General features: G+C 61.8%; 97 protein-coding genes, 3 tRNA genes, 1 other RNA gene and 3 pseudogenes (1 of these 104 running past the window's edge). 50 read left to right on the plus strand and 54 right to left on the minus strand.

The features are described from left to right. The first annotated feature begins 417 nt into the window (after positions 1 to 417). The 8 genes from CVS27_RS08955 (at position 418) to CVS27_RS08990 (ending at position 6,569) form a co-directional block, all read left to right on the plus strand. The gene (locus CVS27_RS08955; protein ID WP_103465407.1) at positions 418 to 837 is read left to right on the plus strand and encodes a DUF3052 domain-containing protein; all 420 of its coding nucleotides are present in this window, start codon (positions 418 to 420) and stop codon (positions 835 to 837) included. A gap of 32 nt (positions 838 to 869) precedes the next feature. Beyond that, positions 870 to 1,313, plus strand: a complete 444-nt coding sequence (locus CVS27_RS08960) for a peroxiredoxin (RefSeq protein WP_370739491.1) — start codon at positions 870 to 872, stop codon at positions 1,311 to 1,313. Between the two features lie 2 nt (positions 1,314 to 1,315). After that, the gene (locus CVS27_RS08965) at positions 1,316 to 2,284 is read left to right on the plus strand and encodes a Sir2 family NAD-dependent protein deacetylase (RefSeq protein WP_103465408.1); all 969 of its coding nucleotides are present in this window, start codon (positions 1,316 to 1,318) and stop codon (positions 2,282 to 2,284) included. A 54-nt stretch (positions 2,285 to 2,338) separates the two neighbouring features. Continuing rightward, positions 2,339 to 2,411: transfer RNA gene (locus CVS27_RS08970), tRNA-Val, on the plus strand. Positions 2,412 to 2,520: 109 nt separating this feature from the next. Next, positions 2,521 to 3,429 (plus strand): exonuclease domain-containing protein, encoded by a 909-nt coding sequence (locus CVS27_RS08975; RefSeq protein WP_103465409.1) that lies wholly within the window; start codon positions 2,521 to 2,523, stop codon positions 3,427 to 3,429. 85 nt (positions 3,430 to 3,514) lie between these two features. Next, a complete protein-coding gene (locus CVS27_RS08980; protein WP_243399808.1) occupies positions 3,515 to 3,808 on the plus strand; it encodes a hypothetical protein in 294 nt (97 codons plus the stop codon). A 489-nt stretch (positions 3,809 to 4,297) separates the two neighbouring features. Beyond that, positions 4,298 to 5,080 carry an IclR family transcriptional regulator gene (locus CVS27_RS08985; RefSeq protein ID WP_103465613.1) on the plus strand — a complete coding sequence of 261 codons (783 nt, stop codon included), beginning with the start codon at positions 4,298 to 4,300 and terminating at the stop codon, positions 5,078 to 5,080. 130 nt (positions 5,081 to 5,210) lie between these two features. Next, positions 5,211 to 6,569 carry an MFS transporter gene (locus tag CVS27_RS08990; protein ID WP_103465410.1) on the plus strand — a complete coding sequence of 453 codons (1,359 nt, stop codon included), beginning with the start codon at positions 5,211 to 5,213 and terminating at the stop codon, positions 6,567 to 6,569. Positions 6,570 to 6,748: 179 nt separating this feature from the next. Here the strand turns inward: CVS27_RS08990 and CVS27_RS08995 are convergent, their stop codons facing one another. Beyond that, positions 6,749 to 7,813 (minus strand): D-2-hydroxyacid dehydrogenase, encoded by a 1,065-nt coding sequence (locus tag CVS27_RS08995; protein ID WP_103465411.1) that lies wholly within the window; start codon positions 7,811 to 7,813, stop codon positions 6,749 to 6,751. 84 nt (positions 7,814 to 7,897) lie between these two features. On the opposite strand from CVS27_RS08995, the gene CVS27_RS09000 reads away from it, so the two are divergent. The 4 genes from CVS27_RS09000 to gnd all read left to right on the plus strand — a co-directional run bounded on the left by CVS27_RS09000 (position 7,898) and on the right by gnd (position 12,343). Then, entirely contained in the window at positions 7,898 to 8,818 is a 921-nt protein-coding gene (locus CVS27_RS09000) for an NAD(P)-dependent oxidoreductase (RefSeq protein ID WP_103465614.1), read from the plus strand. A gap of 95 nt (positions 8,819 to 8,913) precedes the next feature. Continuing rightward, positions 8,914 to 9,684: an SDR family oxidoreductase gene (locus CVS27_RS09005; RefSeq protein WP_103465412.1), complete on the plus strand. Its 771-nt coding sequence runs from the start codon at positions 8,914 to 8,916 to the stop codon at positions 9,682 to 9,684. A gap of 13 nt (positions 9,685 to 9,697) precedes the next feature. Continuing rightward, positions 9,698 to 10,753 (plus strand): L-idonate 5-dehydrogenase, encoded by a 1,056-nt coding sequence (locus CVS27_RS09010; RefSeq protein ID WP_103465413.1) that lies wholly within the window; start codon positions 9,698 to 9,700, stop codon positions 10,751 to 10,753. Positions 10,754 to 10,891: 138 nt separating this feature from the next. Then, the gene (gene gnd / locus CVS27_RS09015) at positions 10,892 to 12,343 is read left to right on the plus strand and encodes an NADP-dependent phosphogluconate dehydrogenase (RefSeq protein ID WP_103465414.1); all 1,452 of its coding nucleotides are present in this window, start codon (positions 10,892 to 10,894) and stop codon (positions 12,341 to 12,343) included. 155 nt (positions 12,344 to 12,498) lie between these two features. On the opposite strand, the gene epsC is transcribed toward gnd, so the two are convergent. From epsC to msrA, 3 genes are all read right to left on the minus strand, one after another. Then, the gene (gene epsC, locus CVS27_RS09020) at positions 12,499 to 13,086 is read right to left on the minus strand and encodes a serine O-acetyltransferase EpsC (protein ID WP_103465415.1); all 588 of its coding nucleotides are present in this window, start codon (positions 13,084 to 13,086) and stop codon (positions 12,499 to 12,501) included. Between the two features lie 145 nt (positions 13,087 to 13,231). Beyond that, positions 13,232 to 14,167 (minus strand): cysteine synthase A, encoded by a 936-nt coding sequence (gene cysK / locus CVS27_RS09025; RefSeq protein ID WP_103465416.1) that lies wholly within the window; start codon positions 14,165 to 14,167, stop codon positions 13,232 to 13,234. Positions 14,168 to 14,267: 100 nt separating this feature from the next. Beyond that, positions 14,268 to 14,792: a peptide-methionine (S)-S-oxide reductase MsrA gene (msrA, locus tag CVS27_RS09030; protein WP_103465417.1), complete on the minus strand. Its 525-nt coding sequence runs from the start codon at positions 14,790 to 14,792 to the stop codon at positions 14,268 to 14,270. A 74-nt stretch (positions 14,793 to 14,866) separates the two neighbouring features. On the opposite strand from msrA, the gene CVS27_RS09035 reads away from it, so the two are divergent. The 7 genes from CVS27_RS09035 to CVS27_RS09055 all read left to right on the plus strand — a co-directional run bounded on the left by CVS27_RS09035 (position 14,867) and on the right by CVS27_RS09055 (position 21,689). After that, positions 14,867 to 15,883, plus strand: a complete 1,017-nt coding sequence (locus CVS27_RS09035) for a Nif3-like dinuclear metal center hexameric protein (RefSeq protein ID WP_243399806.1) — start codon at positions 14,867 to 14,869, stop codon at positions 15,881 to 15,883. Between the two features lie 48 nt (positions 15,884 to 15,931). Further along, positions 15,932 to 16,669: a zinc ribbon domain-containing protein gene (locus CVS27_RS09040; protein WP_103465419.1), complete on the plus strand. Its 738-nt coding sequence runs from the start codon at positions 15,932 to 15,934 to the stop codon at positions 16,667 to 16,669. A 397-nt stretch (positions 16,670 to 17,066) separates the two neighbouring features. Beyond that, on the plus strand, positions 17,067 to 17,228 hold the full coding sequence (locus CVS27_RS20770) for a hypothetical protein (RefSeq protein WP_165788284.1): 162 nt from the start codon (positions 17,067 to 17,069) through the stop codon (positions 17,226 to 17,228). Positions 17,229 to 17,387: 159 nt separating this feature from the next. Beyond that, positions 17,388 to 17,630 (plus strand): hypothetical protein, encoded by a 243-nt coding sequence (locus CVS27_RS20515; protein ID WP_133162905.1) that lies wholly within the window; start codon positions 17,388 to 17,390, stop codon positions 17,628 to 17,630. A gap of 1,476 nt (positions 17,631 to 19,106) precedes the next feature. Beyond that, entirely contained in the window at positions 19,107 to 19,637 is a 531-nt protein-coding gene (locus CVS27_RS21620; protein WP_370739492.1) for a sensor histidine kinase, read from the plus strand. Next, entirely contained in the window at positions 19,628 to 20,278 is a 651-nt protein-coding gene (locus CVS27_RS09050; RefSeq protein WP_103465421.1) for a response regulator transcription factor, read from the plus strand. The genes CVS27_RS21620 and CVS27_RS09050 overlap by 10 nt, the downstream gene beginning before the upstream one ends. A 163-nt stretch (positions 20,279 to 20,441) precedes the next feature. After that, positions 20,442 to 21,689, plus strand: a complete 1,248-nt coding sequence (locus CVS27_RS09055; RefSeq protein WP_103465422.1) for a serine hydrolase domain-containing protein — start codon at positions 20,442 to 20,444, stop codon at positions 21,687 to 21,689. Positions 21,690 to 21,737: 48 nt separating this feature from the next. On the opposite strand, the gene CVS27_RS09060 is transcribed toward CVS27_RS09055, so the two are convergent. Next, positions 21,738 to 22,502 carry a YaaA family protein gene (locus CVS27_RS09060; protein WP_103465423.1) on the minus strand — a complete coding sequence of 255 codons (765 nt, stop codon included), beginning with the start codon at positions 22,500 to 22,502 and terminating at the stop codon, positions 21,738 to 21,740. A gap of 240 nt (positions 22,503 to 22,742) precedes the next feature. Here CVS27_RS09060 and CVS27_RS09065 point away from each other — a divergent pair, with 240 nt between their 5' ends. The 3 genes from CVS27_RS09065 (at position 22,743) to CVS27_RS09075 (ending at position 26,009) form a co-directional block, all read left to right on the plus strand. Beyond that, positions 22,743 to 24,233: a glyceraldehyde-3-phosphate dehydrogenase gene (locus CVS27_RS09065; protein WP_370739493.1), complete on the plus strand. Its 1,491-nt coding sequence runs from the start codon at positions 22,743 to 22,745 to the stop codon at positions 24,231 to 24,233. A 182-nt stretch (positions 24,234 to 24,415) separates the two neighbouring features. Continuing rightward, positions 24,416 to 24,795: RNase P RNA component class A (gene rnpB, locus CVS27_RS09070), an RNA gene on the plus strand. A gap of 410 nt (positions 24,796 to 25,205) precedes the next feature. After that, complete coding sequence (locus tag CVS27_RS09075) at positions 25,206 to 26,009, plus strand: HNH endonuclease family protein (protein ID WP_103465424.1); 804 nt, start codon at positions 25,206 to 25,208, stop codon at positions 26,007 to 26,009. Positions 26,010 to 26,021: 12 nt separating this feature from the next. Here the strand turns inward: CVS27_RS09075 and CVS27_RS09080 are convergent, their stop codons facing one another. The 7 genes from CVS27_RS09080 to CVS27_RS09110 form a co-directional block, all read right to left on the minus strand. Further along, entirely contained in the window at positions 26,022 to 27,629 is a 1,608-nt protein-coding gene (locus CVS27_RS09080; RefSeq protein WP_103465425.1) for a peptide chain release factor 3, read from the minus strand. Between the two features lie 176 nt (positions 27,630 to 27,805). Then, a complete protein-coding gene (locus CVS27_RS09085) occupies positions 27,806 to 28,666 on the minus strand; it encodes an acyltransferase domain-containing protein (protein WP_243400110.1) in 861 nt (286 codons plus the stop codon). A 180-nt stretch (positions 28,667 to 28,846) separates the two neighbouring features. Further along, complete coding sequence (locus CVS27_RS09090; RefSeq protein WP_103465426.1) at positions 28,847 to 30,292, minus strand: sugar porter family MFS transporter; 1,446 nt, start codon at positions 30,290 to 30,292, stop codon at positions 28,847 to 28,849. 188 nt (positions 30,293 to 30,480) lie between these two features. Then, the gene (gene def, locus CVS27_RS09095; protein WP_103465617.1) at positions 30,481 to 31,053 is read right to left on the minus strand and encodes a peptide deformylase; all 573 of its coding nucleotides are present in this window, start codon (positions 31,051 to 31,053) and stop codon (positions 30,481 to 30,483) included. 119 nt (positions 31,054 to 31,172) lie between these two features. Further along, positions 31,173 to 31,245 (minus strand) — tRNA-His (locus CVS27_RS09100). Between the two features lie 171 nt (positions 31,246 to 31,416). Next, a complete protein-coding gene (gene orn / locus CVS27_RS09105; protein ID WP_103465427.1) occupies positions 31,417 to 32,019 on the minus strand; it encodes an oligoribonuclease in 603 nt (200 codons plus the stop codon). Between the two features lie 61 nt (positions 32,020 to 32,080). Then, a complete protein-coding gene (locus CVS27_RS09110) occupies positions 32,081 to 33,640 on the minus strand; it encodes a glycosyltransferase family 87 protein (RefSeq protein WP_103465428.1) in 1,560 nt (519 codons plus the stop codon). A gap of 96 nt (positions 33,641 to 33,736) precedes the next feature. Here CVS27_RS09110 and mptB point away from each other — a divergent pair, with 96 nt between their 5' ends. Continuing rightward, complete coding sequence (gene mptB / locus CVS27_RS09115) at positions 33,737 to 35,326, plus strand: polyprenol phosphomannose-dependent alpha 1,6 mannosyltransferase MptB (protein ID WP_133162906.1); 1,590 nt, start codon at positions 33,737 to 33,739, stop codon at positions 35,324 to 35,326. A gap of 3 nt (positions 35,327 to 35,329) precedes the next feature. Here the strand turns inward: mptB and CVS27_RS09120 are convergent, their stop codons facing one another. Beyond that, entirely contained in the window at positions 35,330 to 36,031 is a 702-nt protein-coding gene (locus tag CVS27_RS09120; protein ID WP_103465430.1) for a DNA alkylation repair protein, read from the minus strand. Between the two features lie 69 nt (positions 36,032 to 36,100). On the opposite strand from CVS27_RS09120, the gene map reads away from it, so the two are divergent. The 3 genes from map (at position 36,101) to CVS27_RS09135 (ending at position 38,400) form a co-directional block, all read left to right on the plus strand. Continuing rightward, positions 36,101 to 36,868, plus strand: a complete 768-nt coding sequence (map, locus tag CVS27_RS09125) for a type I methionyl aminopeptidase (protein WP_103465431.1) — start codon at positions 36,101 to 36,103, stop codon at positions 36,866 to 36,868. Positions 36,869 to 36,922: 54 nt separating this feature from the next. Continuing rightward, a complete protein-coding gene (locus CVS27_RS09130; RefSeq protein ID WP_103465432.1) occupies positions 36,923 to 37,735 on the plus strand; it encodes a putative protein N(5)-glutamine methyltransferase in 813 nt (270 codons plus the stop codon). Between the two features lie 164 nt (positions 37,736 to 37,899). Beyond that, on the plus strand, positions 37,900 to 38,400 hold the full coding sequence (locus CVS27_RS09135) for a universal stress protein (RefSeq protein WP_103465433.1): 501 nt from the start codon (positions 37,900 to 37,902) through the stop codon (positions 38,398 to 38,400). Between the two features lie 140 nt (positions 38,401 to 38,540). Here the strand turns inward: CVS27_RS09135 and CVS27_RS09140 are convergent, their stop codons facing one another. After that, entirely contained in the window at positions 38,541 to 39,005 is a 465-nt protein-coding gene (locus CVS27_RS09140) for an SRPBCC family protein (protein ID WP_103465434.1), read from the minus strand. Between the two features lie 70 nt (positions 39,006 to 39,075). After that, positions 39,076 to 39,252 (minus strand): hypothetical protein, encoded by a 177-nt coding sequence (locus CVS27_RS20775; protein WP_165788121.1) that lies wholly within the window; start codon positions 39,250 to 39,252, stop codon positions 39,076 to 39,078. Between the two features lie 164 nt (positions 39,253 to 39,416). Here CVS27_RS20775 and CVS27_RS09145 point away from each other — a divergent pair, with 164 nt between their 5' ends. The 3 genes from CVS27_RS09145 (at position 39,417) to CVS27_RS09155 (ending at position 42,364) form a co-directional block, all read left to right on the plus strand. Continuing rightward, positions 39,417 to 40,841 (plus strand): DUF4232 domain-containing protein, encoded by a 1,425-nt coding sequence (locus CVS27_RS09145; RefSeq protein ID WP_165788120.1) that lies wholly within the window; start codon positions 39,417 to 39,419, stop codon positions 40,839 to 40,841. A gap of 77 nt (positions 40,842 to 40,918) precedes the next feature. Next, entirely contained in the window at positions 40,919 to 41,842 is a 924-nt protein-coding gene (locus CVS27_RS09150) for an oxygenase MpaB family protein (RefSeq protein WP_207767489.1), read from the plus strand. Between the two features lie 60 nt (positions 41,843 to 41,902). Next, positions 41,903 to 42,364, plus strand: coding sequence for a DUF3817 domain-containing protein (locus CVS27_RS09155; protein ID WP_103465436.1), 462 nt, complete (start codon positions 41,903 to 41,905; stop codon positions 42,362 to 42,364). 251 nt (positions 42,365 to 42,615) lie between these two features. On the opposite strand, the gene CVS27_RS09165 is transcribed toward CVS27_RS09155, so the two are convergent. Together CVS27_RS09165 and CVS27_RS09170 are read right to left on the minus strand one after the other, a co-directional pair. Further along, positions 42,616 to 42,864, minus strand: coding sequence for a hypothetical protein (locus CVS27_RS09165; protein WP_103465438.1), 249 nt, complete (start codon positions 42,862 to 42,864; stop codon positions 42,616 to 42,618). After that, positions 42,864 to 43,247, minus strand: coding sequence for a winged helix-turn-helix transcriptional regulator (locus tag CVS27_RS09170; protein ID WP_103465439.1), 384 nt, complete (start codon positions 43,245 to 43,247; stop codon positions 42,864 to 42,866). The genes CVS27_RS09165 and CVS27_RS09170 overlap by 1 nt, the downstream gene beginning before the upstream one ends. A gap of 129 nt (positions 43,248 to 43,376) precedes the next feature. Here CVS27_RS09170 and CVS27_RS09175 point away from each other — a divergent pair, with 129 nt between their 5' ends. Next, positions 43,377 to 44,018 (plus strand): NAD(P)-dependent oxidoreductase, encoded by a 642-nt coding sequence (locus CVS27_RS09175; protein ID WP_103465440.1) that lies wholly within the window; start codon positions 43,377 to 43,379, stop codon positions 44,016 to 44,018. Between the two features lie 305 nt (positions 44,019 to 44,323). Here CVS27_RS09175 and CVS27_RS09180 read toward each other — a convergent pair whose 3' ends face one another. From CVS27_RS09180 to CVS27_RS09190, 3 genes are read right to left on the minus strand one after another with little or no spacing between them, the layout of a single operon-like run. Beyond that, entirely contained in the window at positions 44,324 to 45,727 is a 1,404-nt protein-coding gene (locus tag CVS27_RS09180; RefSeq protein ID WP_103465441.1) for a mycothione reductase, read from the minus strand. A 4-nt stretch (positions 45,728 to 45,731) separates the two neighbouring features. Next, on the minus strand, positions 45,732 to 46,952 hold the full coding sequence (locus CVS27_RS09185) for a YihY/virulence factor BrkB family protein (RefSeq protein ID WP_103465442.1): 1,221 nt from the start codon (positions 46,950 to 46,952) through the stop codon (positions 45,732 to 45,734). A 31-nt stretch (positions 46,953 to 46,983) separates the two neighbouring features. Then, positions 46,984 to 47,562 carry a TetR/AcrR family transcriptional regulator gene (locus tag CVS27_RS09190; RefSeq protein WP_103465443.1) on the minus strand — a complete coding sequence of 193 codons (579 nt, stop codon included), beginning with the start codon at positions 47,560 to 47,562 and terminating at the stop codon, positions 46,984 to 46,986. Between the two features lie 129 nt (positions 47,563 to 47,691). Between CVS27_RS09190 and CVS27_RS09195 the strand changes: the two genes are divergently transcribed. Continuing rightward, on the plus strand, positions 47,692 to 48,741 hold the full coding sequence (locus CVS27_RS09195; protein ID WP_243400111.1) for an NADP-dependent oxidoreductase: 1,050 nt from the start codon (positions 47,692 to 47,694) through the stop codon (positions 48,739 to 48,741). On the opposite strand, the gene xdhC is transcribed toward CVS27_RS09195, so the two are convergent. The 3 genes from xdhC to CVS27_RS09210 are packed head-to-tail and all read right to left on the minus strand — an operon-like array spanning position 48,738 to position 53,454. After that, entirely contained in the window at positions 48,738 to 49,577 is an 840-nt protein-coding gene (gene xdhC, locus CVS27_RS09200; RefSeq protein ID WP_103465445.1) for a xanthine dehydrogenase accessory protein XdhC, read from the minus strand. The two genes, CVS27_RS09195 and xdhC, sit on opposite strands and share 4 nt — an antisense overlap. An 8-nt stretch (positions 49,578 to 49,585) precedes the next feature. Continuing rightward, entirely contained in the window at positions 49,586 to 51,982 is a 2,397-nt protein-coding gene (xdhB, locus tag CVS27_RS09205) for a xanthine dehydrogenase molybdopterin binding subunit (protein WP_103465446.1), read from the minus strand. Beyond that, positions 51,979 to 53,454: a xanthine dehydrogenase small subunit gene (locus tag CVS27_RS09210; RefSeq protein ID WP_103465447.1), complete on the minus strand. Its 1,476-nt coding sequence runs from the start codon at positions 53,452 to 53,454 to the stop codon at positions 51,979 to 51,981. Before CVS27_RS09210 ends, xdhB begins: the two co-directional genes overlap by 4 nt. A gap of 296 nt (positions 53,455 to 53,750) precedes the next feature. On the opposite strand from CVS27_RS09210, the gene CVS27_RS09215 reads away from it, so the two are divergent. Next, positions 53,751 to 54,236 carry a nucleoside deaminase gene (locus tag CVS27_RS09215; RefSeq protein ID WP_103465448.1) on the plus strand — a complete coding sequence of 162 codons (486 nt, stop codon included), beginning with the start codon at positions 53,751 to 53,753 and terminating at the stop codon, positions 54,234 to 54,236. Between the two features lie 74 nt (positions 54,237 to 54,310). Here CVS27_RS09215 and CVS27_RS09220 read toward each other — a convergent pair whose 3' ends face one another. Further along, positions 54,311 to 54,535 carry a hypothetical protein gene (locus CVS27_RS09220; protein ID WP_103465449.1) on the minus strand — a complete coding sequence of 75 codons (225 nt, stop codon included), beginning with the start codon at positions 54,533 to 54,535 and terminating at the stop codon, positions 54,311 to 54,313. A gap of 26 nt (positions 54,536 to 54,561) precedes the next feature. Between CVS27_RS09220 and CVS27_RS09225 the strand changes: the two genes are divergently transcribed. Further along, positions 54,562 to 55,119, plus strand: coding sequence for a CGNR zinc finger domain-containing protein (locus CVS27_RS09225; RefSeq protein WP_103465450.1), 558 nt, complete (start codon positions 54,562 to 54,564; stop codon positions 55,117 to 55,119). A gap of 41 nt (positions 55,120 to 55,160) precedes the next feature. Here CVS27_RS09225 and CVS27_RS09230 read toward each other — a convergent pair whose 3' ends face one another. From CVS27_RS09230 to CVS27_RS09250, 5 genes are all read right to left on the minus strand, one after another. Then, positions 55,161 to 55,679 carry a hypothetical protein gene (locus CVS27_RS09230; RefSeq protein WP_103465451.1) on the minus strand — a complete coding sequence of 173 codons (519 nt, stop codon included), beginning with the start codon at positions 55,677 to 55,679 and terminating at the stop codon, positions 55,161 to 55,163. A gap of 115 nt (positions 55,680 to 55,794) precedes the next feature. Further along, complete coding sequence (locus CVS27_RS09235) at positions 55,795 to 56,631, minus strand: ABC transporter permease (protein ID WP_103465452.1); 837 nt, start codon at positions 56,629 to 56,631, stop codon at positions 55,795 to 55,797. Continuing rightward, on the minus strand, positions 56,628 to 57,572 hold the full coding sequence (locus CVS27_RS09240; protein ID WP_103465453.1) for an ATP-binding cassette domain-containing protein: 945 nt from the start codon (positions 57,570 to 57,572) through the stop codon (positions 56,628 to 56,630). Before CVS27_RS09240 ends, CVS27_RS09235 begins: the two co-directional genes overlap by 4 nt. Before the next feature lie 47 nt (positions 57,573 to 57,619). Continuing rightward, positions 57,620 to 58,471 (minus strand): DUF4097 family beta strand repeat-containing protein, encoded by an 852-nt coding sequence (locus CVS27_RS09245; protein ID WP_103465454.1) that lies wholly within the window; start codon positions 58,469 to 58,471, stop codon positions 57,620 to 57,622. A gap of 87 nt (positions 58,472 to 58,558) precedes the next feature. Next, positions 58,559 to 59,056 (minus strand): histidine kinase, encoded by a 498-nt coding sequence (locus CVS27_RS09250; protein ID WP_103465455.1) that lies wholly within the window; start codon positions 59,054 to 59,056, stop codon positions 58,559 to 58,561. Positions 59,057 to 59,234: 178 nt separating this feature from the next. On the opposite strand from CVS27_RS09250, the gene CVS27_RS09255 reads away from it, so the two are divergent. Continuing rightward, complete coding sequence (locus CVS27_RS09255) at positions 59,235 to 61,013, plus strand: ABC transporter ATP-binding protein (protein ID WP_103465619.1); 1,779 nt, start codon at positions 59,235 to 59,237, stop codon at positions 61,011 to 61,013. Between the two features lie 244 nt (positions 61,014 to 61,257). After that, entirely contained in the window at positions 61,258 to 61,920 is a 663-nt protein-coding gene (locus CVS27_RS09260) for a DUF998 domain-containing protein (protein ID WP_103465456.1), read from the plus strand. A 69-nt stretch (positions 61,921 to 61,989) separates the two neighbouring features. Here the strand turns inward: CVS27_RS09260 and CVS27_RS20520 are convergent, their stop codons facing one another. Then, positions 61,990 to 62,571, minus strand: coding sequence for a hypothetical protein (locus CVS27_RS20520; RefSeq protein WP_133162907.1), 582 nt, complete (start codon positions 62,569 to 62,571; stop codon positions 61,990 to 61,992). A gap of 1,059 nt (positions 62,572 to 63,630) precedes the next feature. On the opposite strand from CVS27_RS20520, the gene CVS27_RS09270 reads away from it, so the two are divergent. Then, complete coding sequence (locus tag CVS27_RS09270) at positions 63,631 to 65,376, plus strand: BCCT family transporter (RefSeq protein WP_103465458.1); 1,746 nt, start codon at positions 63,631 to 63,633, stop codon at positions 65,374 to 65,376. Positions 65,377 to 65,428: 52 nt separating this feature from the next. Here the strand turns inward: CVS27_RS09270 and CVS27_RS09275 are convergent, their stop codons facing one another. The 4 genes from CVS27_RS09275 to CVS27_RS09290 all read right to left on the minus strand — a co-directional run bounded on the left by CVS27_RS09275 (position 65,429) and on the right by CVS27_RS09290 (position 69,930). Next, positions 65,429 to 67,660, minus strand: a complete 2,232-nt coding sequence (locus CVS27_RS09275) for a glycoside hydrolase family 3 C-terminal domain-containing protein (protein WP_103465459.1) — start codon at positions 67,658 to 67,660, stop codon at positions 65,429 to 65,431. Beyond that, positions 67,657 to 67,836 (minus strand): hypothetical protein, encoded by a 180-nt coding sequence (locus CVS27_RS09280; RefSeq protein WP_103465460.1) that lies wholly within the window; start codon positions 67,834 to 67,836, stop codon positions 67,657 to 67,659. The genes CVS27_RS09275 and CVS27_RS09280 overlap by 4 nt, the downstream gene beginning before the upstream one ends. After that, positions 67,837 to 69,108 (minus strand): MFS transporter, encoded by a 1,272-nt coding sequence (locus tag CVS27_RS09285; protein WP_103465461.1) that lies wholly within the window; start codon positions 69,106 to 69,108, stop codon positions 67,837 to 67,839. It abuts the gene before it with no gap. A 240-nt stretch (positions 69,109 to 69,348) separates the two neighbouring features. Next, a complete protein-coding gene (locus CVS27_RS09290; RefSeq protein WP_103465462.1) occupies positions 69,349 to 69,930 on the minus strand; it encodes a TetR/AcrR family transcriptional regulator in 582 nt (193 codons plus the stop codon). Positions 69,931 to 70,153: 223 nt separating this feature from the next. Between CVS27_RS09290 and CVS27_RS09295 the strand changes: the two genes are divergently transcribed. Beyond that, complete coding sequence (locus CVS27_RS09295) at positions 70,154 to 71,623, plus strand: carboxylesterase/lipase family protein (protein WP_103465463.1); 1,470 nt, start codon at positions 70,154 to 70,156, stop codon at positions 71,621 to 71,623. Here the strand turns inward: CVS27_RS09295 and CVS27_RS09300 are convergent. Beyond that, positions 71,596 to 72,792, minus strand: coding sequence for a cation:proton antiporter (locus CVS27_RS09300; protein WP_103465464.1), 1,197 nt, complete (start codon positions 72,790 to 72,792; stop codon positions 71,596 to 71,598). The two genes, CVS27_RS09295 and CVS27_RS09300, sit on opposite strands and share 28 nt — an antisense overlap. 389 nt (positions 72,793 to 73,181) lie before the next feature. Between CVS27_RS09300 and CVS27_RS09305 the strand changes: the two genes are divergently transcribed. The 3 genes from CVS27_RS09305 (at position 73,182) to CVS27_RS09315 (ending at position 76,478) form a co-directional block, all read left to right on the plus strand. Beyond that, positions 73,182 to 73,898, plus strand: a complete 717-nt coding sequence (locus tag CVS27_RS09305; RefSeq protein ID WP_103465465.1) for an NADPH-dependent F420 reductase — start codon at positions 73,182 to 73,184, stop codon at positions 73,896 to 73,898. Positions 73,899 to 74,838: 940 nt separating this feature from the next. Beyond that, on the plus strand, positions 74,839 to 75,489 hold the full coding sequence (locus CVS27_RS09310; RefSeq protein WP_103465466.1) for an alpha/beta hydrolase: 651 nt from the start codon (positions 74,839 to 74,841) through the stop codon (positions 75,487 to 75,489). Beyond that, complete coding sequence (locus tag CVS27_RS09315; protein WP_103465467.1) at positions 75,486 to 76,478, plus strand: LLM class flavin-dependent oxidoreductase; 993 nt, start codon at positions 75,486 to 75,488, stop codon at positions 76,476 to 76,478. The genes CVS27_RS09310 and CVS27_RS09315 overlap by 4 nt, the downstream gene beginning before the upstream one ends. Positions 76,479 to 76,800: 322 nt before the next feature. On the opposite strand, the pseudogene CVS27_RS09320 reads toward CVS27_RS09315, so the two are convergent. Both CVS27_RS09320 and CVS27_RS09325 read right to left on the minus strand, forming a co-directional pair. Next, positions 76,801 to 77,019, minus strand: a pseudogene (locus CVS27_RS09320) (IS1380 family transposase); the annotation flags it as partial. 46 nt (positions 77,020 to 77,065) lie between these two features. Continuing rightward, on the minus strand, positions 77,066 to 78,742 hold the full coding sequence (locus CVS27_RS09325) for a serine hydrolase (protein ID WP_103465469.1): 1,677 nt from the start codon (positions 78,740 to 78,742) through the stop codon (positions 77,066 to 77,068). 207 nt (positions 78,743 to 78,949) lie between these two features. Between CVS27_RS09325 and CVS27_RS09330 the strand changes: the two genes are divergently transcribed. Beyond that, positions 78,950 to 79,897: a hypothetical protein gene (locus CVS27_RS09330; protein ID WP_103465470.1), complete on the plus strand. Its 948-nt coding sequence runs from the start codon at positions 78,950 to 78,952 to the stop codon at positions 79,895 to 79,897. Positions 79,898 to 80,025: 128 nt separating this feature from the next. Here CVS27_RS09330 and CVS27_RS09335 read toward each other — a convergent pair whose 3' ends face one another. Together CVS27_RS09335 and CVS27_RS09340 are read right to left on the minus strand one after the other, a co-directional pair. Continuing rightward, positions 80,026 to 81,378: a flavin monoamine oxidase family protein gene (locus tag CVS27_RS09335; RefSeq protein WP_103465620.1), complete on the minus strand. Its 1,353-nt coding sequence runs from the start codon at positions 81,376 to 81,378 to the stop codon at positions 80,026 to 80,028. Positions 81,379 to 81,470: 92 nt separating this feature from the next. Beyond that, the gene (locus tag CVS27_RS09340; protein ID WP_306418487.1) at positions 81,471 to 82,160 is read right to left on the minus strand and encodes an isochorismatase family protein; all 690 of its coding nucleotides are present in this window, start codon (positions 82,158 to 82,160) and stop codon (positions 81,471 to 81,473) included. A gap of 63 nt (positions 82,161 to 82,223) precedes the next feature. Here CVS27_RS09340 and CVS27_RS09345 point away from each other — a divergent pair, with 63 nt between their 5' ends. Beyond that, positions 82,224 to 83,171 (plus strand): GlxA family transcriptional regulator, encoded by a 948-nt coding sequence (locus CVS27_RS09345; RefSeq protein WP_103465471.1) that lies wholly within the window; start codon positions 82,224 to 82,226, stop codon positions 83,169 to 83,171. Between the two features lie 45 nt (positions 83,172 to 83,216). On the opposite strand, the gene CVS27_RS09350 is transcribed toward CVS27_RS09345, so the two are convergent. Next, positions 83,217 to 83,807: a CGNR zinc finger domain-containing protein gene (locus CVS27_RS09350; RefSeq protein WP_103465472.1), complete on the minus strand. Its 591-nt coding sequence runs from the start codon at positions 83,805 to 83,807 to the stop codon at positions 83,217 to 83,219. 96 nt (positions 83,808 to 83,903) lie between these two features. Between CVS27_RS09350 and CVS27_RS09355 the strand changes: the two genes are divergently transcribed. Beyond that, positions 83,904 to 84,971: an LLM class flavin-dependent oxidoreductase gene (locus CVS27_RS09355; protein ID WP_103465473.1), complete on the plus strand. Its 1,068-nt coding sequence runs from the start codon at positions 83,904 to 83,906 to the stop codon at positions 84,969 to 84,971. An 807-nt stretch (positions 84,972 to 85,778) separates the two neighbouring features. Here the strand turns inward: CVS27_RS09355 and CVS27_RS09360 are convergent. Further along, positions 85,779 to 86,743: pseudogene (locus CVS27_RS09360) on the minus strand (acyl-CoA thioesterase). Between the two features lie 184 nt (positions 86,744 to 86,927). Here CVS27_RS09360 and CVS27_RS09365 point away from each other — a divergent pair. The 4 genes from CVS27_RS09365 (at position 86,928) to CVS27_RS09380 (ending at position 91,896) form a co-directional block, all read left to right on the plus strand. Next, positions 86,928 to 88,514 carry an alkaline phosphatase D family protein gene (locus tag CVS27_RS09365; RefSeq protein WP_103465474.1) on the plus strand — a complete coding sequence of 529 codons (1,587 nt, stop codon included), beginning with the start codon at positions 86,928 to 86,930 and terminating at the stop codon, positions 88,512 to 88,514. Positions 88,515 to 89,115: 601 nt separating this feature from the next. Then, a complete protein-coding gene (locus CVS27_RS09370) occupies positions 89,116 to 90,279 on the plus strand; it encodes a serine hydrolase domain-containing protein (RefSeq protein WP_103465475.1) in 1,164 nt (387 codons plus the stop codon). A gap of 950 nt (positions 90,280 to 91,229) precedes the next feature. After that, positions 91,230 to 91,691 (plus strand): RidA family protein, encoded by a 462-nt coding sequence (locus CVS27_RS21625; protein WP_165788285.1) that lies wholly within the window; start codon positions 91,230 to 91,232, stop codon positions 91,689 to 91,691. Continuing rightward, positions 91,660 to 91,896 carry a hypothetical protein gene (locus CVS27_RS09380; RefSeq protein WP_103465477.1) on the plus strand — a complete coding sequence of 79 codons (237 nt, stop codon included), beginning with the start codon at positions 91,660 to 91,662 and terminating at the stop codon, positions 91,894 to 91,896. Before CVS27_RS21625 ends, CVS27_RS09380 begins: the two co-directional genes overlap by 32 nt. A gap of 488 nt (positions 91,897 to 92,384) precedes the next feature. Here CVS27_RS09380 and CVS27_RS09385 read toward each other — a convergent pair whose 3' ends face one another. The 12 genes from CVS27_RS09385 to CVS27_RS09445 all read right to left on the minus strand — a co-directional run bounded on the left by CVS27_RS09385 (position 92,385) and on the right by CVS27_RS09445 (position 113,054). Then, entirely contained in the window at positions 92,385 to 93,908 is a 1,524-nt protein-coding gene (locus CVS27_RS09385) for a CYTH and CHAD domain-containing protein (RefSeq protein ID WP_103465478.1), read from the minus strand. Between the two features lie 5 nt (positions 93,909 to 93,913). Beyond that, on the minus strand, positions 93,914 to 94,186 hold the full coding sequence (locus CVS27_RS09390; protein ID WP_103465479.1) for a hypothetical protein: 273 nt from the start codon (positions 94,184 to 94,186) through the stop codon (positions 93,914 to 93,916). Between the two features lie 437 nt (positions 94,187 to 94,623). Beyond that, complete coding sequence (locus CVS27_RS09395) at positions 94,624 to 95,286, minus strand: hypothetical protein (protein ID WP_133162908.1); 663 nt, start codon at positions 95,284 to 95,286, stop codon at positions 94,624 to 94,626. Positions 95,287 to 95,948: 662 nt separating this feature from the next. After that, the gene (locus tag CVS27_RS09400; protein ID WP_103465481.1) at positions 95,949 to 96,509 is read right to left on the minus strand and encodes a nucleoside/nucleotide kinase family protein; all 561 of its coding nucleotides are present in this window, start codon (positions 96,507 to 96,509) and stop codon (positions 95,949 to 95,951) included. 1,304 nt (positions 96,510 to 97,813) lie between these two features. Further along, positions 97,814 to 98,059, minus strand: a complete 246-nt coding sequence (locus CVS27_RS09410) for a hypothetical protein (RefSeq protein WP_103465483.1) — start codon at positions 98,057 to 98,059, stop codon at positions 97,814 to 97,816. Positions 98,060 to 98,305: 246 nt separating this feature from the next. Then, on the minus strand, positions 98,306 to 99,082 hold the full coding sequence (locus tag CVS27_RS09415) for a 4'-phosphopantetheinyl transferase family protein (RefSeq protein ID WP_103465484.1): 777 nt from the start codon (positions 99,080 to 99,082) through the stop codon (positions 98,306 to 98,308). Next, positions 99,079 to 99,879: an ABC transporter permease gene (locus tag CVS27_RS09420; RefSeq protein WP_103465485.1), complete on the minus strand. Its 801-nt coding sequence runs from the start codon at positions 99,877 to 99,879 to the stop codon at positions 99,079 to 99,081. Before CVS27_RS09420 ends, CVS27_RS09415 begins: the two co-directional genes overlap by 4 nt. Continuing rightward, on the minus strand, positions 99,876 to 100,880 hold the full coding sequence (locus tag CVS27_RS09425) for an ATP-binding cassette domain-containing protein (protein WP_103465486.1): 1,005 nt from the start codon (positions 100,878 to 100,880) through the stop codon (positions 99,876 to 99,878). The genes CVS27_RS09420 and CVS27_RS09425 overlap by 4 nt, the downstream gene beginning before the upstream one ends. Beyond that, positions 100,877 to 101,179: an MbtH family protein gene (locus CVS27_RS09430; protein WP_306418488.1), complete on the minus strand. Its 303-nt coding sequence runs from the start codon at positions 101,177 to 101,179 to the stop codon at positions 100,877 to 100,879. Before CVS27_RS09430 ends, CVS27_RS09425 begins: the two co-directional genes overlap by 4 nt. A gap of 6 nt (positions 101,180 to 101,185) precedes the next feature. Then, entirely contained in the window at positions 101,186 to 111,607 is a 10,422-nt protein-coding gene (locus CVS27_RS09435; protein WP_103465488.1) for a non-ribosomal peptide synthetase, read from the minus strand. A gap of 61 nt (positions 111,608 to 111,668) precedes the next feature. Further along, entirely contained in the window at positions 111,669 to 111,929 is a 261-nt protein-coding gene (locus CVS27_RS09440; protein ID WP_103465489.1) for a hypothetical protein, read from the minus strand. Positions 111,930 to 112,727: 798 nt separating this feature from the next. Then, the gene (locus CVS27_RS09445; RefSeq protein ID WP_103465490.1) at positions 112,728 to 113,054 is read right to left on the minus strand and encodes a hypothetical protein; all 327 of its coding nucleotides are present in this window, start codon (positions 113,052 to 113,054) and stop codon (positions 112,728 to 112,730) included. A 427-nt stretch (positions 113,055 to 113,481) separates the two neighbouring features. Between CVS27_RS09445 and CVS27_RS21030 the strand changes: the two genes are divergently transcribed. After that, complete coding sequence (locus CVS27_RS21030; RefSeq protein ID WP_207767490.1) at positions 113,482 to 114,246, plus strand: helix-turn-helix domain-containing protein; 765 nt, start codon at positions 113,482 to 113,484, stop codon at positions 114,244 to 114,246. A 21-nt stretch (positions 114,247 to 114,267) separates the two neighbouring features. Continuing rightward, a pseudogene (locus CVS27_RS21740) lies at positions 114,268 to 114,633 on the plus strand (integrase core domain-containing protein); the annotation flags it as partial. A 404-nt stretch (positions 114,634 to 115,037) separates the two neighbouring features. Here the strand turns inward: CVS27_RS21740 and CVS27_RS09455 are convergent. After that, positions 115,038 to 115,110 (minus strand) — tRNA-Arg (locus tag CVS27_RS09455). 184 nt (positions 115,111 to 115,294) lie between these two features. Here CVS27_RS09455 and CVS27_RS09460 point away from each other — a divergent pair. After that, positions 115,295 to 115,343: the start of a single-stranded DNA-binding protein gene (locus tag CVS27_RS09460; protein ID WP_103465491.1), read on the plus strand. It continues 581 nt past the right edge of the window; only the first 49 of its 630 coding nucleotides appear in the window; the start codon lies at positions 115,295 to 115,297; its stop codon lies off the right edge, out of view.

The raw sequence follows: 115,343 nt of genomic DNA on the forward strand, positions 1-115,343 counted from the left end.
TCAGCGTATCCAAGGACTCCAACCATTCGGCAGTCTCTTCCGGATCGCGATCAGGCAGCTGGTTTGTCAACCCGCTAAGGATGTGGGAATTTTCGTCTCCTGCAGCCACGTCCAACCTCTCTTAAAAGCAGTGTGTGGGGCCCATGGCTGTGGCCGTGGGCGTGTACAAACACTCTAGACCGCTGGTGCGTCTTGTGCGTAGCTGCGCCCACTGCATGACCCGCCGCAAGGGGCTGGGTACCGTTCACTATAGGCCCCTTAAACGGGTGTTGGTAATGGAGATCACAATTTAATGGGCGGCATACCGGCATGTTTGTTGCATAGAGCCGCTAAGTAGAGGCAAGATGGGCGCAGCCCCTAGACTGGGGGTACTGACCAACAAACCAACGCGCAAGCGTTGAACGCAGGAGGAATCACGTGAGCGAGGCCGACGCCGGCACTGTAGCCAAGGTGGCAGGCATTTTGGGGTTCAAGGATGGGGATCTCATCCAAGAACTCGGATATGACGACGACGTTGATTTTGGCCTTCGTGACAACATTGAGGACCTCATCGGTTCGGAAATGTTTGACGAAGAGGACCACGACGTAGTTGACGCCATCATTTTTTGGTGGCGCAAGGATGACGGGGACTTGGTAGATGCCCTGGTGGATTCATTGACATCCCTGGACGAGGGCGGGATCGTGTGGATTCTGACGCCCAAGTCAGGCCGTGACGGCTATGTGCCGCCGGCAGAGATCCTTGAAGCGGCACCCACGGCAGGTCTCCATGTGACCACCACCGAGGGCGTTTCCGCGGATTGGGCTGCGACGCGACTGGTTCCACGCAAGCGCCAATAGTGCACGACGGCGGCACGCATCCAGGGTTGCAAGTGGGCGACACGGCCCCAGACTTTTCCTTGCCAAATCAATTTGGTGAGCCAATTTCGCTCGCTGGTTTGCGTGGTGCCCCCGTGGCAATTGTGTTTTATCCCTTTGCCTTCTCGGGTATTTGCACCGGCGAGCTGTCCGAGCTGCGGGACAACCTGGCCGACTTCGCCGCGGCTGGCGTGCGGCTTCTGGCCATATCCGTGGACACCAAATACACCTTGCGCGCCTATGCCAAGGCTGAAGGCTACAACTTTGACCTGCTGGCCGACTTTTGGCCTCATGGTGAGGTTGCCAGTGACTACGGAGTCTTTGACCCCGTTCGTGGCATGTCCGGGCGCAGTACTTTCCTTATTGGGGCGGGTGGGCTGATTGCCGATGCGTTCAGCACACCCACTGGCCAGGCCCGCTCTCTTGAGCGCTATTGGCAGGCCTTGGGAAGGCTGTAGCCATGGACCCCGTGCGCCCCGGCATTGGCCTCACGGCCCTGGTGACCCCCGGCTCGCCGCCGTCGGGCGCTCCTGAGAATGCGCAGCCCCTGGCACCCGCCCTCACAGCGCAACTGGAGCAGGTGGTGCAGCTGTGGCGCGGCAAAAAATTTGTGCTGCTCACAGGCGCCGGCCTCAGTACGGATTCAGGGATCCCGGATTACCGTGGGCCAACGTCGGTGCCCCGGAACCCGCTGACCTACCAAGAATTTGTGGGCGATGCCCAGCTGCGCCAACGCTACTGGGCCCGCAACCACATGGGTTGGCAATTCATGCGTCAAGCCGTCCCCAACGGCGGCCACTTCGCAGCAACTGTGCTTGAAGGCTATGGGTTGCTGAGCGGAATCATCACCCAAAACGTTGACAGGCTCCACGAGGACGCTGGCGCCGTCAATGTGGTGGACCTCCACGGCCGCTTTGACCGTGTTGCGTGCCTGCAATGCGGCACAACCTTCAGCCGGATTTTTGTGGCTACCCTGCTCAGTGATGCCAATCCGGAGTTCCTGGATGCTGTTGCCCGGGCCGGGGGAGTTTCCATGGGCCCGGACGCAGATTCCGATCTGGACCATGAAGTCCTGATCGCTTCCTTCAACGTTCCGGCCTGCCCTGTGTGTAACGGCATGCTCAAGCCCGACTTTGTCTTCTTTGGCGAGAACGTCCCCAAGGATCGTGTGGAGCGCTCCTTTGCCATGGTGGAGGAGGCTGCGGGGATAGTGGTGGCGGGTTCGTCGCTGACTGTCATGAGTGGGCTTCGTTTTGTGAAGAAGGCGGCCAAGGACGGCAAGCACGTCATCATCATCAACAGGGGCGCCACCCGCGGTGATGAGCTGGCAAATGTGAAGATTGAAGCGGGCGTCAGTGAGGCTATGACTCATGTCACATACGCTTTAAGGCCTCGATTGGCGCAACCACCAAAACATCGTGTACAGTAGTTTCTCGTTGGTCAGGCCAACAAGCGTAAAGCTAAAGTGGCCTGAGTGATGAATGGGTCTTTAGCTCAGCTGGTAGAGCGCCACGTTTACACCGTGGATGTCATCGGTTCGATCCCGGTAGGACCCACAGTAAAAGAACCCCGCGGATTCAAGGCATACAGTCTTGAAACCGCGGGGTTCTTTGCATTCCGGCCACCTGGAGGGTGGCTGATGGTTCACATCTTGAGGGGGATTGGATGCGCGGCATTTCCTTTACCGCAATCGACTTTGAAACAGCCAACAACTACCGCGCCTCGGCGTGCGCCGTTGGGCTGACTAAAGTCCGGGCCGGAAAAGTGACCGAGCAGGCCTCCTGGCTCATGAAGCCGTTGCCAGGCTATGAGGAGTTCCATTCGGTCAACGTGGGCATTCACGGCATTACCGCAGCGCAGGTGCGCAACATGCCCGACTGGCGCGGAATTTACGGCCCCATGATGGATTTCATTGGCGGCGACGCCCTGGTTGGCCACAACGTCAGCTTTGAAAAGTCCGTCATTTCCAAGGCCAACGAAGCTTGTGGGCTGCCCGCCCCCGACTTGGACTTTCATTGCACCCTGACGTTGGCGAAAAAACACCTGGAGCTAGCGCACTACACACTCTCCGACGTGGTGGGCGCCTTGGAGCTGCCAGCATTCAACCACCACGACGCCGGCGACGACGCACGCGCCAGCGCCCTGATTGCCCTTGAGCTGGCCAGGCGCAACGGCGCTACAACGATGGGGGAGCTATGGCCAGCTCCTGGCGCCAGGGCGGCCGCCAAGCAGCCCAGCTATCTCTCGGCCGGCTACACTCGCAGGCTGGCTGATCTGCCTGCCGCCAATGCCATGGCCAATCCCCATGGCCCGCTTTTTGGCCAGACAATTGTTTTCAGTGGTGACTTGAGTGCCATGCCGCGGGACCAAGCCCAGGACGTCGCAGCCGCCAAGGGCGCCACGATAGCCAACAGCACCACCAAGAAGGTCACCATGGTGGTGTGTGCTGGCCTTGGCAGTGGCGGACGCTTGCCCAGCGCCAAGGTCAAGCGCGCCCATGAACTGGCAGCGGCGGGGCAAGACATCCAGGTGGTCAGCGAACAGCAATTCCTGCGGCTCTTGGCCTTTAGATAAAAGACGACCACGGTGTAAACGTGGCACTCACCGTTGGGTGGCCGGGCCGTCCTGATTGTCAGAGCCTGCCCGTAGCGTGCGGGGTATGAAGTCTCCCCTGGAACATGTTGAGGTGCGCACCTCCTCGGCCGGCGTGCCGGTTGTTGTGCGGCGCAATGGCCATGAATGGGTGATTGGTGCCGAACCCGTGCGCTGGTTCGAGCGGACCCAGTGGTGGAAGTATTCTCTCCGGATGCCCAAAGGCCAAGGTCGCGTGGATGTCCAAGTGTGGCAGGTGCAGGCTCGCTTGGGGCGCAATCCCCGCAGTGACCTGGTCACCATGGAGTTGGAGCGCGAATCCGGTGACGGCGCATGGTGGGTGCGGCAAGGGGTTACTTAACGTAAAAGGTTCCCCGCCACAGCTATTGGGGGACGCTGTGGTGGGGAACCAGTAATAAAAATATAGCCCTTCAATCCACAGGATGCAAACTGACACGCCAAATTTCCAGATGGAGTTCAAAGGAGTTCAAAGGGTAGGGCAGGAGGTGGGGCGACGCCTGACGGCGACTCATTTTTTCAACGGAGTGCGGCCCGGAGCGTGCTCTGAAGACGGGCCTTAAAGTGGAGGACCCTCCACTGTGGCTATTGGGGGACGCCACAGTGGAAGGTCTGAAAAAAATATACATCCCTCGCCGGAAAAATACAAGACCGGACGTTCTACGTCTGCATATGGACAGTAGGATGGAGGTTGTCCACTGCAGTGAACCATTAGCTGTGGTGCCGTGACAGGCCCGCGGAATGCATGGGCCACCTCCTTCAGCGTCGAGGAAGCAATATGAGTGAAGTTCGCCCCGAGCCCCAGTACGTGGTCCCCCGGGATGGCGCCGCCATGGCAAAGAGTCACGATGCGCGGAGCAATGCTACGCCGGCTCCAGCTGTTACTCGGGCGGCCGCCGTGCTTGATGCCCTGGCGGAGTCAATGACTGGGCGCCTGACTCTTAGCGACTTGGCGCGTGAGCTGGGCATTCCAAAATCCTCCACCTCAAACCTGCTGCAGGCACTTGAGGATGCAGAGCTGATCACCCGGCTGGGCTCCGACTATGCGCTCGGTGTAAAGCTGGTGGAACTTGGCGCGGCCTACCTGAGCCGCCGGGATGAGGTGCGGGAGTTCTACCGTTTCTGTGAGCAGGCGCCCTTGCTCAAGGGCGAGACTGTGCGCATAGCCATGCTTGACGGGGACAACGTCATCTACCTAGCGCGCTATGAGGGGCACCCTGCTGTGCGGCTGACCTCCAATATCGGCGACAAGATGCCCGTGACGCTGTGTGCAGTAGGCAAGGCCTTGGTGGCCAAGTTGCACGACCATGACCTGGCGGAACTTTTTCCAGATGACGCTGCGCTACCCGTCATGACCCCCATGTCACTGAGAACGGGGCGGCAACTCAAGGCGGAGATTGCTCAGATTCGCGCACAGGGCTATGCCTTTGAGGATGAGGAGTCCACTCTGGGCGTGGTGAGTCTGGGTGTGGCTGTTCCGACGCACGGTTCCCACGGCCCCAGCCTTGCCGTTTCGGTCACTGCACTGAAGGCCACATTCTCGGAGGGGCAGCGCGAGGCAATGGTACGCGAGTTGCAGGATCTGACGAAGATGCTGGGTAATCCCATGGGTTAGTGACGTAGGAAACATTTTTCCTTGGCGAACCGTTCACTGTGATGTACGCTGTTCAGCATAGTGATCGACCTAACGGTCGTTGTCGCCTGCCTGGACCAATGGTGGTTCGGGAAGTTTCAAGGGAGAACCAGTGACTACACAGCCATTACGCCCCACGCGCACATCCGCTCCGCAAGCAGGTGACACTGTGGATCCGGACCAGCTTCGCCGGGCCACACTAGCCAGCTCCGTCGGGTCCGCGCTTGAGTACTATGACTTCTACATTTACGGCCTGGCCACCGCGCTCATTTTTGGCCCGCTGTTCTTTGCCCCACTGGGCGCAACGGGTGCCCTCATTGCCGCCTTCGCCACCTACGGAGTTGGATTCGCGGCACGCCCCTTTGGCGGATTGATCTTTGGTTACATTGGTGACCGATTCGGTCGCAAACAAGTCCTGCTGCTGACCATCGGCCTCATGGGAACGGCGTCGTTTGCCATTGGCCTGTTGCCCACGTACGAGCAGGCTGGCATGTTGGGTGCCATTCTTTTGGTCGTCATGCGCATCATTCAGGGGTTGGGAGCCGGCGCGGAGCAGGCAGGCGCCACCACACTCATTTCCGAGGTGGCGCCGCGCACGCGCCGCGGATTCTTCGCGGCCCTGCCGTTTGTTGGCATCCAGATCGGCACGTTGCTAGGAGCTGGCACGTTCGCGCTATTGGGCCTGGCAAATCCCGAGGTTCTGACGGGATGGCTGTGGCGGGTGCCGTTCCTGGCCAGCATCTTGCTGATTGCTGTCGCCATCTACATTCGCCTCAAGCTCAAGGAGACCCCGGTCTTCCAGGAGTTGGAAAAGCACAAGAACGTCAACAAGAACCCGTTGGGTGTCCTGTGGCGCACTTCCAAGAAGAATGTGCTGATTGGCATCGGCCTTCGCATGGGCGAAAACGGCAACTCCACCATCTACTCCACGCTCCTGGTCGGATTCATGGCCGCCAAGGGAGGCATATTTGAGGGCGACAAGTTCATTGGCCCCGTTGGCCTGCTCATTGCCGCAGGGTTCTCCGCCATTATGGTGATCACCTTTGGTGCTCTGTCGGACAGGGTGGGCCGCGTCAAGGTGTACCGCTACGGAGCCTTGTTCCAGCTCTTGTTCGCCTTCCCGGCGTTCTACTTGATCTCCCTGGGCAACGTCACGCTGGTCTGGATTGTCATGAGCATCGGCATTGCGCTGGGTGTGCAGTCCATGCTGGGTCCGCAGTGCGCCTTGCTGCCCGAGCTCTTCGGGTCCACCCACCGCTTCACCGGCGTTGCCATGAGCAGGGAGATTTCTGCTGTATTTGCCGGCGGCATTGCCCCGTTCGTGGGCGGCCTGCTCCTGGCTGTCACCCATCAGTCATGGGTTGTGCTCGCCGGCTACTCCCTGGTGTTGGCGGCAATCTCCTTCGCCACCACGTTCGTTACGCCTGAGACTGTGGGTCGCGACCTCAACCTGGTCGAGGACGCCACCTAACTCCAACCAGCCTCCAGCGGCGCCCGTCTCGACGGGCGCCGCTGGAGTTTAAGGTGGTGAGGCACGACGCCGGCCTGCCGCCATGCGCTGGGATCCGGCCGGCCGCCGTCGTGCAACATATGGTTGTGGGCATGCAAAAGGGGAGCCTCCGCGATTGGAAGCTCCCCTGATCGGTGGGTTTAGTAGAAGTGGACCGGGTCCACGGTGTGCAGCAGCGGTTCGCCATTCTGGAAGCGGGTGAGGTTTTCGCTGAACCGCTCGGCGATGAGGCGGTTCTCGGCGGCGCTCAGTGCCGAGGTGTGCGGGGAAACCATCACGCGGGGGTGGTCCCAAAGCGGGCTGCTTGCCGGCAGCGGCTCCACGGCGAACACGTCCAGGCAGGCGTAGGAGACCTGGCCGTTGTCGAGGGCTTCCAGCAGCGCGTCCTCGTCAATAACCGTGCCGCGGCCAACATTGACCAGCACGGTGCCGGGCTTCATGGCGTTGAAGATCTCCGCGTTGAGCATCTTCTCCGTGTAAGCGGTGCCCGGCAGAGTGTTGATGAGCACGTCGGCCGTTGCCACCAGGGCAGGCAGCCCGGCAGTGTCGGTGACAGTCTCGATGCCCTCGATGGCTTCGACATTGCGCTTGGTGCCGCTGACCTTCATGCCGAGGGCGCGGGCCAGGCGGGCGGTTTCCAGGCCGATCTCACCCAGACCCGTAATGACGGCGTGGGAGCCGCTCGCCAGCCGGGTGGGTGTGCGCAGTTCCGGCCAGTGCTTGGCGGCCTGGTCGGCGGAGAGCTCGGCAGTGCGCTTGAAGCCGTTCAACACACCCATCATGGCGAATTCAGCCAGCGGCAGGGCGTGGACGCCCGCCGAGCTGGTGATGGCAATGCGCGCCAGATTTGCGGGGGAAAGGCTGGCTGCCTTGACGGCTCCACCAGCACCTGCTGCCATGGCCTGAATCCACTGCAACTTTTCGCTGGCTGCGATGGCGGCCAGGCCGGCGGCGTTCTCGTTCGGGAATCCGTAGAGGATGTCGGCACTTTTCAGCAGTGCCCAGTAGCGGGTTTCCTGCTCGGGTGTGCGCGTGAAGGCGGGATCTCCGGCGTGGTCTGCGGGGAACCGCTCGGGCGGGAGCAGTTCCGGCTCGTACAAGACGGTGACGGCTGGATGGGCTGCCTTAATGGCTTCCACATGCTCAGCTTCGAGCGGGACGGCAATCGCGACGGTGAGATTCTGAGTGGTCATGATGTTCATCATACTGAATTGTGGTTAGAATACTGAACAAATGTGACAATGAGTCACCAGCAATACCCGCAACGTTGTGAGGACAGGTACGCCATGATGCAAGACCCACCATCTCCGAACACGCCCGCGCACACGGTTGGTTTTGTCGGCCTGGGTCACATGGGTGCCCCCATGGCAGCCAATCTGCTGGCGGACGGCTGGCCCGTGACAGTCTGGAACCGCTCCGCGGGCGCCATGGAATCGTTGAAAGCCCAGGGCGCCTCCTCCGCGGCAGGGGTCGCCGAGCTGCGGGACCACAGCGTCATCATCTTCATGCTGCCCGATCTGGGCTTCATAGACGCAGCCGTGGCACCCCTGCTCGACCTCTGGCGGGCCGCACCGCCCATGCCGGGGACCGTGGTCGTCGTGATGAGCAGCGTCTCGCCGCAGGCCGTTCAAGCCTTTGGCGGTGACGTGGCACGGGCGAGCTCCGGCAACGCTGCCGTCCTTGACGCGCCCGTCAGCGGCGGCACGGTGGGTGCGGAAAACGGGACCCTGGCCATCATGGCTGGCGGTGCCGATGACGATTTTCAGCGGATTTTGCCCGTTCTCGAGTCCCTGGGAACCACCGTGCGCCTACTCGGTCCGCTCGGCTCGGGTTCGCTTGCCAAGGCCTGCAATCAGCTTTTGGTGGGCACGACGACGGCGGCACTTGCCGAAGCTGCTGAACTGGCCGAACGCTCGGGCATGGACGTGGTGGCGTTGTTTGAGGTGTTGAGCGGCGGACTGGCAGGCAGCGCAGTGCTCAATGTTGTGGGGCCGCGGATTGCGGCCAAGGACTATGCGCCCACCGGGCCCGCCAAATTCATGCACAAAGATCTGGGGTTTGTGCTGGACAGTGCCCGGGCGGCGGGGTCGGCCGTGCCCATGGCCACGGCAGGCCATGCGCTGTATGGAACCCTGAAGGACCAAGGCTTGGGAGATCAAGACCTTGCTGTGGTGCGGGAGTCCATTGCCCGCTTGAGCCCCGCCACCTGATCCCGTCGCGCTTCGGCCGGGGCCCACACCCGCTCAAATCGCAATAATGCTGGGGCAAGGCGAGTGGAAACTTTGAGAAGAAAAAGGACTGACGAATGAGTGGATTGTTTGATTTGACGGGCAGGGTTGCCCTGGTGACAGGATCCAGCCGGGGCATTGGAAACGCGTTGGCACGCGGGCTGGCCGATGCCGGGGCTACAGTGGTGCTCCATGGTCTGAACCCGGAAAGGCTGGCCGCCGCCGAAGCCGCCATGGCAGCTGACTTCGCACCACACCAGATCCGCTCTCTGGCCTTTGACGTCACCAGCGACGTGGCCGCCGCCGAGGGCATCGCCTGGATAGAGAAAAATGTTGGGCCGCTTGAAATCCTCGTCAACAACGCCGGCATCCAGCACCGTGTCCCGCTGCTGGACATGGAGGTGAAGGACTGGGACAGGGTCATCAGCACTGATTTGACCAGTGCGTTCCTGGTGGGGCGTGAGGCTGCGAGGGGAATGTTGGCCCGCGGCCACGGAAAGATCATCAACATCTGTTCCGTGCAGACTGATCTGGCCCGCCCCACCATCGCCGCCTATACGGCCGCGAAGGGCGGGCTGCGCAACCTGACCCGCGCCATGACTGCTGAGTGGGCCGCCGGTGGCTTGCAGATCAATGGGATCGCACCCGGCTATATCCATACGGAGATGACCCAAAACTTGGTTGACGATGAAAAATTCAACTCCTGGATTCTGGGGCGGACACCGGCCAATAGGTGGGGGACCGTGGCGGACCTGGCCGGCCCGGCCGTGTGGCTGGCCTCCGATGCATCTAATTTTGTCAACGGCCAGACCATCTTCGTTGATGGCGGCATGACGGTAGTGGTTTAGAAAGATGGCGACAATGACAAGATCCTCAGCACTTCCCGCAAGCGCTCCCGCTGTTGTTGCCCACGGCAAGGGGGATTTGCGCATTGCGGACGTCCCGCTGGGCGAACCCGCATCCGATCAAGCCGTGATTGAGATTGCCTATGGGGGCATCTGCGGTTCTGACCTGCACTACTGGCTGCACGGTGCTGCGGGGGAGTCAATCCTCAAGGACCCCCTGGTGTTGGGGCACGAGGTTGTTGGCGTGGTGGCCCGGGCTGCCGTGGATGGCACGGGACCCGCCGTCGGGACACCCGTGGCCGTCCACCCCGCCACGCCGGGCCCCGGCGCGGCCAAGTACCCCAGCGACAGGCCCAATCTGTCCCCCGGGTGCACGTATCTTGGCAGCGCTGCCCGCCATCCCCATACTGACGGGGCGTTCCTGCGCTACGCCAACCTGCCCACCCGCATGCTGCGGACGTTGCCTGAAGGCCTGCCGCTGCGCCGGGCGGCGCTGGTTGAGCCCGCCAGCGTGGCCTGGCATGCCGTGGCCCGTGCAGGCAATGTTCGCGGCAAATCGGCGCTCGTGGTGGGATGCGGGCCCATCGGCACGCTGGCCATAGCGGTTCTCAAACGGGCCGGCGCCAGCCACATCACCGCCGTGGACATGTATGCCAAACCCCTGGAGATCGCGGCTGCTGTGGGCGCAGATGCGCTCCTGCAAGCCGCCGATGATGACGCAATTTCTGCTGTCGAGGCAGATGTTGTCATTGAATCCTCCGGGAACCATTTTGGCCTGGCGTCGGCCATCAAGGGGGCAGTGCGCGGCGGGCGCGTAGTAATGGTTGGGCTTTTACCTTCCGGTGCGCAACCGGTTGCCATTTCCTTGGCGATCACCCGCGAGCTGGAGCTTGTGGGTGCATTCCGTTTCAATGATGAAATTGACGAGGTCATTGCCGCTCTTGCTGACGGATCGCTGGTGGTGGATCCCGTCATCACGCACGAATACGCACTTCTTGATGGTCTAGAGGCATTTGAGATGGCAAAGAACTCGGCCATGTCGGGCAAAGTTTTGCTCAACTTCGGGGCTTGAGTTGACCATGTGGCATCCGGTTGCCACGATGGCTTACCCAATATGTCACATTGCGTATCCAAATCATGGAACCGGCTGGGGAACCGGCGCCATCCCCGATAAGCTGTAGGAAACTGTTCATTTCATTCTGGAGGTAGTATGTCTGCACAAATCGGCTCCGCACAGATCGGCGTGACCGGACTGGCCGTCATGGGCGCCAACCTGGCCCGCAACTTGGCCCGCAACGGTTACACCGTTGCCTTGCACAACCGCTCGGTGGAAAAGACCGACGCGCTGCTTGCCGCCCACGGCGACGAGGGCAATTTTGTCCGCACCGAGACCCTGGCCGAGCTGGTCGAGTCCTTGGAGAAGCCCCGCCGCGTGCTCATCATGGTCAAGGCCGGCGGCCCCGTTGACTCCGTGATCGATGCACTCGTGCCTCTCATGGAAGAGGGTGACATCATCATCGACGGCGGCAACTCGCACTACCAGGACACCCGCCGCCGCGAAGCTGCTCTGGCCGAGAAGAATCTCCACTTTGTGGGCGTTGGTGTATCCGGTGGTGAGGAAGGCGCTCTCTTGGGCCCGTCCATCATGCCCGGTGGCTCCAAGGAATCTTACGATGCACTTGGCCCGCTGCTGGAAAAGATTTCCGCCAAGGTTGATGGCCAGCCCTGCTGCGCTTGGATCGGCACCGATGGCGCCGGCCACTTCGTCAAGATGGTTCACAACGGCATCGAATATGCCGACATGCAGGTTATCGGTGAAGCTTTCGACCTGTTGCGCAGCGCCGCTGGCATCGAGCCGGCTGAGCAGGCTGAAATCTTCGGCAAGTGGAACGAAGGCCAGCTGGCCTCCTTCCTGATCGAGATCACGGCCGAAGTGCTGGGCCACGTTGACGCTAAGACCGGCAAGCCGCTGGTTGACGTCATTGTTGACTCCGCAGGCCAGAAGGGCACGGGCCGCTGGACTGTCCAGTCCGGCCTGGATCTGGGTTCGCCCATCTCCGCCATCGCCGAGTCCGTGTTCGCTCGCGGACTCTCCTCGCAGCGTGACCAGCGTGCCATCGGCCAGGAAGTTTTGGCCGGCCACGAGGTTGCTGTTGAACTCGGCGCCGACTTCGTTGAAGACGTTCGCCAGGCGCTCTACGCCTCCAAGCTCATCAGTTACGCACAGGGCATCGACATGCTCACATCCGCTGCTGGCGAGTACAACTGGGACCTGAAGCTGGATGAGATTGCCTCGCTGTGGCGTGGCGGCTGCATTATCCGTGCCGAGCTCCTCAAGGACATCACCAAGGCCTACGCTGCCGAGGACAAGCCGGCGAACCTGCTGTTCGCCCCGGCCTTCGCAGCCGAAATTGCTGAGGTGCTTCCGGCCTGGCGCCGCGTTGTCTCCACAGCCGTGCAGCTGGGCATACCCGTCCCGGTGTTCTCCTCCTCACTGGCCTACTACGACGGCCTGCGCCGCAAGCGCCTGCCCGCCGCATTGACCCAGGGCCTGCGCGACCTCTTCGGTGCCCACACCTACAGCCGTGTTGACGCTGAAGGAACCTTTCATACCCAGTGGAGTGGCGACAAGTCCGAGATCAGTGCAGTAGACACGCACTAGCCTCCCCGGCCCGACTATGACGCAGTTGGTGCTAAAAACGTATCTGTTTTTAGCACCAACTGCGTCATAGTTTCTTAAAGTTCGACGGCGGCCGGTGACTTCCCCAAGGAAGTCACCGGCCGCCGTCGAACTTTAAGACTATTTACTGGATCCGGCTAGATCCACATGGCCGGGTCAATGTATTCGGCCGGGTCCACTGCGGGAGCCATTTCCTTTTTGGCATCCCTGTGCCGAACGATCGCCGGGATGCCGGTGAGGATGGAATTGGCTGGCGCGTCCTTAACAACGACGGCGTTGGCCCCCACAGCGGAATCGTCACCAATGTGGATCGGGCCCAGGACCTTTGCCCCGGCGCCAATGGTGACCCGGTTGCCGATGGTGGGGTGGCGCTTGGTTTTGGCCAGTGAACGTCCGCCGAGGGTGACACCGTGGTAAATCATCACGTCGTCACCGATTTCGGCGGTCTCGCCAATAACAACGCCCATGCCGTGGTCAATGAAGAATCGTTTGCCAATGGTGGCACCGGGATGAATCTCAATGCCCGTGGCAAAACGCGTCAGCTGCGACAGCACCCGGGCGGGGAAGCGCAGCCCTGGGTTGGCCCACATCTTATGTGTCAGCCGGTGCATCCAAATGGCGTGCAGGCCGGAGTAGACAAAAAAATTCTCCATGGAACCACGAGCGGCGGGGTCATGTGACCGGGCCGACTCTAGGTCTTCACGTATTCTGCCGATAAATCCCACAGACTTCTTTCAGTTGGTCGCCGTCGTTCTTCTTCGGCGGAGTTCGCAATGCGGTCGGGCCCACAGACCAGAAGACCCGCATCATCGACGCTGCGGCGTCAATGATGCGGGAACAATCTGTGCTGTGCGGGCCCTGGTGTGGGGATTAGCCCCGGATATCGTCGTACAAAACCGTGGAAATGTAGCGCTCACCGAAGTCGGGAACCACGGCAACAATGAGCTTGCCGGCGTTCTCTTCACGCTTGGCCAGCTCCAGGGCTGCCCACACGGCGGCGCCGGCTGAGATGCCGCCCAGGATGCCTTCCTGGTTGCCCAGGGCGCGTGCCGTGGCCACGGAATCTTCCAAGGTGGCGTCCAGAACCTCGTCGTAGATGTCCTGATCGAGCACCTCGGGGATGAAGTTCGCGCCGAGGCCCTGAATCTTGTGCGGTCCGGGTGTGCCGCCATTGAGGATGGCCGAATCAATCGGCTCCACAGCAACAACCTTCACATTGGGGTTGCGCTTCTTCAGGAGCTGGCCGGCACCGGTGATGGTACCGCCGGTGCCTACGCCGGCAACCAAGATGTCCACTGCGCCGTCGGTGTCGTCCCAGATTTCCTCGCCGGTGGTGGCGAAGTGGATAGCCGAGTTGGCGGGGTTGGCGAACTGCTGGGCCCAGATGGAGTTCTCCGTGCTGGCCACAATTTCCTTGGCCTTCTCCACGGCGCCGCGCATGCCTTCGGAGCCCGGGGTCAGGACAATGTCAGCACCATAAGCGCGCAGCATGACCCGGCGTTCGGTCGACATGGTCTCCGGCATGGTCAGGATGACCTTGTAGCCGCGGGCAGCGCCCACCATGGCCAAGGCGATTCCCGTGTTGCCGGAGGTGCCTTCCACAATGGTGCCGCCGGGCTTGAGCTCCCCGGACGCTTCGGCGGCGTCAATAATGGCAACACCGATCCGGTCCTTGACGCTGTTGGCAGGGTTGTAGAACTCGAGCTTGACTGCCACAGTGGCATTCAAACCCGCCGTCAGGCGGTTCAGTCGAACCAGGGGGGTGCCGCCCACAAGCTGCGTGACGTTGTCATAAATCCGTGCCATGTAAGGTCCTACTCTCAAGAAGTCGTCACGAGCTCAGTTGATCCAAATGCGCGCGTGGATGGGTGCTAATTCACAGCGTAACCAGCGGTTCTGCCGGTTCCTAGGCCGTGAGCCACTGGGCGTAATGTTTTCTTACTTTTGCAATCTTGGGGTCGATAATAACCCGGCAATATCCCACTTCGGGACGCTGTGCGTAAAAATTCTGGTGGTCGGCAGTGGCCTGGTACACCTGGCCCAGAGGAGTCACCTCGGTCACTATGGGGTGGCGCCAATTGGGCTGGTTGCGCACAATGGCATCCCGGAAGGCGGCCTCATCCTCGGCATCGGTGTAAAACATGGCGGACCTGTACTGGGTTCCGGTGTCGTATCCTTGCCTGTTCAATGTGGTGGGATCGTGCTGGGTGAAGAACATGTCCAAGATGATGCCAGCGGGGATGACATCCTCATCGAACGTCACTGACACTACCTCAGCATGTCCAGTCATGCCCGAACAGATCTGATCATAGCTGGGGTTGGGCACCGCGCCGCCGGTGTATCCGGACACCACCGATTCAACCCCCCTGGTCATCTGATATACGGCGTCCAAGCACCAGAAACAACCGCCACCTAATACAAAAGTCTTCATGTCTATTTATAAGTCATCCAGCGCCGCGTCCATTCCCGCGCCGCGCAGGGGCTGCACGCCAGTAAAGTAGAAGCATGAGCATGGAACCAACTTTTCCCAAGCCCCACGTTGTTCCAGACGCGGAAGACGCAGACGCAGGACGCGAAGACGCGGAACGCCAGGAATCCCCGGGCGAATCCACTGAGGGCGTGGAGATCGCTGACACGGAACCTGACACGGAGCTTCTTGAGCCCGGCACTGCTGAGGGTTTGGAAACACCCGTGCTTGCCGATGTTTTGCTGGCGGTGGAAGAGCTCTGGCCTGAATCGCTTGCCGAAGACTGGGACCGTGTTGGCCTGGTGGTGGGCCGGCCCGAAGCCGAAGTGGACCGGATCATGTTTGCCGTGGACCCCACCCTGGAAGTTATTGATGAGGCCCTCGAGTGGGGTGCCCAACTGCTCATCACCCACCACCCCTTGTTGCTGAAAGGCGTTAATTCAGTAGCCGCAACGTCCGGCAAGGGGCGGGCCATCCACCGGTTGATCGAAGGCGGCTGCGCCCTGCTGACAGTGCACACCAACGGCGACAGCGCCGTAGGAGGTGTTTCAGATGTTTTGGCCGATGTCCTGGGACTCAGTGAGGTCCAGCCGCTGATGCCCGCAGCCCATGGCTTGGTCGAAGAGGGTATAGGCCGGGTGGGCCTGCTGCCTGGTGCTGAAAAACTGGGCGATTTGGCCGGCCGAGTGTTCCTCACCTTGCCAGCCGTGGCTGGCGGCGTCCGGGTTGCGGGGGACAGGGATGCCCTGGTCCGCAAGGTGGCCGTGTGTGGCGGGTCCGGGGACAGCTTGTTTGATGCCGTGCGTTCCAGCGACGCCGACGTTTTTGTCACGGCAGACTTACGCCACCATCCGGCGTCGGAAGCCCGTGAGGCCCGGGTGGACGGCAAGCCATATCTGATTGATCTCTCACACTTTGCCAGCGAGTGGCTCTGGCTGCCGGCGGCGGCCAAGGCGTTGGGCAACGTGCTTGCAGACCAAGGTTTTGAAGCCGAATTGGTTGTCAGCCAAACCAACACGGACCCATGGGACTTCATACTGACGCCCGGGAACTAGGCTGTCATAAGGATTGCACCACCCACTTGATGTAGCAGGAGGAATTACATGGCTAAGGCAGCACCGGCAGAGCAGATGCGATTGCTGGATATCCAAGTACTGGATGGCAAATTACGGGCTCTGGATGTTCAAGCCAAGGCCTTGAAGGAAGACCCCAGGCTTCCTGATCTTCACTCAGGTCTCACCGTGGCCAAGAGTGATCTGGTGGTCCTGGACACGGCCGTCAGCGATGCCCAGCGGGCACTGACAAAGGCTGAAGATGACGTGGCAGCCGTGGTGGCGCGCATTGAGCGCGACGACGCCAGACTCAACAGCGGCACGGGCCTGTCCAAGGATCTCATGGCACTTCAGAGTGAGCTGGTGTCGCTGAACAAGCGCCGCGGCGAGCTCGAAGACACCGAGCTGGAGATCATGGAGGCGTTCGAGGAAGCAACGGCACGCCAAGGCGCACAACTTGCCCTGGTGAAGCAGATGCAGTCGGTGCTTGATGAAGTAGTTGATGAACTACGCAGCAAACTCGGTGCCCTGAAAATGGAGCGCGATGCCACCTTGGCTGAACGTGCCGAATTGACCGCCACCTTTGCCCCTGAACTGCTGGCCATCTACGAGCGTTCCCTGGCCAAATATGGGGTGGGTGCCGCTCGGTTGTTCCACGGAAAATCGGAAGGATCAGGCATGCACCTCAGTGCCGGGGACTTGGTGGAGATCAAGAAGGCCGCACCGGACACGATTGTGTTCTGCCCTGATTCCGGTGCCATCCTGGTCCGCTCGGAGGAGTGGGGCTAGAGCCGCCTTGGCTGCCAACGGCCCCAGTGGCGGTCTAAGTCCCTCGTTCGGCGCCCTGGCGGTCCGTTGTATTGGCGCCATGAGTGACATCGTTGCGCCGAATGACCGGCGATTTAAGAGTCGGGGAAGGATCAGCGCAGCGGTTGCCGCGGTGGTGCTGCTGGGCGTCTGCGTGGCCGTGGGCGTCACACTTCTGTGGCAAGGGGGTCTGCTGAACAGGCCTATGCGCTCTCCCTGCCGGTGCTCGAGTCCTGGCTTGCGGAAGACTTCGCAAACTCTTGGATTGTCGTATCGAACACGCTTGAGCATGCCGCGCGCGCTCGGGAGGTGACCAAGCAGAAGCACAGGCTGCCATTAACCGCTGCTTGCGGAGGCACCGGGCCGCTATGCCCACACAGTGGTCGATCCCACACTGTCCGCGGACCCCTATGCCGAGGCATCGCTGCTGGAGCTTGACGCGACAATCTCCGCGGAGGATCGAGCCGCCGCCCGCCAAGCAGCGGCCGCAGCGGCCAAGCTGCATCTGGTGTTGGAGGATTTCCGCACGTGGCAGCTGTGAGTCATCTCTTGAGGCGCTGTTCCAGCCCACTGGCGATTGCGTACCCCAGCGACGATATTTGACGAACTCACCCGTGAGTAACACAACCGCGAATCGACCTTATCGTCGCCGCGGTGCGGCAGCGATCCCTACCCGGCCCCGCATGCTCAGGGTTTCACCTTGCAGGGCACACCCACGGAAGTTACGACGCCGGTCAACACCAGCGCGTGGAACCCCACCTGGGTCTGGACTGACGGACAGATGGTCTCCACGGTGGGGGACCTCTTGATCTATGGCCGGGCACTGGGCACGGGCCAAGGGTTGCTCGAAAGTGAAACGCAGAACGCCCGGCGTTCATCCTTCCCTGAGCCGGGTGTGGCACACCGGCGAGCTTCCCGGCTGCAACACTTCGGTATTCTATGACGCGGACACCCACACCACGGTTGTGGTGCTGGCTAATAGCGACATCCCTTCCGGCACGTGCACGGAGCCGAAAACGCAACCCGGCAGCCCGCCTGCGCTTCCTTGCAGGGACCCCGCTACCCGCATTTTCACGGCTGTGTCCGTCGCCCGGGGCCACAATCCACGCCAGTGCCCAAACAGTGATGCCCGGATGTACCTCATCCAGCGGCCGTCAATCACCCGCGTCACCAGCAACGAGCCGGTAGATTGGACTCCATGGCCCAGAAGGTACCGCGGTTAAAGCTTGCTAAGTCTCTTGACCGTTCCCTCATCGTCATCTTTGTCGCCGTAATTTCTTTAGCAGCCATGGGCTGGGCCCTGCTGCCCATTGCTGGTCCGATGGGCCATGTCATGATGCTCTTTCCGGTGGTGACAGTGGTCTATCTACTGGCCGGGCTGCGGGCCTGGCACCGACGCCCGGGTAACCGGCTGGGCCCCCTGATCCTGTTTGGTGGATTTGCCGTCTTCTTAAGCGGAATGGGCAACACAGACATACCTGTCTTTGTGGCTGCGTCTACAATCGGTGCCACCCTCATTTTGGCTGTCATTGTCCATATGCTGCACGCCTTTCCATCCGGCCGGCTCCAGGGCCGGATTTCAAAGTTCACCGTGCTGGCCGCCTATCTAAACTCGCTCCTGCTTCAGGCGCCGGGTTACCTGTTCCGTGCAGACGGCGACGTGCCTTTCCTAGCCATTGCCGACAGCCCGCCCATGGTGGCTCTTGCCCAGTGGTTGCAGGAATGGGTTGGGGCGGGGGTCATGATGGCCACGGCATTTGTGCTCATCAGACGACTGGTCCAAGCAGATAAGGATCAACGCCGAGTACTTGCTCCCTTATTTGCCTACGGTGCCTTTGCCGCGATTTTTGTTCCACTGGGCACTCAGGTGCTGAGCCCGTTGCTGGACATGAGCGTGGAGACGAACGCAATGCTGCAACTGATCGTTATAGGCGGAATCCCGCTTGCATTCGGGCACGGAATTCTCCGGGGTGGATTCGCCAAAACAGGGGAGCTGGAGGAACTGGGCTCCTGGCTGGGAGCCTCAGGAGGAGCCCGCTCCGCCTTGGCCGCGGCTCTGGTGCGCGCGCTGGGAGACCCCTCTGCCACCCTGTCCTTTTGGGTACCCAGACACGAGGTATTTGTCAACGACGATGGGTCACCGGCCCCCTTGGTGGAGCCAGGTACCAACCGGGGACAGGTCGAAATTGTACTGGGCAGCAGGACAGTCGGAGCCATCGCCTACGACGCCACACTTATTGAAGAACCTGCGCTGGTTCGTGCCGCTGGGCAGGTGGTGGCCATCGCTGTGGACAGGGAACGATTAACAGTGGAATTGCGGGAAAGTCACGGTGCCTTGCAACGATCCCGGCAGCGTTTGGTGGATGCCGCGGACCGGGAACGCCGCAGGATTGCCCGGGATCTCCACGACGGTCTGCAAATGCAGCTTGTCCTGCTTGCCCTCGAGGCACAGCAACTGGCCAAATCAGCAGGCTCGGATTCCGGCACCATTGACCGGGCTACACACCTGAGGCAGGGCCTAGATGCCGCCGCGGCGGAGTTGAGGCAGCTGGTGCACGCGGTCATGCCCGCAGCCCTGATCGAGCGGGGTTTGGCCGCAGCGGCGGAGGATCTGGCCGACAGAATGCCCATCCCCACCACGCTGGAACTTGAGATCACAGACGGCAGCTGCGCGTCCGCCGTCGAACATGCCGCCTACTTTGTCTTGGCCGAAGCCCTCAGCAACGCCTTGAAGCATTCGCAGGCCACCCAAATCCAGGTGCGGCTGCACGTTGAGGAGGGGTGGCTGCGCCTGGAAGTGCGCGACGACGGCAAGGGCGGGGCTGATCTTCACGTCGGCACAGGATTGCGCGGGATAGGGGACCGGGTGGATGTTCTGGGCGGCCTCTTTGACCTGGCCAGCGCACCCGGGGAAGGGACCCGAATCAAGGTGGATCTGCCATGCGCGTAGTCATTGGTGAGGACGAGGCCCTGCTCCGGCACGGACTGCAGCTGGTTTTGGAAGGGGGTGGATTCGAGGTGGTCGCAGCAGCCGGCGACGCTGTGGAATTGGAAAGTGCTGTTAGTTTGCACCTTCCAGAACTGGTTGTCACCGACATCCGCATGCCGCCGAGCCACAGTGACGAGGGCCTGCGGGCGGCGCTGCGCCTCCGATCCAAGTACCCGGAAACTGCCGTGGTGGTGCTGTCGCAACATATGCAAAGGCGCTACGCCAACGAACTCCTGTCCTCTTCCAACGGCAAGGTTGGCTACCTGCTCAAGCAGCGCATCGCAGACGTTGACACTTTTCTGGGCCAGCTGCGGGACGTTGCAGCAGGCGGCATGGCCCTTGACCCGGATGTCGTGGCGCTTATGGTGGCGCGCGCCAAACGCTCCAACGGGGCTATCCGGGAGCTGACGCCGCGGCAGCAGGAAGTCTTGGCCCTCATGGCGGAGGGGAGCAGCAATTCCCGGATCGCCGCGGAGCTGTTCCTCAGTGAAAAAGCCGTGGTGCAGCACACCTCCCGCATTTACGATTCGCTCAATCTGCCCCTGGATGGGGAGTCGCACCGGCGAGTGCTGGCCGTCATGCACTACCTCAGCGACAACTGACTGGCGGCTTGATTCTTCCGTCCTTCCAAGTGGCGACCTGGGTCTATTCCGGAGCGGAAGTTGGCTCACTAGCATCATTGAAGGGCGCCTTCGCCGGACCTTCGCCGGAGCCGAGCGGGGTCGGGGCGGCTTCAGCTAGTCCGACGATGAAAGCAGGAATCACATGGGCGCGCTCATACAGGCCAGGAATGGCCTGGTCTATGGCCTGGTGGCAGTGCTGGCGCTCGCCGGTTGTTCGATGAAACCAGCAGAATCACCTGTGAAGACTCTGCCTGCCACGGCATCGGTTGATATGAAACTGGCCGATCAGGTGCGGGACATCGTCACAGAACAGATGGGTGCCAGGCATCTGAGGTCGGTTCTAGTGCGGGTCACGATTGCAGGGGAGCCGGTGATCACTGAAGCGTTCGGTGAATCCATGCCGGGCGTGCCGGCGCGTACTGACATGCATTTCCGCAACGGCGCCGTCGCGATCTCTTACATGGCAACCGCCTTGTTGCAGCTGGTGGATGAGGAAAAGGTTTCCTTGGCGGATAAGCTGTCCAACTGGCTGCCCGGAGTGCCTAACAGTGACAAGGTGACACTGGGACAGTTGGTCCAGATGACCTCCGGCTATGAGGACTATGTGCCGGACGACGAGTTTGAGAAAGCGTTCTATGCGGACCCGTTCCGCAGCTGGACCCCGGAGGAATTGCAGGCTTTTGGGACCTCCAAGCCACTGATCTATGAGCCGGGGACCAACTGGAACTACGCGCACACCAACTACGTCCTGTTGGGCCTGGCTCTGGAAAAGATTGCGGAGATGCCGCTGGATGAGCTGCTGCAAGAGAAAATTTTGACTCCGCTGGGACTCACCGGCACTCGAAGTTCAGACACACCGGAAATTCCCGAACCAGTGCTCCATGCCTACACGGGTGAACGCAGGGATCCCCTAGGGTTGCCCGCAACAGCGAACTTCATCGAAGACAGCAGCTTTTGGAACCCTTCATGGACCCTGGCCCGGGGCGCCGTGCAAACCACGACCATCACCGACATGACCACCTCGGCCGATGCGATCGGTTCCGGGTCACTGCTCTCGGCGCAATCCCATGCCGCGCAGATTGATACCAGCCTTCGCGGCAAGACCACCAAGGTTCCTGGATGCATCAACTGTACAGAAATGGGTGTGGGGTTCAGTTACGGGCTGGGTGTGGTGCTCAGTGGCAACTGGGTGCTGCAAAATCCCATGTTTGGTGGGTATTCCGCGGTGGAAGCCTCGCTACCGTCGGAGAAGATCGCCATTGCAGTTGCCGTGACATACAACGAGGCTGCCTTTGATGATCCGGCGGGTGTCCCGAACCAGGCCTTGGAACTTTTCAAGATCATCGGCGCACAGGCAGCACCTGCAGACGCGCCGCCCACGAGCAGGTGAGCGGACGGGGGCTTTGGATGGAAGGGCGCCGCACCGACTGGGCGGGTTCTAGTCCGGCAGAATGATGTTCAGCGCGTGTGCCTTGCGGGCCGTGCCGGCAACCAACTCCACGGCCCATTTTTCGCCGGCCGCCTTGGCCAGCTGCGCCGGCGTTTCCGGGGCATTGCCGCGGCGGGTGATCAGGTGCCGCGCCAATTCCCCTCGCGTGTGCTTGGCAAAATGCGAAACCACCTTGCGGGTGCCGTCGCGTTCGGTGAAAACGTTGATGGCCACTGTGCGTGCCGCGTCCGGCGCCCACGCTGCCGCGTAGCTGCTGGAGCGGCAGTCCACCAGCAGGTGCCCCTCGGCGTGAGCATTGAGTGCTTGGGCCAGCTTTGGCTTCCAGTAGCTGGCCAACTTGCCCAGACCTGGCAGCCCAACAGACATCGACAGTCGGTAGGCCGGGATACTGTCGCCAAAGCGCACGGCACCCCAAAGACCTGAAATGACCATCACTGTGGAGTCGGCTTTCTTCTTTTGTCCTGCCGTCATGCTGCCGTACCCCAGGGCATCAAAGAGCACTCCCGAGTAAATGGTGTGGGCCGGGGCTGCCGGCTCCTGGACCAACCTGGTATTGCGGTGCACCTCGTGGGCCAACGTTGCCCCGACGCCCAGCTGGCTCAGCGCGTCGTGCTGTTCGGAGACGGCAGCCAACGCCAGCGCCACCTCAGTCCTTGCTGGTGTCAGCTCGGGGAAACTGAGTTCGGCCAGATCCACAGGAGTTCCTGCATCGGCGGGGGTCTTACCTTCGGAAGGGGGAAGCAAAATGAGCACACTTGAGCTTAGCGGCCGGTTCTGCGCTCACATTCCACACCGTGCGCCAGGTGAACGGGGAGCAGTTGTTGATGTTGGGCGCAAACATCAGCAACTACTGCCCGTTCGCGAGGCGGCGGCGGGTGTGGGCGTAGACCGGTCTAGTGAATTGAATCACTGAACTCGCGTGTAGCCTCGGCGCGCTGTCACACTGGTTTTGGCTTGAACCAAGGGTGTTTTGAGCTAGAAGAGGGTACTTACGTGGTGCAACAACTCGTGACAAACAACTGCGACACAATCTTGGATTCCTGGATTGGGCGTGAGTCCATGGCGGAAGCAATGATTCCGCTCATCGGCAGGCTCTACCGGGACAACAATGTTCTCACCAGCATCCATGGCCGGTCACTGATCAACCAGTCCGTCATCAGCCTGCTCAAGGCCCACCGCTTTGCCCGCCAGGTTGACGACGTGGAACTTCCCGTGGAAGAAACCCTGCCGCTGCTCCAGGTGCTTGGCACCTTGCAATTGGGAGCCGCCTCACTTGACCTGGCCCGGCTCCTTTCAAACTTCAAGGCCTCGGACGAGGGCGACCTTGAAACGTTCCTGCGCGCTGAACTGGCCGACGTCGTAAATCGCTTTGGCGCCGACGAGCGCACCAGCACTGACGTGGTTCTCTACGGTTTCGGCCGCATTGGCCGCCTGCTGGCCCGGATCCTCATTGAACACTCCGGCGGCGGCCACGGCCTGCGCTTGCGTGCCATCGTGGTGCGCAAGGGCGGCGACGCCGATCTCACCAAACGCGCCAGCCTGCTCCGCCGCGACTCCGTGCATGGCCCGTTTAATGGCACCATCACCGTTGACCAAGACAAAAACATCATCCTGGCCAACGGCACATCCATCCAGGTCATCTATTCGGACAGCCCCGCCACCATCGACTACACGGCGTACGGCATTCACGACGCGCTGGTGGTGGACAACACGGGCCGCTGGCGCGACGAGGAGGGCCTGTCCCAGCACCTGCAGAGCCGCGGCGTGGCCAAGGTCCTGCTGACGGCCCCGGGCAAGGGCACGCTGAAGAACATTGTGCACGGCATCAACCACGGCACCATCACCGACCACGACACCATAGTCACGGCCGCCTCCTGCACCACCAACGCCATCACCCCCGTGTTGAAGGTCCTCAACGACAAGTACGGCATTGTCCACGGCCATGTGGAGACGGTGCACTCCTTCACCAATGACCAGAACCTGACGGACAACTTCCACAAGGGTGACCGGCGCGGGCGCTCGGCCGCCTTGAACATGGTGCTGACCGAAACGGGCGCCGCGAAGGCCGTGGCCAAGGCCCTGCCCGAGCTTGAGGGCAAGCTGTCCGGCAACTCCATCCGCGTTCCCACCCCGAACGTGTCCATGGCTATCCTGAATCTGACCCTGGAAAACGGCACCACCAAGGATGAGGTCAACACGTACCTGCGCGACATGTCGCTGAATTCGGGCCTGCGCAAGCAGATCGACTTCATCGACTCGCCCGAAGTGGTCTCCAGCGACTTTGTTGGCTCACGCCGCGCCGGCATTGTGGACGGCCTGGCCACGATCAGCAACGACAAGCATTTGGTGCTGTATGTCTGGTACGACAACGAATTCGGCTACAGCTGCCAGGTGGTCCGCGTCATGGAGGAAATGGCCGGGGTTCACCCGCGCGCCTTCCCAGCACTCGACGCCGCTGCCCCGCAGGCAGCAGCACTGGTTTAGCGTTTCGCACTCAAGGCGGGTCCGGCGTCGAACATTCACGTTCGACGCCGGACCCGCCTTTTGCATGCCTGCCCACCGTGGGTGCGTTCCCCGCAGGGCGCCCAAGCAGCTAGCGTCCACAGGGCACCCCAAGCTCGCTGCGCTCGTTTGTGGCCCCTCGCCCTGTAGACTTGACCACTGGATAGGGCAGCTGGGCAACCGCGCGTCACGCAAGTGGCTCGAGGAACGTCCGGGCTCCACAGAACAGGGTGGTGGGTAACGCCCACTCGGGGTAACCCGCAGGACAGTGCCACAGAGAATAGACCGCCTGCACGGCAACGGCTGGAGCAGGTAAGGGTGAAACGGTGGTGTAAGAGACCACCAGTTCCCTAGGTGACTAGGGAAGCTAGGTAAACCCCACCCGGAGCAAGGCCAGACAGGGCATGTTTGAGGGCTGTTCGCCCGAGTGTCTGGGTAGGCTGCTAGAGGGCGTCGGCAACGGCGTTCGTAGATGGATGGTTGCCTCTCCGCCGCGGGTAACTGCGGCGGATGACAAAACCCGGCGTATCGGCTGCCCTATCCAACTTCATGGCGTGTTTTCCCTGTTTTTGTACGGGGCGGGCACGCCTTTTTTGTCTCCGCTCCGTGGCTTGGCGGGTCGGCCGCGAAAACGGTAGTGGGCAGCTTTTTACGAATTTTGTGCTGACCGCAGCCACAAAAACCCGTGTGTAACCATGCATCTCGCAGCTACGGTCAGTAGACGCGGAATCTCTTGAAAGATGGTTGGCCGTGGCCATTGTGAACGGGTTGTCTGCCAAGGATAAGAGGTCTGTGGATAACCGGCTCCACCATCGACCGCAACCTTCTAAACTTAAAGTGACCGAGTTACCGGCACTACAGCGCTCCGGCTGCCAAGACCCCCGCTGTCCAGGTTTCGCCGAATACGGAGGGACGGGGTTCATGCTGGGGCGGGTCAGTTGGTGAGGATGTCCCATGGCACGGCATGCACAAGAGTTCACTCAGCGGCGCACAGATAAGGCGCAGCGGGCGCCTGTGCGGGCAGCTGTCCTGTTGGCTGTGGTGGTGTTGGTGGTTTTGGTTGGCTGGTTGCACAGCGCGGGTCATTGGCCGTTCACACCGGATGCCGGTCCAGCGCCTGCTGTCAGCACGCCGTCGCCCGCATTGGGCCAGCCCATAGTGGTTTTGACGCCAGCAACGGCTTTGGCCGTCCTGGAAACCCTTCAGGTCAAAGGCAAAGCGCCACGCAATGATTATCAGCGCAGTGCTTTTGGTGAAGCGTGGCTGGATGCTGACGCCAACGGCTGCGACACCCGCAACGACGTCCTGCGCCGTGATCTGCAGGCAGTGCAATTCATTGCCGGATCGCCGTGTCTTGTGGCATCAGGCACGCTGAAGGAGCCGTACACCGGCACGACTGTGCAATTCCAACGCGGCAAGGACACCAGCGAGGCTGTCCAAATTGATCATGTGGTGGCCCTGAGTAACGCCTGGCAAACGGGAGCCACAGCCCTGACGCCGCTGCAACGGCAGAGCCTGGCCAATGATCCGCTGAACCTCTTGGCAGTGGACGGGGAGGCCAACCAGGACAAGAGCGACGCCGATGCCGCCAGCTGGCTGCCGCCTTCAAAAAAGGTCCGTTGCCACTATGTGGCCCGGCAAATATCGGTCAAGGCCGCCTACCAGCTCTGGGTGACTCCGGCCGAGAAAGGAGCCATGGAAAACGTTCTGGGCCGCTGCCCGACGCAAGCGGCACTGGCCAGTGGCTACCTCAACTAGCGCAGGCAGGCGCTACTCGCGCTTGGTGCCGATCTCGGTCAAGGGCAGTTCCGGGTAGTTCTTTTCGACCCGGCGCATAGCCCAAATGTCGTTGAACAGGGCCAGGAATTCACCATCACTGCGCTCCAGCACCTCGGCGCCGTGGACAGTGCTCAGCGTGGCTGCGGCGTCCGGCGTCGTGAGCCTGGCCAGGGTGTAGGGGAGGCGCTCCAAGCGCATGGGGGCGTTGAAGTCGTGGTGCATGCGGTCCTCAACAACCTCAAACTGCATGGGGCCCACGGCCGCCAGCACGGGTGCCTGGTCTCCGCGCAGGTCTGATCGGAGCACCTGGATGACGCCTTCGTGCTCCAGCTGCTCAATGCCGCGGCGGAACTGCTTGTACTTGCTGGGGTCCTTGGAGCGTGCCACCTGGAAGTGCTCGGGGGCGAACAGCGGAATAGCCGGGTATTCCACCGGCTCCTCAACAAACAAGGTGTCGCCCACGCGCAGGGTGGAGGCGTTGACCAGGCCAACAACATCGCCAGGGAAGGCTGTGTCAATGACTTCACGGTCGCGGCCAAAGACCTGCTGTGCGTACTTGGTGGCAAAGGACTTGCCGGTGCGGGTTTGGGTGACAACCATGCCGCGCTCAAACATGCCGGAGCATACGCGGATAAAGGCCACGTGGTCGCGGTGCGCCTGGTTCATGCCGGCCTGAACCTTGAACACAAAGCCCGAGAACGGTGCTTCCACGGGGCGGGTCTCGCCGCTCACATCGGGGCGCGGTGACGCTGGCGGGGCAAAGTCCACCAGGGTGTCCAAGATCTGCTTCACACCAAAGTTCAGCGCGGCAGAGGAGAACAGCAGGGGAGTGGCCTTGCCTGCGTAGAACGCCTCCAAATCCAGCGGTGCGTCGGTGTCGACCACCAGGCTGGCTTCCTCAATGGAGTCGTCCCAGGCGTCTCCTTCGGATTCAGCGGCCGCCTCGGGGGTCATGTATTCGGTCAGTGCGATCTGTGCGCCCGAGCTGTTGCGAGCAAATTTGGCAAACTCGTTGCGGCGGATGTCCCACACGCCACGGAAGTCGCCGGCAATACCGATGGCCCAGGTCAGCGGCATGGGTGTGAGCCCGGTGCGCTCGGTGATCTCATCCATCAGTTCCAGCGGATCCAGGCCGGGCCGGTCCCACTTGTTGATGACGGTGATGATGGGCAGGTTGCGCTGGCGGCAGACCTCAAAGAGTTTCATGGTCTGTGTTTCCAGACCCTTACCGGCGTCGACCAGCATGACGGCACAATCAACGGCCGCCAGCACACGGTAGGTATCTTCGGAGAAGTCGGCGTGGCCGGGAGTGTCGAGCAGGTTGATGACGGTGTCGCGGTAGGAGAACTGCAGCGCCGCGGAGCTGATCGAGATGCCGCGGTCCTTCTCCATCTGCTGCCAGTCCGAGACCGTGTCCTTGCGGTTGGACTTGCCGTTGGTGGCGCCGGCAGTTCCAATCACCTTGGCATGCAACGCCAACGCTTCCGTCAGCGTGGACTTGCCCGCATCAGGGTGCGAAATAACGGCGAAGGTTCGACGACGTTCCGCCTGGCCGGTAATTTCGGTGGCACGGGCGGGGGATTGGGCCGGAGAGGACACAAGACTACTTTCTAGCGGCGAAAAGAATGTTCAAGCAGAGGCAGGACACCAACTATCAAGTTTACCGCAGTGCGCAGGCAGCAAGTTGGCAGGGACGACGGCGGCGCCTGGCAACTCTCGCAGCGCCACGTTGGCGGGGCGGGTGTTAACGGACGGCGCCGGCTGGGTGATGCAGTCTAGCGGGGCAGTTCCAGGGAACCGAAGCCCAGCTGCCAAGCACCTCCGGCGTCGATGCGCTCCAGCACAATCCTTTGCAGCGCCGTGGCCCGCGGCAGGGCATCCAGGTTTTCCATGCTGCGGGTGCGGAAGGTGAAGTAGACGGCGTCAGTGGGCTCGTCGCGGGGTTCACCATACGGGGTGAACAGCGCTGCGAAGGCGGCAATGTTGGCACTGGGTTCCAGCTGTTCGGCCAGGTAGGGATCCAGCAGCCAGGACTCGCAGTTGGCTGTGGCGACCGGCTGGTCCGCGAAGTGTTCGGCAAAGAACGGACGGGCAAGGGCCAGGCTGTCATTGACCACCGCCGCACCCAGTCCGCCGCCCTCGGGGATGTGAATACCCAGGATCCATTCACCGGCAGCGACCCCGGGGATGGCGGCCGTGGGCTGGTGGATCAAGTACTGCAGGCGGCCCAACTGGTAGATGCGGCCGGAAAAAAGGTGGTTGAGCCATTTGTAGGTGTCCATGCCGAACCGGTTGTGGACGCGGCGGTTGATGGCCATGTTGCGGCCAAAATCGGCCAACGAGGCGCGGGAGACGGCGTCGGGAATGTTGCGCCCCGCGTGCCACTCCAGGATGGTGGGGACAAAGTCCAGCATGGCGCGCAGCCAATCCAGCTCTGTCACGGGGAGGTCATCGGTGCCCAGCTCCGGCACCGATTCATCTGCACTGCCAAGGCGCGCCACAAGGTGCTCATGCACTGTGGCCGCGGCCGGGCTGAGCGGGGCTTCCAACAGTGCAAGGCAGTCGGCCCGATCTTCTGGGGCAACGCCCAAGTAGTCAAGTGTCGGCTCTGGGCTCATGGCGGTGCGGGAGGTCATTGGGCTAGTTTAGCGAACCCTTGAGCACTGCACTGGCACCACTCAGTCTTACAGCCACGCATGGTTTGTGGCGCATGTGGCGTGAAATTATGCGTTGAACCCACCTTGGGTTCCGCGCAGAAGCACTTATGCGCAGAACCCAAGGTGGGTTCTGCGCATAAGTGCGGGGCAGCGGCAACGTTACTGTTCGGCCTTGGGCTTCTTCACAAACAACGTCTCGGCCTGTTCCAGGGACATGCCGTTGGTTTCGGGGATCTTGAACATGACGAAGAAGAATGATGCGGCAGCAAAGAGGGCGTACATGCCGTAGGTCAGCGGCAATGATGCGGCGGCCATGGCCGGGAACGTCAAGGTGATCAGGAAGTTCGCCACCCACTGGGCTGCGGCTGCCAAACCCAGGGCGCGGGCACGGATGCGTGAGGGGAAGATCTCGCCCAGGAGCACCCAAACCAGCGGCCCCCACGACGCGCCGAAACTGACCACAAACACATTGGCGGCAACCAGGGCAATGGGTCCCCAGGCGCCCGGGAGGCTGATGTCCGAGCCACTGCCGGTTGCAGCCGAGAAGGCAAGCGCCATGGTGCCCAGGGAGACGGCCATGCCAATGGAACCCGTGAGCAGGATGGGGCGGCGCCCGATTCTGTCCACCAGGGCAATGGCCACCAGTGTCACCAAAATGTTGACCACAGCCGTTACCACCGAGATGGTCAGTGAGTCCTTCTCCTGGAAGCCCACTGCCTGCCACAACGTGTTGGAGTAGTAGAAGATCACATTGATGCCAACGAACTGCTGCAGCACAGAGAGGATAATACCTATCCACACAACAGGCATGAGGCCAAGCCGCTTGCCTCGCAGGGAGCCCTTCTTGGCTGAGAGGGAATCTTCCTTGACGGCTTCCTTGATCTCGCGGATGCTGCGCTCGGTGTCGTCATCCGGGGCAATGGTTTTGAAGACCTTTGTGGCTTCTTCTTCCTTGCCCTGAAGAACCAGGAAGCGTGGGGACTCGGGGAGCACAAAGGCAATCCAGCCATAGGCAATTGCCGGGACAACGCCGGCCAGGAACATCCAGCGCCAGGCGGGAAGCCCAAGCCACAGCTCCTGAGCGGCACCGCCGGCAGCATTGGCAAACAATGCGTCGGAGAGCAGGGCGGCGAAGATACCAATGGTGATGGCAAGCTGCTGCAAGGAAGCCAGCCGTCCGCGGTGGCGTCGCGGGGAAATCTCGGAAATATAGGCTGGGGCGATCACCGAGGCCAAGCCAATGCCCAGACCGCCCACCAGCCGCCAGAAGATCAAGTCGATGACGTTGAAGGCCAGTCCGGTTCCCAGGGCGCTGATCAAAAAGAGCGCCGCGCCAAGTTTCATGGCGGGGATGCGACCCTTGGCGTCGGCGATCTTGCCAGCCATGAACGCGCCCACCGCGCAGCCAAGAAGTGCAATGGCTACGGCGAAGCCGGTGAGGGTGTCGCCCAGTTTGAAATCGCCCTGGATCGCGTCGACGGCACCGTTGACCACCGAGGAGTCAAAACCGAAGAGGAAGCCACCCACTGCGCCGGCTACGGCCAGGCCAATCACCTTGCGCGGAATGGCCTTGGGGCCTGAGTGTGGAGTGCTGGTGCTGGACATGGTTCCCCCTTGTGGCCGTCATTCATGAGGGAACTGGCCGGGTCGACAAAAAGTGCAGAATAATCTCTATGCCAAGCTACTCCATACCAGCCAATGGACAAACAAAATATGCAGTGCATAATCCCGTGAGATATGCCTCATGGGAGCTACGCCACATTTGGCGCACCGGCTGTACAGGGAGTTGGGGACTAGTGGCCGAACGGGTCCGGGTCCACACCGGGCATCCACGTCAGACCGGGCACGCCCCAGCCCTTGTTCTTGGCTGAACGTTTGGCCTTCTTGGCGTAGCGGGCGTTGAGCCTGTCCACATAGAGTTTGCCGTCCAGGTGGTCGTATTCGTGCTGCATGCAGCGGGCAAACCAGCCTGTGGCTTCAAAATCCAGGGGGTTTCCGTCTACGTCGAATCCGCGCACCCGCACCCATTCGGCCCGCTTGAGCGGGAAGTCGATGCCGGGCACCGACAGGCAGCCCTCTACTTCGTCATCGGGATCGGGGGTGTTGCCGGAGATCTTTCCCACCGTCAGCGTGGGGTTCACCACCACGCCGCGGGCAGGAACGTCGTCGTCGTTCTCCATTTGGTAGGTGAAGAGGCGCAGGCCCACACCAATTTGCGGGGCGGCCAGGCCAACGCCATTGGCCGCATCCATGGTTTCGTGCATGTCCGCCACGAGCTTCTTGAGGTCCTCGTCAAAAGCCTTGACTTCATCGGCGCGGCGGTGGAGCACGGGCTCACCCAAAATGGTTACGGGGAGGATGGTCATGACGGCTTCCTTTTCATGCTCGGGATTCAGGCTCACGAAATGCATCTTTGATGGCAATGAAAAACACCCCGATCAAATGACCGGGGTGTTTTTGCGATTCCTACAGAACCGCTTTTCGGGGTGAGATACGGGGGTTGAACCCGCGACCTCCTGGACCACAACCAGGCGCTCTGCCAACTGAGCTAATCCCACCATGTCCGCTTCAACCACAGCAACATCCTTTTGGAATGTCCTCTGCGCTTTTGGCAACGTCGAATAGTCTACACGAGCTGCGGGGTGGTCAAAACCAAAACAGGCTCTTTTGCCTTTTTTGTGAGCTAGATCGCGTTTTTGAGGCGGAAATCTCCCGGAAATACGGGAAATCTAGGCCTGGTAGTTGGCAGCGATCTTCTTGGCGGTGTTGGTATCGGGCCCCGGCGCCGGCACGAAGACGGCTTCACGGTAGTACTTGAGTTCGTTGATGCTGTCCTTGATGTCGCCGAGGGCGCGGTGTCCGCCGGTCTTGGGCGGCGACTGGAAGTAGGCGCGCGTGTACCAGCGACGTGAGAGTTCCTTGATAGTGGAAACGTCGATGACCCGGTAGTGCAGGTGCTCCACAAGCTCAGGCATGTCACGGCTGAGGAACACCTTGTCGGTGCCGATGGAGTTTCCCGCCAGCGGGGCCTTGTTGGGCTGGGGCACATACTTTTGGATGTACGCCAGCACCTGCGCCTGCGCATCTTCCATGGTGGTGCCGCCGGCCAGCTCCTCAATCAGCTTCGACGAGGTGTGCATGTCGCGCACAAAGTCGCCCATCTGCGCCAAGGCCTCGTCGCTGGGCTTGATGACAACGTCAACGCCGTCGCCCAAAATGTTCAACTCGGAATCTGTCACCAGCACCGCCACCTCAATCAGGGCGTCGTTGACGGCGTCCAGGCCGGTCATCTCACAGTCAATCCACACAATGCGTTCATTATTAATAGCCACGCGTCAAATGTACCGTGAACCCCGATATTGCCGCGCTTCTTTCGCCGAGTCAGCCGATCGGCTACTTTGGCGTGGCGGGCGAAGCGTCAGCCTCTCCCGTTGTGCCGGTCTTCGAAGGCCTGGGCCCTTCCCCGGCGGTACCATATGCGGCGGCACTGTAGGCAACCGCTGTGGCGGGCTCGGCGTCGTGCGGGGTAATCGGTGCAGGGATGCGTCCCAGCAGGAACAGCTGGCGCACGCTCCACACAAACAAGATCACCAACAGCACGTTTCTCGCGGTAAGAACCGCAGCCATGACGGGGCTGTTGTTGGAAAGTTCGTTGTAAAAGAGTGGAAAGACAAGGAACGTCAGCACGGCCACGCCAATGAGCATGGTGGCCGGAACCCGCCACGCCTTCCATTGGTAGGCCAGACCCACGGCAACAGCAGGCCCCAGCCACACCATGAACTGGGGGGAGCCCACCTTGTTGAACACCACGAACGCAGTGGTCAGGGCGAGCGAGCCGAAGAGCAGCAGGGATGTCCTGTCGGCGCCACCGCTACGCTTGCCAGTGTGCAGGGCCCAGAAAATCAGGCCCGCCACGAGCAGCGCCGCCGCCACCAGCAGGGGCTGCATGAGGAAACTCATGACCTCGGAGCCGGGTCCGTCCACCTGCATGGAGTTGATGTCCTGGTTCATGTACATGCGGGCGTCGCCAATGCCCAGCACGCTCATCCACAGCCATGGTGTGGTGAACGTGGCTTCGAGCTGCATGCCGCGGTCGCCCTGTTCCAGCAGGAAATTGAAAAGTTTGTGGCCTGAATTCATACTCATTGCCAGCACCACCACGAACGCCGTGACCAGCATGCCAGCCAGTACCACCCGGACCCGCTGCTTCGCCACAGTGAAAAGCGCCAGCACGACGGCGGCAGGCCAGACCTTGGTCCAGGTGGCCACACTGAGGATGAAAGAGGCAAGGAAGGGGCTGGCCACGCCGATGGACAGCGCTATGAGAACCACAGGTGCCGTGAGACCGTCAACCCGGGCAAAGCCCAGCCACGCCATCAAAGTAGTGAAGGAAATCCACCACAGGGCGGCCGGAATGGCTTCACGCTTCTTGCCCCAACTCGTGAGTTTGCCCACGGCCAGTGTGTTCAAGCCGGCAATCATCAGCACCCAGATGAACAGGAAGGGCCCCTCGCCAAAGATGTACGCCACGGCCATGGGGACCAGCGCCAAAATGGGGTAAACCCAGGGGCTCGGGCCAAGCACACGGGTCTCATCGAAGTCGATCGAAGCCCAGATCCGGTAGATGAACGTGTCGCTATATGCTTCCCCCCGCAGCGACAGCAGGACAGCAAATGAAAGGAACACCACATGGACCAGAGCAAAGACGCTCCACATGCCCACGGGGGTTTTCAGCCAGCTCTGGATCCGGGCGGGCAGTACCGCATCCCGTAGTCGTGCAAGGGCGGAGAAAAACGTGTCCGTGGAGATGATCCAGTCCTTCTTGGGTGTGGCGGTGGACCGAGCCGGGCACAGGTAATCCGTGGGCGGCGATTGGTGCTTGGCCCAGGTACTTAGGAGATGCTCAGCTGGAGTGGGTAGAATGCCAAGAACGGAGTCCTTGGCTGTTTTCATATTAGCGCAGCCGGTACTTATTCCCCGGGTTCGCCCGCCCATGTGAACGCCGAGCGGGCCTAACACGAGGGTCAAAGATAGTTCAGGAGTTTGTTGTTGACCAGCACTGACGTTGCCATGGCGGAGACGAGGAATAGGGTGTTCGCAAAACTGCCTTTTCGCACCGGCACCACATCCTCAGCCATCTGGCAGGGCTTTGCAGGCTCCGTAATGCTGCTGCTGGGCTCTTTGGGCGTTGGCTGGCTGGCCAGCAGTTCGGTGCTCATCAGGACGCCCCTGTTTATTCTGGCGCGGACCACCCCGGCAGCAGTCATCTGTGCAACAGTTCTGCTGTGCCTGGGTGCACTGCTGATGTTCAGGGCATGGCTGCGCCTGAGCCAACACTTGAGCGGCTGGAACGACGACGCCGGCCCTGTGTTGAGGAAGGCCCTCATATTGTGGGTGGCGCCCATGATGCTGACCTTGCCACTCTTCAGCCGTGACGCCTACGCCTACATTGGCCAGGGACGGCTCATGCAGCAGGACTTGGACCCCTATACCAACGGAATTTCCGCGCTCAACAACTACTTTCTGCTGGGCCCGGACACCCTGTGGACTGAAGCACCAACACCGTATGGGCCGTTGTGGTTGTGGCTGGAGCATTTGGCTGTCCTGATACCTGCCAACAGCCCCGAAATTGCCTTGATTCCGTTCCGGCTGGCAAGTCTTGCCGGCGTGGTTCTGCTGGCCATTTATGTGCCCAAACTGGCAGCCCGCCACGGATTCAACCCGCACCGGGCGCTGTGGCTTGCCGTTTTAAACCCCGTAACACTGATGAATTTCATTGCCAGCGTGCACAACGATTCCCTCATGATGGGTCTGGTGGTGGCTGGCCTCTACTACGCCAGCACCAAACGGGCCGTGGTGGGTATTTTGTTTGTCACAGCCTCCATCGCCATCAAGCCCATCACCTTGATTGCGCTGCCCTTTGTGGGGTTGCTGTGGGCCGGGTCCAGAGCCGGGTGGGTGCGTAAATTTGCTCTCTGGGCTGCAACACTAGGCATTTCCATGGCTGTCATGGGGGCCATGGGAGCAGTAAACGGTCTTGGGTTTGGCTGGTTGGCGGCACTTCAAACCCCGGGCACCATCTGGCACTGGTACGCGCCGGTGGGTATTGGCTCAGTCTCGCTGGGTTCCTTGGTGGACTGGTTGGGTGGCGACGGCACCCCCATTGCAGACGGCATTCAAAAAGTCGCCCAAGTCATTTCCATCTTGATTGTCATGGCTTTGGCCTTCGTTAAAATCCGGTTGGGGCCTTCCGGTGGGCTCGGCGCGGATCTGCCCGAACCTCAGCGCTACAGCCATGCCGTGATGCGCCGCATGGCTTGGGCGTTCACCGCGGTAGTTCTGCTTGCCCCCATGATTCAGCCGTGGTATGTGGTGTGGTTGCTGGCGTTTTTCGCCACGACAGGGATCAAGGACGGTTGGCCGCTGCGCACTGTTTTCTATCTCAGTGCGTTCTTCATCCTGATCGCACTCACCGACCAATTGAGCGTCTTCCCGTGGATTTCCATGGAAGTGGTGCGCAGCATTGCCGTTGTTGTTGCCGTGATGGGCCTGCTGTACCTCACGCTGTGGGACAAGAAGACCAGTGAACTTTTCAAGCGGAACAAGCCTGACCAGCATGCGTTCGCGGTAAAAAGCTGATCTCTACGGGTTCAGGTGTTTGAGCGCCTCTCGGCGTGACAGTGGGCTGAGCAGACTCTCATGCTGGGCAACGTAGCCGCGTACCCAATGCGGATCGGTCCTGGCATATTGGCGCAACGCCCACCCGATGGCCTTACGAATGAAGAATTCCGGCTCTGCCAGATTGGGTGCCATCAGGTCGCTGAGCAGCTGTGTGTCAGTGGCCGCCTTGGCGGGCAATTGGGCGATGACCGCTGCCCTCCGGAACCAGAAATTCGGGTGCTCGCTCCACTCCCGCAGCACCGGATCCATGGTTTGGCGGTGTTGTTGCAGAAGGTCGTTGAGTCGCGGGGCAACGGAATCCACATAGTCCCACCATTGCCCCGTCTCAATCACGACGGCGTAAAACGGCAGGAGCCCCAACTCGCCCCGGGCCAGGCGTGAGTCGGTGAGCATGATGGCCGCGTACCGTTCCTCCCGAAAGTGTGCGCCGTCCCACAGGATAGTGACGGTGGCGCGGAGTTGCTCTACGGAACTAAAGGGGTGTTCCTTGGCCAGTGCCCGCACGGTCTTGCGCACCGCGGGGGAGGGGGCGCCCAGATACGGCATGGCCGACTTCATGTATGCATCCATTCCTTCAGCCTTCTCTGCGATGGCCACTTCCGCCAAGGCTGGGCGCAGGGCGGTGAGGAACAAATTGTTGGGGGAGCCGGCGTCGAACGTCATTTCCTCAGCGTAGCGGCCTTGGGTACTGTGGTTTCAACACCGTCAAGAGCGAAGTACCGGGGGATCGCCATGGGCAAGATCAAGACAGCAGCAGAAATCGCGGCCATGCGTGAGGCCGGCCGGATAGTGGCCCGGGCCCTGGCCGCCGTCAAGGCTCATGCCGGTGTGGGTGTGAGCCTGAAGGAGCTCGACGCCGTAGCCGCCTCCGTGTTCAGCGACGCCGGAGCCGTCCCCGCCTTTTTGAATTACCACCCGCGCTGGGCGCCCATTCCGTTCCCTGGCGTGATCTGCGCCAGCGTCAACGATGCCGTGGTTCACGGCATCCCCCATGGGTACAAGCTGGCCGACGGCGACCTGGTCAGCATTGACGCCGGCGCATTCCTTGATGGCTGGTGTGGGGACGCGGCCATCAGCTTCACCGTCGGGGATGGTCGGCCGGAGGATGTGGCCCTCATCGCCGCCACTGACGCCGCCCTGGCCCGGGGCATTGAGGCGGCCCGGATTGGCAACACCATGGGCCACATTGGCCACGCCATTGAGAAGCAGGCGCGCCGGGAAGGCTACGGACTGTTGGCAGACCATGGCGGACACGGGATTGGCCGCGCCATGCACGAGGAACCGCCGGTCCCCAACGAAGGGCGCCCCGGACGGGGAATAAAGCTCACCGAAGGCCTGGTCATTGCCATCGAACCCATGCTCATAGCCGGCGGGTGCGATGACTACCAGCACGCAAACGACGGCTGGACCCTGCTCTCACTCAAGGGCAAGAGGGCAGCGCACAGTGAACACACCGTCGCCATCACCGCCGATGGTCCGGTGATCCTGACTCTGCCCTAGTCCCGGACCGGTTTCGCGCAGCAGTGCCACCGGGCGGCAACACCGAAGGAAGCCATGGAGCCATTTTCGCTTTTGGACACAGAAGGCCTAGTTGCAGCCCTGCGTGCTGCCGGTTGCGTGTACGCCGAAGATGAAGCCACCATCCTGGTGGACGCGGCCGTCAGCCCGCAGGAGCTGGCGGGGATGGTGGCGCGGCGGGTGTCAGGGATTCCGCTGGAGCATCTGGTGGGTTGGGCATCTTTCCATGGGCTGCGGATGGCCGTGGCGCCGGGTGTCTTTGTGCCCCGGGTGCGCACCGAATTCCTGGTGGACAAGGCCCTGGAGGTTCTGCGCAGCCTCGGCACGGTACCCGGATTGTTTAAGACAGGGCCAACGGTGGTGGACTTGTGTTGCGGCAGCGGCGCAGTGGGTGCAGCACTGGCGCACGAGTTCGGCGGCTTGGACTTGCATGCGGCGGACATTGATCCGGCGGCCGTGGCTTGCGCAGCCGAGAATGTGCTGCCCGCCCATGGGCATGCGTACTGCGGCGACCTGTTTACTCCGCTGCCTGAAAAGCTGCGCGGAACTGTGGAGGTCATAGTGGCCAACGCCCCCTACGTTCCCACAGATGAGATTGCGTTCATGCCCCCGGAGGCCAGGCTGCATGAACCGCATGCTGCTCTCAACGGCGGAGCCGACGGCTTGGACATCCAACGCCGGATCGCGGCCCTGGCCCCGGCCTGGTTGCGGCCCGGTGGATACCTGCTGGTGGAAACCAGCGTCCGGCAGGGCGCGGAGAGCGCCGCGATCATGACGTCCCACGGCTTCACTGCCACCCTTTCCCACGGCGACGAACTGGCGGGAACGGTGGTCACCGGCCGGCTCTGAGTGCGCCCCAAGGCGAGCCCAAGGCCTGCCGACCGGCGTTCCCGGGAATGGCTGGACTTGCGACGTCACGTCAAAATGGCACTTCCCCTTTGGTGCCCGGTGCATAAGAATGAGGGCATAACTTGAGCACTGTTGACGCCGAACGGAGAGGGAGTGAGTCCGTCATGGAACCTCTATTTAGCACAGGGGCGGTGCTGGTGGGGCTGTTGCCAGAGCAGGATCCTGCTGTCCTGGCTTGCGCCGTATCGTTGGCGAGAGCGACCGGCGTCAGTGTCATGGCCGGCTATGTAGACCCGGGCAGTTACCTCATCGAATGGGATCCCAGCGGCAACCCGATGGGCCGATCCTTGAACCGGGCACTTGATCCCGAGGACGAGGCGGCGTCGGCAGTGCGGGAACTTGAACCCATTCTTCGAACGGCGGCACAATCCCAAGGGGTGGAGTATTCCTTGAGGGTTCTCGGCGGGGATCCGGCCATGGCCCTTGGCAGACTCGCCTTGGCCGCCTCCGCCTCCGTCATTGTGGTGGGTGCCCGGCGCCCCGGCCTGTTGGCCGGCGTCAATGAGGTCCTGACAGGTTCCGTGGTCCGCAAGCTCCTGGCCACCCAGCATGTTCCGGTGCTGGCCATCCCCCGGGTGGACGCGCACCCGCCGCTGCACGGTTAGGAACTCATCAGCACGTGATGCCAGAGGGTGCTGGCCACACGGGCCTTGGGGCATTCGCCGCGTCAGCAGCCAGTGAGACGCATAACTTAATGACCTTCCACGGTGGGCCACAGGCAAACTGGCACTCACCCCTATTCGCTTCAGCTGCGCGTGGACACGGCTGCTGCGAGTTGTGCCAGGCCCTTCTCGAAGTCGCCGCCCACCAGCTTGTCCATGTTCATGAACAGCATGAACACCCGGCCCAAGCCCTTGTTTTCGCCCGTCATGGTCCAGGTGACGCGGGTGCCGCTGCCCTCGGGGACAAACGTGAACGTGGTGGGGTTCACCGCCTTCATCGGCTTGCTGAATTCCAGCCGGATGTGAATTCTGGACGGTTCCGTGGCTTCAACAATTTCCATGGTGCCAGCCCCGGCCTTGCCCTTGCCTTTCCACGCGTACTTGGCGCCCACACCCGCAACGGGGCCCGAGTATGTGCGCTGCATGGCCGGATCCAGGCCCTCCCACGGTGACCAGTTGATCCATTCCCGGAAGCTGATCACCAACGGATAGATTTCCTCCGCGGTGGCCGGGATTAGTGCGCTGCGGGAAACACTGAAACTAGTCATGGTCACAGCTTATGCCGCCGCAGCTGCAGTGTCTCCAACGCGACGGCGGATTGCATGCTGGGCGGAACGTTCACTCGCTGCTGCCCTCGGGACCCTCGGCTGCCACTTGGGAATGCATGCGAATCTCCGGCATGTCCAGGCCGTCGGTGCCCTCGGCTGCCGTCTCGCTGTGTTCACGGGACGTGGCGGCTTCCCGGCCCCATCGGGACGCTTCCTCCGGGTCTATGGGTGCTGGTGGGTTGCTCATGGCTGTCTTCTCTCCGGCCACAAGGACTAAAGTGCCAAGGGCCTCACTCTCAGTGTGAACCTCCAAACAGGCTTTGTCATGGACACGATCCAAGGCAAGGCACACCGGCTGGGGCAGACCAGTTAGACTCAACGCACACGGGCATCGCAGGACACGGGGGACTGGTGAAACACCGCAGCAAACTACTGGCCACCTGGCTGGCGCTCACGCTGGTTCTTGCCATGACAGGTTGCCGCTGGGGCCCGAATGAACCGCCATCTAGCGTGCGCGAGGCCGGGGATGCCGCGGGAGAGTACGCCAAAGCCCTCGACGGCGTGGCAGGTGTAAAGGTGATCTTCAATCAGCCAGGTCATGACCCCAAGGACCACCCGCGCTCAGCCGATGATGTATCCACGTGGCTCGTCTCCATTCGACTGCGGGTGTCCAAGGGTACGGGCACCAATGTGGCAGTTGCCGCAGCGCAGGCACTTGCCGAAAACGTGGCCGGGCAGCGCCTTGGCTTTGCGTGGGAGGTTGGCATTTCCGACGCCGACGAGGCAACGGGCGCGGGGGCCGAGGCCGGGGTGTACAGCTCCCAGGGCCCGGCACCGATCACGGCGCAGTACTTTGCCGTTGCCCGGGAGATTGGCGCGCTCCCGGGGGTGGAGCGGGCCATGATGGATCATGACGGGGTGGCGGAGGTGACAACCACCGGATTTCAATTCCTGAAACCCGTGGGCGCCTACCTGGCTGCGAAACAACTTAACGTGGGTGCCTTGTTGGTGTCGCAGGGACGGGCACACATAACCACCGCAGGAAAAGCCCTGGGGGCCGGGCTCACGGAACTGGTGACACAACTCGGCACACAGTTCGCCGCACGCAGCGTCGACGTGGACACCCGAGTCCTATACGGGCAGCCCCAGCGGCGTTTGACGCTCACGGTGGAAGATTCCAGCCAATCCCAACCCATCCTTGAGTACCTGCGCAGCACACCCCTTGCCTACACCCCCGGCGAGGCCGTGGTCACTGACTTCTTCATTGCGGAGAAGGGCACGGGACTAACACTGGTCAGCGGCAAGCTCAACTATGCGGGGCCGCAACCGCCGCCACCGCCCATTGACGAACCAAGCGGCCCGCCCACCTACTCGCCGCCGTCGTACATTCCCGCACCTCCGTGCACGGTGGCGCAACTGACCGCCAGCATGAAGGGGCGGGTCGAGGCCGCTTTGGGGCACCGTGCCATGACCATCCTGCTGACAAACACCAGTGCCACGCGGTGCTCCGTTGAGGGGTATCCCGGCGTCAAGTTCTTCGCGGACGACGGCGCCCCGATTCCGGTGACGCTGACCCATGGAAGCTCCTACATGTTTTCCGATCCGGGACCGGCACCCATCAGCCTGGCGCCGGGTGCAACGGCCACGGCAATGCTGGCCTGGGGTGCCAACTCCACCACGCAAGGACACATCCTGCCGGCGTCCATGGCGGTGGCACCCAGGGAGGGTGAAGGATTTGTCCCCACCCAGGTCCTGACCGACACACCAGACATCATCGAGGGCAGTGAGCTGGAGGTTTCGGCATGGGATTGGCCGGACGCCCCGCTTTTTCGCTGACACAATTCGATGACCAACAATTCACCGCCAACTGCATTTCCGGGGCATCCGCGCCGGCAATGGGTCAGACTAGGTGTATGGAAAACGTTCTGAGCCGTTGGCGCAGAGAATTGCGCGGCACCTTCAGCAACAACTCAGCGGCCATCCCGCAGTGGGAACTTGACCTGGAACAGGGGAGCGACGGGGGCTACTTTGGGCCGGGCACGGCGGCGTGGGCTGTGCACGGCTCCATGACCACCCTGGTGGCGGGCATCCAGTCCCTGCTGCTCCAAGCGCTGCACCCGGGCGCGCTCGCGGGAGTACATGACCACTCCGACTATCGCTCAGATCCGCTGGGCCGGCTGGCGGGAACCATTCGCTGGATCTTCACAGTCAGCTACGGCGACACCACGGCAGCGCAGAACGCTTCGGCGAAAGTGTTGAGAATCCATAAGTATGTTCAGGGCACCTTCACCACCAACAGCGGTGAAGACCGCCACTACGGCGCCAACGATCCGGATCTGCTGCGCTGGGTGCATCTGGCCTTCACCCAGGCGTTTCTGGCGACCCACCAGGGCTACGGCGGTCCGATCCCCGGCGGACCAGACGCCTATGTGGCCGACTGGGCTGTGGCAGGGGCCCTCATGCAGGTGGAAAGCCCACCCGTAACAGTCCAAGAATTAAGGGCACAGCTGGCGGCCTACACCCCCGAGCTCCGGTACGACGCAAGGGTGGCTGAAACCGTTTCCTTCATCCGGAACCCGCCCCTGCCGCGTTCCCAACAGCTCGGGTACAAGGTTTTGTTTGCAGCGGCTGTTGCCACCTTGCCGCCGGAATACCGCGAGCTACTCAGGCTGCACACTCCACGGCTGGGTCCCATCCCGCTCCCGGTGAGGTGCCCCGCCAAGGCCGTGCTCGCCGTCGTCGGCTGGAGTTTGGGGGCAACAAGCCCCAGCGAGAAGTCCGCCCGGACCCGCCGGCGCCGGTTGGGCCTTGAGAGTTCTCCCAGCAATCACCGCTAGGCTGGGCATGGCATTTTTGCCCCTTGACGTCACCCCCTATCCGAGGACTGTAAACAGCCCATGTCGCCACGCACTTTTTACCGCACAGTAGCCATCGCCGAGGCCGTCACCTGGACGTTGCTGATCACCGGCATGATCCTCAAATATGGCGTGGGAGTAGGTGACTGGCCCGTCAAGGTGGGCGGGTTCGCGCACGGGCTGGTGTTCATTGGCTATGTGACCACGGCAGTGCTGGTGGGCCTGAACCAGCGCTGGCCCAAGCGCTTGATGGTTGGCGCCGCGGCCACTGCCTTTGTCCCGTACCTGACCATCCCCTTTGACAGGTGGCTGGAAAAGAATAACAAGCTCGACGGCGCATGGCGCACCTCTGCCACTGCCCACCCCCGCGACAGCCACTGGGTTCAGGTGGTATTGCGCTGGATGCTCAACCGCCCGGCACTGCTCAGCGTGGTGTTTGTGGTGTTCGTGGGCGGCATCATGGCAACCATGCTGTTCGTTGGCCCTCCCGGCGGCCGCTCCTAAAGTATCCCGGCTTCCAGTGCCAAGCCAACCCTCTTCGTCGGCATTGGCCGCATCCGTACCACCTCATCCAGAAGCGGTTTCAGCGCGAGTTCCTGGACCACGCACGACGGTGCATCAAAGTCGCTGGCAAAAGCCGTGCCAAGATCGAATGTCACCGCCAGGACCCGCTGGGCGAACAAGGTGCCGTCATGGGGCGCATGCAGGGGCGGCAGACTGGCTACCTGCAGGAGATTCCTGCGAGCCGCGCAGGATCAGTTCAGGCGTTGCCCAAGGTGCACAGTCACCAGCGCGCCGGTGCCCGAGGACGTCAGGGTGGCTTGGAAGGGTGTAGCCGCTTCCAAGGTGCCGTCCTTGCTGATGGGGCCGTGAAAGTGAAGGCCAGGGTCGGCGGAGGTGACACAGGCGGAGATAAAGTCCAGATCCGATCGCGCGAAGATGTCTGTGGTCCCGGCAAGAACGCCTTCGGGTCGGGCCCATTGTGTAGTGGCCCGCCGGGCCACTACGGCTTCGGGAGTTCAGCCTTGTGAAGGTCGTACTCATAGCGCGCTGCCATGATGCCCCGCATGTGCTCCTTGGTCCAGTCCTCCAACGCTTTCATGGGCAATTGCAGCGTGGTGCCAGAGTCAGTGAGCTCATATTCCACCCGGGGCGGGATCTGGGCGTACATGGTGCGCGTCACGAGCCCGTCGCGTTCCAAGTTGCGCAGGGTCTGGGTGAGCATCTTCTGGGAGACGCCGTCCACGCGTTCGGCAAGTTCCGAGAACCGCATCGGTCCTGCGGCGAGGGCACCAACCACAAGCACCGTCCAACGGTCCCCAACCCTGTCCAGCACCTGCCGGGACGGGCAGTTGCGGTCATAGGGGTCCCACTCTAAAACGGTCATATTCTTCTCCTTGGCATTCCCGGTCTCCTGAGTATATCAACGCGCCTAACTCTCCTTCGGTATGCTACTCTCTTTTAGTAACCATTGACCAGTCGGGTCAGTACGCTCACTCAGCAAGGAGAATTCATCATGGCAAAAGTCAAAGTCTTGGGTGGAACCGGATATGCGGGAAGCAACATTGTTCGAGTGGCGGTGGAGCGCGGCCATGAGGTGACTTCCTACAGCCGAAACTTTCCCGCCGACGCCGTGAAGGGGGCCAACTACGTGACCGGATCCGTCTTTGATCCCGACTTCTTGGCCCAGGTGGTGGCCGACGCCGATGTGGTGGTTGAAACGCTGTCGCCGCGCGGAGATCTTGAAGGCAAGCTGGAAGGTGTGGTTGCAGAACTCAGCGTGCTCGCCCAAGACGCAGGCGTGCGCCTTGGTGTGGTGGGAGGGGCCGGGTCGTTGCTGGTTGCCCCCGGCGGCCCTAAGCTCATGGATGGCGATTTCCCGGTCGAGTTCCTGGCTGAGGCCACCACCGGCGAGGCCCTGCTAGAGGCGCTGCGGGTCAGTGCGGGAGAGCTGGATTGGTTCTACGTGAGCCCCGCCGCGGCATTTGGCGCCTGGGTCCCGGGCGAGGCAACGGGAACATTCCGTATTGGCGGAGACGTTCTCCTGGTTGACGCCGACGGAAATTCGAACATCTCCGGGGCCGACCTTGCGGCAGCTCTGGTGGATGAAATCGAGAGCCCTGCGCACCGCCGCCAGCGCTTTACCGTGGCGTACTAGAGCGAGTCCGCCTTGATCAGGGGCCCGGCCGGGGAAACTCGGCCGGGCGCCTTTGCTTGTGGCTGGCATGCGCTGCTTCAGCCACAGCTGGACTAGGTGCCGCGTTCAATGGTTCCCACCAGGGTTCGCGGTGTCCGGTCGGCATGGATGGGGCGAATCCAGGAGACATTCCCCGTGGTCGGCAACGCGCCACAATTGCTGCAGGCCTCACCGCTGGAGCTCTGCGTCCCGGCGGAAGCACTGCTGCCAGCCGAGCGCGCCCGACGCCATCGGCGTCGCCGTGGGCCGGTGGCGCGCCCTGGTGGCTACCCTCCGGTCGGTTCCGGCAGGCCCAGGAGCGCATTTTCGACGAGCTCGCTCAGCGCCGGATGAATCCAGTACTGCCCGCGCGCCACCGAATGGGCGCTCTGGCCAAACGACATGGCGTGGATGAGTGGCTGAATGATCGTTGCCGCTTCCGGGCCAATGATGTGGGCGCCGAGCAACTGGCCGGTGACTGGATCGGCCAGCACCTTCAGGAAATGGTCGGTGTCTTCCCGGGCCCACCCCGCGGCTATGTCCGCGTACCTCTGGGTGTTCACGGCATAGGGAATCCCCTGACTGCCGGCCTGCTCCTCGGTCAGCCCCACGGAGGCAATTTGCGGATCGGCGAAGACCGCGGCCGGAATGAAGCGGTGGTCGGCCGCCATCATGGACCGGGGATGGGTCAGGTTGTGCTGGACCACCCGCGCCTCGTGGTTGGCAACATGCTTGAGCTGGTGGGCGCTGGACACGTCCCCCAGGGCGAAGATCCCCTCCGCACTGGTGCGCTGATACTCATCAACCACCACCCGCCCGGCGTCGTCCACGGCAATGCCGGCGGCCTCCGCGCCCAGACTATCGGCGTTTGATTGCCGGCCAGTGGCGATGAGCAGCAGCTCGGCAGTGACGGTTCGGTGTCCATGCGGGCCCTTGACCTCAAGAACGACGCCGGACCCGCCCGCCGTGACCTGTTCAACACTCGCCTCCAGCAGCACCTCATAGCGGGCCGCGGCTTCCTGGGTGAACTGTTCGGAGACGTCACGGTCCTGGTTGCGTAACAAGGCCGGACCCCGGGCAATTTGCGTGACGGCCACCCCGAACGAGGAGAAGACGTGGGCGAACTCGGCCGCGATGAAGCCGCCTCCCACTATCGCGATGCTGGCGGGAAGTGCGTCGATCCGCATGATGGTGTCGGAGGTGTGGACAGTGACCCCGGGGTCGAGCAAGCCCTCAATGTCAGGCACCACGGCACGGGATCCTGCCGCCAGCACAAACTTCTCCGCCGTGATCACTTCGGTGCCGCCGTCGTGCAGGGAAACGCTCAGGTGTTTGGGGGCAGTGAACCGGCCATGGCCGGCAAAAACACTCACATTGGCACAGTCGGGACCCTCACGGTAAGCCCTGCCTGCGGCCTCAATCGCATCGATGCGGGCAAAAATCCTGTCCCGGATTCCCTTCCAATCCACGGCGTTGAGTTGCGCGTCGATGCCCAATGCCCGGCCATGCCGTGCGGCATCGGCAAGTTCTGCGGGATGGACAAACATTTTGGTGGGAATGCAGCCAACGTTCAGGCACGTTCCACCAAAGAGGTTGTCCTCAACGATGGCTATGCGCAGGTGGCTCAGCTCGGGGCCGGGAATGGAGTTCCCGGAGCCCGTGCCGATGATGACAAGGTCAAAATGCGCCATGAGTTCAGTCCTTGGAGGTGGTTTGTTCGCGGGTGGTTCTGCCCTTGCGGCGATGCTTGCGCAGCGTCACGACGGCGGCCACGGCGGCCGCGGCGCCGGCCAGCCACAGCAGGGCCTTCTTTTCCGGGTTAGTGGCGGGCTCTTCAAATTCAGAGTCCGGAGCGAACTTTTCACGGAGTTCCTTGCCTTCGGTGACCAGTAGGAGCTCTTTCTCCTGCTTTTTCAGGCTGGCACTAATCTCGCGGGGCGGCAGCTGGATTTGGGCTTCGGCCTTGATGCCAGACTGGAGCTGCCTGCCGCGTTCAAGTTCGGCATCCACTTGGGCCCCCAGGAGCAGCGCGAGATTCAGGATCCACAGCCACAGCAGCAGCACTATGACACCGGCAATGGTGCCGTAGGTTTTGTCGTATTTTGCAAAGTTCCCCAGGTAGAGGCTAAACCCGGCCGATGCCAGCACGGCGGAAAGGAGCGCCACGGTGGCGCCCACGCTGATCCAGCGGAACTTGGGCTGCTGCACATTGGGCGTGTAGTAGTAAAGGATGGCGATGAGCGCAATGGTGAGCAGTCCAACCACGGGCCATTTGGCTGTGTCCCATATGGTCACGGCGGTATCGCCCACACCAATGGCATCCCCCAGCACCTTGGCAATGGGTCCGGAGACGACCAGCAGCAGGGCAATGGCAGCCACCAGTAGCACGGAAGCAAGTGTCACCAGCAGCAGTGCCGGGCGGAGCTTCCATACTGGACGGCCCTCATCGGTGCCGTAAATCCGGTTCATGGACCGGCTGAAGGCCCCCACGTAGCCCGACGCGGACCATAGTGCTGTGAGCAGGCCCAGGACAAAGGTCCACCCTGCTGCCCGGGAGCTTGCCAGCTGCTCTATGGGGTCCTGGATGGTCTTCACTATTTCCGTGCCGCCGAGCTGGCTCACCAAGTCCAGCAGAACCTTGGTGGTTTGTTCGGCCTGGCCCACCAGCCCCACGATGGAAACAAGTGCCAGGATCGCCGGGAACAGCGACAGTACTCCGTAGTAGGTCAGTGATGCGGCCATGTCAGTGCAGCCGTCGGCGCTGAACTTGGTCAGGGAGCGTTTTGCTATGTACTTCCACGACTGTTTTTTTAGTTCGTTGAAGCCCTGTAGTTTGCGCGCGTCGTCTGGATCCGGGGCTGCCACCTGCCCTGTCGCGGAGCCGGTGCTTTCGGGGGACTTCTCTTGCGAGTTCATACCAGATCACACTACCGCTTTGGTGGGGTGTTCATCCTTGAAGAAGTGCCAGGGCCGTGTCCACTGTTGCCAGCGCCTGGGCATTGTCTATTCGAGCCAGTGTCATGGCTGCAATAACCAATGAGGTGAGCACTGTTGCCAGTTGCTGACGGGCGTTCTCCTCAAGGCTGGGCTGGTGGGCTGCGATGCCACGAACCAAGGCGGCATTGAGCTCGTGCCGGTAGCCCGCAATGGCGTGGCTCACGGCGGACTCATTGGCGATGGGAGCGCCGGCAGCGTTCAGGAGCAGGCAGCCATTTCCGGCCGACAGCGAATCCCGCCGGGCAAGGGCGGCACGCAGGCCGGTGAAGTATTCGCTGAGTGCGCCCGGGGCGACGGGTTGGGCGTTGAGGGGGCGCAGCCGCGGCTCAATAATCTCGGCGAGGTAGCTCGTGATGGCGGCGTCAAAGAGACCGCGCTTGCTGCCGAAGGCGTGGTAGATGCTGGAGCGGCTCAGTCCTGTGGCACGCTCAAGGTCGGGGAGGGAGGCATCCTCGTAGCCATGTTCCCAGAACACCGTGCGCGCGGCGCGAATTGCTTCGTCAGTGTCGAAGGCCTGTGTGCGTCCCATCGGACCCCTCATTTTGTGAACCGTTCAGTCCAATATATAGTGGACCAGTCATTACATAATATGCCACGTTGATGCTCCGCGGGAACGCGCGGCGCCAGTTGGCAGTCGTTGCTCGTCAAAAGTCTCCACATGAAAGGTCACCTCGTGATCACTTCCATCAGTACACAAATTCAACTGGCTGCCCGTCCCGTGGGATGGCCGCGCCCCAACGACTTCGCGACCGTGCAGATTGAATTGGGAGAACTGGCCCCAGGCCAGATTCGCGTGGTCAATGAGTTCATCTCCGTTGACCCCTACATGCGTGGCCGCATGAGCGCAGCCAAGAGCTACTCGGCGCCCTTTGGCTTGGGTGAAACCATGACAGGTGGTGCCATTGGCCGCGTTGTGGAGTCGGCCAGTGACGCATTCCCTGTGGGTTCCGTGGTACTCCACCAGTTCGGGTGGCGTGATGTTGTGCAAGAAGATGCCGCCGGATTCAAGGTCGTCCCGGAAATTCCTGGCGCGCCCCTGTCGCTGTATCTTGGGATACTGGGCATGACCGGGCTCACCGGCTACGTTGGCTTGACCGCCGTTGCCAACATGGTGCCCGGCGACACCGTGTTCATTTCCGGTGCCGCCGGTGCGGTTGGCACGGCCGCTGGCCAAATAGCACGCCTCCTGGGTGCTGGCCGGGTCATCGGTTCTGCCGGCACTGATGAAAAGGTGGCCCTGCTCACCGAAAAGTATGGCTACGATGCTGCGTTCAACTACAAGAGCGGCCCCGTCCGCGAGCAGTTGGCAGCGGCTGCCCCCGAGGGAATCGACGTCTTCTTTGACAATGTGGGCGGCGAGCATTTGGAAGCCGCCCTTGACGTGTTCAACCCAGGTGGCAGGGCCGCGCTGTGCGGGGCCATTGCCGGGTATAACTCAACTGAGCGCAAGGTGGGGCCGGACAACATGGTTAACATGATTACCCGCGGACTATCACTCAAGGGTTTCACCTTGGGCAGCTACCTTGACCTGGCGCCGGAATTCAATGAACACATGACCGCATGGTTCACGGCCGGCAAGATCGCCTACGACGAAACGGTTGTTGACGGCATTGGGAATGCTGTTGATGCGCTCCTGAGCATGATGCAGGGTGCGAACACGGGCAAAATGGTGGTCCGGACAGCAGTCATGGCGGATGTGATCCGCTAAGCCGGGTGGCGGGTGGCTGGCCCGGGGACACCTGCGGCAACATCGGAGTTTTCCCAGCGGATGAGCAGGTCAGAAGCTACACTGACGGCAATGCTGGCTGGATCCTTGCCAGCTATGGCTGAAATGCCGATGGGACAAGTGATCCGGCTGATGTCGCGTTCATCGTAGCCCTCAACTTTGAGCTTCTTGCTAAAGCGCAACCATTTGCTGCGGGACCCGATGAGTCCAAGGTAGAAGACCTCGGCCCGCAGCGCGGCCTCACAGACCATGAGATCTTCGGAGTGGTCATGCGTGAGGACAAGCACCGTAGCCCCCGGAGGAAGATCCGGCATGACAACTTCGGGTGCTGGTTCGTGGCGGACAGTGATGGTTGCCAGCCCCATCATGAGGGGCCGGATGCGGCCGGGAGTGAGAGCCTCCGGGCGTGAATCGACAAGGACCAGGTTCAGCGGCTGCCGGGCGAGAATATGGGCTATTTCGTAGCCAACATGCCCGATCCCAAAAATCGCTACTGTCCGTCTCGGGTTGAGTACCTCAAGCAAGACATTGACTTCTCCGCCACAACATTGCACACCGTGAGCGTTGGCAGCCTTGTCGTTGAGCGTAAAGGTCATGAGTTCGGATGTGCCGTTGCCTGCCTTTATCAGTTCCCGTGCACGATCTATGACGCTGGCCTCGAAATTGCCGCCACCGATGGTGCCCCACAGCTCATCCAAGGAGATGACCAATTTGGCCCCAGGATTGCGGGGCGAATGGCCGCGCACCTGGGCGAGCGTGGCGATAACGCCCGTCTCGTTTCGCTCGCGCAGGCTCACCGCCGCTTCCAGCCAATCCATGATGACCCCTATGGCCTCACCGTGACAGGCCGAAGCCTCGCCGCGCTGAGGGCGTTCTCTTCAAACGAGGTGCCGGCAGCCTTGCATGATTCCTGGATGGCCCAAAAGACGGCCTCCGGCGTGGCTGGGGATGCCAGTTCAACGCTGTGGTGTGCCGGTCCGAACGAACTGATCGCATCACGAAGTGCTTCACGGGCACTGAACGCCAGCATGAGCGGGGGTTCACCCACCGCCTTGGACCCATAGACGGCACCCTCTTCTTCGGCATGCTCCATCAGATGCACGTTGAACAATTCCGGCATCTCGGAGAAGCTCGGAAGTTTGTAGGTGCTTGCCGATTGAGTCAGGAGCCGCCCTCGATGGGGGCCGTTGCTTTCGTCCCAACGCAGGTCCTCCAAGGTAAGCCAACCCACCCCTTGTACGTAGCCGCCTTCGATTTGGCCAACATCAATGATCGGGGACAGGGAATCTCCGGCGTCGTGGACAATGTCCACCCGGCGTGTGCTGTAGGTCCCGGTGAATCCGTCCACTTCCATCTCCGTGACTGACACGCCGCCGGCAAAGTATTTGAAGGGCTCGCCTTGCATGAGCTCGGGATTCCAATGCAGGCCCCCGGTCCTGTAGTAGCCGGCGGCCCACAGCTGCACACGCTGCAGATAGGCCTGCATGACAACCTCGGCAAAGGTAAAACTCTGATCCGTGACCCCCAAACCTGTAGCCAGGCCACCGGAGAAGCGCACATCTTGCGCAGGGACGCCGAGCATGGCACCGGCGACGACGGCGATGCGCCCAAGGATTTGTTCACAGGCGTTTTTGACCGCGCCGCCGTTGAGATCAGTTCCCGAACTGGCGGCGGTTGCTGAGGTGTTGGGAACCTTATCGGTGCGGGTGGGTGCCAGCCGTACACCGGAAAGCGGTATGCCAAGGCTGGTCGCAGCAATCTGCAGCATCTTGGTGTGCAGTCCCTGACCCATCTCGGTGCCTCCGTGGCTGATCAGCACCGAGCCATCCTTGTACACATGCACCAGGGCGCCGGCCTGGTTGAGCGCCACAAGATTGAAGGAAATGCCAAACTTCACGGGCGTGATCGCCAGGCCCCGCCTGCGGCCAGGATGGGCCGCATTGAACGCATTAACCTCGCGACGGCGTTCGGCAAAGTTGCTTCGCTCTAGTGCCTCCTCCCACATTGTTGTGACCCGTTCGGCGTGCCGTACGGGCATCCCATAGGGTGTGCTGTCGCCGTCACGATAGAAATTCCTGCGCCGCAATTCCTCCGGAGCCAGACCTAGAAGTGGTGCGCTGCGCCCCAGAATGTCCTCAATCATCAGCATTCCCTGCGGTCCGCCAAAGCCGCGGAAAGCTGTCTGAGAGGTCTTGTTGGTCTTGGCCACCCGGCCATCGAGATGCACATGGGGGATGAAATAGTTGTTGTCGACATGGCACAGTGCCCGTGCCAGGACCGCTTCTGACAAATCCAGGCACCAGCCGCCGTCGGCCGTCAGCAGGGCCTTGAGGGCCAACAGTTTTCCTTCCGAGGAGAATCCTGCCTCCCATGAGGTGTGAAACCCGTGTCTCTTGCCCGTCATGGTCATATCAAGGGTGCGGTTGAGGCGGACACGGACAGGTCTGCCGGTGAGCAGGGTGCCAATCGAGGCAATGGCGGCAAATCCGTGGGACTGCATTTCCTTCCCGCCAAAACCGCCACCCATGCGCAAGCTCTGCACAGTAATCTCGTTGCTTGCCCGGCCCAGCACGTGCGCAATAATTGCTTGGGCTTCAGAGGGGTGCTGGGTACTGCTTTGTACGAAGATTTGGCCGCCTTCATCGACAGTTGCCAATGCTGCCTGGGTTTCTAAATAGAAATGTTCCTGCCCGGAGAATTCCGTCACACCGGACATGACCCTGTCGGCGGTTGCCAGTGCCGCATCCGCATCTCCGCGGCTGATTGTTCTTTTCATCCCTTGGAAAGACTGTGCTTGGATCGCTTCCGCAACTGAGATGAGGGAGGGGAGGGGGAGGTAGTCGACGACGACTGCGGCGGCGCCCGCTCGCGCAGCGTTTTGGTCTTCACCGAGTACCCACGCTAGTGCGTGACCGTAGTACATGGCTTCGGAGGGGAACAGGGGTTCGTCGTGTTTGATTCCGCAGTCGTTGATGCCAGGAACGTCCTGTGCAGTGAGCACGCGGATGACGCCGGGGATTGCCAACGCAGCAGTGGTGTCCATGGAGCGGACCAGGGCATGTGCATGGGGTGATTGAACAGGCCAAGCGGTGAGCGCTCCAGCTGTGCGCTGGGCTAGATCATCGGTGTAGAGGGCCTGTCCGCTCACGTGCAAGCGGGCGCTCTCATGAGGCACGGATGCACCGACAGCGGGATCGGCTGGCCGGCGTGAAAGATGGCTCATGGTGTGGCCTCCATGATCAGATTGTTCTCTGTATACAGCTTGATGAGGGCGCTTGAAAGCATGATCGAGCGGTAGCTGGAGCTGGCGCGGTGGTCACTCATTGGCGTCCCTTCGGCGCCCAGGGCAGCGGCAGCACCCTTGATGGTGTCCCGGTTCCAGGGTTGGCCTGTGAGCATCTTTTCGGTGGCGTAGGCGCGCAGCGGAGTGGCAGCGACACCGCCCAGTCCAATGCGAGCTTTAGTGATCACCTCGTCATCAATGTGCAGGCTGAACGCGACAGCCACGCTGGAGATGTCATCGAAGCGGCGTTTGGTGATCTTGTGGAAAGCACTCAGATTCGACAGCGGCAAGGGGATGCGGACTGACTTGATCAGTTCGCCCGGTTCCTTGACCGTTGTCCGGTAGCCGGTGAAGTAATCCGCAAGGGGAAGGACTCTTTGCCTCTCCGCCGAGGTAAGAACAATCTGGGCTTCGAGAGCGAGCAAGGCCGGCGGGCTGTCTCCGATGGGAGAGCCTGTCCCGAGGTTGCCGCCTAGTGTTGCGCGGTTGCGAATGAGGCGGGATGCAAACTGGGGGATGAGCTGGGCGAGCAGGGGAATCCTGCCGTCGAGTACGCGCTCAATTTCTGAAAGTGGCGTTGCCGCGCCAATCTCTATTTCGGTGTCGGTGAGCAGAATTGAGTCCAGCTCTGGGATGCGGTCGACGGCGATTACCATCGGTGCCCGACGCGCCCGCAGGTTGACTTCGACGCCCCAATCGGTGCTTCCAGCGATGAGGATTGCCGTAGGGTTTTCGGCCAGCAACGTGGTGGCTTGTTTCAAGGTGGTGGCGCGAACGAACTGGCCGTCGGATCTTTTAAGATCAGTTGCGCGGTACCCGGGGGCAGGTTCATCGCGGCGCCGGGCCCATGCATCATCGGTGGGGGCTCCCAACGAATAGGCAGCATCTCGGATGGGGCGGTACCCGGTGCATCGGCAGAGATTGCCGCTGAGGGAATGAAGGTCGAACCCATTGGGGCCGCGCTCGCCGGGAGTGGGCTGCTGCGTATCCTGGGCCAGTGGCGTCCTGTCCCGACGATAAAACTCAGACGCCATGCCGCACACGAATCCGGGGGTGCAGTATCCGCACTGGGACCCTCCGCCGGAGGCCAGCGCCTGCTGGACTGGATGCATTTGCTCTGGCGATCCCAACCCTTCGGAGGTGACCATCTCCTGGCCGTCGAGTGAGGCCATCGGGATGAGGCAGGAGTTGACCGCCGTCCAGCTTGTTGCGCCATCCCGGTCGGTCTGGGCGAGCAGGATCGCACAAGCGCCACATTCGCCTTCGCCACAACCCTCCTTGGCTGCTGTCAGCCGGTTGTTGCGCAGCCATTCAAGGGCTGTTGTATGCGAGGCTCCCGGGCCGAAGGAGCGCCCCGCACCGTTGACGATGAACGCTGGCTCGGTGCCCAAGACGTTTTCGGGTGTATTCATTGTGGTGCCCCGGCTTCTTCGTCGTCGTAGATAGCGCTGGCTGGGTTATGTGAGGGTCTAGTTCTGCGGCATGGATAATTCCTGACAGTACTACAGGCTTTCGTTGGCATACAGGGGTGGAAGAAGGAAATGGGGGCGTGGCGGGTGCGGCGGGCACCAGTTTTCATGACCTCGACAAGCAATGCCCTGCGCATCGGCCCGATGTTAGTGTCTTGTCAAGATCAATTTGCTGCAGTGTCGTTTGCCAAGGGCGCCTTGGCAACGCCTATTTCTTGTACTTGCAAAGGAAGTGCCCCATGGAGCAACTGCAATCGCCTGCTTATTACCTTGCAAAAGCGGTGGAACTGGCCACGGAAAATGTGCGCAACAATGGCGGGCCATTTGGTGCCATCGTGGTCACGGCGGATGGCCGTGAGTTTGAAGGGTTGAATCGTGTGACAGCGAACCTTGATCCCACAGCCCACGCAGAAGTCACGGCAATCCGCAACGCATGCCAGGGCGTGGGGGATTTCGACCTGACAGGCGCCACCCTGTACACAAGTTGCGAACCTTGCCCCATGTGTTTGGCCTCTTCGCTGTGGGCGAGAATAGGCCACGTCTACTTCGCCGCCGACCGCCATGATGCCGCAGCCGCCGGCTTCGATGACGCACTCTTTTACGAATACTTTGAGCCCAGCAGCGACCGCAGGCTCATGCCGGTGGCCAAAGTGGCCCCTGGGAGGGGAGTCGCTGTGGACCCCTTTGATGCCTGGCGCGGCTATCACGGCAGGACTGCCTACTAGTCCCCAACTCCTCCCCAACCTCGTTCCTCGGTTGGGGCCCCTCGGAGTTGTGGGCCCACCCACGCCCGGAACCGCTATTTCCAGGCTCGGGCGGGCTGTGTTTCTTTGCTCAAGGCTGCTGCCGGGGCGCCCTGGACGACGCGGAGGTCCACTCGGCGTGCCCCGCACGGGGCTGGGCACACCATGTACAGGACGCGCCCTTCGCTGGTGGTGTGTGCCGACTCAACCGTCCACGTGTGCTCATGGTGTGAGTGTTGACTGGGGGATGTTTGCTGCTCGGCAGCGATGGTGAATGTCATACGGCCCACTATGCTGTAATGGTCTTATGCAACTCAACCCTTACGGTGAATACGCTGTTTTGCTCGCCGCCTCGCTGGCCAACGATTTTCCCTCGGACAGGATGGGCATCTTGGCACGAGTGCGGGAGTTTGGCATGACCATGGATTTCACGCCCGGGCAGCAGGACCATCTGTTGGTTCGCCGGGTGATCGAGGGCTGGGTGGCAGTTGTTGATGCGCCCAGCCGCGAGGAGCGGGCTGCCCTGCTCAACGCCCAGATGGCGGCCGCGGCCGCCTATCCAAGACTCACTGACCACAATGGTGAGGGCTGGCACCTGCACTACAGGGATGAAAATCAGACACTGGCCCACGTGTTGCGTGCTGTCATCAGCGTGGGCACCGCGCTGCATCTGACCACACGGGGCATGACTCGGCTGGGCAGGTGCGCCGCCGGCACAACGCCGGGGGATCCATGCTCCGCAGTGGTGGTGGATGTGACGCGTAACGGCCGCCAGCAATACTGCTCAGTGCGGTGCGCCAACCGGGCAGCAGTCCGTCGCCACCGTGCGCGGTCGGGAAGCACTTCGAGTGGGCGTGCCGGATAACCTGCCGCTGTCGACGGCAGGGTGACTGCATGCGGGTTCCGCTATTTCTTGCCCTTTTTGTCGTCAACAATGCCGCCAAGCAGGCCGCCGATGGCTCCGCCCAAGACGCCGCCGGCGGGGCCGCCAAGGAGCGAACCGATCCCCGCGCCGATCCCCGCAAGACTTGATCCGTAGCTGACCCGGGCCATGGTGACAGTGGTTGATCCGTCAGGATCGTCGGAGAGCTCAAAGGAGCCCAAAGCTGCTGACGCGACCACCAGGGCCACTGGGCTGGTCTTGGGCTGCGCCAGCATTTTGCTGTAAACATCCCGTGTTGCAAAGTAGGCGCGTTGCGGGTCACCCTTGGGCTCGCCGGCGTCGTAGCCTGTCTGGTAGAGCCCCAGGAGGGTCTCTGCTTCATTGTCAGTGATGAGATCAGCCGCGGTCAGCCTGGCGAGGATGGCCTTGTGTTCGGCAACATAGTCTCCTTTATGCTCCGCCATGACCTGCCGCGCTTCTTTGCGTACGGCATGCATCAATTCCGGCAGTCCCACAATGGTGGTTGGTGATAGTTCCATCATGCACCTCCTAGTTACGTGCTGATATCACAGTACGCCGGTGCGCAGCGCAACAGAATGGGCAGCTGATGCGACTTCCTGCCGCGGAAGTCGCATCAGCTGCACACTCACCGGTGGTTTAGCGCACAGACTTCCTCTCGTAGATCACCATGGACCAGAGGTACCCCGCAACAGCAATCACCACACACCACCCCACGGCCAAGGCGGCGTTCCATCCGAGCGGGGTTCCGAGGAGCAATCCTCGAATGGTCTCGATGATCGGAGTGAACGGTTGGTAGTCGGCGAAGCCCTGCATCCACGCTGGCATTGAATCGGTGGGCACAAAGCCGCTGCCGAGCATGGGCAAGATGACCAGCAGCAGTGGCAGGTTGCTTGCCGTCTCTACGGATTTCGCCTGAATCCCCATGGCGACGGCGAGCCAGCTGATCGCGTAGGCGGTGAGGACCATCAAGCCGGCTGCGGCCAGCCATTCGATGGCTCCGGCGTTCGGACGGAACCCGATGGCCAGGCCCACGCCGAGCACCAAGGCCACGGCGATCAGGGTTTGGATGGTGTTTCCCAAAACATGCCCGGCGAGCACCGATGCCCTCGAGATGGCCATGGTCCGGAACCGGGCGGTAATGCCTTCGGTCATGTCCATCGACACGGTGGTTGCCGTGCCGCCGGCCCCGCCGGCAATGGTGATGGCCAAGATGCCGGGCATGACGTAGGCCAGGTAGGCTGCCCGCCCGCCAGCCGGGTCCACTCCGGGCAGGCCGGCACCGAGGGTGCCGCCAAAGACAAACACAAACAGCAGCAGGATCACCACAGGGCCCATGATGGTGAACACCGACAGGCCGGGGTAGCGGATCATGTGCAGCAGGTTGCGTCGCAACATGGTGATGGAATCGGCAACAACGTGAGATTTTCCTCCGGCGCCCGCAGCGTGCGGGTGCGCGGCGTTGATGGTGGTCATGACTGGGCTTCCTTCGACTCGACCCGGCCGGTGAGTGCGAAGAACACATCATCGAGGTCCGGGGTGTGGATGCTGAGGTCCGCGACCTCAAGGTTGGCCGCATCGAGGCTGTCCAGCACGGTGCGCAGTGCGTGGACACCGCCGTCGCTGGGCACCGTGAGTGCCAGGTCGACGTCGTCCAGAGTGGACTCCCTGAGTAGGCCGGATGCGGTGTGGAGGGCAGTGGAATCGGCGAATCGGAGCTTGATGTGGCCGCCGGGCACCAGTCGCTTGAGCTCATCCGGTGTCCCGTTGGCGACGATCTTGCCGCCGTCGAGCACTGCAATGCGGTCCGCAAGTTCGTCGGCTTCGTCGAGATACTGGGTGGTGAGCAGCACCGTGGTGCCTTCGGCGACGAGGCCACGCACAATGTCCCACATGGTGTGGCGGCTGCGCGGGTCCAAGCCGGTGGTGGGCTCATCGAGGAAGATCACCCTCGGTGTGGCCACAAGTGTCATGGCCAAATCAAGGCGTCTGCGCATACCGCCGGAGTAGGTGGCGAGCGGTTTGCGAGCTGCTTCGACCAGGTCAAACTGCTCCAGCAGCTCGGTCACCCGTGTGGCGGAACGCTTCGCCCCAAGGTGGCGCAGCCTTGCCATCAGCAGGAGGTTTTCCTCGCCCGTGAGCAGGTTGTCCACGGCGGAGAACTGGCCCGTGAGGCCAATCTGGGCGCGCACCCCGTCGGGATTGCGCACCACGTCGCAGCCAGCAACTGTGGCGGCGCCACCATCTGGGCGGACCAAGGTGGAGAGAATATGCACCGTGGTGGTTTTACCGGCGCCGTTGGGACCCAGCAGGGCGGTGACGGTGCCGGCGTTGACTGTGAGGTCGACGTCGTCGAGCACCACCTTGGCGCCGTAGGATTTCCGCAGTCCGCGGACTTCAATAGCTGAGGTTGTCATCTTGATTGCTCCTTTTTCTCCTGCGTTTTTCGACTGCGTGCCCACCGCTAGTGGGCGCGTTGGATGGTGATGTCCCCGTACTGGGTGCGCGCACGCACCGCCACGCTTTGCTCGGAGGTGCCCGGTGCGTGGTCGCCGTCGAGCTGATTGCGCACATGTCCGTCCTTTGACGACAGGTCGAGCCAAGCGGGGACGCCGGCCCGTACACCGATGGTGACCTGCCCGTATCCGCTCTCCACTTCGATGGAACCGCCCGAGACTTCCCACAGCGAGATGGTGCCGTAGGCGGTTTTGGCGGCGACTGATCCGAGTGCCTTGGTGACTTCCAAGTCGCCGTAGGAGAGCTTTGCGTCAAGGCCGCCGCCGGACTCCCCAATAAAGATGGAGCCATGTGAGGCCTTGAGGATGGCGTCTCCGGTGAGCGTGCCGATCCGTATTTGGCCGTGGTCCGCGGTGATCTCGGCGCCACCCTCGACCGCGCCTACCCGCGCAGTGCCGTTCCCTGCACGCAACCACAAATCACCCGTGGTGTCGACGTCCACCGAACCCGTTGACGACTTGATCCGGGTGGCGCCCAGGCGGCCCGAGGTTCGCACTCCGCCCCCGGCGAGTTCGACAGTGAGTCGGGATCCTGTTGGCAGTTCGACTTTCACATCAACCGAGTCAAAGGGGCCCGGCCCGATCCAGCTGAGGCGTGGCCGCGGGCCGGTGATGGTGATCCGCTGGCCATCGAAGTCGACCTTTGTGTCTTCGGCGCCCCGCCGGTCAACGTTCTTTGACGGATTTGTGGCGGTCACGCTCACCACGGTGTCGGTGCGGTCGCTGGCGAAGACTTCGACCAGGCCCACCTGAACATTGATGGCGAGGTCGATGGGGCTGGGGGTGTTGTAAATGGGCATGGTGGAGCCTCCGGCGGTTTTGGGTGTGTTGGTCCGGCCCCGCGGGTCCGCGTGGCTGGTGTGTTTTTCTGTTGTGGGCCGGGCGGGCTAGCGTGCCCAGCCGGCGAAGTTGTCGCCTGTGCGCAGCGTGCGCGCCGTGATGCGTCGCTGCTTGGGTTGGAGGGCTGCCGCTATGGCGCGGACCAGCCAGGTGTTGACGGACGTGCCGTCGGTGGCCGCGGCCTCGTCCACCCGCACCTTGAGTGCGTCGGGCAGGCGAAGGGTGGTGCGGGAAGTGCTCGCGTCCTCGAGGTCCACGGGCGTGGTGGCGGCCGTGGTTGCTTCATCCTCATCTGATTCCGCATTTGGCGCGGACACTACGAATTCAACGTCGCGCCCGCGAAGCCGCAGGTCAACCGAGCCGGGGGCCATGTCGCGGGTGATTTCGCCGACGGCTGCCGAGAGTGCATCGAGCAGTACCAGCCGGGTTGCGGCATCCAGGCCAGCGGCGAGCCGCTCGGCGGCGGCACGGGTTTCCTCCGTGCCGTGCTCTGCGGTGTCCAATAGCTGGCGCTGCAAGTCGTTTACGTAGTGTCCTAGTTCCATGACACCAGCATGACACCACTGTGGTGTCACGTCAATAGTTTGTGGTGTCACATTTTATTTGGGGCACGGAACCAACCTTCAGTGGAGAGTTGTCCGAGCCACTGTCCAGCTGTCACTACCGGTCAAGGGCAAGTCATTTACCGCAAGGACATCCGCTTCCCTTGCTACAGTGGTCACCATGTCCAAGAAAGCGCTTTCCCGACCTGTCGTCGTCGTTAACGGGGCCCATCCGATTCGGTCCGTGGTCCGGTTGCTGCTGCGGCGGCCAGGGCGGATGACCGTTGCTGTGCTTGCCTTCGCCATGAAGGAGATCCCGTTGTGGTTTCTCCCGGTGATCACAGCTGCGGTCATAGACATCGTGACAGTAGGTGGCGCGGTGGAATCGGTGCTGTGGTGGGGCGTTGTGGCCGCTGCACTGCTGATGCAGAATTACCCGAACCACATCATTTACACCCGCAATTTCATGACAGTGGTGCGCGATACCGGATCCGAGCTGCGCAACGTTTTGGCCGCTCGGCTGCAAAGCTTGTCAATCGGTTACCACACCCGGGTGAACTCCTCCATCGTGCAGACCAAGGTGGTGCGTGATGTTGAGAACGTCGAGCTGATGCTCCAGCAGGTGACCCACCCGCTGTTGTCCTCGATCATGGTCATGACGGGTGCCATTACGATGACAGCCATTGCCGTGCCCCAGTTCCTGCCCGTTTACGCCCTCACAGTGCCGATCGCGATCGGGATCCGCTATGGAATGCGCAACCGATCACGTTCCCGCAATGAGACTTTTCGACTCGAGGTCGAGAGCTTCGCGGCACGAGTCGGTGAAATGGCGTCATTGATCCCCGTGACCAGGGCGCACGGGCTTGAAAAGACGGCGGTCACCCGTGTCTCAACCAGTGCCGACGGCGTGCGGCGTGCTGGCCTGCATCTGGACATGCTCAACGGCCACGTGGCTTCGATTTCATGGGTCACCATGCAACTGCTCGGGGTGGGGTGCCTGGTGCTGGCCGCCGTGTTTTCCCTGACAGGATTCCTTCCGATCACACCGGGTGAGGTGGTGCTGCTGTCAACCTACTTCGCGCTGCTCACCCAGGGATTGACTCAACTGCTGATGCTGATTCCGGTGGGAGCGCGCGGGCTAGAGTCGGTGCGCTCCATCGCCGAGGTGCTTCAGGATCCAGATCTGGAGCAAAATGAGGGCAAGCAGTCAGTTGAGAAGGTGGCCGGGAATGTGCGGCTTGAATCGGTCAGTCAGCGGTACCTGGACTCCGAGGTTGACGCAATCCACGAGCTGGAGCTCGACATCCAAGCTGGTGAGACTGTCGCTTTCGTTGGCTCGTCCGGATCGGGCAAGTCAACCTTGCTCAATCTTGTGCTCGGCTTCGTGCGCCCCACTAGCGGGCGGATCTTGCTCGACGGCGTCGACATGCAGCTCCTGGACATGCGAACCGCCCGCCGTTTTGTCTCAGTGGTGCCCCAGGATTCTGTTCTGTTCGAAGGTACCGTCCGTGAGAACATCGCCTACGGCCTGCCTCATCTGAAGGATGAGCGCATCCGTGCGGCACTGCGAGACGCCAACGCCTTGGATTTTGTCGACGCACAGCAGGACGGCTGGCACACCATTGTTGGCGAACGTGGTGCTCGCCTTTCGGGAGGGCAGCGCCAACGGCTGGCAATCGCCCGCGCCCTGGTGCGCGACCCGCGCATCCTGCTCCTGGACGAGGCAACCAGCGCACTCGACCCCGAGTCGGAACAACTCGTCAAGGAGGCATTGGGCCGCCTGATGCAGGGACGCACCACGCTGGTCGTCGCCCATCGCCTGTCCACCATCCGGCAGGCAGATCGCATTGTGGTTCTCGAAAATGGGCAAATAGTTGAAATCGGCACCCACGATGAGCTGCTCGCGAGCTCCGGACGATACGCCCACCTGCACGCAACCCAAATCGGTTCAAACAGCTGAGTGCCCCCTCGATGCACTGAGCGGTTGATAACCATGTCACTTGCAGCGAGATCCGCGCCGAGCAGATGGTTGGTTCCGATGACTTTGACGTGCCAGTTCAAGGCCGCAGTGGCCCACAGCGCCTCCACCATGGAAGATCCCCATGGCAAGGAGTCGCCAAGGAATGCCGGGACGGGAGCCGCAACGGTGCGACCGGCGGTGAACCTGCCGCCGGGACCAGCGGCGATATGGAAAACTTGGAGCCATGACGTTGCACACCCAAGATATAACCCGAGAGAGGGTTGCCACCGCAGCCATGGCCGGTGTGGGTGTGTACGTCTTCGTTGACGTTGTGCTCCAGTTTCTGCCCCCGCACTACAGCGTGATCAGCGACGCCGAAAGCAACCTGGCGGTAGGTCCTTTTGGGTGGATCATGAATCTGAATTTTCTTGGCCGGGCCGTGACGACCGGGTGTGCCATCGCCGCCATCAACCGGATCGGTCCGGCCTCCGGACTCCGGCGGACGGGGGTGGCGCTATTGGCAGCCGGTGGCCTGTGCTCGGCTGTCCTGGCATTCTTTCCAACCGATGTGGATGCCGGATCCGGGCTGGCGGTGGCGACGGCCGGGGGAGCCATCCATCTCTACGTGGCCAGCGCGGGATTCTTGGCCGCGCTGGCGGGTACTCTCGTGCTGACCCGCTGGATCCGCTGCGTCCCGGAGCTGGCAATGGCATATCGGTCCGCATTCACACTCGCGGCAATTGCCGCCGTCGGGCTCGCCTCGCTGGTTCTTGCTGCCTCCCTTCGCCCGGATCTGCTGGGTCTCGCGGAGCGGATCTGCCTCGCCGGAATACTTGGCTGGGTGCTGGTGGTGGGCAGGGCCATCAAAAGGTTGCCGCGGCGCACCAATTATGCCGCACCTGACTAGCAGCCGGCACCCATCGTTTCACCACTCGGGGGCGACGTCGATGCCTCTTTCAGGGAGCGTGCCCTGGCACTATTGTGGGTCACGGTGTTGGCGCTTCCGTACTGTCCTCAGCACGAGCGCGGCCACCAAGGTGAGCGCGAATCCTGTGGCCGTGGCCATCCAGAATAATGTCACGCTGGGACTGCCCGCCACAGTGAATGCTGCGTAGCTCAGTGCCAGCGGCGCAAGCAGCACTGTGAGGATCTGGATAGTCACGTTGGTCTGCTCTTGCGCCGCCCGCGTCAGATCTTGTGCCTTGGTGAGGGCCTCGTGGTGAAGACTCGCAGACAGTCTCGCTGCGTCCGCAGCATTGGCGGCGAGGGAATCCACTTGTTCCGCCAACCGCAGCTCGGCCTGACAATGGTTGAGAATGGTGTCTCCCGGGCTGGTGCGTTTCCCTGTCAAGTAGGACCACCAGATCCGACGCCGGAAATCGAGGACGGCTCCTTCCAACTCCCGCAACTTGAACACATCCGTCAATTCCGGCGAAGGGACCAAGGCAGCCAATTCGGTGGCCCGCAGTGCCTGTAATCGCGCCAGTAGTACCGCATCCAGATAGACAGAATGAAAATAGGCCTGCAAGCTTCGGGTGAACTCGTCGCTGGTCGCCATCACAGAAACACCATCGCGCAACACCAGAAGCCGCCAAGATTTGGATATTCGCAGGACCGGCAATGATCGACGACGGTGGAGGGAAATGCTTGCAGGACTGACTACCCGGGAAGAAATGGCCAAGTACATCCAATCTTCCTCCTGGAACCGCCCATCCTTCGCTGCGTCCCTCTGCATCAACAGGGTGCATACACCAAGTCTGGTCCCACGATTTGGTGGCTCCCAACCGGGTGGCAGAGCGGTTGCCAGAAAATCGCACAGCCCTCCCATACGAGAGTCTTCAGTCCCTCGTTCGCTCATGGTCTCGGTATTCCAGTAACTTAGCTGCCGAAGCCTCTCCAATGAGGTCGCAAGTGAGCTGCTGCTCTCATCATCACACGCAGGAAAAGTTAAGTGCAGGGCCAGAACAGCGCAACCGGGTCCGCTTTCCTGCTGAGCGGATGACCTGGGCAGTGCTAGAAATTCAAGGGCCACCAGAACCATTCCGCTCAGATCCAGCGCTGTTGGCAACAGGTGGTGCAACCGGCCTGTCGCTGCGGCTGGGGAATCATGTGTTTCCGCGGCGGACTGATAGAGCACCGACCCCGGGCCGGGGCTCACCAACGCGAGCCGATCCTTTTCATTCGTCACCGACTCGGCCCACGGTTCGAGTCTCTCCGTATGCATGGGAAGCACGATCCGCAGGACACCGGGCTGCCACTGAATCGTCGACGCGTGATACGTCAACGAGTGGTTGAGTGGCAAGATCAGGACTGCGCTGGAAGTATCGGGCGGGTCCCACACGTCCGCTTGGGCAAGGGGCTGATCCGCATTGTGATCTACGTCCATCTGAGCCCACCATCCGCAACGAAGATGCCATTGGAACACTTGGACCAAGGATAGTCCTTTGATGCCCTGTGGTCACGATTCAGGCCATGGAGCTGGGCCATCAAGGGCGGGATGGATGACTCAGGTTTTGCCCATCGTCAGCCACCCTGACCTCACCAACGTGGTGCATCGCTCCTTCGATAGTTGACCAAAGCCAGGATTTTCCGGCCCTAATGCGCCTATGCTGGGGAAATGTCAGAGACAAAAGCCAAGCCTCCGGTCCATCGCTGGGTATTCTGGCCAGCGGCCTCGATAGTCCTCGTTTTCGCATCGTTCGCCATGATCGCCCCCGACACCGCCGAGGCCCTGTTTTCCGGGATCCAAGGCACCATTGTGGGCTACTTCAACTGGTACTACGTGCTCCTGGCCACTGCCCTGGTGATCTTTTGCCTGTGGCTCGGCTTCGGCAAGTTCGGCGAAATCAAGTTGGGCAAGGACGACGACGAGCCCGAGTTTTCGCTCGGCTCATGGTTTTCGCTGCTCTTCGCCGCCGGCATGGGCATTGGTCTGGTGTTCTACGGGGTCAGTGAGCCGCTGAGCCATTTCGCGTCCCCTAAACCTGGCACCACGGGAACCCCCGGAGAGCTCGCCCAGCATGCCCTCTCGCAGACGTTCCTGCACTGGGGCGTTCATGCTTGGTCCATCTACGTGGTCATCGGCTTGGCCCTGGCCTACGCCATCCACCGGCGCGGCCGGCCGGTATCGATCCGCTGGACGCTTGAACCACTGCTGGGGAAGAGGGTGCGCGGCGGGCTGGGCAACGTTATCGACGTCATCGCCCTGGTGGGCACCATCTTCGGCGTGGCCACCTCGTTGGGACTGGGCGTGCTGCAAATCAGCGCCGGACTGGAAAGTGCCGGGCTGATCACGTCCTCCATGTTCATTGACTTGGTCATCATTGCCGTGATCACTTGCTTCGTGCTGTTCTCGGTGCTTTCGGGTGTGGGTAAGGGCATGAAATGGCTCTCCAATACGAACCTCATTCTGGCCGGAATTTTCGTGGTTTTCCTGCTGGTGGTGGGTCCCACCCAGTTCCTGCTGCGCAACTTTGTGCAGTCCACCGGCAATTACCTGCAGGATTTTGTGGGTATGGCTTTCAATGTCAGTGCCTTCTCCGGTGCTGAGGGCGAAGCCTGGCAGTCAACGTGGACCACGTTCTACTGGGGCTGGTGGATCTCCTGGGCCCCCTTTGTGGGCATCTTCATTGCCCGGATTTCCAAGGGCCGCACCGTGCGCCAATTCGTGGCCGGGGTTATCCTGGTACCCACACTCGTCACGCTCCTGTGGTTCAGCGTGTTGGGCGGCACAGCCCTGTACTCCGAACTCTCCGGCCAAGGCGGGCTGGTGGGTCCGGATGGAACGGTTGACACTTCCGGTGCCCTGTTTGCGATGCTGGCCCAGGTTCCTGCCGGCGGCGTGCTGACCATCGGTGCGATCTTGATGATCGTCATTTTCTTCGTAACCTCAGCAGATTCGGGCGCCCTGGTCATGGGCATGATCGCCAGCGGGGGAGACGTGGAGCCCAAGAACTGGATCCGCATCTTCTTCACGCTGGCCACGTCACTGCTGGCCAGTGCGCTGCTGCTGTCCGGTGGCCTTGAGGCCCTCAAAACGGCGGCGATCATCATTGCCCTGCCCTTTAGTTTCGTGTTGATCTTGATTTGCTGGTCTACCTACAGAGCCTTCTCCCGGGAGTCGCGCGCCTACGACAAGGCCAAACGTCTGGCCTTCGTGGACCACATTGGGGACTTTTACGGGTTGGAGGTGGAAGATCCCAACCAGGATTCGCCGCTGCTTAATTTGCGTGCACTGACTGCCCGGTTGCGCAGGGGGCTCCCGCCGGAGAAGCGCCAGCGCATCGACCCGTTCGGGCACCACGGCCACGACTCAAGCACTTCGTCGCCGGTTGAACCTCCAGAGCCCGAAAAACAGCCCTGAGGTTCCGGCAGGAGCGGGTTGGAGCGCCGCAGTGAGCGGCGCTCCAACTCGTCTAACCTGCGTTGGCTGCAGCGAGCAACTGCTCCAACTGCTCCGGTTCCACACCCGATCCCGGAAAGCCCATCATGCGCCCGATGGGTGCAGAGGCCAGCATATTCATCACTGACGGATCGGACATGAGTCCGGCGTTGCTGCCGCTGCCCATGGCGGCTGCGATGATGGGGCCAGCCACCGGGTGCGCCATGACCTCGCCAATGCTGGAATTGACGCTCAGTGGCACCCGGATCGGCTCTCCTGCAACGCCAACGGCAAGCGAGGCTCGAATGTCGCGGCTTGAGGCGCCCACTTCAACCGTGTAGCTGCCGCTTTCAACGGTCCACGCCGAAACTCTCGTGTCCCAGTAGGCCAGATCCTCGCGGCGGACCCGCAGCTGAACTTTTTGGCTCGCACCGGCAGCAAGGTGCACCTTGGCGAAGCCCTTGAGCTCACGAGGTGCGCGGGAAACCGCAGATCCGGCCAGCCCCGTGTATACCTGAACCACTTCGGCGCCATCGCGACCACCGGAGTTGGTGAGTGTCAGCGTGACGGTGATCCCGGCGTCGTCCGTGACAGCACTCGCATCGGAGTACTCGAACGTTGTGTAGGAGAGCCCGTGCCCGAACGGGAAGGAGACGTCAATGTCACGGGCGTCGTACCACCGGTAGCCCACGAGGAGGCCCTCGCCATAGCGGACATGGCCGTGCTCGCCCGGAAAATTCCCGTACGCTGCAGTGTCCTGGAGCCGAACCGGGATGGTCTCGGCAAGGCGGCCTGAGGGATTGACTGCACCGTACAGCACCTGGGCGATTGCCCCGCCTCCCGCCTGGCCCAGTAGCCAGCCTTCGACGATGGCAGGGACACGCCCGGCAAACGCTGACAGGCGGACCACCCCGCCGTTGGACAGGATCACCACAGTGCGGGGATTGGCCGCAAGCACGGCATCGAGCAGCTCAAGCTGAGCCGCCGGCAGCTCGATGTCCGCGCGGTCAAAGCCCTCGGATTCCTGCGAAGCAGGAACGCCCAGGAACAGGAGCACCGTTTCTGCAGCCGAGGCGGCGGACACGGCCTCGGCCTTCTGCCCGGCAGTGCTGGCGCCGTCCTCGCCATAGCCCGCAGCGAAGGGAATCTCGGTGCCGGTCAGGGCGCGGATTTCCGCCAGCGCGTTTTCCAGCTTGGTGGGGTTGATTTGCGAGCTGCCGGCGCCCTGGTAGCGCGGGTTCTGGGCTATATGGCCAATCACGGCCACCTTGGCATCCACGGCAAGCGGCAGCACGCCGTCGTTCTTCAAGAGGACAATGCTGGCCGCTGCAGCCTCGCGGGCCAGGGTGTTGTGCCCCTCGACGTCGTATGAGGTGCAGGGGTCGGCACCGGCAACAGCCTTCGCCACCAGCTCAGCCACCCGCGCGGCGGCGGTGTTGAGCACGGCTTCATCCAGGGTTCCGGCTTTCACGGCTGCCACGAGTTCAGCGTCTGTGCGGCCGCTGCTGGAGGGCATCTCCAGGTCAAGGCCCGCCGACAGGGAGGCAACACGGTCCACCACAGCGCCCCAGTCGGAGACCACCAGACCCTTGAATCCCCACTCGTTGCGCAGCACCGAGGTCAGCAGCCAGGGGTCTTGGGAAGCATAGACGCCGTTGATCCGGTTGTAGGAGCACATGACAGTCCATGGCTGTGCGTCCTGCACAACACGCTGGAAGCCGCGCAGGTAAATCTCCCGCAGCGGGCGTTCGTCAATGTCGGCCGAAACCCGCATCCGGTCGGTTTCCTGGTTGTTGGCAGCAAAGTGTTTCAGAGACCCGCCCACACCCTGGGACTGCAGGCCGTTGACCAGTGCTGCGCCCAGCACCCCTGAGAGCAGCGGGTCCTCAGACAGGTACTCAAAATTGCGCCCGCACAGGGGAGAGCGCTTGATGTTGATGCCGGGACCCAGGAGGACGCCAACGCTTTCGGCGCGGGCCTCCTCGCCCAGGGCAACGCCGACCCGAACCAGGAGTTCCGCGTCGAAACTGGAGCCGAGGGCCACAGCTGGCGGGAAGCACGTGGCTGGCACACTGCCGGCAAGACCCAGATGGTCCGAGGCCGCATCCTGCTTGCGGACACCGTGCGGACCGTCGGTGAGCATGATGGAGGGAACCCCAGGGACGTCCTTCGTGGTCCAGAAGTCGGCGCCGCTGGTCAGCCCCGCCTTCTGCTCAAGAGTGAGGGCCGCAACGATTTCTTCGGGGGTGGTGCCTGGGGTGGTCATGATGCTCCTATTTCTTTGGTTTTCATAGGTGAGGTGGTGGAGGTGGTTTTCCGGGGCCGGCGCACGGGCTTTCCCCGGTCCCGCTGCCACACCGTGCCGGCGGCCAGCAGCAGCGCAAGGCCAGTGAATAGCAGGCGGTTGGTGTCCGGCGTCGTGCGGGATGTTGGTGAAATCATCTAGCGCACTGCCTTGATGAACCAGACGGCGAAGGCGCCCAAGATGGACAGGGCAAAGCCGATCGGGAACAGGGCCACGTAGCCGCCGAAGGTGAGGATCACGAAGCTGGCAACACCCGGTGCCAGGGTCTGCGGCAGAGTTGCGGCGATGTTCACCACGCCTAGGTCCTTGGCGAAGGAGTCGGCGGAGGGAAGTACCTCACTCATGAGGGCCTGGTCCACGGCCTGGAATGCGCCGAAGCCCAGGCCTGAGATGACGGTGAACAGCAGCCAGCCGGTGAAGGTGGGCATGACCATGGGAATGATCAAGGCCAGGCCAACCAGCATCGAGGAGATGAAGACGAAGATCTTGCGGCGGCCGATCCGATCGGATAGCGGGCCGGCGATCAGGGTTGCTGTGATGATGCCGGCGAGGCTGGCCAGACCGAACAGTGGGATTGTTGCTGCGGCGCCCTTGCCCAGGCCGATGTAGTCCGCCAGGATATACAGCTGGAAACCTGTGACCGCGAAATAGCCGGTGTAAAGCAGCAGGCGCCCGGTGAAGGCCCAAAAGAAGTCGGGGTGGGCAATGGGGTTCACCCAGAAGGTCTTCAGGAACACCTTCGCGGAGAACGGCTCGCGCTCCATGGCGGCGCTGGAGCGGTCCGGGTTGAAGACCACGAACAGCGTGATCACCACAACGGCCAGGCCGGCAAAGAACAGGTATCCGAAGGGGATGTTCGTGGCGAACATCGAACCGACGATCTGACCGCCGATCGCTCCGAGCATGGCGCCGAGGCCCGCCAATGCGGAGAAGGTGCCGCGGGCTGCGCGGGGCACCCTGTCCGGCAGGATTGCGCTCAGTGGCCCCTGCGTGAAGTTGTAGGCGATCTGCACCATGACCCAGGCGATGCCGATCTGCAGAAGCGTATTGGCCATGGCCATGCCGATGAGCGCCAGGCCGCCGACCAGTGTGCCGGCCACCATCAACTGGGCCCGCCGCCCGAACTTGGAGCGGGTGCGGTCGGAGATGAGGCCCGCGATGGGCTGTGCCAGCATGGCGGCAAAGGCGCTGATCGTGGAGACCAGGCCCAGATTGGCGACCTTGTTGGCTGGGTCGATTCCCTCGACCTGCAGCGGGAGAAGAATGCCGGGAACTGCGCCCCAAATGATGAAAATGCTGATGTTGGCCGGAATGATCCAGCCCAAAAGCCGTTTTACGCTGCCTTTGACGAGTGGCGGGGGATCCACCTTACCGTCGAGGGTGGTGGTGTTCGGAGACGCAATTGCCATGTCGGTAGTCCTCTTTGAGGGGGCTCGTCATTGAGCCATATGCAAATACCGTACAACGCTCGGTTTCAAAGCACAAGGCTTTTTGTGTGCGTGAGGTGCGACGGCGGAGGCGGTTCCGTACTGCGTGGAACCCGGACCGAGTTGGGCGCCGTGAACTTATGCGTAGAACTCACCGTGGGTTCAGCGCATAGGCGTTTATGCACGGAACTCGGCATGAGTTCAGCGCATAATTTCACGGAATCAGGCGCGGGTCAGTGCTTCCCACAGATGCGAGATTTGCCCCGCCATGTCCACGGTGTCATCCAGTAACCAGTGGCTCTGGAGGCCGTCACTGCTTGCCATCAGGAGCAGGGCGATGGAGTCCGCATCTAGGGCTGCTGACAGTTGGCCTGTCTCTTGCTGCTCCCTGATGGCGCCCGAGACGATCTGGCGAAAGTAGGCGGAGCGTTCCTGGAAGTAGCCGTGGGCGGGATGGCTGGCCTCTGATGCTTCGGCTGAAAACTGTGTGTACAGGTGAACTAGTCCCGGGACATCCGCATTGTGCCGGATCACGTTGAGGATGCCTTGAATGACGTCGGTCTGGTTGGCGTCAGGGCCGTAGGTTGCCATGTCCACGTCGTCGCGCTTGCGCAGCACCTCGATAAACAGGTCCTCCTTGGTGCCGAAGTAGTGCAGCAGCCCTGTCTGGCTCAGGCCGACCGCCGCAGCCAATTCACGCAGTGAGGTTTTGCGGTAGCCGCGCTCGGCAATCACCCTCAGGGCGGTGGTCAAGATTTCATCGCGCTTGGCGATGCCTTTTGCGTAGGATCCTCGTGCAGCCATGGAGCCAGCTTAGGGCACATTGCCGCGGCGAAAACTCTTGACCACCAAAACAGAGCAAGATACTGTTTTCATAAATCCGCGACAAGGGAGTACGTGTGAACACTATTGATCCGCAAGGCCAATCCGTTGACGGGCCGTCCGTCGACCCCATGATCATGCCGCGTGAAAATGGGGAAAGGGAAACTGCAAACACGCCCTTTCCTTTCGGTCACGGGATCCAGCTGTGAGCGCCGATGCCTTGGTTGAGACCCAGGTTGAGGCAAGTACGACGGCGGGACTGGTCCGGGGTGCCTGGCGGAAGGAATGCGCTGTCTTCTTGGGTATACCCTTTGCCGAGCCTCCCATGGATCCGTTGCGGTTTGCCGCGCCGGTGCCGCACGGTCCCTGGGAGGGTGTCCGAGACGCGCTTAATATGGGGGCAACGCCGCAGCGCGGCAATGACGGCGGGATCACGCTAATCCCGGAGCCCTCCGTCCCAGGGCCCTCCACCCTCAACGTCAACGTGTTCACGCCGTCGCCCGGCATTGCCGCTGGGCTGCCGGTGTTGGTCTACATTCATGGCGGCGGATTCACGTCGGGATCCCCGGCCAGCACCTGGTACGACGGCACCGCCTTTGCCCGCGATGGCGCCGTCACGGTAGTGATTTCCTACCGCCTGGGCTTTGAGGGTTTTGGCTGGGTCGAGGGGGCACCCCACAATCGCGGTGTTATGGACTGGATGCTGGCCCTTGAATGGGTGCAGCAGAACGTGGCGGCTTTTGGCGGTGACCCGGGCCGTGTCACGATCGCCGGCCAGTCGGCTGGCGGCGGTGCCGTGTTGACATTGCTGGGCATGCCGAGCGCGCAAAACCTGTTCAGTGCCGTCTATTGCTCCTCCGGTGTGGCGGCCGACGTCACGGTGCAGAAGTCCCGCGAATTTGCTGCCAAGCTGGCCGAGCGCGCCGGCGTGGCGGCGACGCGCGCGGGCTTTGAATCGGTGGACGAGGAAGTGCTGCTGGAATTGCAGAAGAAGGCGACCACGCCGGAGGGCCCGCCCCTGAAGGCTTTGCGGTCGCTGGCAGACGATGGGCTGATTCTGGGCCCCGTCATGGACGGTGATCTCATCGTCCAGTCCACGATCGAGTCCATCAGGACCGGTGTGGGCGCCGACAAGCCGCTGGTGATTGGTGCCAACGACGACGAGTTCTCCATGATCTTCGCCGAAGCGAAAAACAAGCTCAAGTGGATCCCGGCAGGCTTCATGCTGGGGCGGATCGGCCTACGGGGGCCCAAACGGCGCGCGTACCTGCAGGCCAATGCGGAGGTGAAGAGCGGGGGAACCGCCGCTGTTATGGGCCGGTACCTGACCGACTCCATCTTTCGCGCCTTCATCCCGCGGCTTCTGGAAGCCCGCGGTAGTGCGTCCACCTGGGTGTACCGTTTCTCCTGGCGTTCCCCGGTGCACGACTGCGCCTTTCACTGCCTGGAGGTGCCGTTCTTCTTTGACCTTCTCGACACGGAGGGCGTCGCAGCCATCGCCGGTGACAACCCGCCCCCGGCAGTGGCCAACGAGTTGCATGCGGCCGCTTCACGTTTCCTGACCGACGGCGACCCCGGCTGGCCAGGCTATGGCACCAAGGGATTGACTAAAGTCTTCGACAGCCCCAGCACGGTGATGGCCAACGGCTACGCCGCAGTGGTGCCGCTGCTATAGGGCGCTTCCTTGCGCCGGTGGAGCAGCGCCAGCATCGGGAAGAGCAGCACCGACAGCATCCCGGCTCCAATGAGGGCGGTGGCGATGCCCGACGGCAGCAGGCCGCGCTCCAGTCCAATGGCCGTCACGGCCACGATGACGGGCAGCCCCGTGGCGCTGAAAAGCACCATGGCACGTTTGTCCCGTGGCGTGGCGCCGACGGGCGCGGCCAACAGATTTGGCAGGCCGCGGACCACCAGGAAAAGCACCAGGAACAGGGGCACCAGGGCCAGTGTCAGCGGACTGGACAGCAGGGCGTCCACATCAAAGACAACCCCTGTGTTGATGAAGAACACGGGGACAAGAAAACCGAACGCGACGGCGTCGAGCTTGTGCTCAACCACCTCCCTGTCATGCGGCGCCGCGCCGGATATCAACACGCGCCACAGGACGCCCGCGGAAAACGCGCCGAGCAGCATGTCCAGGCCAAAGGCCATGCTCAGCCCCACCAGTAGCGCGAGGATCAGCAGCACCAGGCGGACGGCGAACTGGCCGCTGGAATGCAGCGTGGCATTGACCATGCTGTGGATGACCTTGTTCTCGCCGCGCCCGGTGAGCCAAATGGCGAGCCCGGAAATGAGCACAAAGCCAAGCAACACAACCACCGAATGCCCCAGGCTGTGGCCGCTGAGGAACAGTGAGATCGCCAGGAGCGGGCCAAATTCCCCCACGGTGCCGATCGCCGTGACAGCCTTGCCAAACGGCGTCGAAAGTTCCTTGGCATCGCGCAGGACAGGCAAGAGCGTGCCGAGCGCCGTCGAGGAGAGGGCCACTGCAATGAAGACGCCGGCCGCCACGGTGGGTGCAATCAGGATGCCCACCAGCAGGCCGCCAGCGAGGGAGATGAGCCAAGCGATGCTGGCACGGTTGAGGGGGCGGCCCTTGATCGCGGCAAAATTGATCTCATTGCCGGCCATGAAGAACAGCATGGCCAGGCCCAGATCGGCGAGGATCTTGACGAACTCGGTGGGTTCCGCCCAACCCAACAGGCTGGGACCGATCATGATGCCCAGGGCGATTTCAAACACCACCAAGGGCACTTTGGCTACCTTGCCAATGGCAGCGGCCAACAGGGGAGCGGCGGCGGCAACCAGCGGAATGACCATCAAACTAAGCAACAGACCATCCACTGCGGTTCCTCCAGTTCAACGAATGTTGTGGCTCAGTCTTGCAGGACGACGGCCCCACCGCCACACCGTCTAACGATCGAGTCGACCGGTGGCAAGGGGCGGATGATAAGAAGGAGTAACGCGAAGTCCGTTTGGTTGGTCGTTCCGCAATCAACGCATCCAGGCAGTGCAGACAACTACGGATATCCGGTGCTGTCGCCTTCGACGCACAGGCCGTCATGGCCGCTAAGGGTCGGTTTCGGATCTAGTACCTGTCGCGCTCCGAGGCCACCCGAGACGGCGTCCCCACGGGGGAATTTTGGCGCACAGGAGGAGGTTCGATCTATTGGGACAGCTGCCACATGAGCTACCGGCACCCAGACCACTGAACATTATCGAAAGGAAGAGGAATGCCAACGCTTGGAATTATCGGAAGCGGCAACATCGGATCGGCAATCGCTCGATTAGCCGTTGCATCGAATATGAACGTGGTCATTGCGAACTCCCGTGGCGTGGAATCGCTTCGGGAACTCATTACCGAGCTCGGACCACTGGCCAAGGCTGGCACAGTTGAAGAAGCGGCCAATTCCGGAGACGCAATAGCGCTTTCCATTCCGCTAACCGCTGTCAAGGATCTACCCGCCGGATTACTGCGCGGCAAGATTGTCTTAGACACCAGCAACTACTATCCCTTCCGCGATGGCCGCATTGCTGACCTCGACACCGGAACGACGACCACTAGTGAGTTGGTGGCGAGATGGCTCGATGGAGCGCGCTATGTGAAAGCCTTCGGCAACATCCTTGCGCACCACATTCCCCTACTTTCCCGACCCAGTGGTGCTCCTGATCGATCCGCGCTTCCCATCGCGTCCAATGACGCCCAGACCAAAAGCCAGGCGGCGGCAATCATTGAACGCCTTGGGTTCGACACTCTAGATGCAGGTACGCTCGCGGAGACGTGGACGTTCGAACCTGAGTCCGCAGGATACACGCGCATATATCTCGCGGACCAGAGCACACCCGATGACCAGCTACTTTCCTCAACTCCAGGCCCGACGCCAGCGGATCAGGTCAAGGCCGCACTGGATTCCGCGACTCGTGTGAACGTCGCCGAACGCGCCTTCTAAGTTGCCCGACCTCGCTCCTGGGGTCCACGAGCGCCGCGGCAAGACAGCGAATCAGCCATTTTAAGAAGCGGCAGCGACTATTTGAAAGTGACCGGTACATTCCTTGTCCGCCAAGGGTTCCTTTTCCGGGCTGCTTTGGGGGTCTGCCCGGCAGGACGGCAATCGGGTTGGAATGCGCCTGTCGCAGCCTAAAGTCGTAAGGCCAGGGAAATCCCCGGAATCTCGTTGGCCTCAGGCCAAGAGGCGTCGTTCAGCGTCAAAAACCGTTCGATTCCGTGGAAACGCGGGTAGGCGGACCTCGTTGACATGTCACGGTTTGCCAGGGCTTTTGATGGGAGAACGTGAGTAAAACCGGACGCTGATCTGCCAAATATCGTGGAACCTCTTATTTGATGACCGTTCGCAGGTGTACCCGCATAGCTATTGGCATGTCGACGGTTGCGAGAGGAGGTCATTCTTCCTTCCGCAATCCGGGTGGTTCAAGGCGCGGGTTCGTGCCGGCCATCCAAGCTGTCTCCTCCGGCAGGAAAATCTGACTTTCGCTGCCATAGCTCAGGGAGGATGAGTGAAGATAGTCAAGAAAATGACCCCCAAATTGGGTCTGGTCGGCCGCCCACGCCGTCCTGAATCGGGCTCACTGTAGAGAGCCGAGCTGCGAATGATCGGTACGTCACGCAATACCCCCACTGGCCTGATGTGCATTGCGTGGACGACAACAGAATATTCGCCTTGCCCGCGCTACGCGATGGCCTATCGTAGCGTGGGTTTTCGATGATGACACCCGGAGATGCCGATCATCGAAGGTGAGTGTCGCCGTCGGGCAGTAGGCTGCATATTGTCCAGCAAATAGTTGAAGCTACAAGTAAATGGTGTATCTTTAGAGCATGGGCCGCGTTCTGGTTTGTGGTCACGATGAAGTCAATTACCCCAAGGAGTGCGAATGAACACCACCCTGCGCGACGTGCGCCCGCCCGGCTGGACCGAAAATGACGTTCCTGAGGCGATGGTACTTTTCCTGCACGGCTTCGGTTCCAATGAACTCGATTTGGCTTCACTGGTACCTGCGCTGGGACTCAAGCAGCCCTGGGCATCGCTGCGCGCGCCGCTTGATCTGGGCAACGGTGGCGCGGCGTGGTTTCAAATTACGACGCCTGGTGCCCCGGATGCGGAGCCCGTTGAACAAGCAAGCGAGGCGATCTGGGCTTGGATTGATGCGAACGTGGACCCCGCAACCCGCATAGTGCCCATCGGATTCTCGCAGGGCGGCCTCATGGCAAGCCAACTGCTTCGCACCCGGCCGGAGCGGGTGGTTGCACCGGTTGTGTTGGGAGGATTTGTTCTCGGAGCACCACAGCCCGGAGATGGTGTTCTTCTTGAGCAGCGGCCCGCCCTTTTCTGGGGACGAGGTGCCGAAGACCGAGTCATCGCGCCGGTTGCCATTGCCCGTAGCAGCGAGTTCTTTCCGCAGCACACCAGTCTCAACGAGCAGGTCTACCCTGGGCTGGGCCACGGCATCAATGCTGTCGAGCTCGGCGACGTGCGTGACTTCCTGGCCCTCGAGGTGGGTGCCCACGAGTCGGCCACGGCATGACCCTCGAGACGCCGTTCGAGATCGGCATCTTTACCTTCGGTGAGCGCACCCGCGACATTCTTGAGTGGGCCCGTGTGGCTGATGAGGCCGGGTTGGAAGTTTTCGGTGTCGGTGAGCACCACCGGGAGGACTTTGCCGTTTCCTCACCCGCCGTGCTCCTGGCAGCCGCAGCGGCGCAAACCAAGCACATCCGTTTGACCAGCACCGTGACGGTTCTTTCGAGCGCCGATCCCGTCCGCGTCTTTGAAGACTTTGCCATGCTGGATCTCATCAGTGCCGGGAGGGCCGAGATCACAGCCGGCCGGGGAGCCTACCTGGAGTCGTTCCCGCTGTTTGGCCAGCAGTTGGATCGATACGACGAGTACTTTGAGGACAGGCTCGAACTGCTCCTGCGGATCCGCGACGAAAATCCCGTCACATGGAAGGGGACTACGCGGCCGCCACTCGTTGACGCCGGGGTCTGGCCTCGGCCGGCCCAGGCTTCCCTGCCCATCTGGGCTGCTGTTGGCGGGACCCCGGGCTCGGCCGAGCGGGCAGGGCGGCTGGGCATGCCGCTGTACCTGGCCATCCTGGGCGCGCCGGAACGGTTTGGGCCGCTGGCGCAGTTGTACCGCAGTGCGGCTGTTGCTGCTGGCCGTGGGCCCGGGCGGATAGGTGTCACCTCCCACTTCTATGTTGCGGAGACCTCGCAGGGGGCCAAGGGCACTTTCTTTCCGCACTACTCTTCGTACATTGAGCAGAACATGCCACGGGCGGGCCGGCTGGACCGCCCCAGCTTTGACGCGTGGGCCGGTCCGCGGGGAGCGCTCTTCGCGGGCAGCCCTGCTGAAATTGTCGAGAAAATCCTGTGGGAGCACGAGATTTTGGGGCACACCCGGTTTCTCGCCCAGGTGGGACTCGGCGGACTGTCGCAGGCGGGAACCCTGCGCTCCATCGAATTGCTTGCCACCGAGGTCCTGCCGGCTGTGCGGGCGGCGTTGCAGGGATAATCACTGGAAATTCTGGCCGAGCCGGGTGAACAACATGCGGCACTGCCGTACCGCCCCGCGCCGCTCCAGGCAGTACAGGGATCCGCTTGTAGGACGGGATCACCGCTTCACCCTCGAGTCGAGGAATTTCGGGGGCAACCCCATATAAATCGCAGCTGCGGCAGGCATCTGCAGCGGTATTTTGAATGAGGCGTTGGCGGGATGTTGGACATGAAGCCCGGGGTTACGGTGACGTGGGGCGTCGTTCGCATGGTCCTCCCGCTATCTGGATTCTGATGGGTCTGGTTACTTGCCAAAATCCGCGTGTGTCCGTGGCCTTTCATTGTTTCCAAAGACCGTGGATATCGATGATGATGTCATCGAGATCGACCAGAACGTCGCCGTCCATCCCCACCACGACGGGGGTGTTCGCGGCAAGCCCAGACAGGAACCGGGGCGCTACGACTCCCAGCTGGCGGACGTGCCCGAACGTGAACGTGCGCAGGAACGAGCCCAGCGCCCGGGGTGCGTAGCAGTCGGCGAACAGCCTGCCCATCCCGCCGGCTGGCGCAGCCCCGCATCCAGGACAACTATCGGAGGATCGAGGTTCAGCCGGCCCGGGTGAAAACGCCGAGCCCGTGAGGCTCCTGCCCAGGCCCCGGGAACTTGTTGAAGTACGTCAGGGTGACCCCGGTGATCTGCCCATCCTTGCGGACGAAGACCGCCGAGGAGAGTGAACCGGGGAGCGCATTCTCACCGGTGGGCACGAAGGACAGCATGTCGCCGTTCCACGGATCGATCTTGAACGTGTAGCCGCCCTCGGGGCCGAGCGCGCCGGTGAGGGTACCGTTCTCCTCAGTCACGACGAATTTGCCGAAGTAGGGGCTCGTGTACGTGCCGACGTAGTCGCCGGCCGGACCCGCTGCCGCGGCGCCTGTGGGGGGCTTCTCGCCGACGAGGTCGCCCGCCGGGTCGGCGAAGTCCGCGAAGACGGTGGGCCACAGGTCCAACCAGGGGCGTGTCTCCTCACCGAACTGAACGAGGTCGACGAATTCCGCAACGACCGCCTCCGGAACTCCCGACGGCGCTCCGTTCGTGAGCACGACTATCCCGAGGTTCAGATCGGGGATCATCGTGGCATTGGTGGCGGTACCCCACCCGAATGCGCCGGAGTGGCTGATGTTGACGCGGCCGGTCACGGTGGCACCGACGTTCGTGCCGAAGCCGTAGTGCGAGGTGCGCGATGTCAGGTTCTTGGCATCGCCGCCGGTGATCGAGTGGGCGGAATAGGTCTTTGCGAGCACGAGCGGGTCGATGAATTCAGCGCCGTCGACCTCTCCGTTGGCCAGCACCATATTCATCCACTTCGCAATGTCGCCGGCAGTGGAGGCGACACCGCCTGCGGGAGCCTCGGCATCAGCGTCACGGTCGAACAGCTGCTCGTACTTTCCTTCTCCGGTCCGCGCGTGCATCGCCGCGCGATCATCTGCGGCGAGGTATTCGTCATGGACGGTGGTCGTCGAAGTCATGCCGAGCGGCTCGAACAGCAGTTCGTGCGCGGTCTGCGCCCACGTTTGCCCGCGCGACGCCGCGACCGCTTGGCCGCCCACGGTCAATCCGAAGTTGGAGTACTGGTATGTGTCGCGGAACGACGCCAGAGGAATCTGGTTCATGCGGGCCATGATGTAGTCGACATCGAAGCCGATGTCCTCGAGGTCATCGCCGCCACCGGTTGGAATGCCGGTGCGGTGCGAGAAGAAATCGGCGATCTTTCCATGCTCGGTCACATACGGATCCTTCAGTGCGAAGTCGGGGAGGTATTTGACGACCGGATCCTCCCACGACAGGTCGGCGTCTTCGGTGATCGCTTTGGCCGCAACGCTCGACGAGAGGGGCTTGGACAAAGACGCGATCTGAAACACGGTCTTGACGTCTACGGGTTCCTTCGTCGTTACGTCCCGCACACCGTATCCCTCTTCGAACACAACTTTGCCGTTCGAGACGACAGCGACTCCCGCGCCGGGCACTCCTGTCTGCTTGAGCGCCTTCTCGATGAACTGGGGAAGGGCAGCGACGGCCGCGGCCACTGCCGTGTCACGATCCGTGTAAAGATCGACGACGTCCTGACTGGGTGCTTGGCCGATGGTGACGGCGGGCCCGCTCGAGGACGCCGGTTCTCCGGTTGTACCCGCGGTGCACGCCGCCATTCCCAGCGTGAGTGCTGCCACCGTCGAGACGGCGACAATACGTGCGATGCCCTTGTTCGTGCTGCTCATGCCGTTCATGTCGCTGCCTCCGGTTGACTATCTGCTAGCGGAGTCCATGGCTTCCTACGCGCGCATACGAAGTTATGGCTTCCGGTGCCCATAGAGATAATTGTGCATGGACGGAAGCGGACACAACAACCACCTCTTCCGGACATGGCCTCTAGAGGGCGTCCGGATCCGGTCACATGCGCCATAATGGTTTCTACACGCGCTCCGGAGGTGGACATGGAAGATAGGGAACTGCTCGAACTGATCTACCGCAGCCGCCCTGAGACGGTGGCGGAGCTAGCCACCACTGCGCACGCGGATGAGGGCGAGGCCGCCGACGCCGTTGCGCGTCTCGCGCGCGGAGGTGCGATTTCGGTGCGCGATGGCATGATCGCGTACGCTACGCCGGCGATGTGGACGGCCGACGTCGTCGAACGCGAAATGCGTGCGATGCGGCAGACGGCGGACGAGGCTGCCTCGCGAATCGAGGCGCTCGTTGCAGACCTACCGGCTCTGCTGCGTCACTGGGCTGTGGGCGAGGCCTCCGGTGATCTCGTTCCCGTTTTCGTGCGACATGGGCCGCAGGCGGCAGAAGACCTCTGGTACGACATTGCGCGGGAGGGCAGCGACACGGCCTGGTCAGTGCTTCCCGATCTCGGACGCTACTTGCAGACCGATCCCGCGCGCGCCAGCCGTTTTGCGGAGATGTTCGCCGGCAAGCGATCGGTGCGAGCCATTCTCCCGCGTTCGATGGCAGGGGACGCCCGGCTCGTGGCGATCGCCGAGCGCTACGTGGCCGTTGGGGTGGAGTTCCGCGTTCTCGACGGCCTTCCGAGTTGGTTCTGGATTGATGGCGACGTGCTCGCCTTGCCGATCGAATGGGGCGAGGGGTGGCCGTCCAGCGTGGTCGGAGTCCGTAGCGCGTCCCTCGCCGAGTTGGGCCGAAGCCTGTTCCGCGAGCTCTGGCGACGCGGCGAGCCGGTCGGTGGTGTGGAGCAGCCGTGGGCGCCGCTTCTTGTGCTGATGAAGCAGGGCGTCACTCTCGACGCGGCATCTCGCAGGCTCGGGATCAACCCCCGAACGGGTCGGCGTCGGATTGCGGCGGCAATGGAGCAGTACGGCGTGTCCACATTGTTCGCCTTGGGTGTGGCGTGGGCCGCGGACGGGAAGCCCACCGCGCGCTGAGCGGTGGTGCCTTCGACCGCCGTCGTGTCAGGACGGATCGTAGAATGGCCTCATCATGACTGCGCCACACCTAGGCGCTCGAACCTGCGCCAGAGATTGCGCGAGCACCTTAGAGTCTCGTCGGTCTGTTAGTTCAGTGTGGTGTGGAGGATTTCATCCGCTGCACGGAGACCGGAGCGGATCGCGCCGTCCATGTAGCCGTTCCAGATTGAGGAGGTCTCCGCGCCTGCCCAGTGGATGCGGTCCACTGGGGCAGCGAGAGCCTTGCCGTATTGCGTCCAGGCGCCGGCACCAAGCCGTCCGCCGTAGCATCCGCGGGTGAATTCCTCAGCCGTCCAGTCCTGCTCCACGATGTCGAACGGATCAGCTGCCTTCTCTCCGAAGTACTTCACCAGGGCCTCGATGACGAGTCCGCGGCGTTCCTCTGCGCCCATCAAACTGGCGGTGCGGGCATGGGAGCCTTCAAGGAAGCCGACCAACACCCCGCAGGATCCGTCATTCGGGCTGTTGTCCAAGACGACATTGAAAGCGTCGTCGAAACTCCACACACTGCCGTTGAGTCCGTCCTCGCGCCAGAATGGCGTGTCATATCCGATGTGGAACTTGATGACGGCTCCGGCTGGCATCTGCTGGGTGAGCCCATCGCGCAGCGCGGGAAGGGGAGGGGAGTACCGTATCCGACCGGCCAGCGTTTGCGGTATCGCGACGATGACGTGCTGCGCTGTGACGCTACCGCCCTCATACTCGACGACGACGCCGGTCCCGTTCTGGTGGATGGTCCGAACCACGCTATTGAGCCTTACCGCATTGCCCAGCGCTTCGGCCATCCGTTCAGAAATGAGGTGAGTTCCGCCGACGACCCGTCTCTCTTGGGCACCTCCGGTGGTGTTCATCAGTGAATCCAGACTGGTCCCGGATTTGACGTAGAAAAGAAAGTGCAGGAGTGAAAGTTCGGGAGACTCGGCAGAGAACAGCGCAGGGACGAGGATGCGGAAGAACCGTCGGGCGAGGCTGTCTTCGGTGTGGGAGACGAGCCAGGAGTCAAGGGTCTGGCGGTCCAAGTCATGGGCCCCCTTGGTTTCCCAAGGTTCACCAATCGCCACCGTTGAAGCCAAGTCTTCCAGCTGGTCCCAGAGCCGGCCAACCTCCACGGCCGATTCAGGCGGAAGCCCGAACGTCCTATCCGAGTAGCGAACCAAGTTCCCGTCGAACATGGTCAGGGCTTCGCCCTGATCGAAGCTGTGGAAAGTCTCGAGTCCCAGCTCCTCGATGAGCCCAAGCACCGCATCCTGCGTGGGGCCGACCCATTGGCCTCCCATCTCCACGGGAACTCCGTTGCTGAGAAAGCCACCCATGTTTCGGCCTGCCACCCGGTCACGGGCTTCAAGAACGATCGCTGTCTTGCCTGCCGCTACCAACTTTCGTGCGGCACTGAGGCCGGCTAGGCCCCCACCCACGACAACTACGTCCACGTCAAACATGCCAAGATCCTCCACATACTCATTCAGTCACATAACTAAGGCTGGGGCTGTAGCGATACAGCCCCAGCCTTAGGTCAAAGGCATCTAATTGGTCAGGCTACTGGCGCGAACGCGGCCTGACCCTGCACGGCGGAGGATCCCAGGTCGCCCTTGGGCAGGGCGGCCCCGGACTCGACGGCGTGGATCCAGTCATTCGTGGTGGTAACGGTGGCAAAGTTGGAATGCAGCAGTACCATCAGCGTCTCGTGCAGCTGCTGCGCGCCGACCTGACCAGCCTCGTTCGCTAGGTGGACCGCGCCACTGGCATCGGAGAGCACTTCAACCTCGAAGCCAAGCGGTTCGGCGGCCGCTGCGGTGGCCAGATCGCAGTTGTTGGTCATGTAGCCCACCACTGTGATGGCCTCGATATCGTTGGATCGCAGCCAAGCTTCGAAGTCGGTACCGGCGAAGACACTGGCGTAGCTCTTGACGATATGCTTCCACGAATCCTTGCGGCGGGCGGAAATCTCCGGATGCAGCTTCCAGCCCTCCGAACCCTCGGCGAAGACCGGGGCCCCGGCCGGGTACTGGTGCTGAACCACGGCAACAAGCATCCCCTGCGCTTCGGCGAGATCTATTGCCTTAGTGATGTTGGCCAGGGACTCATGGCGATCTGGGTACTGGATCTCCAGCGGTCCCCCAGCGGTGAAGTAGTCATTCTGCACATCAATGATGACGAGTGCGCGGCGCAGTGCAGCCATGGTGGGCTCCCATTCGTTGTCTTTGGTTGGTGATTCCAGCATGTCATCGGACTCTCAGGTACAGTGAGTGGCGTATATGCACATCTTCGATGGAAATAGGCCAAGATGAAGATTGCCATCCACGCCTTCGACGGCATGACCATGTTCCACCTGGCGACCCCGCTACTCGTCTTCGGCGAAGTCGCGCGGCTTGGCCTGGGCGACGACTGGCAGGCGCGGGTTTTTACCGAGGTCGGCCAGTCGGTGCGCAGTGCCGAAGGGTACGTGATTGGGGACGTCTTCGGGCCCGAGGTTGCCGATGATGCTGACCTTGTGGTGTTTCCATCGTGGTTGTCAGGGTTGCCTGATCCCTCCGAGGCCCTCCTTCGACTGGTACGAGATTCCCATGAGCGGGGAGCCATGATTGCGGGCCTGTGCCTGGGTGCATATCCGGTGGCGTGCAGCGGCGTCCTTGATGGCCGCACGGCGGTGACGCATTGGGATGCCGCCCTGGCCGTGGCGGTCAAGGCGCATGCCGTGGCGTTTGACGACTCCGCGCTCTATATAGACCACGGTGATGTGCTCACCTCGGCTGGCACCGCTTCGGCCTTGGATGCTTGCCTGCATATTGTGCGAACACGTCTGGGTTCGGTGGCCGCGGCGGCCGTGGCGCGTCATATCGTCATCGCCCCGCACCGTGAAGGCGATCAGGCTCAGTACATTGCCCGGCCACTTCAGGATCCTGACATGGACGGGCCCTTGGGCAGGACAATTGAGTGGGCGCTGGCGAACCTGGACCAGGACCTTGAGGTGGAGGCCTTGGCGGCGCACGCCACCATGAGCAAACGGAATTTCACTCGCAGGTTCAAGGAAGTCACAGGGCTTTCACCGGCGCGCTGGGTACTGGGTCGTCGGCTCGACGATGCCCGGCAACTGCTGGAGACCACAAATTGGAGTATTGCCCGCATTGCAGAGTCCTGCGGCTTCGGCAGTCCGGTGACCTTTCGCCAGAACTTCGTCGCGGCCTATGCCACGACCCCGACTTCCTACCGAACCCGCTTCACCAGTCGCTAGGTTTCTCTCGAGGCTCATCCTTGAAGTGCCATGGAAGCGCCCAGGTCATCCGGCCGGAGACGTGTCCAGTTTACGGGCATAGGCGCGATTGGCCCGCTGCCTGGCGCCGCAGCGTTCTGAGCACCACTGCCTCCTTGCATGCGTTCGAACCATGAACCGATCACACGGTGCGGAGGCGCAGCTCGCGATGCGGTGCCCATCCGGGCCGGTCAACAACGCGGCGGCATCCTCGGCGATTTGAGCCATGGCGTGATCGACGAGCTGAGTCGTGGGGTGGTTCGCAACCCGCAGCAGCCCTTTAGTGAAGTCGTATTGCAGCAACGCCGCGCTGGGCACTGCCGTCAAGGCACGGTTGATGCTGTCCATCGACTCAGCGTTGGGCGCAACGCCTTCGGTGTGCGACTCCAGCACCCTGCGGAGGTTCTCCCTTAGATCCGTGAGCTGAAGTTGGCAGTAGGTCAGCAATCCGGTGTCAACGGGTGCGAGGTCGTGCATCACAAGCCATTCGGTGGCATTTTCCGGGTTGTTGAGCTCATCGACCCGGTGCCCGCCGGGCAGCGTTACGATGCTGTTAACCAACGCTAGGCACGGATGTTCGGCGGTGCCTGGGGCGGGGGGCAGGGGGACCTTTGTCATAGTACTCACGGTATCAGTTGCACTTTGGCGTGATAAACCCCTACAGTGGATTATCACGTCAAAAACAACATTATCCCGTGATAAGTGAGGTAGTTCATGAGCAAGCCAAGTCTTTCCGGCACCGCCCCCTTCGTTTTGTCGGTACTCGACAATGCACTTACTGGTGTCGGTGTTTCAGCCCAAGAATCCTACGATGAAGTTATCTCGTTGGCGCAGCTGGCCGATCGGCGAGGATACCAGCGGTTCTGGATGTCCGAACACCATGCCATGCCCGGCGCATCGATCCCATCGCCACAACTCATGATGGCCAGGCTCACCGGCGAGACCACCCGCATCAGGTTAGGAGCGGGAGGGATCATGCTGCCCAACCATGTGCCTCTGGTGATCGCGGAACAGATCGGCATGCTCGAGGCGATGGCCCCGGGGCGAATCGACCTCGGTCTGGGGCGGGCACCGGGCACCGATGGAGCAACCGCTGCGGCCCTGCGCCGCAACCACGCGGCAAATGACAGCTTTCCCGAGCAAGTCGCAGAACTGTTGGGATTCCTGGGAAATGATTTCCCCGAAGGTCACCCCTACAAAGATGTGCCCGCCGTGCCGGGTCCCTGGCAGGCCGAGCAAAACCGGGTCCCGCAACCGGAGACCAGCGCTGATATCTGGATTCTGGGATCATCACCCTACTCCGCACAATTGGCCGCCCAGCTCGGTCGACCGTATGCCTTCGCGCTGCAGTTTGGCAGTGCCGACATCCTGACCGCCCTGCGGATCTACCGCGAGAACTTCCGCCCATCGCGCTTCCTCGCAGAGCCGTACAGTCTAGTAAGCGTTGGGGTTGTCGCCGACGAGGACCGGGTCGAGGCGCGTCGTCAGTCCGCCTCCGGGGCCATGGCCATGTTGAGAATGTTCCAGGGCAAACCCTACTCTCTGCTTCCTCCGGATGAAGTAGAGGCTTATCAGGCCACCTTCCAGGAGCGACAGATTATTGAGGAATACACCGATCGAAACATACACGGAACCGCCGCCGAAGTGGCAAAGGGCTTGGAGAAGCTCCAAGCCCAAACCAGTGTCAACGAGGTGATGCTGGTTGTTAATGGGCATTCGCGCCGCGCGCAAGCGCGCACCGTGGAACTGATTGCTGACCACTACGGCATGCCCACCAACTAAGGCCCGGATTCACCGGAATTGATGGTGAAGGAAAACGGTTACATCACTCCGCGGGACTTGACCAAGTCGACCAAGTTGGACCTCAAGAGGCAAAAGCTTCTTGGGGCATGATCGCCGAATTCCGTGAGCTGGAAGGTCGATGAGACAGGTCGGAAAGCATTTGTTTCTACGGATAGTTCCTTGCTCACCGACGTTGCACGTGCCGGGAGTACGGCGATCGGAGGCTCAATACTTATCCACGCCAACCCTCAAGTGTCATGTCGTTCTAAATCCGTGGCATCTCGCAACCCATGCGCCCGTGAACGGCAAAAGGGGAGTAACTCTTCCGTGCCCTACGATGTCTTTCTTTTTGACTGCGCATCCATTGAAAGCAGGTTCATCAGCGATCCCATATTGCGCTTTGAAGACCACCGTCTGTCCCCACCAGTACATTCCCGGGATCAGGGACCGGTGACATCGGGCGACGCCCCGATAACCGAACGTCGTCAACGTTGGGACGGGACTTTCGTCCGGATAGGAGTCGTGGCCACGGGACTACCACCATGGCCCTTCGCGGCCATTTGTGCAGGTTGGCTAGTCGATGCCGTCAAAGCGACCGCTTCAGGGTTTGTTCGAGCGAGCAGGATTTGTCAGATTGGCCAACAGTGACGGCCGACGGCGGGGCTCACCCCGCGGTAGTCGGCGACATCCTGGTGGTTGAAGCCGGGACGCCGCACCAATTCCGGGCGGCAGGTAAGGCAAGCGGCGCATGGTGTGTATTCACTCATTGCACCGTTTCCAGCTGCCGTGCGCTGCGCCGTCGGACGTTTAGCCTTGCAGCAAGTGGTTCGGGAGCCTGTTCTCGGGTACCCGGCCACGAATTTCGAGCAGATCCCGGGCGTGGGCGTGAAGGCGCTCGTCCTCGTTGGTGACGGGAGCCCACGATGGGACAGGAACCGAGTTTCCGGCGGCGTCCCGTGTCACCATGACGGTCAGGCAGTAAGTGGTCAGGTGTATCTCGCCTCCTTTGGGATCTCCCGAAAGGGCATGCACGGCGACGTGCATGCCCTTCGTCCCGGTGTAAACCAGCCGTGCCTCGACTTCGACAACGTGGCCGATCAGCAACGGCCGGTAGAAGCGGACACCGCCTGAGAACACGGCCACTGTGGCATTTCCGCAGTATCTGGTCGCGCACACATAGGCGGCCTCGTCGATCCACTTCATGACAATCCCGCCGTGTACCTTCCCGCCCCAGTTCACGTCAGTGGGTGCCGCAAGGAACCTCAGGACAACGCGCTCGGCTGTTCCGGCATCGCTATATTCCTGGGCCTTCATGGCGTCCACGATTTCTTCGCGGACCCTAATTCGAGCCAGGGCATCATCGCGCTGTGAACCTCCAGAGCCGTGGTCGGCACAAAAGATATCACCGAGGTGGGCTTGCCGTCCGCATCCACGGCCACGAGAATAACGATGCACTGACTGCGCATCGTGGGGATGCCTCCCCTCGGATCGCCCGAGGACACCACAGTGGGAATATGCATCGACGACCGTCCGGTGTAAACAACTGTCGCCTCAACTTCCACCATGTCGCCACTGTTGACGGGGTCCGCAAAGTGGATGTTACCTACGTAGGCCGTCACACAATAGGACTTGGCCCAGCCGACGGCGGCCGCGTAGGCTGCCTTGTCCACCCACACGAGCACGGTGCCGGCATCCACGGAGCCGCTGTGCCCGACGTCGGTGGGGGCGGCAAGAAAACGGAGGGTTGCGGAATTGGCGACGGTCTCACTCATTGCACGATTCTCTTTAGCTCGAGGGCTGTCGTTTCGTTCTTAAGTCTCATCAGGGGACTCTTGCGTCACAACCGACGTCCTTCCGTCGGGGAAATGAGACTCGATATGAATGTTGATGCGCAGTTAGTCGTATATTCATGACATCCGCAGGACTTGTTAAATCGGCCTTACTAAGTTGGCAGGCATGGATAACATTTCACGTAGAGCAATACTTTCCGCCGGCCTTGGCGCCGGTCTCGTTGTCGCAGTGCCGGGTGCCGCCTTTGCCACTTCCGTGGCGGACAACTCCGGCATTCGTAGCGATCCCTTCCTCCTAGGCATCGCTTCCGGCGAGCCGTGGCCGGATGGATTCGTGATCTGGACCCGGCTGGCGTTGGATCCGTTGGCCGAAGATGGCCTGGGCGGCATGCCCTCCCGGAACGTCGCCGTGGCCTGGGAGGTCGCGGAAGACGCAAACATGCGCACCGTGGTTGCACGCGGCGTGGAGCACGCGCGAATCGAAACCGCTCACTCCGTCCATGTGGAGCTGCGCGGGATGCGTCCGGGCCGCGAGTACTACTACCGCTTCCGCACCGGCCGCCACATCAGTCCCATTGGCCGCACCCTCACCAGTCCGGCCCGGCATGAAACGCCGTCGTCGTTGGCCATGGCATTCGCCAGCTGCTCGCAGTACGAGCACGGCTATTTCACGGCTTACTCAAGGCTGGCCCAGGATCACCCGGACCTGGTGCTGCACCTGGGCGACTACATGTACGAATACAAGAAGGGCAGTTACGTGATCGGCGGCGGTAACCCGCGCGACCACCAGGGGCCGGAGACTTCCACACTGCAGGGGTACCGGCAACGTCACGCACAGTACAAGTCCGATGCCGATCTGCAGGCTGCGCACGCAATCGCACCGTGGCTGGTGGTCTGGGACGACCACGAAGTCGACAACAACTGGGCGGATGAGGTTCCCGAGAATAAGGATGCCAACCAGCTCAACGACACCACTGAGCGTTTCCGGCAGCGCCGGACAGCGGCCTTCCAGGCGTACTACGAGAACATGCCGCTGCGACCCTCGTCCGTGCCGGCAGGGTTCGACATGAAGATCTACCGCACCATCCAGTGGGGCCAGCTGGCCAATTTTCACATGATGGATACCCGGCAGTACCGCGACGACCAGCTGGCCGGCGATGGCTGGCAGAAGAATGTGGCCGAGCGTTTGGCCGAGGATCGTAGCATCACCGGTGACGAGCAGGAGAAGTGGCTGCTGGACGGCTTCAAGAACTCCACACAGCGCTGGGACATTCTGGGCCAGCAGGTGTTCTTCGCGGAGCGGGACAGGAACAAGGCTCTCGATATTGACGACGTCTCCATGGACGGCTGGGACGGCTATGCCGCCTCCCGCCGCCGCATCACCCAAGGCTGGGTGGATGCGAACGTTCGCAACGCCGTCGTTCTGACCGGTGACGTGCACCGCAACTGGGCCAACGATCTCAAGGTGGATTACAAGGATCCAGCATCACCTGTGGTTGGCTCGGAACTGGTGTGCACCTCCATTACCTCCACAGGCAATGGCTCGGGTGCCACCACAGATTCGACCATGGGGTGGAACCCGCACCTGAAGTTCTACAACGACAACCGCGGCTACGTGAACACCAAGATCACCAAGGACGCACTGACCGCGGACTTCCGGACACTTGACTACGTCACGACGCCCGGAGCTGCCGTCAGCACGAAGGCGTCCTTCGTCATCCAGGACGGAATTCGCGGGCTTCAAGCGAAGTAAAAGCTGCAATCGAGACCGGAAGGCCGAGTCATGGCCTTCCGGTCTCCTGTGCAGCCGGAAACTCCAGACTTAAATGTCCATCGGAGCCACGAGTCCGTCAGGGTTCGCATGTGAACGCGCTGACGACTTCACCGGCTCCGGGTTTCTCGAGATTGGGGTTTCAGCCTCGCAGGCAGCGCGGGCACCGGTTCCAATACTGACAATGGCGCAGGTGTGGGTCCGTGTGTGTGTGTGTCGACACCGATGACGTGAGCGTACTTTTCTGCAACGATAGTCATGGCGGTGATCCTCCATTTCAAAGCGTTGATGACCGTTCGGCCAACCTTTTATCAAGCCACGGCAAGGGGCCAGGCTGATGCTGATCCTTCTTGGCGGACAAGCCATCTACAAAGCACGCTGGGTTCACAGCAGCCAGAGTCTCGTCGAGTCACCCATGATGGATCAACATCAATCCTGCCAGCGGGCACCAGGCCTGCCAATAACCATTAGAGAGTCTCGTCGCACTCTTGACCCTGACCCTAGACCTGAGGAACATGGGCGGTACCGGTGCAGCCTGCGCGCTTGTTGACGGCGCCGCCCGACCTAGCAGGGGCGTGATGTCATGTCGGAGTACCCAGAATCCCCATCCGCAGCCCGGCGCCCAATGATCCTGACTGCCATCCTGGCCTTGGTCCTGACCGGCTGCACCGGGGCCCCGCCGGCGCCTGAGCAAAGCAGCGCGGCGGTCGTCAGGTACAAGACCGATTTGGAGGATTTCAGTAGAAACCTGCTGGACCTTGGGGCTGGGGCAGTTTTGATCGAGGCACGGATCAACGGCGACGTCTGGTCGCACGCCGTCGGGGTCCGAAGCGTGGGCAGCCCGGACCCCGCCGAAGTTACGGACCCTACACATATCGCCAGTGTCACCAAGTCCATGGTGGCTGTTTCTGTGCTCAAACTGGTGGAGGAAGGCCTCGTGCAATTCAAGGACCCGGTGGCCAAGCACCTCCCGGAATTCGACAGCCTGGTGAAACCCCCGGGTCCCGTCACGGTAGAGCACCTCCTGCGGCATGAATCCGGGCTCCCCAGCTACGAACAGGCACTCTACACCTCACGTCCCATGCGTCAAGCGTTAACCCAGTCGATATCGGCGGCGGAGGGGCTGGCACTTGCAACGACAATGCCCTGGGTGCTGGCTCCGGGCAGCGGTTCAGACTACTCGAACTCGAACTACCTTGTGCTCGGCCTCCTTCTGGAGCGCCTTCGCGGCCAGCCGGTGGCCGAGATTCTGCGGAACGATGTTTTTGAACCGCTGGGGATGGTCAGCACGCATTTGATGAGCACCGGTACAGTTCCTCCCACGATGGTTCACGGTCATGTCGTCGTTGACGGTGAACGGTTGGACTCGGCCTACTTTGGGGGCATGATGGGCAACGCGGCGGGCGGTGTGGTCTCGACCGTCGCCGACGTAAACACCTTCTATGCGGCCCTATTGGGTGGGCAGCTCCTAAAGCCCGCCACGGTCCGCGAGATGCAGCAGGCCCCCTTTGGCATGGGGCTGATGCGGTGGGTGGACGTTTGTGGAGGCTTTTACTATGGTCATGGGGGCGAAGGGGCCGGGTACCGCACCATGGCACTGAACAGTGCGGACGGCGCAGGGCAAGTGACGATCGCCATCACGCATCCGCCGGAGTCATGGGACCCTGCAGATTTTGATCCCGTCAATCCCTTCGGCGGGGAGGCCCTGATGAGGGCCGCACGCACGGCGCTCGACCTCAGCTGTTAGCTGGACGACACGGGTAAGGGCCTCGGCCTTCTCCATCACTGTGTCCGAGGCTGGCCAGATCGCAAGACTCCGGCTGGGGTACACACCCGACTGGCCCAGGCTGCTCCGGCACGGGGAGTCTGCCCGTTGACCGGATCTTGGGCACCTTGCCAATGGCGTGCCCATAGCCGTGACCCGGTAGTAGTCCCCAGCACCGGCAAATTGCTGGTAGAGCACGCCATAGACCGCAACAAAAGCTACCAACCCAAGATAAAACAGGAGCTCCCTCCCGCAGGAGCGAGAGCCTCTGTCAAGGATGTCGTTCTACATCAGTCAACGATGTCGCGACACATCACATGGTGCCCGGGGCGGGAATTGACCCACGACCAAGAGAAACGCAGGACTCTCATGCCAACAGCCTCCGTTGGCCGCCAAAAACTGCTAGTTTCCACGGGTGGTCGTGACATCGGGGCCCCCTTTCGCATGCCAAGGATTGGCATGGGTTTTCGTTGAAAAACGAGAGCAAAACGTGACGTGCTTCGGCCAAACTTCACCGAAGCTCCTGGTGGTGGACTGTTCGCAGGTTTCGCTCGGGTTGGCCAGACTGCCGGGTGTGTCACGAGGTAGGCCTTCTGGTGCCGTTTTGCCCAGGGGAGTGGATGGAAAAGTCGGTCAATCTCCCTGTTGGCCGGAACGCGAATCAGTCGGTGTCAAGAACCGTGCCGTATGACCGCCCGCTCACCCGACAAGCAACCGGACGGGGCATACGGACACTCCGCGAGCTGATTAATCCCACAGGCAGGTTAGGGCACCACTTGTTTTGTGAAAGACCTTCTTGTGGACCCTCCGATCTGACGCGGGCGGCCGACGACAAGTGCGGCACGTAGGCGATGCCACGCGGCATTAATGCAACGTTGCAAATATCGTGCCAGTCGCTTCTTCCATACGAAAGTCGGGAGAATTCACTATCCATGCCTGAACATCGCTTCAGTCCCCTTCTCCACCAGTCCACGGCACCGTTCTCACACTTCGTGCGACACGGGGATACTGGCTACACCGCCGGAATCATCGGTCAGCGAACCGATGATGGTTCGCTTGTCTCAGACGACTTTGCTTTGCAGTGTGAGGCGATGGTGAACAACCTGAAAACGCTGCTGGGTGAACTCAGCCTGAGCCTTTCGAATGTCCTACGCACCACGATCTACCTGACTGCCTACAAAGATTTGGAAGCGATCAACGCCGCCTTGCCAGGCCCTTGCGTGAGCCGTTCCCGGTCCGCACCACAGTCCAGGTCGCGGCACTCCCGTTGGGTGCGAAGGATCAGATCGACACCATCGTCGGGTTCTAGAACGCATCCGCTCACCCTTCCAGTTACGGGCGGTTCGGTGTCAGAATGGGGCCATGAGCATTCAGGACTGGTGGCCACTACTTAACTCTTCAACCCAGCAATGGTTAATCAACAACAACGGTGACATCGTGCCGCCAAGTATTCTGGATCAGATCATGGCTGTGGCAGGACAACCAACGGCAGACACTTCTTGGGTTGGCGACGACGGGCGCGAAGGATTTTCCCTCTCAGATGAGGCAACCGACTGGATAGAGCTAATAGCGAACGATGAGGAATCAGAGAGCGAATAGCCAATCCGATTCCGCATCAACAATTCATGACTGCAAACGGGCCTATGATCCCGCTTCCGATTCCCGCAACGGACAGGTTGAAGCGACAATGCATCGTCTCGGCGTGGCACGCTACTTCCCGGGGAATCAGCGCTCCACAAGCCAACGCGTTTTTACGACGAAGTACTTGCGAACCGAGAAATCTGGGCCTGTTGGGGACAGGGTGACACACCCGGCGCCTCCAAACGGAATCGGGCAGCGCAGCACACCATTTTGATCGACGCCGATGGCTCCACGGTGTGGGACATCATCACGGACCACGGAAATTACACGGCCTGGCCCTTGGGCATCCTCCGGATTCAGGCCGAGGTCCGCCACGGCTGCACCATCAAGATCCGGACAACCACAGGCGGACGGCGTACGTTTCGCTTGCGCGTTCGTCAGGTTCCGGGCACGGTGATGACCTGGACTGGTGGTATGCTCCGGGGGCAACAAAGGCCCACTTTCGCTCATGACCGGTGGTCGATCCGGAGCCCGGAGGCCTTTTTCCGGGCTTTGATGTATTTCTTCTCCGCAGCGCGAGCGACGCGTTCCTCCACATCGTGGATACGGCGGTACACAAGAGTTGTTCCTTCGGGCAGGGCTGTATCCTCGCCCAGGCTGTCCAGGAATACACGGGCTACCACACTGTCCTGGTGGATGCCCAGAATCCTCTGGAGCCGATGGGCGGACCTGGACAATGTGCGGGCGCGCTTTCCATGGATTCCGGCAACGGATTCGGCGGCGTGCCGTAGCCGCTTGGCATCCTTGCGGACCTGATGGAGTGCAGCATCCCGGGCACTACCGGCTTTGGCGTGTGCAGCGGCCTGGTGTGAGCGGTCTAGGCTTTTGGCCGCCTTGTTAACCAGCCTGGCTGTCTCCTTGCGAGCGGGCCTGAAGGCCCGGGGCCTAGTGGGAGGATGGTCCCGGAAATGTTCGAGGCCGTCCAACAGCCGGTAGTAGCGGTCGGACTCAAGGGTCTTCAGCACCTCCTTGTAGCCGGCGTTGTAGGCGGAACCGAGGGCGTGTTCGACCGGCCCGGACACGGTTCTGGTCCGGAGCCCCTTGGGCAAGTTCCGGAGGTGCTGGCGGAGCCTTTCGCGCATGACCTCGGCATCGCGGGGGCGGCCCAGAATCCGGGCCAGCCATTTCAGGCCATCTTCGAGCGTCCTGACCTCGGTTCTGCTGAAGAGGCCGCGGTACGTGGTCAGGGTGGAGCGGAACCGACGGGTCGCGGATCTCATCCGGTGGAGGGCCTCCGGGCTCCCCAACCGGACCCCGGGGTCCTGAGCGAGTAGTTCGCTGATTTGCCCGTCCAGGTAGGCGGTCACGACATCGAGTACCGGCCCTTTCTTGTGCGACACGCCCGTGCCGGTGGCAACCTCGGGTGGGAAGGCATCCCCTAGCGCCCTAGCAAGTTTCGAGCCGTACCGGGAGCGGTCCGCGCCCGTGGCGGTGAGCGCGTCCGCTGCGGCGGCAAAGAAGTCACTGGTGCCGTGGACAAGTTCGATCTCCCATTCGCGCCAATCCACCCCCGGTCCGGGCGGGTGCAGTGCTTCGGCGTGAACCAAGTCGTCGGCGAAGTCTGCCAGGTGGTTCCCGCCGGGTCCGTAGAGCCGGTAGGTGGTGCGCCCGGTGCTCAGCCGGGCGACGGGCACCAGGTCTTCGCCGCGGGTGTAGACCAGTACGCGGTCAAGCAACTCTTCCGGTACGCTCTCTGGCTGGCCCAGCGGGGCATGGACCTCCTGCCGCCGGTCAAGTCCCACAGGAAGCTTGAGGTTCCAACCGTTGTCGGTACCGCCCGTGCGGCGCCGGAGGGTGATCCGGCGGGCTGCCAAGGCCAAGGTGGCGGTATCGAAGTAGACGGCCTCGAGACGGTCCTGCATCGGTTCCGCGACCCGTTCCACTCCCGGAATATCCAGCAGGGCCGGCAGGGCGCTTGCGGCGTCGGCCTCGTACTTCTGTTCGGTTTCGACGCCCCCCGGGGATGCCATGGCGCTCAGGAACCCGCCCCGGACGCGCCTTCTAGCCGCGCCGCGAAGACCGCAGCGGCGACGTCCTCGCGCAGATAGTAGCGACGGTGATCCGGGTGGGCCAAGGGTTCCAAACGGTCGCGGACTACGTAGTAGCCGCGACCCTCGCCGGGCCCGCCGGCGGCGCGGTCGAATGCATGAACCATGGCCCTGTCAAGGACCTGGTTCGGGCCGCGCTGACGCAGAATGGCCAGCTCCTCGGGCTGTAATGCGTCGATGAATGCCGGGATATTGGGCATGGTGAGCATCCTTTGTCGGCACCGCATCAACATGGGCTGGTCCCCCGTGGGCGTGTCCCGGGAGTGCCATAACCGTTTGCGTCCACCTCGATTGTAGAACCCGAAGGACGAGCCCGGCCAGACCCTGAAAACTCTGCCCGGCAAAGGTCCGGTCACTGTATCCTGCCATGCGATGGTGCAGCGGGTGCCCGTTAGCCGTTCCCCAATCGGGTACCCTTCAGTCTCTGAGTGAAGGGTGTTCGGAAGGCTTGGGTCAGCTGTTCAGGCGACTTCGGAAGCTGACAGCACTCGTGTGATTGCGTCTAACACGCGAGTCGCGGAGATTCCAGTATGTGCGAAGCGTGCGCGTCTCGGCTGGATCTACTCTTCGAGGCTCTGCTCACCGCTGCGAGGCCTAGGCGCGCCGGGCTTGCACGACCGTGGAAGGTGGTCAAGCTTTAGCCGCGGATCGCGGCCGCCACCGCCGTCGGCAATGTCCGCAGCTGTTCGGCAGTAAAGTCTCGGGCTGGGATGTTCGGCCGCTTCCTGAAGTCGGATTGCCGTACGAGGCCGACGGGGATCGGGATTCCGGGGATCGCCTCCACCCCTTGCGCGAGTGCCTCCCGTATTTCGGGCTGCCGTCGATAGTCGGGGAACCTCACCTCGACCTTCGCCGAGACCTCTTTCGAGGAAGCGAAAGCATACAGGGCCACCGGCCACCTCACGCCTCGAGGCGAGGTGATCGAGCAGTTCAAGGACGGGGTCTGTTCTCTGCCGCCGACAATATGGAACCCGGCGGACCGCAATGAGCCCAAAAACTCGAGGATCAGTGGCGTCGCCGGCGGGTCATTTACATCGCACCAGGCCAGGAAGTCTGCCTCTCCCCAGGTCCGCACGCTCGCGGCGGGCGCTGCGGCTTTAGCCTCGACGAGATCGGTACCGTACGCGGTTGGGATGAGGATCTCGACGTCCCCATCCTGAGCATGCGTGAATTCGACGACGATTACCCCCGTTGCGGGGACGGTTACGGCGTTGAGGAACTCAACGATCCGCTTGACGTCGTCGTTCAGATCGTCGACGGCGAGGACAAGATTAAACCGGCCGGATGTGTTAGCGGCCATAAAATCGCCTGCTACTCCTACGAAGGACAGCAGGGTTCCCAGAGTTGCGTGGACGGTCTTCCTGTCGGCTCCCATGCTTCATCCAAACACGGCAACGCTCCTTTTTTCGTTCCCCGTAAGGGAACCCTCTGCCGGACAGCCAATGAGTATTGAGGCCCTTGGCTGGGCTGTCGCTCGTGAATCTGGTGTTACGCATCGCAGTGGATGACAGTGGGTAGTCGGGTTGCCTGACGACGAGCCCTTGATCTGGGATTTGGTTCCGGATCTTAAGGATGAACGAGACCGGTGCCAGCTTCAAAGCCGCACCAGTCTCTCTCCAACGCGAAACGAGTCGTGCTGTTGATTACGGATAAGCCACGATCTGGCCACTGTCGAATCCCAGCTCTTTGACCGAAAATTTGTTTGCCCGGCGTGCCGTGGGCAGCTCAAGCCTTGGGGGTTCCGGATGGAGTGTGTGATCCGGTTCGGGGCTGGCTCCGGGATTTCAGGGCCGGTGCCGGAGGTCACACAGAAAGCCAATATGTGGGGAATGTTGATGGCTCATGCCCAGGTCCTAGCCCGGCTTCATGGGCCTGCTTCGTCAGCAGGGTTGGGTGGCCCGATAGGGTGCAACACCAGTTGGCTCTGCCGTGGCAAGGCTAAGTGGGCGAAGGCGGGTCGCCTCAATCGGTGCGGGACGCGGCCCGCATGGCATCCAGCGCCACCTGCCGTGTCGTGCCGGATCCGTCAATGATGTGCCAGCCCCTTGCCCGCGCAATCTCCAAGTAGGCCTCGCGCGACGATTTCAAGTAGGAAAGAGTCTCGCTGTCCTCCCCGCGCAAAAGGATCCGGGAATGGGCGAGGTCGGCAGAGACGTCAATGAGGATGATCGCATCAGGGCGCGGAAGCCTCGCCAGCAGCCACGGCAAAACGGCTCCTTGGGGCAGACCGCGGACGGACCGCAGGACCAGCTGGCACGCCACATGACGATCCATGACGGTGGTTCCGTGAAATCCGACGGCCCGGGTGTGGGCGAGCAGGACATTGGTGCATCGCACAACCGACTCGAGTCGGTTTGCCCAGGCCGGCGTCAGCGCCGTCCCGAACCGGGCGGCCACACGAGTCATCCAGCGGCGCCCGGCCGGGTTGCGCAGCAGCTGGGCGCGGGCCCCGGAATCGCGTATGGACGCCACGAGGGCAGTTGCAGTCGTGGTCTTGCCAGCTCCGTCGATTCCCAGCAGCACGATGGTCCGGCGGCGCGAGGAATCATCCGAATGGGCATCTGCAGGCTGTGGCTCGGGTCGGTCGGAAAGTGTCGGGGACGCGGCTGGACGGAATGAAGACAAAGGGCTCCGGTTGTTGAATCGGTGGGTGCTCACTCTGTTCCAACGAACAACAGATCGATTCGATGCCGCCGACGGGCTGTGTATTTGCCATGAATAGCACTGGGTCCGCCGCCAAGCGGAACAAATTCAGCTATAGGGGGAGTGAGACGCGATGAGCTGCGAGAGCGCGCGCACCTCCACCATGCCCTTGAATTCGAGTCAGATCTTTCCCAGGCCGCTGATCCACTTGTCCATGGCGGTGTCCGAGGTGGATCGGTACGGACATTCACGCTAAATGGTCATTCGGCGTCGCCAGCGCGTTTGATGGTGCGGTAGACGGTTGAGCGAGATACCGCGAAGAGTTCGGCAAGTTCACCCGTCGGGTGCGTTCCGGCCCGGTGAACAGAGACCAGGTGGGCATCCTGTGTTTCGCAAAAGCTTGGGTTGTTTACCCGGCAGGCGGCCAGCGCTTCCCTGGGTCCGGGACGATCGAAGGTCCTATTGTTGCCAGTACCTTCCCGACCGCGTTCGGGAAGGTGAGAACCACGGAATCTAGCCATTTTTTGCGACTGAATGTTGAAAAAGATGAGTGCCCCGTGCTGAAAAAGATGACCAGAAACTCAGGAAAATTTTGCTGAAAAAGATGAGTAAAAGTTGACTTGGGCAATTTTTGACCTTAAGCGGCTCTGACCTGCGGAACATTACCGCAGGTCAGAGCCATAACCGTGCCACGGGCGGGAATTGAACCCACGACCAAGAGAATCTAGGCGTCTCGATTCTGATGGGTGCTGTTGTCTATCAAAATTCTTGTATTTTCGCGAATTGTCGTCCCATTTTGCTACTACGGCATGTCAGCAATCACCGTAGTCCTCGGTTGAATTAGATGGGTAAAAGATGAGTGGCACCGCTGAAGCCTTGCCATTATTGCGGCCTGACCGCGGCCTCAGTGAAAGGAGGTTCGTCAGCGATCCTCCTCGGGGCAGTACAGGTTTACCGTCCGTGGTTACCATTTGACGCCTGATGCCTGGGCCTGGGCTCTGGTGGGTGGCCTCGAGATTGGGGCGCCGTCAACGCTGGGGAGCCTTGAAGTTCGGCCAGTGCGACGGCTAGATCAGAATGGGGGATATTTCACAGTTGGGAAATGGCTGTTTTGTGTTCCATTATGGAGAACCTCAACTGGGAATACACGCCGGCTCGATTCTCAACAGAATAGAGGACGATCCCTATAGCTCGTGATGCCCGGTGTCTTTGCCTCGTCCGCGCCAATAATCATCCCGCTTTTTCCGCATGAACCACACGAGGTAGACCACCATCGCCACCGTAAGTAGGACTTGGATGATGATGATCGACTGCCATTGGTCGCGAAACTCCGCTGAAAGCAATGTAGGAATCAGGAAGAACGTCACGGATATGACCAAAATAAGTATTTCTGGGACAAGCGAGGGCTTCCGTTGTTGCGGAGAATTCATGGCTCACCCTATCGATTTCAATATAGAAAGATGATCGCCTATTGAGGAGGGTTCGGCTATGGGACGCCGGTGCGTTGGAGTCGTTCCGGTGCCTGCCAGGTGAGCAGATCTAGCGCGACTGGTGGGGATTGGAAGAGACTTTCAACGCGGGCATTGTGTAACGCGATGTGGGTCCTTTAGCATGACGTTATTATGGACGTACCGACAGGTAGCGGCCCGAAGTTGCGTCCGATTCGAAAAATGCTACTAGCTGGTCCTCGGGCTCGAGTAGTGCAGCCTGGAGGCAAACAGTGATTGTGCTAAGTCAAGCTCACGGATGCTGGCTCTGAGCGTCGATGCTACGGCAGCAGTGAGTCCGGCGGGTGCCCGTAGCCAAGCGATATGCAACCCGTCCAGATCCCCGTGCGAGGGGGCCTCGACGTCGACGGACCAGCCACTCGGCGTCGAAAGGCCCTGCTCCGCTGGTCCCAGATGCAGCCGTCGGGGCTCCACGGTCAGACCGTGTCCGTGGACTTTCAGTGCAGCTTCCTTGGCCACCCAGAGCCGGATGCGAGATTCGATATCGGAGCAAGCCAAGCCCGCCTGCTCCGTGGCTGATAGCGAGAAGTCGTCGAATCCCGCATGCAGACTTGCTGGCACTGATTCCAGATCGGCACCAAGAGGTATACCCGCAGGGCCGGATGCAACCAAGACCGTCTGCCCGGAACGCGAAAGGCTCAGGCTGGTTCCCTCTATCATTGGTTTGCCGTGCGGTCCGCCACAGCTGTGGCACTTCCTGTGGACAGCTAGCCCGGAGGATTTCTCCATGGGGATGCCAAGTACGTTTACGGCCATGGAACGGAACAGGATGTGGGCTCCGATGTATGCTCGGCCGTCGGCTGGGTTCCTAAACCTATCGGCAGTGTCGAGCTCGGCTCGAGGCAGCAGGGCGGTGGCACCGCCCCAGCGCCCTGCATAGTCGAGGACCCGCTTCGCGCTGGTGATCACAAAGTCAATCCCGGAGGGGCTGCTGCCCTCGGTCACCGCTTGCTGATCCTTACGTATTGGGAGATGGCCAAGGGGGCGAAGATGGCGATGATGGCTACGCAGCAAAGCACTGCGTAGAGCAAGGCGTTGTCCGCCGGCCAGCCGCTGGGAGGTGCGAACCCCTGAGGTTCGGCGTTGCCGAACAACTCGCGCACGGATGTAGCAACGGCCGTTACCGGGTTCCACTCCGCGAAGTTCCGCAAGGGGCCCGGCATTGACTGGACCGAGACAAATGCCCCGGAGATAAACGTCACCGGAAACAGCCAGATCAGGCCCAGACTTTGCGCCACCTCCACACTTCGTGCTGTTAGGGCGATCACGGCACCCACCCACGACACAGCAAAGGTGAACAGCAGAAGCAGTCCCATGGCTATCAAGGCAGGACCGAGGCCGTTCGTCATGCGCCAGCCGATTGCCAATCCGCACAAAAGCGTCACGGCGATGGAAAGCAAACTAGTCACGAGGTCAGCCGAGGAACGGCCCAGTATGACGGCGCCACGCGACATGGGCAGCGAGCGGAACCTGTCAATCAATCCCAGCTGCAGGTCTTTGGCAAGATAGACGGCTGTAAATGAGGCGTTAAACGTCAGCGTCTGGGCCAGTATGCCGCCGATCAGAAAGGTGCGGTATTCTGCACCTCCCAGAGTGCCACCAAAGACAAACGCCAGTAACAGGACAAACATAATGGGTTGTGCCACGCTGGTCACCATGGCACCAGGGGTGCGGATGACGTTGCGTAGATTGCGCCCGGCGATGACCGAACTGTCGCGCAGGGCTGCGCTAAGGCTGCTCATGATAGTAGTACCTCTTGGTCCTGGCCTACGCCGCTTGATGCTACATCGGTGGTGTTGGATGCTGCCGCAGCTTTGGGTCGCTGACCGGTCAACTGGAGGAAGACATCATCCAGGGTTGGTCGGCGCAGGGCTGCCTCGACCACCTGTAGCTGGGCTATTTCAAGATCTCCTAGGGCGCGAACCAGCATGTGGTGGCCGTCAGGGGCGGCAACGCTGACCTTGCTGGTCTGCCGGTCAATTTCCGGCGCCGCCCCGGCGATCCTGCCTAGAATTGCCGCGGCGCTGTCAACGCTGTCTTGTCGAACCAGCACAACGTCTATCCGTTCCGAACCAACTCGGGACTTCAGTTCGCTGGCGGTTCCCTCCGCGATGACGCGCCCGGCGTCAATGACAGCTATGTTGTCGGCCAGTTGATCAGCTTCCTCCAAATACTGGGTGGTCAGCAATACGGTGGTTCCGTTTCCGACCAGCGAGGAGATCACGGCCCAGGTGTCCAGCCGCCCGCGGGGATCTAGCCCGGTTGTGGGCTCATCGAGCACAACAACGGGCGGCCGTGCCACCATGGCACCGGCCAGGTCCAAGCGGCGTCGCATACCGCCTGAATATGCGCCGGACCGTTTACCGGCAACGTCTGAAAGGCGGAATTCATCCAGCAGTTCCGTGGCCCGGGCAGCCGAGGTTTTGCGGTTCATGCCATAGAGCCTGGCAACCATGACGAGGTTTTCGTATCCGGTTAACTTTTCATCAACGGCCGCATACTGCCCAGACAGGCCAATGGAGCGTCGAACGCTGTCCGGGTCTGCCATGACGCTGTGGCCGGCGACGGTCACCTCGCCGGCGTCCGGAGCCAATAGGGTGGTCAGAACCCTCACGGTGGTGGTTTTGCCGGCCCCATTTGGTCCCAAGAGTCCAAGCACCTGCCCAGGGAGAACATCCAGGTTCAGCTCATCAAGAGCCCGGAATGCACCAAAATTCTTGCACAGTCCGCGGACGCGGATCACTGAGAGGCCGCAAGTTCGGCAACCGTGCGCGGTGTCATGTCTGTCCAGCTCCGGGAGACGAAATCAAGACATTCTTGCCTACCGTCTGGGCCAAACATGACCATCCAACCCTTGGGAACATCGGCGAAAGAGGGCCACAGTGAGTGTTGCTGTAAGTCATTGACTAAAATACGGAAGGTTGCGTTCGTGTCATCAAATGGGTTCGTCACGTAAATTCCCTCAGATTCCTTGCTAAATTTCAACTGACAGGAAAGGGTCACGGAAGATTGCCGAAACAACCTTGCCGTGCCCCCAACCACTAATAGCTATTCGGTGCCCTCACCCAACCGGATTGCCAGAACAGGCATGATGTGAGCCAGTGCACCTTCGCTGAGCATCGCCGAGTGTCTGGCAGCCACTGGGGTGTCGTGAATCTGGCCGCTGACGAACGGCGTCCAGGACGCTGAGTTCGGTGAACCTTTCGGGACGTCCTCTGTAGCCCGGAAGACGTGTAAATCCCCGTCGAAGCGTTGCACCTGAGCTTCACGGATCATGCGGGCCAGGACCGAGAAGTTTTCCACCATGGCATTGAGGGACACCAGGGGAATACTGCCTAGGGCGTTGTGGTTCTCTCGCAGCACCTCCAAAACACGGGCGCCGTCCAAACTTGCCGCTTCATCTTCCGGCACAGGGAACCCGGCCGCGTGCAAGTAGTTTTGCCACAGTGCCGGGCCCGTGCCAACCTCGGCATTGCCTTCCTGCCGTGTCGGGAAAGCATCCAGTATGGCCAGAAACGCCACCTCGTGGCCCAATTCTTGGAGCCTCGTGGCGAGCCGGTGCACCAGGTTGCCACCAAATGACCAACCGATCAGGTGGTAGGGGCCTTCCGGCTGCACGTGGCGGATCTGGGCGATGTAGTCATCTGCAAGCTCCGTGAGCGTTGTGGCCCGTAACTGCTCATCTCCGCCAGGGAGCATGCCTGGCATCTGTAATCCGTACAGGGGCCGGTCCTTGTCCAGGTGTCGCAGCATGGCAGCGAAGCCCCAACTCACCCCGGTGGCCGGATGTACTGCAAAGAGGGGGGCCTTGCTCCCGGTGCTCCGTAGCGGCAGCAGCTGTCGCAGGCTGTCGGCCACGTTTTCCGTGGCACCCTTGGATGCTTCGGCTAACAACTGTTCCACGCTTGGGGAGCGGAACAATGCTTGGACGGGCAGCTCAGTACCCAATGCGTCGTTGATCTGGCTGACCAGCGGCTGCGCCAAGAAGGAATGCCCGCCCAATTCAAAGAACGACTCGTCGACCCCGACCTGCGGAAGATCAAGCACCTGCGCAAAGATCGCTGCAACAGTGGCCTCCCGGGGCGTCCGTGGCGCCCGGCCCGCACGGCGCTCCTGCCCGGCCGGGTCCGGCAGCGCCGTAAAGTCCACCTTCCCGTTGGTTGTTAAAGGGATGCGAGCCACGACGCCGACGGCGGCAGGAACCATGTAGCCGGGCAGCACCTGCTGCAGTTGGGAGCGGACCCGCTCAGATAGCTGCGCTGCATTGGGGGACTTCTTGTCGGTTTCCGTCTCGGCCACCACATATGCCACGAGCCGGGGAGTGCCGGGAAGTGCCGGATCTGCCGCTGCGTTGTGGACTATGGCCACAGCGGCGACCACGCCGGGCACGTCTCGCAGGGCACGTTCAACCTCGCCGAGCTCCACCCGGAAGCCACGGATCTTGACTTGCTGGTCGTTGCGGCCTTGGAAGCGGACTTCACCGGCAGCACTTCTTGTGACCAAGTCACCAGTACGGTACATCCGCTCGCCCGGCGCCCCGAAAGGGTCGGCGACAAATCGTTCGCTCGTCAGGTCGGTCCGGCCACGGTAACCGCGGGCCAGCTGGGCGCCGGCCAAATACAGTTCGCCGCGAACCCCGGCAGTCACATGCTGCAGGGAATTATCCAAAACGTATGCGCGTGAATTGCGGGTGGGCGATCCAAGAACAGGGTGCCTTGTGCCGGACAACGGGGCAAACAATGAGTCGACAGTCGCCTCGGTGGGGCCGTACAGATTCCAGGCACGAACCGTTCGGAGCAAGGAGAGCTCCTCCCAGAGTGCTGCGTCGAAAGCCTCCCCTCCCAGAGCAAGCCTCAGGATAGGGCTGCCGGAGGCGTCCCGGTCCCGGAGCATCGAGGAAAAGGCAGGCTCGGCCAACAACTGGCGCAGATAACCGGGGGTGGTCTCCCAAGCACCAATGCCATGGTCGGCGAAGTACCCGGCGAGCCGCTGGGGATCCAGACGCACCTCATCGGTGATGAGGTGCAGTTCATGGCCGTCTATCATCCACAGCATTGGATCCCAGGAGGCGTCAAAGCCGACGCCCGTCGTGTGGGCCACCCGCACCTGCCCCCGGGCGGTCCGCTCAGCGGCGTCGGGAAACAGGGTCTCCTGGTGCGAGGCCAGCAAATTCGCCAAGGCGCCGTGGCTGATTTCCACGCCCTTGGGACGTCCCGTGGAGCCGGAGGTGAACATGACGTAGGCAAGTTGCGACGCCGTCGGCTCCGACAAGTCCGCAGGGACACCGGCCGGGAGCGACTCCATAAGAAGGACGGCGGCATGGGTCAGTCCGGCCACCGCCAGGCTTGAACGCAGGGACCTTTCCAAGGAAGCCGTCGTGACAATGACGCCGGGGCCGGCGTCTGTCAGGATGGCCGCCACCCGCTCGGCTGGGTAATCGGCGTCGATGGGGTTGTAGACCGCACCGGCCCGCAGCACTCCGAGGGCTGCCACCACGGTGTCCACCGAGCGGGGCAGGTACACCGAGACTAGGTCTCCGGCCGCGATGCCTTGGTCACGGAGGATGCCAGCCAGCGTGCCGGTAGCGGTGTCGAGAGCGGCGAAGGACAGCGAGTGGGTACCGCAGGTCACGGCAGTTAGGTCCGGTGTCCTGGCAACAGTCTTGGCAAAGACTTCCAGTACGCTCGGGGCCGGGTGCGTGACGGCACCGGCCGTGGTGGCGACCAAGGCGGTGGTTTCCTCCGGTGACTGGATGTCTAACCGGGACAGGGAGCGGTCCGGGGACTGCACGGCCAGCCGAGCGAAGGTCTCCAACTGCGCGATCAGGGTGGATATCGCTTCACTGGTAAACATGGCCGCGTTATAGGCCAACGTGGCGGCCAAGCCTTGCTCGGGGCCCAATTCGCGGAAGGTAAAGGACAAATCGAACTTTGCTTCCCCGGTGGCTGTCTCGGGTTCGGGCAGGACCTGAACGCCGGGAAGTTCGACGGCGGCACGATCCATTGTCTCCACGGCCAGCATGGTCTGGAAGAGCGGGTGCCGGCCCAGTTCGCGCGGCGGATTAAGCGCCTCCACGAGCCGCTCAAAGGGCACATCGTCCTTGTCAAAGGAGTCTAAGACACTGCGCCGAGCGGTGGAGAGCAGTTCACGGAGGGTGGGGTTTCCTGAGGCGTCAAGGCGGATCGGTACGGTATTGACGAAAAAGCCAATCAATTCGGTCAGGGCAGGATCCGTGCGTCCTGCCGTCGGCGAACCGATTACCAAATCGTCTCCTGCCCCCAGCCGTGAGAGGAAACCACCCAGCATGGCGTGCAGAGCCATGAAGAGGCTGGCGTTCTGTGCCCCTGCCAAACCGGCCAGTGCAGCCGTGGTTTCGCTGCCAAGGGTGAAGGATTGTTGTCCGCCGGGCTGGCGGGCACCGGGTGCGCGTGAGCCTGCGCCAGGGAGCATCAGCTCGGAGGGAGCCCCGGCCAAGGCATCCTGCCAGGCCCGCAACTTGGCCTCCAGAGCACGCGCCGGCGCATCGGCTCGTAGTCCAGCAACAACTTCGTCCGGCACAGCCGCAATGGTTTCCGGAGCACCTTCCTGCACATGCCGTTGCCACAGGGCGAAGTCTGCATACTGCAGCCCCAAGGGGCGCTGCAGGGGGCTGGCCCCGCAGCAGCGCGCCGTGTAGGCGGTGGAGATGTCTCGGGCCAGGGGTGCCAAGGATGCTCCGTCGCTGGCAATGTGGTGGATCACCAGCTGGAGCACCCATTCGTCGTCGTCAAGGCGAATCAGAGTGGCGCGCAAGGGCAGCTCATGCAACAGATCAAAGCCACGGGATGCCCCGTCGGCGAGCAGGCGCGGCAATTCGCCAAGGGCGCCGGCCTCCTGGACCTCAAGCACTTTTGACACCGCAGAAGCAGGATGGATCAACTGTTCGGGGGTGCCATCGGTCGCGGGGTAGCTGGTGCGCAGGACTTCATGGCGTGCCACCAGATCATCGAGGGCTAGGGCAAGTGCTTCCTCGTTCAGGTCCCCGGTCAGCCGGACGGCGAGGACGATGTTGTAGTCGGCTGCGCCCGGGTCCAGCTGGTTGAGGAACCACAGCCGGGACTGGGCGTAGGAGAGCGGAATTTTGTTTGGGCGGCGATCCTTGGTGGCGCGGGTCCAGGCATCCACAGTTTGGCTGGGCACCTGGCCAGTGCGGACCGGGCCGCCGTCGGGGCGCGAGACCAGGCTCCCCAGCAGGGCTGCGGGGGAGGAGGACTCGAAGATGGCCCGCAGCGGCAGCTCAGCGCCGAATCCCTCGCGAATGGCGGCGACCAACGCAACGGCCAACAAGGAATGGCCACCCAAGGTAAAGAAGTCGTCGTCCATCCCCACCTCGTTGACGCCCAGCACAGTCCCGAAGATGGCGCACATCTTTTCCTCCAGGGCTGTGGTGGGGATTCTGGATTCGGTGCTGGCGGTGGCCGGGGCTGGCAGGGCGCGTTTGTCCAACTTTCCGTGTGAGGTTAGCGGGATCTCCGCCAAGGGGATCAAGGCCTTGGGCATCATGTACTCGGGGAGGCGCGCGGCAGCAAACTCGCGCAATTCTGCGGGGTCCGCGGTGCCGACGTAGTAGCCAATGATGCGCCCGGTGGCGCCGGAGTCCACCACAACCGCGGCACGCTCAACGCGGTCGTGGCTGGCCAGCACGCCCTCAACCTCGCCAGGTTCCACCCGGAAACCGCGGATCTTGAGTTGGTCGTCAGCCCGGGCCACAAATTGCAGCTCTCCACCTGGCAGCCGCCGGACCAGATCGCCGGTGCGGTACATCCTGGCGCCGTCGCGGTATGGATTGGCGATGAAGCGGCTGGCCGTCTCGGCAGGACGGTTGACGTAGCCGGTGGCCATGCCCGCCCCGGCCAGATAGAGCTCCCCGGTGACACCGTGGGGTACTGGTGCCAGAAAGTCATCCAGGACGTAGCTTTCCACGTTGCGGACCGCCCGGCCAATGTGGGGAACGGTGCCACTGATGCGGGTGAGCACCGAATCCACAGTGAACTCGGTGGGACCGTAGAAATTGTAGGCGGCGACTTGGTCGTTATCGCAGAGTTCCTGCCACAGCCCAGCCGGCACGCTTTCACCTCCCAGAACCAGCACCAGCGGTGCGCTCCGTGGGCTGTCCAGAAGGCCGGATTGCAGCAGGGCGCTGATATAGGATGGGGTGCTTTCCAGCACGGTGATGCCCTTGGCGGCACAGAAGGCCACGAGGGCCTGGGCGTCCGTGCGAATGTCATCGGCCACCATGTGCAAGGTGGCACCGGCGACAAGCCACAACATCGGGTCCCAGGCGGCGTCGAATCCCAGACCGGAGATGTGGGCGACGGCCGTGCCCTCCCCGTCTCCGTCGCCGAAGGTCTCGGCGACGATCGTGTGCCTGTGGTGCAGAAACAGGTTGGCCAGGGCGCCGTGCGTGACCTCCACACCCTTGGGAGTGCCGGTGGAGCCGGAGGTGTAGATGACGTAGGCCGGGTCGGCAGGGGCTATGCCGCTTAGCGGCACCGGAGGGTTGCCCCGCGTCCCGGCGGCCCGCAGCCCGTCCAGGTTTCCGGCGCCAATGGTCAGCCGTGGTGCGCTGTCGTCCAGGATCAGGCCGATCCGCTCGGACGGGTAGCTCAGGTCCACGGGCACATAGACGGCCCCGGCGCGGAGTACGGCAAGGGCTGCGCACACGACGTCGTTGCCGCGGGGGAGAGCTACGGCTACGCGGTCGCCGGCGTCCACCCCGGAGGCTACCAGGCCCGATGCCAGCAATTCCACGGCGGCGGACAGTTCGGCAAAGCTCAAGGTTGAGTGTCCGTCGCTGACAGCTGCGCGGCCGGGGTGGCGTGCCGCGGTGGCCGCGAATTCGGCAGGCACGGTCACTGCCCCGTTGTCCACCACGGGCCCGCTGCCCAGCTCACGTGTCTGTGCCGCCTCCAGTGGGGTGGACACGTGCAGGCGGGAGAGGGGTGTGTGGGGGTTGGCAGCAAATTGTTCCACTACGTGCTTGAACCTGGCGGCGATCAGGGCCGCCGTTGCGGGTTCAAAGAGGGTCGGGTCAAAGCCCAGAGAGCCAGTCATCCCCAAACCGGGACCGGTTTCTGCCAAGTCGAGGAGTAAATCAAACTTGGCACCTCCGGGCGCTGTTGTCCTGTCCGCGACGGCGTCCAAGCCTGCCATGGAGAGCTGTTCCGAGGCAGTGTTGGTGAGGGTCAGCATGACCTGAAAGAGGGGGTGGCGCTGTTGGGAGCGGGCGGGGTTGAGTTCCTCCACGACCCGCTCAAACGGGGCGTCCTGATTAGCGTAGGCGCGTAGGTTGGTGAACCTGACCGTGTCGATGAGTTCCCCGAGAGTGGGGTTGTTGGCGGTGTTGGTGCGCAGCACAAGAGTGTTGACGAAGAATCCAACGAGTTCATCCAGTGCTGTATCCGGCCGGCCGGCCACCGGGGTGCCGAGGGGAATGTCGGTCCCTGCGCCGAGCTTGGTGAGCAGGGCTGCGAACGCGGCCTGGAGCACCATGAAGAGGCTGGCGTTGTGATCCCGGGCTAGGGCGGAGAGCCGCTCATGAGTGGTGCCGTCGATCTCCACTGGGACAGCGTCTGCGGCCCATTGGCCTGTGCGGGTGCCACGGACGTGGTCGAAGGGAAGGGGTAGTTCCTCGGGTGATCCGTCCAGTTCAGCCTTCCAGAAGGCTAGCTGGCGGGCGAGCGGACTTTGCGGATCGTCTTCACTGCCAAGTTCATCGCGCTGCCAGAGGGCGTAGTCGGCATATTGCACGGGCAGTGGGGTGAATACCGGCAGTGTATTGCTGACTCGGGCTGAGTAGGCCGTGGACAGGTCGCGCGCCAGCGGGGCAAGCGACCAGCCGTCGGCGGCGATGTGGTGCAGGGTCAGCAGCAACACGTGGTCCCTGGCGCCGAGCTGGAACAGCGCGGCGCGCAGGGGTAGCTCGGTGGTGAGTTCAAAGCCACGGGCCGATGCGGCGCGCACCGCGTGGTCAAGGTTCTCCCGGGTGGTCTGCACTGCGGCGAGAGGCACGACGGCGTCGTCTACAGCCAGGATGCGCTGTTCCGGTTCACCGTCGGAGAAGGCGAAAATGGTGCGCAAGCTTTCGTGGCGGGCCACGACGTCGTTGAGGGCGTGTTCGAGCGCAGCCACATCCAACGGGCCAGATAAGTTCAGTGCAATGGGAATGTTATATGCGCCAGAGGATGGGTCGTAGCGGTTCAGGAACCATAAGCGGCGCTGGGCGAAGGAGAGCGGCAGCGGGTTGGGCCGGTCCTGGCGGGCAAGTGGATGGCGTTCCGGCGCGGGTGTGTCCAAAGTCCGGGCGATTCCGGCCACAGTGGGTGATTCGAAGACGGTGCGCAGCGCTGGTGCGGATCCGTTGCTTGACCGGAGCACTGCCACCAGACGGGTTGCCAGTAGGGAATGGCCGCCAAGTTCAAAGAAGTCGTCGTCGCGGCCAACCCCGTCAAGCCCCAGCACTTCCGAGAAGGCAGCGGCCACGATCCGCTCCGCGTGGTTGCGTGGGGCCTCAGTCATGCCGGCTGTTTCCGGTTCCGGCAGTGCCTTGGTATCCAGCTTGCCGTTGGTGGTCAGCGGGATCTGGGGGATCTGCACGATTGCCGAGGGGACCATGTAGTCGGGCAGGTTGTGGCGCAAGTCAGCGCGGATAGCAGCCGTGTCCAGTCTGTCCGTGCCGGTGATGTAGGCCAGCAGTTGGTCGTAGCCGGCACGGTTCTTGGCCACGACGACGGCGGCATGTCTCACGCCATCGGTGGCGCGCAGGGCCTCTTCGATTTCGGCCGGCTCGATTCGGAATCCCCTGATCTTGACCTGCTGATCGATCCGGCCGAGGAATTCTACGGCGGTGCTGGGTAGGCGTCGGACAACATCGCCGGTGCGGTACATTCGGGAACCGTCCGCAGCAAAAGGATCGGCGATGAACCGTTCGGAGCTGAGCTGGGGTTGGTCAAGATAGCCCCTCGCCACGTTGTGCCCTGCCACATAAAGCTCGCCAATGGCATTGCTGGGCACAGGGTTCAGCCCAGAGTCCAGGATGTAGTGGCGGCTGTTGGCCACTGAGGAGCCCAAATGTGGGGTGGACCCGGGTTCCATGATGGCCGTCATGCTGTCCACGGTGGTCTCGGTCGGGCCGTAGAAATTGTAGGCGGTGACACCCTTGGCTTGTGCCAGCAGCCCCCACAACGTCGGGTCCACCGCTTCGCCGCCCAAAGCCACCACGGAAGGGTGGAACTCGGCGTCGAACAACCCTTCGGCGAGGAGGACCTTGGCGAAGGACGGTGTGGTCTCAATGCTGTCGATTCGGCGCTCGCTCAGATAACTTGCCAGTGCCTGCGGGTCCCGGCGCGTGAGGTCGTCAACCAGGTGAAGTTCGTGCCCGGCCATGAGCCATAAGATCGGGTCCCATGAGGCATCGAAGGAAAGTCCGGCTGTATGTGCTACGCGCAGGGTGCGCCCTAGCCTCGCCTCGGCGGGGCGAAAGATGTCCTCATTGTGAGAGGTGAACAAGTTTAACAGGGCGCGGTGTTCCACGCCGACGGCCTTGGGGCGCCCGGTTGATCCGGAAGTGAAGATGACATAGGCGAGGTCATGCTGGCCCGCGGCAGTGTTCCTCAGAGGGTGATGGGGGAGCCGGACCAGCACTTCAGACATGGCTTCTCCATCAAGCACCACCTCTGGGCAGGGGCTATCGATGTGTCTAGGTGACTGAGAGTCGGAAAGCTCGACGACGGTCAGCAGCAGAAGAGGCTCGGCGTCTTCGAGCATCCCGCGCACACGTCCCGCGGGGTAGTCCGGATCGATCGGGACATAGGCGGCACCCGACTTCAGGATGCCCAGGATGGCTACGCCCAGCTGCTTGCTGCGCTCAAGTCGAACGGCCACAGCGGTGCCAGGCCCGGCACCGCGGCCACGCAGGTAATGGGCCAATTGGTTGGACTGCTGATCAAGTTCAAGGAAGCTGAGATGGCCGTCGCCTGCGACTATGGCATGGGCATGGGGTCTCGCAGCCGCATGGACCAGGAATTCTTCGACGATTGTGTGTGATGGCAGGCTTCGGGATTCGGACCCGCCCATGGCCAGCAGCTCTTGCTCTTCCTCGGGTGTGGTGACGGTGAGGGACGCGGCAGTGGAGTCCTCGCCGCTGGTTATGCGTTCCAGCAGTAGCATGAATCGCTGCAGGTGGTCTTGGAGGGTCTCGGGTGTGTAGAGGGCGGCATTGGCCTCGAACTGGATGGTTACGTGGTTTTCCTTTCCAGCATTATGGCCGTGCTGAAGACCATGGATGATGATCGACAGATCGTCGATGGGGCCGGTAGAAAGTACATGCATGGTCCCGGCCGAGGTGCCGAAGTTGATGTCATCAATGATGGGAAGGATGTTTACCGACGGTCCAATGTAGCTGGGGCGTCCGGCTAAGTCTTCCTGGCGGAAGCGCTGGTGGATCAGCGCATTGCGTAGTGCCCCGCCGGCTTTCATGACTGTGCCTTCGATGGTGTCATGGGGCTTGAGGTGAATACGGACTGGGACGATGTTTGAGAGCATCGATGGTACTGACTTCGCCAGGGCACCGCGCCGGGCCGTGACCGGGAGAGCTAGAGTGATGTGCCGTTCGGCTGTCATCTTGTGCAGGTAGAGGGCTACAGCGGCAAGAATGACGGCCGGGGCGCTGGCGGCGCCATCGGCTAGTCCACTGACAACCTGCTGGGGGAGTTCGCCAGTAACCCGGAGAAGTGCCGAGGCATTTCGGTTGGGCCGCCCATGCAGACCAGTCGGAGGTTCCGTCACGGACCGTTCCCAAAAATCTTGGTCGGCCACGGCTTGACGAGAACCCGGATAGCCCGACTCTTCCGCCAAGAGAGCATCAAGTGGTGGGAAGGGCGTGGAAATGTCTGGGCCGGAAGAGTGCACCAGCATTTCGTTGTAGATCAGAGCAACGCGTTTGAGCACCAGGACAGCAGAGTATCCGTCCAGCATCAGGTGATGGACGCGTTGATAGAAGAAGTACCGGTCGTCCGTGAGTCGGAACAATTCCACCCGGAGTAGTGGGTCTGCGGCCACATCACGCGCAGTGGCGAGATCCTTGTCCATTACGCTCCGGGCATGTGCCTCAGCGGTTCCTGCATCACCCTCCAAGCCGCGCAAATCAGTCACGACCAGATGCGCCGGCGACGGCGAGATCACCTGATAGGGACCGCCGTCGTCCTCGGCGAACAGCACATTCAAGGCATCCGTTTCAGCAATGGCAATCAGGACGGCTTGACCCAGCAGGCGGGCGTCAACGTCACCGCAGATGTCTACAAACTGCGCAATCTGGTACATCGAGTTTTCCGGGTCGAGGTTTTGGGCGTACCAAATCCCCCTCTGAGCCGTGCTAAGTGCACGGCGGGTGCCGGTGGCGGACGAAGACTGGGAATTCGAATACTGAGGCATAGTCCTTCTCGCGATGGCGGTGGTCCGGCGAAGCGCCGGGGAATGCTGTGGATCCTTGCCGTTATTGGAACTGGCCCAATTGGAAGGGGCCGAACGGAATGGAGAGCAGCGGGCCGTTGATGAGGGGAGCGGTCAGCAGCGGTCCCGAAATGAGAGTGCCATTAAGGAAAGAGAACGAAGGACTGTCAATGGCTGACGCTGAGGTGGTGGGTTCGGCGATGGTTGTCGCCGCGCTCGCAGGAACAGCACCGACGGTCAGTGCGCCAATGATCATTCCACCGGTGACGGTAAGAGTTCCAAAGTTTTTAATTGACTTGTGCATAGTTGATCTCCTGGTGTTGTCGTCAAGTTTCTCTCGCTGCGAGCGTTGAACTGCTAGAGCGCGTTACTAATGCATTCGGAGCCGCCGCAGTTCTGGATGGGTGCGGATGCCCGGAGGCTGAGGTTGGGTGCGGCGCTACTGGGTGCGATCCGGGGCAGCAACATTCGCAGCTGAGCTCCAGGACATCGTCTTATGGTGGGCACTAGGCGAATGAGTCCGCGAGATTACTTGACGGCTATAGCGCTGTACATCGGCTGATTGGAGGTTCAATTCCGGCTATCGCCAGGGGTGTCTGGGTAGGTGTTCCCTCTCTGGATCCCGTGTTGCTGCGGTGGCGAGGGTGGCAGCGACCGTGCGGCAGTGGCGAATATGGCAAATATCAGCAGGTGAGGCGGGATCTGCAGCCACCATTTGACCAGAACGAGTTCGTGGCTAGGGCCGAGTAGGCGTATGACGTCACCCGCCAGTTTCATCTCAGGACGCCGACGGTGAAGTTGAATAGAGACCCCGGGTAACGGCTTGTGAAGAGAATTGCGAAGCCACCAATAGTCGTAGTGATAAAGACGGCGAACCACAGCCCGCGAGACAACTGTGGGTCCAATTGTCAGGAGAGCCTTGCAGGATAGTGTCCCTTCGGCACAACTCTGGTGGGGAGACTCGCCGTCGTCCTTGCCAAGATGTTGGGGGCTCCTCTGCGGGCATGAGGCTCAATTCAGTGGGTTCTGCAACTTGTCTCCCCCCCGTGTCCTAGCTTCGACGACGGGACTCGTCGGCCCAGACCGATGGCTCTTATGACAATCAACCCGCACCAAGGATCAGGGATGCCATGCCGCCAATCAAAGAGGCAGCCGTGAAGGCTCCAAACAATTCTGAGGGGAAACCTGCCTGCGTGTTCACATTGGCATTGGCGTTCGCGTTCATGATTACAACGACCCAGACACCACTGCGCAAATCCATGGTGATTTGCTGCGTGCCGGCTCCGGAAGCAGACTCAGCCCAAAAGCCTTGCTCTGTTGGTGGATTTGGTACTGCAGGTCCTGGTACGTCGTCGTAGCTCACCTTGAACGCTGACGTTTCGATACCGTTGATTTTGCTTGCGTGGACGCCCCGGAGGTACTTGTCCATTGCAGCCCGTGGCCCAATACCAATGAACACCTGACCGCCGAGTGCAGTGGATGCGAAGCTAAGACGGATGGCGCCAAGGTCAAAGTGAACCTTGTGGAGCCCGATACTGGGACGATCGAAGGCCCTACTGTTGCCCGAAACTGTCCGGCCGTGTTCGGGAGAGTGAGAGCCGCGGCACCTAGACACTTTTTGTGACTGAATCGTAAAAAGATGAGTGTCACGGGCTGAAAAAGATGACCAGAAACTCAGGAAAATTCTGCTGAATTAGATGAGTTGGGGCATTTTTTACCCCTCAGAGGTCCTGATCTTTGGGGTAAACTCGCAGGTCAGAGGCCCTTTTGTGCCCCGGGCGGTGTGTGATTTCAATACATCGTTGACTCATGTGTCGGGACATCGTTGACAGCTTCGATGATGGGTAATGTCATCCGTGGATCAGAATCGTGTCATCGTGCTCGCCGTGCTTCAGATGGGCTTGACGCCCAGTGAAGCAGCCCGTCGCTTCCACGTCAGCCGGCAGTGGGTGTACGTGTTGCTGGCCCGCTACCGAGAACGTGGTGAGGCAGGGTTGGAACCCGGGTCGCGACGCCCCAGCCATCATCCTGGCACCGTTTCTGAGGACGTCCGAGGCAGGATTCGTACCCTGAGAGCTGAGTTGGAGACAGCAGGACTGGATGCTGGTGCGGAATCCATCGCTGACAGACTCCAACGCCAAGGCATCAATCCTCCAGCGGTTTCCACGATCTGGCGGATCCTGCGCAGCGCAGCCCTTGTGGTGCCGCAACCCCAGAAAAGACCACGATCGTCATGGCACCGCTTTGAAGCGGCGCAACCCAACCAGACCTGGCAGTCCGACGTCACCCACTGGACGCTGGCAGAGGGCATCGACGTTGAGGTCATTTCCTGGCTTGATGACTGCTCCCGCTACCTGCTCCACATCAGCACCCATCCGCGTGTTTCCGGGGTGACAGTGACCACCACGCTCACCGCCACGGCCCAGGAATACGGGTATCCGGCCTCGACTCTGATCGATAACGGCATGGTCTACACCACCGGCTTCGCCAACGGTAAAGGCGGGCCGAACGCCTTCGAATACCTAGTCAAAAAGTTAGGGAACACCCAAAAGAACGGCTCGCCTTATCATCCGCGCACCCAAGGGAAAATTGAGCGCTTCCACCAAACACTAAAGAAATGACTCGCCCAGCAATCCCCAGCAGACAGCTGCTACGACCTTGATCAGCAACTGGCACGCTTCCAACACATCTACAACCAAGAACGACCGCACCGGGCCCTGGGCCGCAAGACACCGACCGAGGGTTACACCTCACTGCCCAAAGCTGCACCAATGGCATCAAGTGAACGTCACTGGCGGGTTCGCTACGACAAAATTGACGACGTTGGCACGGTCAGCCTGCGCTACGAAAGCACGATGCGCCATCTAGCCATTGGACGAGCCCATAAGGGTAAACACGTCATTATTCTCATCGCCGGAACCGAAGTCATGCTCGCCGACACCCTCACCGGCGAACTCCTTGCAGAACACACCATCGACGCCAGCAAAAGCTACCAACCCAAAAAATAACAGAAGCTCCCTCCCGAAGGAGAGAGCTTCTGTCAAGTATGCCGCGACACATCACATTGTGCCCCGGGCGGTGTGTGATCTCAGGACATAGTTCCCAGGTGATACTTCCCCGCTGTCTCGCGACATACTTCCGACCATGTCGATCGGAGAATAAGCACAATCGTCATGGGCCCTCACCGGTGCCAGCGCCCCATGGCAGGGGGATGTTTCTGGGCAAGCATGGTGTGACCCCAGGGCCGTATCACCAGCGATGACAGGCAAGAGACCATGCTGCCTCCAGGCTTGCCAGACGGCAAAAAGAAACACCCCGATCCGAAGACCGAGGTGTAACTATTTTGTACTCACATGAAGTGAGAACGATGTCGCGGGACATTGTGGGAACTATGTCCCGCGACATCACATTGTGCCCCGGGCGGGAATTGAACCCACGACCAAGAGATTAGAAGGCTCCTGCTCTATCCGCTGAGCTACCGAGGCGCGGCCATAAAGACTGGCCGGATCTAAATTATCAGGTTTATTGACTTATCTCTTCCTCCACAGGCCCAGCCAGCTGCCAATCCGTCCACAATTCCCGCTTTCCCACTGGTTCAGGCCTTGGCAAAGGCGTTTGCTGGATGCAAGGGATCACCGCCGCAGCTGCGGCCTAGAGAGAGGTATTGCCATGGCCAACACAATCACCATCAGAGGATTCGCAACGACAGGGATCGAGC

This window comes from Arthrobacter glacialis, from assembly GCF_002909445.1.
GTDB lineage: Bacteria > Actinomycetota > Actinomycetes > Actinomycetales > Micrococcaceae > Specibacter > Specibacter glacialis.

Coding starts and splice junctions, on each gene's coding strand:
- CVS27_RS08965 (WP_103465408.1), top strand. CDS start 1,316: ATGGACCCCGTGCGCCCCGGCATTGGCCTCACGGCCCTGGTGACCCCC.
- CVS27_RS08975 (WP_103465409.1), top strand. CDS start 2,521: ATGCGCGGCATTTCCTTTACCGCAATCGACTTTGAAACAGCCAACAAC.
- CVS27_RS08980 (WP_243399808.1), top strand. CDS start 3,515: ATGAAGTCTCCCCTGGAACATGTTGAGGTGCGCACCTCCTCGGCCGGC.
- CVS27_RS08985 (WP_103465613.1), top strand. CDS start 4,298: ATGGCAAAGAGTCACGATGCGCGGAGCAATGCTACGCCGGCTCCAGCT.
- CVS27_RS08995 (WP_103465411.1), bottom strand. CDS start 7,813: ATGATGAACATCATGACCACTCAGAATCTCACCGTCGCGATTGCCGTC.
- CVS27_RS09000 (WP_103465614.1), top strand. CDS start 7,898: ATGCAAGACCCACCATCTCCGAACACGCCCGCGCACACGGTTGGTTTT.
- CVS27_RS09005 (WP_103465412.1), top strand. CDS start 8,914: ATGAGTGGATTGTTTGATTTGACGGGCAGGGTTGCCCTGGTGACAGGA.
- CVS27_RS09010 (WP_103465413.1), top strand. CDS start 9,698: ATGACAAGATCCTCAGCACTTCCCGCAAGCGCTCCCGCTGTTGTTGCC.
- gnd (WP_103465414.1), top strand. CDS start 10,892: ATGTCTGCACAAATCGGCTCCGCACAGATCGGCGTGACCGGACTGGCC.
- cysK (WP_103465416.1), bottom strand. CDS start 14,167: ATGGCACGGATTTATGACAACGTCACGCAGCTTGTGGGCGGCACCCCC.
- msrA (WP_103465417.1), bottom strand. CDS start 14,792: ATGAAGACTTTTGTATTAGGTGGCGGTTGTTTCTGGTGCTTGGACGCC.
- CVS27_RS09035 (WP_243399806.1), top strand. CDS start 14,867: ATGAGCATGGAACCAACTTTTCCCAAGCCCCACGTTGTTCCAGACGCG.
- CVS27_RS09040 (WP_103465419.1), top strand. CDS start 15,932: ATGGCTAAGGCAGCACCGGCAGAGCAGATGCGATTGCTGGATATCCAA.
- CVS27_RS21620 (WP_370739492.1), top strand. CDS start 19,107: ATGCAGCTTGTCCTGCTTGCCCTCGAGGCACAGCAACTGGCCAAATCA.
- CVS27_RS09050 (WP_103465421.1), top strand. CDS start 19,628: ATGCGCGTAGTCATTGGTGAGGACGAGGCCCTGCTCCGGCACGGACTG.
- CVS27_RS09055 (WP_103465422.1), top strand. CDS start 20,442: ATGGGCGCGCTCATACAGGCCAGGAATGGCCTGGTCTATGGCCTGGTG.
- CVS27_RS09075 (WP_103465424.1), top strand. CDS start 25,206: ATGGCACGGCATGCACAAGAGTTCACTCAGCGGCGCACAGATAAGGCG.
- CVS27_RS09085 (WP_243400110.1), bottom strand. CDS start 28,666: ATGACCTCCCGCACCGCCATGAGCCCAGAGCCGACACTTGACTACTTG.
- CVS27_RS09090 (WP_103465426.1), bottom strand. CDS start 30,292: ATGTCCAGCACCAGCACTCCACACTCAGGCCCCAAGGCCATTCCGCGC.
- def (WP_103465617.1), bottom strand. CDS start 31,053: ATGACCATCCTCCCCGTAACCATTTTGGGTGAGCCCGTGCTCCACCGC.
- CVS27_RS09110 (WP_103465428.1), bottom strand. CDS start 33,640: ATGAAAACAGCCAAGGACTCCGTTCTTGGCATTCTACCCACTCCAGCT.
- CVS27_RS09120 (WP_103465430.1), bottom strand. CDS start 36,031: ATGACGTTCGACGCCGGCTCCCCCAACAATTTGTTCCTCACCGCCCTG.
- map (WP_103465431.1), top strand. CDS start 36,101: ATGGGCAAGATCAAGACAGCAGCAGAAATCGCGGCCATGCGTGAGGCC.
- CVS27_RS09130 (WP_103465432.1), top strand. CDS start 36,923: ATGGAGCCATTTTCGCTTTTGGACACAGAAGGCCTAGTTGCAGCCCTG.
- CVS27_RS09135 (WP_103465433.1), top strand. CDS start 37,900: ATGGAACCTCTATTTAGCACAGGGGCGGTGCTGGTGGGGCTGTTGCCA.
- CVS27_RS09140 (WP_103465434.1), bottom strand. CDS start 39,005: ATGACTAGTTTCAGTGTTTCCCGCAGCGCACTAATCCCGGCCACCGCG.
- CVS27_RS20775 (WP_165788121.1), bottom strand. CDS start 39,252: ATGAGCAACCCACCAGCACCCATAGACCCGGAGGAAGCGTCCCGATGG.
- CVS27_RS09150 (WP_207767489.1), top strand. CDS start 40,919: ATGGAAAACGTTCTGAGCCGTTGGCGCAGAGAATTGCGCGGCACCTTC.
- CVS27_RS09155 (WP_103465436.1), top strand. CDS start 41,903: ATGTCGCCACGCACTTTTTACCGCACAGTAGCCATCGCCGAGGCCGTC.
- CVS27_RS09170 (WP_103465439.1), bottom strand. CDS start 43,247: ATGACCGTTTTAGAGTGGGACCCCTATGACCGCAACTGCCCGTCCCGG.
- CVS27_RS09175 (WP_103465440.1), top strand. CDS start 43,377: ATGGCAAAAGTCAAAGTCTTGGGTGGAACCGGATATGCGGGAAGCAAC.
- CVS27_RS09180 (WP_103465441.1), bottom strand. CDS start 45,727: ATGGCGCATTTTGACCTTGTCATCATCGGCACGGGCTCCGGGAACTCC.
- CVS27_RS09185 (WP_103465442.1), bottom strand. CDS start 46,952: ATGAACTCGCAAGAGAAGTCCCCCGAAAGCACCGGCTCCGCGACAGGG.
- CVS27_RS09190 (WP_103465443.1), bottom strand. CDS start 47,562: ATGGGACGCACACAGGCCTTCGACACTGACGAAGCAATTCGCGCCGCG.
- CVS27_RS09195 (WP_243400111.1), top strand. CDS start 47,692: ATGAAAGGTCACCTCGTGATCACTTCCATCAGTACACAAATTCAACTG.
- xdhC (WP_103465445.1), bottom strand. CDS start 49,577: ATGGATTGGCTGGAAGCGGCGGTGAGCCTGCGCGAGCGAAACGAGACG.
- xdhB (WP_103465446.1), bottom strand. CDS start 51,982: ATGAGCCATCTTTCACGCCGGCCAGCCGATCCCGCTGTCGGTGCATCC.
- CVS27_RS09210 (WP_103465447.1), bottom strand. CDS start 53,454: ATGAATACACCCGAAAACGTCTTGGGCACCGAGCCAGCGTTCATCGTC.
- CVS27_RS09215 (WP_103465448.1), top strand. CDS start 53,751: ATGGAGCAACTGCAATCGCCTGCTTATTACCTTGCAAAAGCGGTGGAA.
- CVS27_RS09220 (WP_103465449.1), bottom strand. CDS start 54,535: ATGACATTCACCATCGCTGCCGAGCAGCAAACATCCCCCAGTCAACAC.
- CVS27_RS09225 (WP_103465450.1), top strand. CDS start 54,562: ATGCAACTCAACCCTTACGGTGAATACGCTGTTTTGCTCGCCGCCTCG.
- CVS27_RS09230 (WP_103465451.1), bottom strand. CDS start 55,679: ATGATGGAACTATCACCAACCACCATTGTGGGACTGCCGGAATTGATG.
- CVS27_RS09235 (WP_103465452.1), bottom strand. CDS start 56,631: ATGACCACCATCAACGCCGCGCACCCGCACGCTGCGGGCGCCGGAGGA.
- CVS27_RS09240 (WP_103465453.1), bottom strand. CDS start 57,572: ATGACAACCTCAGCTATTGAAGTCCGCGGACTGCGGAAATCCTACGGC.
- CVS27_RS09245 (WP_103465454.1), bottom strand. CDS start 58,471: ATGCCCATTTACAACACCCCCAGCCCCATCGACCTCGCCATCAATGTT.
- CVS27_RS09250 (WP_103465455.1), bottom strand. CDS start 59,056: ATGGAACTAGGACACTACGTAAACGACTTGCAGCGCCAGCTATTGGAC.
- CVS27_RS09255 (WP_103465619.1), top strand. CDS start 59,235: ATGTCCAAGAAAGCGCTTTCCCGACCTGTCGTCGTCGTTAACGGGGCC.
- CVS27_RS09260 (WP_103465456.1), top strand. CDS start 61,258: ATGACGTTGCACACCCAAGATATAACCCGAGAGAGGGTTGCCACCGCA.
- CVS27_RS20520 (WP_133162907.1), bottom strand. CDS start 62,571: ATGGCGACCAGCGACGAGTTCACCCGAAGCTTGCAGGCCTATTTTCAT.
- CVS27_RS09270 (WP_103465458.1), top strand. CDS start 63,631: ATGTCAGAGACAAAAGCCAAGCCTCCGGTCCATCGCTGGGTATTCTGG.
- CVS27_RS09275 (WP_103465459.1), bottom strand. CDS start 67,660: ATGACCACCCCAGGCACCACCCCCGAAGAAATCGTTGCGGCCCTCACT.
- CVS27_RS09280 (WP_103465460.1), bottom strand. CDS start 67,836: ATGATTTCACCAACATCCCGCACGACGCCGGACACCAACCGCCTGCTA.
- CVS27_RS09285 (WP_103465461.1), bottom strand. CDS start 69,108: ATGGCAATTGCGTCTCCGAACACCACCACCCTCGACGGTAAGGTGGAT.
- CVS27_RS09290 (WP_103465462.1), bottom strand. CDS start 69,930: ATGGCTGCACGAGGATCCTACGCAAAAGGCATCGCCAAGCGCGATGAA.
- CVS27_RS09305 (WP_103465465.1), top strand. CDS start 73,182: ATGCCAACGCTTGGAATTATCGGAAGCGGCAACATCGGATCGGCAATC.
- CVS27_RS09310 (WP_103465466.1), top strand. CDS start 74,839: ATGAACACCACCCTGCGCGACGTGCGCCCGCCCGGCTGGACCGAAAAT.
- CVS27_RS09315 (WP_103465467.1), top strand. CDS start 75,486: ATGACCCTCGAGACGCCGTTCGAGATCGGCATCTTTACCTTCGGTGAG.
- CVS27_RS09325 (WP_103465469.1), bottom strand. CDS start 78,742: ATGAACGGCATGAGCAGCACGAACAAGGGCATCGCACGTATTGTCGCC.
- CVS27_RS09330 (WP_103465470.1), top strand. CDS start 78,950: ATGGAAGATAGGGAACTGCTCGAACTGATCTACCGCAGCCGCCCTGAG.
- CVS27_RS09335 (WP_103465620.1), bottom strand. CDS start 81,378: ATGTTTGACGTGGACGTAGTTGTCGTGGGTGGGGGCCTAGCCGGCCTC.
- CVS27_RS09340 (WP_306418487.1), bottom strand. CDS start 82,160: ATGCTGGAATCACCAACCAAAGACAACGAATGGGAGCCCACCATGGCT.
- CVS27_RS09345 (WP_103465471.1), top strand. CDS start 82,224: ATGAAGATTGCCATCCACGCCTTCGACGGCATGACCATGTTCCACCTG.
- CVS27_RS09350 (WP_103465472.1), bottom strand. CDS start 83,807: ATGACAAAGGTCCCCCTGCCCCCCGCCCCAGGCACCGCCGAACATCCG.
- CVS27_RS09355 (WP_103465473.1), top strand. CDS start 83,904: ATGAGCAAGCCAAGTCTTTCCGGCACCGCCCCCTTCGTTTTGTCGGTA.
- CVS27_RS09365 (WP_103465474.1), top strand. CDS start 86,928: ATGGATAACATTTCACGTAGAGCAATACTTTCCGCCGGCCTTGGCGCC.
- CVS27_RS09370 (WP_103465475.1), top strand. CDS start 89,116: ATGTCGGAGTACCCAGAATCCCCATCCGCAGCCCGGCGCCCAATGATC.
- CVS27_RS21625 (WP_165788285.1), top strand. CDS start 91,230: ATGCCTGAACATCGCTTCAGTCCCCTTCTCCACCAGTCCACGGCACCG.
- CVS27_RS09380 (WP_103465477.1), top strand. CDS start 91,660: ATGAGCATTCAGGACTGGTGGCCACTACTTAACTCTTCAACCCAGCAA.
- CVS27_RS09385 (WP_103465478.1), bottom strand. CDS start 93,908: ATGGCATCCCCGGGGGGCGTCGAAACCGAACAGAAGTACGAGGCCGAC.
- CVS27_RS09390 (WP_103465479.1), bottom strand. CDS start 94,186: ATGCCCAATATCCCGGCATTCATCGACGCATTACAGCCCGAGGAGCTG.
- CVS27_RS09395 (WP_133162908.1), bottom strand. CDS start 95,286: ATGGCCGCTAACACATCCGGCCGGTTTAATCTTGTCCTCGCCGTCGAC.
- CVS27_RS09410 (WP_103465483.1), bottom strand. CDS start 98,059: ATGAATTCTCCGCAACAACGGAAGCCCTCGCTTGTCCCAGAAATACTT.
- CVS27_RS09420 (WP_103465485.1), bottom strand. CDS start 99,879: ATGAGCAGCCTTAGCGCAGCCCTGCGCGACAGTTCGGTCATCGCCGGG.
- CVS27_RS09435 (WP_103465488.1), bottom strand. CDS start 111,607: ATGCCTCAGTATTCGAATTCCCAGTCTTCGTCCGCCACCGGCACCCGC.
- CVS27_RS09440 (WP_103465489.1), bottom strand. CDS start 111,929: ATGCACAAGTCAATTAAAAACTTTGGAACTCTTACCGTCACCGGTGGA.
- CVS27_RS09445 (WP_103465490.1), bottom strand. CDS start 113,054: ATGGACAAGTACCTCCGGGGCGTCCACGCAAGCAAAATCAACGGTATC.